The organism is Streptomyces sp. NPDC030995 (assembly GCF_055571215.1).
Genome location: NZ_JBVIFS010000005.1, coordinates 145424 through 257780, shown reverse-complemented (window position 1 = coordinate 257780; position 112357 = coordinate 145424). Strand labels below are relative to the sequence as shown.

The window sequence follows — 112357 nt, the reverse complement described above, 5'->3', positions numbered from 1 at the left end:
GTACGGGCCACCGGGACGCGGCCGTGGGCGCACGCGACCGGGGACCCGGCGCGGGCGGTCGCGGAGGCCGTGGAGCGGGAGCTGCCGGCCGAGGGGCGGCTCGCGGTGATCGCCCCGCGCGGGCTGCACGGGGCGCTGGCCGCCGTACTGCCGGGGGTACGGGAGGGCGCGGAGCCGGACCTGACCCGGGAGGTCGTCCTGCTGGATCCGCGCCAGGCCAAGGGGCTGGAGTTCGACACGGTGATCGTGGTGGAGCCGGCCGAACTCCAGCCCAGCGACCTGTACGTGGCGCTGACGCGGGCCACCCAGGCCCTCGGGGTGGTGCACACCCCCGGCCGGCTGCCGGAGGGGCTGGCGGCGGGGCTAGCGGCGGCTTCGGCGTCGGGCGGGTTGCTCAGGCGCTGACGACGAACGGGTCCCGCGGGTCGGTGCCCAGCGGGGCCGCGAGCCCGGCGAGGGCCCGCTCCAGGCCGTGCAGGTGGGCGAGCGCGGGCTCGGCGGCGGTGGTGGCCGCGGTGGCGTGCGCCGCCGTGTCGTCCGCGGTGGCGGGCTCGCCGCGGCGCCGTTCGTCCGCGGTCAGTGCCTCCACGGCCGCCTCGACGCGCCAGCAGGCCGCGGCGAGTCGGGCGTCGTGGCTCGCGTCGGGGTCGGCGGCGACGGCCACCAGCCCGCGCACCTCGCGGGCGCAGTCGTCCAGCAGCGCGATGACCTGGCCCGCGCGGGCCTTGCGGGCGCGGAACGGGCTGAGCGGGTGGACCAGCGGCGCGAGCGCCATCCGGACCCGGGCCAGCAGGGTCTCCAGCTCGGCCGCGTGGGGTGCGGGGTCCGCCGTCGGGGAGCCGGCCAGGCGGGCCGTGGCCTCGGCGGTGGCCGCGTGCACGCAGTGCAGGGCGCGCTGGATCCAGGCGTCGTTCGTGGCGTGGGTGGTGACCGGCAGCACGAGGACGACGGCCAGCGCGGCGCACACCGCGCCGACGGCCGTCTCCTCCAGGCGCAGCACGAGCAGGCTGGGATCCAGCACGCCCAGCAGTCCGTAGAGCAGTCCGGCCATCAGGGTGACGGCCAGGATCATCCAGCTGTAGGAGACCGCGGCCGTGTAGAAGATCACGAAGACGCATCCGGCGACCAGGACGGCGGTGGGCGCGGGCGCTCCGTCCAGCGGGATGGCGATCAGCACGCCCGCGGCCACGCCGACGACGGTGCCGAGCACGCGGCGAAAGCCGCGCACCAGGGTCTCGCCGCGCGAGGCGGTGTTGACGAAGATCCACCAGGCCGTGCCGACGGCCCAGTACCAGCGGTCCTCGGAGAGCACCTGGCCGATGGCGAGGGCGACGGCGCACGCGGCGGTGGCCTGGAAGGCCTGGCGCGTGGTGGGCCGGGCCAGGCCGCGCCCGGGCAGCGGCACCGGTGCGGCGGGCGGCGGGGTGCGCCGCTCGATGGGCCAGAGCAGGAACCGCACCGCGGCGCAGGCGCCGAGGGCCAGGCCCACGGCGGCGTACAGCTCGGGGAGCTGGGCGGGGACCGCGTGCAGGAACTGCGTGATGAAGAAGTTCATGAACGCGAAGATCCCGAGCGCGTGTCCGCGCGGGCCCCAGCGGCGGGCGTAGACCCCGCAGAAGACGACGAGGACGAAGGCCGCGTCCCGGGCGAGGGGCACCCCGTGCAGGGTGGTGGCGAGGGCCAGGACCGGGAATCCGGCGGCCGGCAGCAGGGCGGTGGTGACCGCCTGGCGGCGTACGGTCGCGTCGGTGACGGTGAAAAGGGCGAGCAGGGCCGCCAGTCCCCCGGTGATGGAGGCGGTCAGGGAGAGACCGCAGAGTTCGGCAAGGGCGACGGCGGCGGCGACGCCGATCACGGCGCGGGCCGAGTTCCTGAGTCTCATACGCCCCGGATCCGGAGCCACGAACATCCTCTTCACGGCGGTGTGCCGCCCCCCTCGAGTGGTGCGCGCCGGCCCGGCGCCGCCCGGGGGTGGTGGGCGGCGGACGGGCACGGCGAAGGCGCCGCGCTCCGGAACCGGCCTCGTTGCCGCCCGGCGCTGCGCGGCGCCGAAAGTACATGGATACGCCACAGATAAGCATCCGCGACGGCAATGGCTCAAGCGGGCCCCGGAGCACTGGACCATTGGCACAGTCGAGCCGCTGGATCTTCGGCCACGGGGATGCCAACGGACCGGGCCGGCAGGAAGGGGCCGGGTCAGTGCTCCGGGCCGCTCTCCGTCGGCACGCACAGGACGGGCACCGGGGAGAGGTGCAGGAGCTTGTGCGGGGTGCTGCCGAGGAGGGCGCCGCGGATCGGGCTGTCGCCCCAGCTGCCGACGATGATGACCCGGGCGTGGTGACGCTCGGCGGCGTCCAGCAGGGCCTGGGCCGGTTTCTCGTCGACCACCTCGACCGTCGACGGCACACCGGCCGCGTCGGCCGCTTCGACCGCGTGCGCGAGGGCGCTGCGGCCCGCCTGGCGGACGGCTTCCCGGTGGGCCCGGTACTCCTCGCCGGTGGCGCCGGGGGCGGCCGCGCCGTAGACGAGGACGAGGGGCTCGCCGAAGGCGGTGGCCACCTCCAGCGCCACGTTCAGGGCCCGTTCCGCGCCGGGCGACTCGTCGTATCCGAGGACGACGGACATCGGGGCTCCTCAGCGCTTCTTGCCGTGGACGAGTGCCGGGTCGGCGACGCCCCGCCGCTCCTGCCAGAACCGGCCGTCCCGCACCCGCCAGAAGCACATGACGAGCACGCCGACGACGGCGATCGCGATCCCGATGACCAGCGGCGGGCCGAGCCCGAACCAGGAGACGCCGCTGGCCGAGTTTTCGGGGTTGGACATGTCGTGGACCGACTCCACCAGCAGCCAGGCCAGCAGGCCGGCGCCGACCACCGGGCCGACTCCGATGAGCAGGAAGTTGTGCAGGTTCTCCAGCAGGTGGCGGCGGTAGTACAGGGCGCAGGCCAGGCCGGTGAGCGCGTAGTAGAAGGCGATGAGCAGGGAGAGCGCGGTGAGCGAGTCCAGGAGGGCGTTCTCGCTGATCTGGTTGACGGCGAGGTACCAGGCGATGGCGATGCCGGCCACCCACCAGGTGCTCACGTCCGGGGTCCGGAACCGCGGGTGGATGTGCGCGAGCGGCGGCGGCAGGGCGTGCCGGCGGGCCATGGACAGGGCGGTGCGGGAGGCGGGGATGATCGTGGTCTGGGTGGAGGCGAGCGCCGAGGTGCAGACGGCGAGGAGCACCACCCAGTCCCAGCCGCCCATGACCTCGTGGGCGAGGACGGCGAAGAGGGCCTCCTCCTCGCCCGCGTTCTCGGCGAGGAAGGCGGTGCCGGAGTAGCCGACGACCGCGAATCCCACGGACAGGTAGGTCACCAGGAGCACCACGGTCGACCAGATGCCGGCCTTGCCGGGGGCCGTCGCGGAGTTCTCGACCTCCTCGGTGAGGTTGACCGCGGACTCCCAGCCCCAGTAGATGAACACGCCGAGCAGCAGTCCGCCGGTGAGGGCGGCGCCACCGGCGCCGAAGGGGTTGAGCCAGCCGAAGGACGGTTCGAGCGAGTCGAGGGTGCTGGTGCCGGCGTAGATGCGGTAGATGGCCACGACGGCGAAGGCCAGCAGGCAGAACACCTGGGCGAGGATGAGGATGTCCTGGAGGTGGGCCGACAGTTCGGTGCCGATGACGCAGATGGCGGTCATCGCCAGGATCACTGCGACGGTGAGGCCCTGCCGGACGGCGTCGTTGGCGGCCCAGCTGTCGAGGCCGACGGCGAGCAGCCCGAAGTGGACGGCCACGTCGGCCAGCGAACCGATGACGAGCACTCCGGTCATCGCGATGGCCCAGCCGCCGAGCCAGCCCGCCCAGGGGCCCATGGCCCGGGTGACCCACGAGAAGGTCGTCCCGCAGTCCTGGTCGACCTTGTTGAGGTAGTAGAAGGCGGCGGCGATGAGCAGCATCGGCAGGAACGACGCCAGCATGATGCCCGGCGCGTAGATCCCGGCCAGGGCCACGATGGGGCCGATGACGGCGGCCAGCGAGTAGGCCGGCGAGGTCGAGTTCAGGCCGATGACGAGCGCGTCGAGGAAGCCGATCGCGTTGGCCTTGAGCCCCGCGTCCTGGATCCCCGCGTCCTGGATCCCCGTCCCGGGTTCCTCACCCGCACCGTCATGGACCATGTACGAAATGGTCACGCACCCGGCACCTGCGCGCGAGGCGGGCGGCCGCGGTCAGGGGCGGGTGTTCCAGCCCGCGATCACCGGGAGGCCGTGTTCCGTGGAGAGCACGCTGACGGTGCCGGTGCGCAGCAGGAACAGCCGGCCGGCGGCGGGTTCCAGGCCCAGGTAGCGGGCGGTGAGGACGCGCAGGAAGTGGCCGTGGGCGACGAGCACCACGTCGCCGCGGTCCGCGCGCAGGACGGGGGCGATCCGGGCCAGGGCGCGGTCCGCGCGGGCGCCCACCTGGGCGGCGCTCTCGCCGGGGTGCGCCGCGTCGCCGGGCGGAACGCCGTCGGTCCACAGGGACCAGTCGGGGGTGGTCCGCTGGATCTCGGCGGTGGTGATGCCCTCGTAGCCGCCGTAGTCCCACTCGTACAGGTCGGGGTCGGTGACTCCGCCCGCCAGGCCCGCGAGTTCGGCGGTGGCGACCGCCCGGCGCAGCGGGCTGGTGAGCACCAGGGCCGGATGCCGGTCCTTGAAGAAGGGGGCCAGGGAGATGGCCTCCTCGACCCCGCGTGCGGTCAGGGGCACGTCGGTGCGCCCGGTGTGCCGCCCATGGGCGCTCCAGGCCGTCTCGCCGTGCCTCACCAGCAAAAGATCACTCATCCTCGGGACCCTATGCCGTGCGGCATGTCGGCGCCGAAGGACCCCGGCGGGCGTGTCACTGTCGGGCCTCATGAAGGTGGGTGTGCACCGGGTGCGGCCGTCCCTGACGGGGCTGATGATCGTCCTGACCGTGGTCACCGGGCTGATCGAAGCGGTCAGCCTGCTCGCGCTCGGGCCGGTGTTCACCGCGATGCAGACCGGCAACGTGCTCTTCCTGGCGTTCGGGCTCGCGCGCCAGGGGAACCTGCCCGCGCTGTCGTCCGCGCTCTCGCTGGCGGCGTTCGCCGCCGGGGCCGTGTGCGGGGCGCGCCTGGAGTCGGCCACGGAGGCCCGCGGGCGGCGCTGGCTCGGGATCGGCCTGTACGCCGAGGCCGCGCTGCTCCTGACCGGCGCGGCCATCGGATGGAACGTGACGCCGCGGTACGGGGATCCGGCCGGCCCGCACCTGGCGGTGACGGGGCTGCTGGCGACGGCGATGGGCATCCGCACCGTGACGAGCATGCGGGTCAACCTGCCCGGCGTGCCGACGACCCTGATCACCCGGTCCATGACCGCACTGATCGGCAGCTCGGCCCTGGGGCGGGACAGCGCCTTCGGCTACGGAACGGGCGCCTGGGCCCGCCGTGCCTTGGCCGTACTGGCGATGTTCACGGGCGGGCTGGCCGGGGCGCTGCTGATCCGGGCGGGGTGGGCCGTGGGCGAGCTGCTCGTGCCCGCCGCCGCCGTGGTGCTGGCGGTGGCCGTCGCGCACCGCACCCTGCCCCGGCTGCACACCCACTGATTGCCGAGTGCACGTGCTGCGCTCTCGATTCGATGCACGAACGCTGCGAGTTTCCCCGAGGGCGGCGGGCGGACGAGGGTCGGTCCATGGACGGCACAGGGGTCGAACGGCCCGAGGGGTCCGCAGGGCCCGATGAGCGCGTCGTGGCCGGATTCGTGGCCGGGGACGACGCCTGCGTGGAGGCGGTCTACCGGCACTGGCGGCCGCTGGTCCACTCCCGCGCGCGGAGGGCACTGGGCGACGAGCGGGAGGCCGAAGACGTCACCCAGCAGGTGTTCCTCGCGGCCTGGCACGGGCGCTGCGGCTACCGGCCGGGGCCGGGCGGGCTGGGTGCCTGGCTCGGCGGGATCACCCGGCACAAAGTGGCCGACGCCCTGGAGGCGAGCGCACGCGGAGTACCGGGGGCGCGGCGGGGTGCGGCGCTCCCGGGTCGGGGCGGATCCGGTGCATGGCCGCGGAGACGTGCCAGGAGAGGAGGTGCTCCACCTCCACGTAACGCTCCCCCGCCGAGGCCCATGTGCGGCCCACGACGTGCAGGGTCGGGGCGATGATCTCCTCCCACGCGGTGACCAGGCCGTGTTCCGCGAGGGCGGTGTCCAGCAGTTCGGCCACGGACGGCGCGTCCAGTCGTACGGCGGCACGTGCGAGCCCCCGGCACTCCGGGCGGACCTCCCCGAGGGGAAGGGGACCGGGCCCGCCCGGCGCCGGTCCCGCCGCCCGGGATCCGGCGCGGGCGGCGGGTGCCGCGTCCCGCGCTGCCCGCGCCGCCGCGGCCGGGGGCACGCCCCGTGCGGTGAGCCGGCACATCAGCTCCAGCCGGGCGATGTCCTGCGGGGTCCAGCGGCGGTGGCGTCCGTCCTCGCGCCGGGCGGGACCGATGGCGTACCGGCGCTCCCAGGAGCGCAGCGTGGTCGGCGACACCCCGAGGTGCCGGGCGACGGCGCCGGTGCTGAGCGCGGCGGCGGGGAGGCCCGGCGGGGGTTCGGGCCGTGGCGGGGGCTGCGGCGGGGGCTGCACCCGCACACGGTACGACGGGCCGCGGGCGGCGGCGCTCACCCACGGCTCACCCGCTCCGCCGCCCGTGCCGGAAGCGGTCGAGCCCGTCGGCGAGCCCCACCACCGGATCGGGGTAGTCGTAACGGGCGCGCTCCGGGCCCGGCAGCCGCCACGGCTCGTGGACGAGCGGAGCGGCCAAGCCGGCGAGCTCGGGCACCCAGCGGTGCACGTACCGGCCCTGCGGGTCGTAACGCAGGCCCTGCCGGACCGGGTTGAGCACCCGGTTGGGGCGGGTGTCGGTGCCCGTGCCCGCGACCCACTGCCAGTTCAGCTGGTTGTTGGCGAGGTCCCCGTCGACCAGGAGGTCCAGGAAGTGGCGTGCTCCGGTCCGCCAGTCGATGTACAGGGTCTTGGTCAGGAAGCTCGCGGCGAGCAGCCGGCCGCGGCCCGGCATCCATCCTTCGTGGCGCAGCTGGCGCATGGCGGCGTCGACCACGGGGTATCCGGTGCGGCCGTCCTTCCAGGCCTCGGTCTCCTCCTCGGCGGCGGGGCCGGTGCGCCAGCGGTCCTGGCGGGCGCGGTAGTCCTCGGTGGCCGCCTCCGGGCGGGCGGCGAGCACCTGGTGGTGGAAGTCGCGCCAGCACAGCTGGCGGACGAAGGCCTCGGCGCCGGGGCCGCCGACGGAACGGGCCCGGTGGACGGCCTCGGTGGCCGAGAGGGTGCCGAAGTGCAGGTGCGGGGAGAGCCGGGAGGTGGCGTCCCCGGCGAGGTCGTCGTGGCTGTCCGCGTAGCGGGTGACTCCGGAGCGCAGCCAGCGCGCCATGAGCCGCCGGGCCTCGGTCTCGCCGCCCCGGGCGAGGCCCGGGGAGGTCCCGGTGAGGGAGCCGCGTGCCGGCAGTGGCTCCGAGCCGACGCCTTCGGGGAGCCGGATGGTGCGGGGTGCGGCGGCGAGGGAGCGCGGGGGCAGTTCGGCCCAGCGGCGGAAGTAGGGCGTGAAGACGGCGTAGTGATCGGAGCCGGCCGGGTGCACGGCCCCGGGCGCGACGGCGGTGATGACCGTCTCGTGCACGTAGAGCCGCCGGCCCTCGGCTTCGAGGGCGCCGCGCAGCCGTTCCTCGCGCGCCTGGGCGTACGCGCTGACCCCGGCGGCCATGTGGACCTCGTCGGCGTCGGTCTCCCGGACGAGGGCGCACACCTCGGCGACGGCGTCCCCGGAACGGATCACGAGGCGGGCGCCGCGTGCGCGCAGTCCCGCGTCGAGGTCGGCGAGGCAGTCGGCGAGGAAGGCCTGCCGGTTGGGCGGGGCGAAGCCGGCGGCCGCGACGGCGCGGTCGCGGACGAACAGCGGGACCACCCGGTCGCAGGAGGACATGGCCGCGCGCAGCGGCGGATGGTCGTGCAGGCGCAGGTCGGAGGTGTACAGGACCACCGCGACGTTCATGTTCTCGCTCCGCGTCAGGGTCGGTGAGGAAGGTTGTCGTGGGGTACTTCGCCGGCCGGGGTCGCCGTGGATGCGCTGTCGCCCTCGGCGGAGTGGCCCGCGGCGCTGTCCTGGCGTTCGGCGGCGCGGGCGATGTTGCGGGCCATCCCGCCGAAGACCACGGCGTGGAAGGGAGACACGCTCCACCAGTAGAGGTGGCCGAGGAGCCCGTGCGGGTGGAACAGCGCCCGTTGCCGGTAGCGGGCCCGGCCCGTCTCCGGGCAGGGGTCGGCGCGCATCTCCAGCCAGGCCAGGCCGGGCAGCCGCATCTCGGCGCGCAGCCGCAGCAGCCGGCCGGATTCGATTTCCTCCACCCGCCAGAAGTCGAGGGAGTCGCCCACGCGCAGGCGGGCGGCGTCGCGGCGGCCGCGGCGGATGCCGACTCCGCCGACGAGCCGGTCGAGCCAGCCCCGTACCGCCCAGGCCAGCGGGAAGGAGTACCAGCCGTTCTCCCCGCCGATGCCCTCCACGACCCGCCACAGCGCACCGGGTGAGGCCGTCACGGCCAGCTCCCGGCGGTCGGTGTAGAGGCTGCCGCCCGCCCAGTCGGGGTCGGTGGGCAACGGGTCGCTGGGCGCGCCCGGCACGGAGGCGGAGGACCAGCGGGTGGTCACGTCGGCCTCCCTGATCCGCTGGAGGGCGAGCGAGAGGGCCCGGTCGAAGCCGATCGGCGCTCCGGGCGGGTCGGGGACGTACCGGGCGATGTCGTGCTCCGCGCAGACCACCTCGTGGCGCAGGGACTCCGCGAGGGGCCGGGCCAGCGCCCGCGGCACGGGGGTGACGAGGCCGATCCAGTGGCTGGACAGCCGGGGGGTGAGCATCGGGACGCGCAGGATGAGCCGGTGGGGCAGCTCGGCCACCGCGGCGTAGCGGCGCATCATCTGCTCGTACGTCAGCACGTCCCGGCCGCCGATGTCGAAGGCCCGGTTCACCTCGGGCGGCATGGTGGCGCTGCCGACGAGGTAGCGCAGGACGTCGCGGACGGCGATGGGCTGGCAGCGGGTGCCGACCCAGCTGGGGGTCACCATGACGGGCAGCCGCTCGGTGAGGTAGCGCAGCATCTCGAAGGAGGCGGAGCCGGAGCCGATGATGACGGCGGCGCGCAGGACGGTGGCCGGTACGGCCCCGGCGAGGAGGATCTCGCCGACCTCGGCGCGGGAGCGCAGGTGCGGGGAGAGCCGGCGGACGGGGATTCCGGACGGGGTGAGTCCGCCGAGGTAGACGATGCGGCGGACGCCGGCGGCGTGGGCCTGTTCGGCGAAGATCCGGGCGGCGGCGCGGTCGCGTTCCTCGAAGCCGGAGCCCCCGCCGAGGGCGTGCACGAGGTAGTAGGCGACGTCGATGCCCTCCAGGGCGGCGGCCACGGACCGCGGGTCGGTGGCGTCACCGCGGACGATCTCGGTCCGCTCGGCCCAGGGGTGGTCGCGCAGCTTCTCCGGGGAGCGGGCCAGGCAGCGGACGCGGTGGCCCGCGTCGAGGAGTTCGGGCACCAGTCGCCCGCCGATGTAGCCGGTGGCTCCGGTGACCAGGCAGTTCAGACCCGTCATGGCTGTCTCCGCTCCTTGTGGACCGTCCGGGGAGGGGGTCCCGTACGGGATTCCGGCGGGGCGCTGCGATCGGATGCGCGCGAGCGGGCAGCGTCCGGCGGAACTGAGCCATTGGTACAGTCACGGCATGGCGGTGGACGAGCTCGACACCCGGATCCTGCGCCTGCTGATCGAGCAGCCGCGCACCAGCGTCCGCGAGTACGCCCGGATCCTCGGCGTCGCGCGGGGCACGCTTCAGGCCCGGCTGGACCGGCTGGAGCGCACCGGCGTGATCACCGGAACCGGGCCGGTGCTCTCCCCCGCGGCGCTGGGACACCCGGTGCTGGCCTTCGTGCACATCGAGGTCACCCAGGGACATCTGGACGACGTGGGTGAGGCGCTGGCCGCCGTACCGGAGATCATCGAGGCCTTTTCGATCACCGGCGGCGGAGACCTGCTGACCCGCGTGGCGGCCCGGGACAACGCGCACCTGGAGGACGTGATCCAGCGGCTGATCCGGCTTCCGGGCGTGGTCCGCACCCGCACGGAGGTCGCCCTGCGCGAACGGGTACCCCACCGGCTGCTGCCCCTGGTCGAGTCCGTGGGGAGGGCGGCCCGCAAAGCCTGACAGGATGGCTGGGACAGGACACAACCGGCAGGACGGGCACAACGGATGATTTCCGTCATATTCGATCTCGACGGCACCCTCGTGGACAGTGAGCCGAACTACTTCGAGTCCGGCCGCCGCACCCTGGAGCGGCACGGAGTTCCCGATTTCACCTGGGAGCAGCACGCCCGTTTCATCGGCATCGGCACGCTGGAGACGCTGGAGATCCTGAAGGACCGGTACGGGATCCCGGCGCCGGTCGAGCAGCTGCTCGCCGAGCAGAACTCCGCCTACCTGGAGCTGGCGCGCACCCGGACCGAGGTCTTCCCGCAGATGCGGAAGTTCGTCGAGCGGCTGCACGCCGAGGGCGTGCCGATGGCGGTGGCGTCCGGCTCCTCGCGCGAGGCGATCGACGCCGTACTGGCGGGCACCGGCCTGGACGAGCTGCTGACCACGGCGGTCTCCGCCGAGGAGGTGGCGCACGGCAAGCCCGCGCCGGACGTGTTCCTGGAAGCGGCCCGCCGGCTGGGCGCCGAGCCGGCCGACTGCGTGGTCTTCGAGGACGCGGCGCCGGGCGCGCGGGCCGCCCACGCGGCGGGCATGGACTGCGTGGCGATCCCGTACGTGACGGACACCGCGCACGACCCGGCCTTCGCGGCCGCCGGGCTGCTCTTCGCGGGCGGACAGCCGGAGTTCAGCGCGGACGCGGCGCACGACTGGCTGACGGCGCGCCGGACCGGCTGACGCGTCGCCGGACGCATCGCGCCCGCGTCGCCGATCGGATCGCCGGACGGTCCTCGGACCGCCCTCGGACGGATCGCCGGGCCGGTCGCCCGGCCACGGCGCACCCATGTGAAACGGCTCGGTCCGGCCTCTGGTGCCCTGCGGGGGCTGCTGTCACCATGCCTGCGTGACCGCGACCCTGCCCACGGGCGCCCGGAACGGCGGACCGCGCCGGTGGCCCCTGCTCGGGAACCTGCCCGCCTTCGCCCGCGATCCACTGGCCTTCTTCGAGTCCTTGCGCGACGACTACGGAGACTGGGTGCCCTGGTCGCTCGGCCCGCGGCGCAACATACTGGTCTCCCGGCCCGAGCACGCCGGTGAACTGCTGGGCGCCGTCGAGTCCACCTTCACGCCCATGGAACTGGGCTGGGCGTTCCACCAGTTGCTGGGCGACGGGGTGGTCGTCGCGACCGGCGACGACTGGCGGCGCAAACGGGCGCTGGTCCAGCCCGCCGTGCGGCCGCACCAGGTGGCCGCGTACGCAGCCACGATGGTGGAGTGCGCGGACGCGCTGGCCGGGAGCTGGCGCGAGGGCGCGCGGATCGACGTGCACAAGGAGATGGCCCGGCTCACCCAACGGATCGCGGTGCGCACGCTGTTCGGGAGTGACGTCGCCGGCCGGGAGGCGCCCATCAGCGCGGCCATGGCCACGGCGCAGCGGGAGCTGGGGGCGGAGTTCAGGGGGCTGACGCTGTTCCTGCCGCCGTGGGTGCGCACTCCGGGGCGGCGCCGGATGCGGGAGGCCGTGGCGGTCCTCGACCGGGAGATCAAGCACGTCATACGGGAGCACGAGGCGGCATCGGCCGCCGGCGCGCAGCGGGACGACCTGCTGAGCCGGCTGCTCGCGGCCCGCGACGAGCACGGCCGCCCACTGTCCCGCAAGGAGTTGCGGGACGAGTCGATCACCCTCTACATCGGCGGCCACGAGACCACCTCGACCACCCTGACCTGGGCCTGGCAGCTGCTGTCGGGGGCGCCCGAAGCGCGGGCCCGGCTGACGCAGGAGCTGGACCGGGTGCTCGGCGGACGGCTGCCGACGTACGACGACTACGCGCGGCTGCCCTGGACCCGGCAGGTGGTCAAGGAGGCGCTGCGGATCTATCCGCCGATCTGGCTGATCTCGGCGGTGGCCGCGGAGGGCGCGAGCATCGGCGGGCGGTGCCGGCGGGGACGGGGGTGTGGACCAGCCCCTGGTCGATGCACCGGGACGAGCGGTGGTTCCCGGACCCGGAGGCCTTCCGCCCCGAGCGGTGGGACGCGGACGCCCCGCATCCGGTGCCGGACCACGCCTGGTTCCCCTTCGGCGGCGGCCCGCGGGCGTGTCTGGGGGCGCGGTTCGCGCTGGTGGAGGCCGCGCTCGTACTGGCCGTGCTGGGACAGCGGTTCCACCTGGACAGCGGGACCGAGCGGGCGGGGGTCTTCCCCGGGCTCACCCTGCAGCCGAAGACCCGGGTGCCGGCGACTCTGGTGGCGCCCTGAGGTGTACGGGAAGATCCCGCACCCCTCGCGAGTTAGTAGAACCGTGAACGAAATCTCGCGGGACGTGGACGTGGTCGTCATCGGGGCCGGGCAGGCGGGCCTGTCCAGCGCCTACCACCTCGCCCGGACGGGGATCGAACACGTGGTCCTGGACCACGCGCCCCGCCCGGGCGGGGCGTGGCAGTTCCGCTGGCCCTCCCTCACCTACGCCAAGGTCCACGGGATGCACGCCCTGCCCGGCATGGAGCTGACGGGCGCGGACGCGCTGCGGCCGTCGTCCGAGGTGATCGGGGCGTACTTCGCCGCCTACGAGGACCGCTTCGACCTGCGCGTACGGCGTCCCGTGGACGTCTCTGCCGTACGGGAGGCAGACGCGGGGCGGCTGCGGGTGGAGTCCTCGGACGGCATCTGGTCGGCCCGGGCCCTGATCAACGCCACCGGGACCTGGGACCGGCCGTTCTGGCCGCGCTACCCCGGCCAGGAGGTCTTCCGCGGCCGCCAGCTGCACACCGCGAACTACCCGGGGCCGCAGGAGTTCACCGGGGCGCGGGTCATCGTCGTCGGCGGCGGCACCTCGGCGGTGCAGCACCTGCTGGAGATCGCCGAGGTGGCGGCGGAGACCACCTGGGTGACCCGGCGGCCCCCGGTCTTCCGCGACGGGAGCTTCGGCGAGGCCGAGGGCCGGGCCGCGGTGGCCCTGGTGGACGAGCGGGTGCGCCGGGGACTGCCGCCGCAGAGCGTGGTCAGCGTGACGGGACTCCCGCTGAACGAGGCCGTCCGGGCCGGGCTGGCCTCGGGGGTGCTGGAGCGGCGCCCCGTGTTCGAGCGCATCACCGCCACGGGCGCCGTCTGGGCGGACGGGAGCCGCATGGACGCGGACGTCATCCTGTGGGCCACCGGATTCCGCGCGGCCGTCGACCACCTGGCGCCGCTGCGCCTGCGCGAGCCGGGCGGCGGCATCCGGGTCGAGGGGACCCGGGCCGTGCGCGACGAGCGGATCCACCTGGTCGGCTACGGCCCGTCGGCCTCGACCATCGGCGCCAACCGGGCGGGCGGCGCCGCGGCCCGCGAGATCCGCCGGCTCCTGGCCCGCGAGCGGGTGGGCGCGCCGGCGCTCTGACAAGGCATCGGGCTTCAGGCCGTCCCGAGCAGCGCTATGGCGAACTCCCGGGCCGGGGCGCCCGCCTCGCGGGCGGCCTCGTCCGCGTACACGTAGCCCGTCCCGTTGCGCACCTCCACGACGGGCTCGGTCCAGGGCTCGGAGTCGTCCGGGACGAAGACGTGCGACCGGCGCAGCTCCGCGTCGTAGACCAGGAGCGAGACGATGTCGTACAGCCATTGGCCGATCTCGCTGTGCCCCTGGCGCGGGTGGTCGAAGGGGCCGCCGAGCCGGATGACGAAGTAGCGCCCGTCCTGCCAGTGGCCGCCGTGGTCCAGCCACTCGCCCTCCGCCACCGGGACGCCGTCCACCCACAGCCGTGCCTCGGCCGGACCGCCCCGCAGCAGGAGCGCCGCGCGGTGGCGGTCGTCGGGCGTGAACTCCACCCGGATCTCGTGCCGGCTCCAGAGGTCGAGGAAGGAGGTGCACGCGCCGGGCTCCCAGCCGCGGTGGCGCGGGGTTTCCCCGTCGGGAACCGGGAGCGGGTCCAGCGAGCAGACCTCGGGAGTGGCGCAGGCCCGGTCCACGCGGCGGTTGCAGCCGAGCCCGAGCGCCGCGATGTCGCGCGGCGAGGCCAGGGACAGCAGCTCGCCCAGGCGCTCCAGGTAGCGGTCCGCGCCGACCAGGTCGGTGAGGTCGGCCTCGTCGAACCACCACAGCAGCAGGTCGACCCCCGTCGGCGAACGGGCCAGCCAGTCCTGCCACGCGGGCCTGTCGCGGCCCCATCGCGCGGCCAGGCGGTCGCGCACGGCGCGCTCGGCGGCCGCGGCGGCCACGGCGGCCCCCTCCACCGGCGATGGCGCGTCCGATGTCTCACCGTCCGCTGGTTGCGCGTCCCGTGGTTGCACCTCCGGGGGTTGCGCTTCCGGTGCGCTGTTCTTCGCCCGTTTCGTCTTCCACGACCACTTCACGGCTCGGCCCCCTCGGTCCACGCACCGGCAGGCCGCCGACCGTAGAGCCGGATTCGGGTCGGCCGCCCGTCATTTCCCGGCGGCGGGGCCCGCGTTGGCGCGGATCCGGTTGAACTCCGCCACGTGCTTCTTGTGTTCCTCGTAGGTCGCCGAGAAGCGGGTGTCCCCCGGCTTGACGGTGACGAAGAACAGCCAGTCGCCGGGCGTCGGCGCGACCGCGGCGGCCATGGCCTGCAGCCCCGGGCTGTCGATCGGTGTGGGCGGCAGTCCCTGGCGTTCGTAGGTGTTGAAGGGGCTGTCGATCCGGGTATCGCTCAGCTTGGTGTCCACCGTGCTGCGGTTCAGCGCGTAGTTGATGGTGGAGTCCATCTGGAGCGGCATCGACTTCGCCAGCCGGTTGTGCACCACCCGTGCGACCTTGCCCATGTCGGTGCGGTTCTCGGCCTCCGCCTCGATGACGCTGGCGAGGGTGGCCGTCTGATACGGGGTCATCCCGTGGGCCTTGCCGCCGTCCGCGACGGCCCTGGTGGCGAGCTTCTGGTTCGCCGTCCGCACCATGTACGCGAGGAGCGTGGCCGGGGTGGACTTCGAGGTCACCGGGTACGTCGCCGGGAAGAGGTAGCCCTCCGGATTGCCCTTGGCCTCCGCGGGCAGCTCCAGCCCGGCGGTGGCCACCGCCGTCTTCGTGGAGCCCGGCGGGAGGTTCAGTTCGCGGTCGATCGCTGCGTACACCTGCGGGGCCCGCCAGCCCTCGGGGATCACCAACTGGCGTGGCTTCTCCGGCGCTTCCTCACCCCGCAGCATCGGGATCAGGGCTGCCGCACTGAGCGCGAGCAGCGTGCCGATGAGGAGCGCCAGCCGGCCCCGGCGGGTGAGCCGGGAACGGCGCTGTGGCGGCCGGTACTCATGACGCATATCGGAACATTAACCCGCGAAACGTCAGTTTTCCGATATTCCGCCCGTACGCCGGTCATACGGTCACACATTCACCGGAGCCAGCTGAACGCCCTCGGGAGGCTCCGGCGCCAGCGCGGCGTCCCGGTCCCTGCGCACCAGGGCCGCGTACCGGCCGTCGGCCTTGAGCAGTTCCTCGTGGGTGCCGCGCTCGGCTATGCGGCCCCCGTCCAGGACCACGATCTGGTCGGCATCGCGGACGGTGGAGAGGCGGTGCGCGATGGTGATGGTCGTCCGCCCCGCGGAGAGGTTGTCGATGGCCTGCTGGACGGCGTGTTCGGTGCGGGTGTCGAGGGCGCTGGTGGCCTCGTCGAGGATCAGCACCGGCGGGTCCCGGAGGATCGTGCGGGCGATGGCCAGGCGCTGCTTCTCGCCTCCGGAGAACCGGTAACCGCGCTCGCCGACCAGGGTGTCGTACCCGTCGGGCAGCGACGAGATGTGGTCGTGGATCTGGGCCGCGCGGGCCGCTTCGGCTATCTCCTCGTCGGTGGCGTCGGGCTTGGCGAAGCGCAGGTTGTCCGCGACCGAGGCGTGGAACAGGTAGGTCTCCTGGGAGACCACGCCGATGGAGCGGGCCAGCGAGTCGAAGTCGAGGTCGCGCACGTCGACCCCGTCGAGGGCGACCCGTCCGCCGGTCACGTCGTAGAGCCGGGGCACGAGGTAGCTGAGGGTGCTCTTGCCGGAGCCGGTCGGGCCGACCACGGCGAGGGAGCCGCCCGCCGGGACGGTGATGTCGATCCCCGTGAGGGTCGGACCGTTCTTGGCGTCGTACTCGAAGTGCACGTCCTCCAGCGTGATCTCACCCTTGGCCCGGTCCAGCCGGACCGGGTCCGCGCGCTCGGTGATGTCCACCGGCAGGTCGAGGTACTCGAAGATGCGGGCGAACAGCGCGAGCGAGGTCTGTATCTGCACGCCGGTCGACAGCAGGCTCACGGCGGGCCGGAAGAGGCCCTGCTGAAGGGTGACGAAGGCGACGAGGGTACCGACGGAGAGCGAGGGCGCACCCGTCTGGAGGGCCATGCCGGCGGCCCAGTAGATGAGCGCGGGCATCGCGGCCATGACGATGCCGATGGTGGACATCCGCCAGCGTCCGGCCATGCTGGAGCGCACCTCGAGGCCGACGAGCTTCTCGGACTCCTCGGAGAAGGCCGAGGTGAGGGAATCGGAGCGGCCCATGGTGCGGCCCAGCAGGATGCCGCTCACCGAGAGCGACTCGGTGACCGTCGCGGCCATGGCGGCCATCTGCTTCTGGCGCTTCATGGTGATCTTCTTGCGCTCGCGGCCGACCCGCCGGCTGATCCACACGAAGATGGGCAGCAGGGCCAGCGAGACGAGGGTGAGCCGCCAGTCGAGCGCGAGCATGGCGACCACGGAGGCCACGACGGCCGTCAGGTTCGAGACGAGCGAGGTGGCGGTGGAGGTGACGGTGGCCTGCATGCCGCCGATGTCATTGGCGATGCGGGACTGCACCTCGCCGGTGCGCGTCCGGGTGAAGAAGGCCAGCGGCATCCGCTGGAGCTGCGCGTAGACGGCGGTGCGCAGGTCGTGCATGACGCGCTGACCGACCGTGGTGGAGATCAGCGTCTGGAGCACGCCGAAGACGCTGGTGACCACGGCGGTGAGGATCATGCCGAGCGCGAGCAGGCTGAGCAGCCCGGTGCGGCCCTGCGGGATCGCGACGTCGAGGATCTCCTTGAGCAGGAACGGCGAGGCGACGCCGACCAGCGAGGAGGCGGCGACCAGCAGGCCGACGACGGCGAGCCGGCCACGGTAGGGCCGGAAGAGTCCCACGATGCGGCGCAGCTCGCGCGGCTGCTCGGCCGGGGCGGGGCGATCGGGGTCGAGGGGATCTTTCGATGGCGTCCACTTCGGTTCGTCGTGATGCATGGGCACCCTCTCGGGGTCGGGAGTCAAGACCATTGGAGCATAGGTCATTGTTACCTATGCTCACAATGAGCGGCATCCTGATATTGTTCCCGGCATGAGCTCCGCCTCCGACACCGATCGCCTCCTCGCCGAACAGCTGCTGCGCCTGACACGCAGGCTCCACCGAATCCAGAAGCGGCACATGGAGCCGCTCGGGATCACTCCCGCCCAGGGTCGGCTGTTGCGCCTCGTCTCGCACTACGAGGGCGACCAGGCACCCCGAATGGCGGATCTCGCCGCGCGCCTGGAGGTCGTCCCCCGCGCCGTGACCACCCTCGTGGACGGCCTGGAGGCCGCCGAGTGCGTGCGCCGCGCTCCCGACCCCGCCAACCGGCGCGTCATCAGGATCGAGCTCACCGACACCGGCCGCGCCACGCTGCGCCGGCTGCGCAGCGCGCGAACCGACGCGGCGGAGGAGATCCTGGCTCCGTTGACCGCCGACCAGCGCGAGGTGCTCGGCGGCCTGCTGAACGCCCTGTCGGACGCCCCGGCGGAGCGCACCTGCTGAGTAGGCCGGCCACACCTGCGCCGGCCGCGAGTGAGGCGAGGGGTCGCACATGCCGCTGCTGGAACCGAAGCCGGGGGCCCTGCGCCCGCACAGCGTCAGCGGCCCCTCCCCCGACCGGGTCCCCGGGCACCGGGCGGCCGGCACACCGGAGCCGTTGCGCACCGAGCTGGCCGAGCTGCTCGGCGCCGAGAAGGTGCTGTGGAAGGTCTCCGACCTGGTCCGCTACGCCTCCGATGCCTCGCCCTACCGCTTCGTGCCCCAGGTCGTGGTCATCGCCGAGGACATCGACGACGTCTCCGCGGTCCTCTCGTACGCCCACGGCCGACAGCGCGAGGTCGTCTTCCGCGCCGCCGGGACCTCGCTCAACGGCCAGGCCCAGGGCGAGGACATCCTGGTCGACGTACGCCGCCACTGGGCCGGGATCGAGGTGCTGGACGGGGGCCGGCGGGCCCGGATCCGCCCCGGCACCACCGTGCTGCGGGCCAATGCCGCCCTCGCCCGCCACGGCCGGATCCTGGGCCCCGACCCGGCCAGCGCCATCGCCTGCACCCTCGGCGGGGTCGTCGCGAACAACGCGTCCGGCATGACGGCGGGCACCACGAGGAACTCGTACCGCACGCTCTCCTCCCTCACCTTCGTCCTGCCCGGCGGCACCGTCGTGGACACGGCCGACCCGCTGGCCGACGAGGAGCTGGCGCGCGCCGAACCGGCCCTGTGCCACGGGCTGATGGAGATCAAGAAGGAGATCGAGGCCGACCCCGGGCTGGTCGCCCGGATCCGCGCCAAGTACGAGATCAAGAACACCACCGGCTACCGCCTCGACGCCTACCTGGACGGCAACACCCCCGTCGAGATCCTGCGGGGGCTCATGGTCGGCTCGGAGGGCACCCTCGGCTTCATCTCCGAGGTCGTCTTCGACACCCTCCCGCTGGAGCGGGAACTCTGCTCCGCCCTGCTGTTCTTCCCCTCGCTGCCCGCGGCCGCCGCGGCCGTGCCGCTCTTCAACGAGGCGGGCGCCCTCGCGGTCGAGCTGATGGACGGCAACACCCTGCGCGCCTCGGTCAGCGTCGCGGGTGTTCCCGCCGACTGGGCGGACCTGCCCCGGACGACGACCGCGCTGCTCGTGGAGTTCCGGGCGCCGGACGAGGCCGGCCGGGACGCCTGTGCGCGCCGGGCGACGGCGGCCCTCGCCGGGCTCGAACTGGTCGCGCCGGTGGCCTCCGTCACCAATGCCTTCACCAGCGACCCGCAGACCGTGGGCGGCTACTGGAGGGCCCGCAAGGCCTTCGTCACCGCCGTGGGCGGAGCCCGCGCCCCCGGCACCACCCTGATCACCGAGGACTTCGCGGTGCCGCCGTCCCGGCTGGCCGAGGCCTGCGAGGCGCTCCTCGAGCTCCAGGCCGAGCACGGCTTCGACGCGGCCGTCGCCGGTCACGCCGCCCACGGCAACCTGCACTTCCTGCTCGCCTTCGACGCCGCCGACCCCGCCGACGTCGAGCGGTACGGAGCCTTCATGGAGGCCTTCTGCCGGCTCACCGTGGAGCGGTTCGACGGCTCCCTGAAGGCCGAGCACTCCACCGGCCGCAACATGGCCCCCTTCCTGGAACTGGAATGGGGCGCCCGGGCCACCGAGCTGATGTGGCGCACCAAGCGGGTCGTCGACCCGGACGGGGTGCTCGCCCCGCGCATCCTCCTCGACCGCGACCCGCAGGCCCACCTGCGCGGCCTGAAGACGATCCCGCGGGTGGAGGCGGTGGCCGACCCGTGCATCGAGTGCGGCTTCTGCGAACCGACCTGCCCCAGCGAGGACCTGACGACCACTCCCCGCCAGCGGATCGTGCTGCGCCGCGAGATGATGCGCCAGCAACCGGGCTCCCCCGTCCTGGACGGGCTGCTCCGCTCCTACGGCTACGACGCGGTCGACACCTGTGCGGGCGATTCCACCTGCAAGCTCGCCTGCCCGGTCGGCATCGACACCGGCGCGCTGATGAAGGACTTCCGCCACCGCCGGCACAGTGCGCGCGAGGAGCGCGCCGCCGCACTGGCCGCGCGGCGGTTCAAGACCGTCGAGGCCGCCGCCCGGCTGGCCGTGGCCGCCGCCGACACGATCACCCGGCGGGTCGGGGACGGAGTCCTCACGGCGGTGACCGGGGCCGCGCGCAGGGCCGTACGCCCCGACCTGGTGCCGCGGTGGCTGCCGCAGATCCCCGGCGCCGCCGCCCGGAAGCTGCCGCCGACGCGGCGGGTGGGCGCGGCCGCCGTGTACTACCCGGCCTGCGTGAACCGGATCTTCGGCGGCCCGGAGGGCCGGCCCGGCCCCTCCCTGCCCGAGGCCGTGGTGGCCGTGTCGGAGCGGGCCGGGAAGCCGGTCTGGATCCCCCGGGACGTGATCGGTACCTGCTGCGCGACGATCTGGCACTCCAAGGGCTACGAGGCGGGGACCCTGGTGATGGCCAACCGGATCGTCGAGGCGGCCTGGGGCTGGACCGCCGGCGGGCGGCTGCCGCTGATCGTCGACGCCTCCTCCTGCACGCTGGGCATCGCGCACGAGGTGGTCCCGTACCTGACGCGGGACAACCGGGCGCTGCACGCGGAGTTGCGGATCGTCGACTCGGTCGTGTGGGCCGCGGAGGAGCTGCTGCCACACCTGGAGATCCGGCGGACGGCGGGTTCGGCCGTGCTCCATCGCACCTGCTCGATGCGGCACTTGGGCGACGAGGCGCAGCTGCGGGCGGTCGCCGAGGCGTGCGCGGACGAGGTGGTGGTCCCGGACGACGCGGGCTGCTGCGCCTTCGCGGGTGACCGGGGCATGCTGCATCCGGAGCTGACGGCCTCGGCGACGGCGCGCGAGGCGGCGGAGGTGACCGCGCGGGCCTTCGACGCGCACCTGTCTGCGAACCGGATGTGCGAGGTGGGCATGGACCGGGCGACGGGGCGCGCCTACTACTCGGCCCTGCTCGAACTGGAGCACGCCACCCGCCCTTGAGCGCCGGTGTGCGCGACCCGTCTGACCAGGCACTCGGTCACGGGCGAGATCCGCAAACCCCACTGCGGCGGGCCGTTGTCCAGGGAAAATCGATTGCCCGGGGCCGGTCCGGAAGGCGAACCTTGCACGGTTTGGACCACTCGACCAGTCATGGGGCGTCATGCAGATCAGCGATCTTCCGTATCCGGATCCAGGGGTACCCGACGCTCGCTCCGGCCCTCGTTTCCTCCTCTGGCTGGGCCGAGGCCAACTCGGCGGACAGTTCAAGAGCCTGTGCTGGGGGATGCTGCACTTCTCCGGCATCGCCGGGCTGCCGTACGCGGTGGGCCTGGGCGTCGACGCCGCCATCGACCGCGACTCCGACCGGCTGCTCCTCGTCGGCGCGCTGCTCGTCCTGATCGGCGTCGCCATCTCGGTGGGTGACGCCATGCTCCACCGCACGGCCGTCACCAACTGGATCACCGCCGCCGCACGGGTGCAGCAGCTCCTCGCGCGCAAGACCGCCGAACTCGGCTCCGCACTGACCCGGCGGGTCGCGGCCGGCGAGGTGGTCGCGGTCTCCACCGGTGACGTGGAGAAGATCGGCTGGTTCGTCGAGGCGGTCTCCCGCTTCCTCGCCGCCGTCTTCGCCATCGTGCTGGTCTGCGTCGGTCTGCTGTTCTACGCGCCCGAGCTCGGCGTGGTCGTCTCGGTCGGCGTGCCGCTGGTCGCCCTGGCCGCGCTGCCGTTGCTGCCGCGCGCCACCAAGCGCGCCGACATCCAGCGGGAGAAGGCGGGCAAGGCCACCGAGCTGGCCTCGGACACCGTGGCGGGCCTGCGGGTCCTGCGGGGCATCGGCGGTGAGGAGCTGTTCCTCGGGCGCTACCGCGAGGCTTCGCAGGAAGTCCGCAAGGCCGCCGTGCGCAGTGCCCGCATGTGGGCGCTGATCTCCGCGATCCAGGTGCTGCTGCCGGGGGCGCTGCTGATCACGGTGGTCTGGTACGGCGCCACGCTCGTGGTGGACGGCCGCATCGCGGTCGGCGAACTCGTCGCGGCGTTCAGCGCGGTGGCGACACTGCTCTACCCGCTGCGGCACTTCGAGGAGATCGCGATGGCCTACTCCTTCTCGCGTCCCTCCGCCAAGCGGGCCGCCCGCGTGCTGTCGCTGGCCCGGACGGACGCCGCCGAGCGGCCCGCGCACGCCGGGCCGCCGAAGCCGCCGGCCGCAGGCGGGGACCTGTACGACCCGCAGACCGGGCTGCTGGCCCCCGCGGGCCGGTTCACCGCCGTCGTGTGCGGGGACCCGGACCTGGCGGGCCGGCTCGCGGAACGCCTCGGCGGCCATCCCATGGACGACGACGCGGGGAACGACGGGCCGTCGGTGCTCCTCGGCGGGGTGGCGCTGGACGAGCTCGAACTGGACACCGCGCGCACGCTGGTCCTCGTACAGGACAAGGATCCGGTGCTGCTGTCGGGAACGCTGCGGGCCCTGTTCGACGTACCGGCCTCCGGAGCGGTCGAGCCCGCTGCGGCGCTGGGCGCGGCCCAGTGCGCGGACGTGCTGGACGCACTGCTGCAGTCGGCCCCGGACGGGGTCCTGGACCCGATGGACGCGCGGATCACCGAGCGCGGCCGGTCGCTGTCCGGCGGGCAGCGCCAGCGCCTCGCGCTGGCCCGGTCCCTGGTCACCGACCCGGAGGTGCTGGTGCTCGACGAGCCGACCTCGGCCGTCGACTCGCACACCGAGGCGCGGATCGCGGACGGCGTGGCGGCCCTGCGCGCCGGGCGCACCACGGTGGTGCTGGCGTCCTCGCCGCTGCTGCTGGACCGCGCCGACCGGGTCGTCCTCATCGACGAGGGCACGGTGGCGGCGATCGGTACGCACCGCGAGCTGCTGCACGGCGAACCGCGCTACCGGGCGGTCGTCACCCGCGAGACCGAGGAAGAACAGCGACTCGCACACGTGGAACTGACAGAGCTGGCAGAAACACTCACAGAGATCGAGGAATCCGCATGATCGGCGTGGCGCCACCGGAGTACGATCCGGCGGCCCCCGAGTCGGCCGCGACCCTGCCCGTGGGCACGTCGGAGACCGTACGGGGCTATGTGCGCGGCCTGTTCCGGCGCCACCGGCGGGCCTTCGGGGTACTGGTGGGCGTCAACGCGATCGCGGTGATCGCCTCCATGGCCGGCCCGTACCTGCTGGGCCGGGTCGTGGACCAGCTCGCGCAGGGGGCGCGCGAACTCCATCTGGAGCGCGTGGCGCTGCTGTTCGCGCTGGCGCTCGCCGTCCAGACGTTCTTCGTCCGGCAGGTCCGGCTGCGGGGGGCGATGCTCGGCGAGGAGATGCTGGCCGATCTGCGTGAGGACTTCCTGGTGCGGTCGGTGGGCCTGCCGCCGGGCGTACTGGAGCGGGCCGGTACGGGTGACCTGCTGTCGCGGATCACCACCGACATCGACCGGCTGGCCAACGCGATGCGCGAGGCCGTGCCGCAACTGGCCATCGGCGTGGTGTGGGTGTCGCTGCTCTTCGGGGCGCTCGCGGTGACCGCGCCGCCGCTGGCGCTGGCCGCGCTGGTGGCGCTGCCGGTGCTGGTGATCGGCTACGGCTGGTACTTCAAGCGGGCGCCGTCGGCGTACCGCTCGGAGGCGGCCGGGTACGCGGCGGTCGCGGCCGTGCTCACCGAGACGGTGGACGCGGGCCGCACGGTCGAGTCGCACCGCCTCGGACCGGACCGGATCACGCTGTCGGAGCGGCGGATCAAGGAGTGGACGGCCTGGGAGCGGTACACGCTGTTCCTGCGGACGGTCCTCTTCCCCGTCATCAACGTCACCTACGTGACGATCCTCGGCTCGGTGCTGATGATCGGCGGCTACTGCGTGCTGCGCGGCTGGATGTCGGTGGGGCAGCTGACCACGGGCGCGCTGCTGGCCCAGATGATGGTCGACCCGATCGGTCTCATCCTGCGCTGGTACGACGAGCTGCAGATCGCCCAGGTCTCGCTGGCCCGGCTGGTGGGCGTACGGGAGATCGCGCCGGACGCCGGGGACGCGAAGGTGGCGCCCGAGGGCCGCGACGTCCGCGCGGACGAGGTCCACTTCGGCTACCGGGAGGGCGTCGACGTCCTGCACCAGGTGTCGATGTCCGTGCCGCCGGGCACCCGGATGGCGCTCGTCGGCCCCTCGGGCGCGGGCAAGTCCACCCTGGGGCGGCTGCTCGCGGGCATCTACGCGCCCCGGAGCGGCGAGGTCACCCTGGGCGGGGCGCGGCTGTCGCGGATGCCGGCGGAGCGGGTGCGCGAGCACGTGGCGCTGGTCAACCAGGAGCACCACGTCTTCGTCGGCTCGCTGCGGGACAACCTCCGCCTCGCGCGGACGGGCGCCGGGGACGCCGAGCTGTGGGCGGCGCTGGGCGCGGTGGACGCCGACGGCTGGGCGCGGGCCATGGAGGCCGGTCTGGACACCGAGGTCGGTTCCGGTGCCACGGCGCTGACCCCGGCGCAGGCGCAGCAGATCGCGCTGGCCCGGCTGGTGCTGGCGGATCCGCACACGCTGGTGCTGGACGAGGCCACCTCGCTGCTGGACCCGCGTGCGGCGCGGCACTTGGAGCGTTCGCTGGCCCGGGTCCTGGACGGCCGCACCGTCATCGCGATCGCCCACCGGCTGCACACCGCGCACGACGCGGACGTGATCGCGGTGGTCGAAGGCGGCCGGATCAGCGAACTCGGCTCGCACGACGAGCTGGTCGCGGCCGACGGGGCGTACGCGGCCCTGTGGCGGTCCTGGCACGGGTGACGACGGCCGCCGACGGTGGTCCAGGTCCTGGCCGGGCGTTCTTCGCGGGCCGCGAAGAACGCCCGGCCAGCCCGTTGTGGCTTGCCGGCCACAGCACTAGCGACCGAGCAACCGCAGGGCGGGGAAGGTGTGCTCCTGCCAGATCAGGCGGGAGGCCTCCTCCGGGTAGGCAGCGAGGGCCGGCCGGGTGTCGAAGAGCCGCACGAGGCGCTGCCCCGTGTCGTACGCGGGCCAGCCGGGGTCGCCGTGGGTGGCGAACGCCGTCCACGCGGCCCGCATGCGGGCGGACAGCTCTTCCGCCTCCGGGAACGGGTGTTCGCCGATCAGCACGGCGGGCTGGCCGCGGTCCAGGTTGCCGAAGACCAGCGGCACGTCGAGGCCGTGGCAGGCACCGAGGGCGCCGCCCATGCCCGGGGCGGACCAGGTCAGCTCGTAGACGTGGGCACGGCCGCCGCCGGCCGTCTGGGCCCGGGCGAGGTGGAGGGACGGCATGCGGAACAGCCAGTCCGAGTTGACCAGCTCATACAGCTCGTCCGGGCCCGCGCCGGGAAAGGCGTCACGGTAGCGGCGTGCGGCGTCCTGGTCGGGGCCGAAGACCTGCAGGGCGTTCTCCGCCTGCTCCGGTGTGACCTGGCCGAGCAGTCCGTCGAGCGCGGCGAGCAGCCGCGTTTCGTCGCGGGTGTGACCGACGAGGAGTTCGATGTCCCGGCCGGCGCCGTCGGCCAGGGCCTGCCACGGCGTGACCGGCAGGGCGTCACCGTCGACGACCGGCGAGAACGGGATCGCCCGGTGCGCGACCGGACCCCAGCGATCCGCCCACTGGTCCATCTTGGCGCCGACGGCATCACCGGCGGCGGACAGCCGGACGGGGTCCACCCCGGACAGGTCGGCCACCGTGGGCCGCAGCCCCAGTTCGGCGGCGCAGGCAGCGGCGATGTCGGCGGCGAGCTCCGGTGAGAAGAACGTGCCCTGCACGCTCTGCGCCACGGCCCGGCCGAAGAGCCCGGCCGCACGCGGCATCGCCAGCAGCGCGGCGACCGATCCGGCGCCCGCCGACTGACCGAAGACCGTGACGCGGTCGGGGTCACCGCCGAAGGCCCGGATGTTGTCGCGCACCCACTCCAGGGCGGCGACCTGGTCCAGCAGGCCCCGGTTGGCGGGCGCCCCCTCGATGTACCCGAAACCCTCCAGGCCCACACGGTAGTTGAAGGTCACCACGACGACACCGCCGTCGCGCGCCAGGCGGCCGCCGTCGTATTCGGGAAGACCGGACATGCCGATCGAGTAGGCGCCGCCCTGGATCCACACCATCACCGGCAGCCCCGCGCCCGGGCTCGGCTGGGGCGACCAGACGTTGACCGTCAGCCAGTCGTCGCCCGCCGCGACCCGCGCCAGCGCGTCCATGCCGAAATGGCCGCCCTGAGGGGGCGGCGGGCCGTACGAGGCCGTCGGCCGCACCCCCTCCCACCCCCGTACCGGCCGCGGCGCGGCGAAACGCAGCGGCCCGACCGGCGGCTCGGCGAACGGGATGCCGCGGAAGACGGCAACACCCGCCTCGTGGCTGCCGCGCAGCGCCCCGCCGGCGGCGCGGACCTCGGGCTGGAATCCGGACGGCTCGGACGCGGAAACGGTCATCACAGCTCTTTCACTGGGCGGCCTGGACGTTCCGGGATCATCCCGCTGCCGCAATGACGCGCGCCAGTCATTTAGGGCGGGCCCGGCACGATCAGGCAGCGAAGCGAAGCGAACCCGGCGACCAAAGCCCTCGCGGGAAAGATCGCACGTATGTACCCTGAGTAAGCTTCAAACCTGATCACGTTCAAAAAAGAAAATGGGGGGGCCGGTGCGTAATCGCCGACTCATGCTTTCCACCGCCGCAATCATCGCGGCCGGTGTCGGTCTCGTCCCGGGCGTCGCCGACGCGGCGGGCCAGGACGGACCCAAGGGGACGAACGGTCCGGGGGTGTCCGTTCCCGACCTCGACCTGACCGAGGCCAAGGCCAAGGCGTACAAGGCCGAGACCTTCAGCAGCCCTGCCTCCAAGACGGTCCACCCGGCCGCCAAGGGCAGCAAGCAGACCGCTCCGCAGGCCGAGGGCGCCGCCTCCGCCGAGCCGACGGTCGATCTTCAGGCCGAGGCCACCAGCGCCCACGCGATCCAGCTGGCCATGACGTTCACCACCGGGCCGGACGAATCGATCAGCTCGGTCATCGAGTGGGGCGACGGCCAGACGTCGTCCACGCCGGCCTACCCGCCCGTCCAGACCCTGGACCACACGTACGCCAAGGCCGGCGTCTACACCATCAAGGTCAGCCTGCTCGAAGGCACGACCGTCCGTGGCACCAACGAGATCGTCGTCCGGACCGCGGGCAACGAGTTCACCCCGCACGCCCCGACCCGGCTGCTGGACACCCGCGAGGGCATCGGCGCGGGCAAGGCCAAGGTGCCCGCCTACGGGACCGCCCGCGTCAAGGTCTCCGGGGCCGCGCAGATCCCGGCCGGCGTGACCGCCGTGGCCCTGAACGTCACGGTCACCAACCCCGCCAAGGGCGGACACGTCCGCGTGTACGCCGACGGCGGCGAGCTGCCCACCACCTCGAACGTCAACTACGCCCCGGGGCAGACCGTCCCGAACATGGTGATCGCGTCGGTCGGCGGGAACGGCTACGTGAACATCTACAACCACGGCGACGGCGCGATCGACGTCATCGCCGACGTCACCGGCTACTTCTCCAAGACCGCTGCCAGCGGCTACAGCTCGGTCACCCCGAGCCGTATCGTCGACACCCGCGAGGGCCTCGGCGCGGGCAAGGGCCAGGTCCCGGGCTACGGCAACTTCAGCACCCAGGTCACCGGCCGCGCGGGCGTCCCGGCGAGCGCGAAGGCCGTCGCGCTCAACGTGACCGTCACCGAGCCCAAGGCGGACGGCCACCTGACCGTCTACCCCTCCGGCGGCTCGGCCCCGACCGCGTCGAACCTGAACTTCACCGCGGGCCAGACCGTCGCCAACTCCGTCATCGTCCCGATCGGCCCCGACGGCAAGATCAGTGTCCGCAACGGCGCCGGAGGCGGGGCTCACGTGGTCGCCGACGTCGTCGGCTACTACAGCCCCGAGAGCGAGAGCGCGCTGATCCGCACTGTCCCGCAGCGCTGGTTCGACACCCGCGAGTGGGACGGCCCGCTCGACGGCCGCTCCTACATCTACGGCCGGGTCGGCGGCGGCGACCCGAACGTCACCGCGCTCATCACCAACGCCACCGTCACCAACACCGCAGGCACCGGCTTCCTGACGGTCTCCCCGGACCCGAACTCGTGGAGCGCCTACGAGGGCGGCTGGGAGACCTGGCCGACCCCGCCCAACTCCTCCAACCTCAACTGGACCCCGGGCAAGACCGTACCGAACCTGGTCCAGGCGAGCTCCGGCGTGAACAACGTGATCGACTTCTGGAACATGAGCTACCAGCCCACGGACCTGCTCGTCGACACCTTCGGCTTCTACGCCAAGAACTGACGCCCGCACCCACCGGCAGGACCCGCAGGCACGGAGCCCCGGGAGCGGACCCCAGTGGTCCCGCTCCCGGGGCTCCGGCCGACAGGGCCTAGATGAATCCGAGGGCCGAAGCGCCGCCGAAGCCGCCCAGCAGGATGAACACCGGCATGAGGACCTTGAGCTCCACCCAGCTGCCGGCCCGGAAGCGCATCATCTTCGGCGGGCCGATCGGGTACCAGCGCTTGCCGGCGATCGGGAGGGGCCACAGGACCGGGCAGCCGGAGACGGTCAGCGCGTCGCCGATGTCGTGGACCAGCGCGCCGAGCACGATCGGCAGGCCGAGCCAGAGGTACTCCTGGCCCGGTCCGGTGAACAGCCAGTTCGCTCCGTTGCCGGGCTGGTCGAGCACCCCGGCCAGGATCCAGGCGCTGGTGGCGCCGAGCAGCCACACCAGGACGTCGCTGGACATCCGGGCGGCCCGCCACAGCAGGCCTTCGACGGCCAGCACCAGGTGCACGAAGAGCAGCGCGAGGACTCCCCAGCGGTCGGCGGTGACCGCGATCGCGGAGGCGCCGCCGCCGATCAGGACGGCCCAGAGCCAGGTGTGCGTCAGGGTGCGGTGGCCGCCGGTGCGGCGGGCGTCCTTCTTGGAGCGGGTGCTCTTGTAGACCGCGTAGGAGATCTTGTCGACCACCTCGCACAGGCCTCTGGAGAGCGGGCCGAAGGCGCGCGAGATCGTCGCCGACTTGTGGTCGAGGTCGGGGGCGAGGGCCGCCCCGGCGCAGATCAGCGCGCCGACGACGAGGACCGGCCACGGCATCGGGTGCCCGGCGGCCGCGGTCGCCGCGCCCACCCCCAGCCAGGCCGCAGCCCCGGACAGTGAGTGCGCCGGACCCATCATGGTCGTTCCCCGCCCCGGTTGGTCTGTGGTCGGGCCCGGTCGACGGTTTCGTTCGGGCCTCATCGACGGCACAGCGTACCGTCGATGATCTTCCTTCCGTCCGCCGGTTCCCTGATCCGGGGGGAAGCCAGGCAAGATGGGGGGTGTGACCCTCATTGATCAGCTCCCGCCGAACGCCGACCCCGACGCCCTCTTCGAGGCTTTCTCCTCGTGGGCGGAGGACCAGGGCATCACCCTGTACCCGGCTCAGGAGGAGGCGCTGATCGAGGTCGTCTCCGGGGCGAACGTGATCCTTTCCACCCCGACCGGTTCCGGCAAGAGCCTGGTCGCGGCCGGCGCGCACTTCACCGCCCTGGCCCAGGACAAGGTCACCTTCTACACCGCCCCCATCAAGGCGCTGGTGTCGGAGAAGTTCTTCGACCTGTGCAAGCTCTTCGGCACCGAGAACGTCGGGATGCTGACCGGCGACGCCTCCGTGAACGCGGACGCCCCGGTGATCTGCTGCACCGCCGAGGTACTGGCCTCCATCGCCCTGCGCGACGGCAAGCACGCCGACATCGGCCAGGTCGTGATGGACGAGTTCCACTTCTATGCCGAGCCGGACCGCGGCTGGGCCTGGCAGATCCCGCTGCTGGAGCTGCCGCAGGCGCAGTTCATCCTGATGTCCGCGACCCTCGGCGACATGAAGCGGTTCGAGGAGGACCTGACCCGGCGCACCGGCCGGCCCACCACGATGGTCCGCTCCGCGACCCGGCCCGTCCCGCTGTCGTACGAGTACGTCACCACGCCGATCACCGACACGATCACCGAGCTGCTGGAGACGCGGCAGGCGCCCGTCTACATCGTGCACTTCACCCAGGCCCAGGCGGTCGAGCGGGCGCAGTCGCTCATGAGCATCAACATGTGCACGCGCGAGGAGAAGGACAAGATCGCCGACCTCATCGGCAACTTCCGCTTCACCACCAAGTTCGGCCAGAACCTCTCCCGCTACGTCCGGCACGGCATCGGCGTGCACCACGCCGGCATGCTGCCCAAGTACCGGCGCCTGGTCGAGAAGCTCGCGCAGGCCGGTCTGCTCAAGGTGATCTGCGGTACCGACACGCTCGGGGTCGGTGTCAACGTCCCGATCCGCACGGTGCTGTTCACCGCTCTCACCAAGTACGACGGCAACCGGGTCCGCACGCTGCGCGCCCGCGAGTTCCACCAGATCGCCGGCCGCGCCGGCCGGGCCGGCTTCGACACGGCGGGCTATGTGGTCGCGCAGGCGCCCGAGCACGTCATCGAGAACGAGAAGGCTCTCGCGAAGGCGGGCGACGACCCGAAGAAGCGCCGCAAGGTGGTCCGCAAGAAGGCCCCCGAGGGCTTCGTCGCCTGGTCGGACACCACCTTCGAGAAGCTCATCGCCGCCGACCCGGAGGCCCTGACCTCGCGCTTCAAGGTCACCAACATCATGCTGCTGTCGGTCATCGCCCGGCCCGGCGATGCCTTCCAGGCGATGCGCCACCTCCTCGAGGACAACCACGAGCCCCGCAAGGCGCAGTTGCGGCACATCCGCCGGGCCATCGCGATCTACCGCTCGCTGCTGGACGGCGGTGTGGTCGAGAAGCTCGACACCCCGGACGCCGAGGGCCGCACCATCCGGCTCACCGTCGACCTCCAGCAGGACTTCGCGCTCAACCAGCCGCTGTCCACCTTCGCGCTGGCCTCCTTCGACCTGCTCGACCCGGAGTCCCCCTCCTACGCGCTGGACATGGTGTCCGTCGTGGAGTCCACGCTGGACGACCCGCGCCAGATCCTGGCCGCCCAGCAGAACAAGGAACGGGGCATCCAGGTCGGCCAGATGAAGGCCGACGGCATCGAGTACGAGGAGCGGATGGAGCGTCTCCAGGACGTCACCTATCCCAAGCCGCTGGAAGAGCTGCTCTTCCACGCCTACGACGTGTACGCCAAGAGCCACCCGTGGGTGCGTGACCACCCGGTCTCCCCGAAGTCGATCATCCGCGACATGTACGAACGCGCGATGACCTTCACGGAGTTCACCTCCTTCTACGAGCTGGCCCGCACCGAGGGCATCGTGCTGCGCTACCTGGCGAGTGCGTTCAAGGCGCTGGACCACACCATCCCCGACGACCTCAAGTCCGAGGACCTCCAGGACCTGATCGAATGGCTCGGCGAACTGGTCCGCCAGGTCGACTCCAGCCTGCTGGACGAGTGGGAGCAGCTGGCGAACCCGGAGGTGGAGACGGCGGAGCAGGCCCAGGAGAAGGCCGACCAGGTCAAGCCGGTCACCGCGAACTCCCGCGCCTTCCGCGTCCTGGTCCGCAACGCCATGTTCCGCCGGGTGGAGCTGGCCGCCCTCGACCACGTCAACGTGCTGGGCGAGCTGGACGCCGAGTCCGGCTGGGACGCCGACGCCTGGGGCGAGGCCATGGACGGGTACTGGGACGAGTACGACGACCTGGGCACCGGCCCCGACGCGCGCGGCCCGAAGCTGCTCCAGATCGAGGAGGACCCGGCGCACGGCCTGTGGCGCGTCCGCCAGACCTTCGCCGACCCCAACGGGGACCATGGCTGGGGCATCAGCGCCGAGGTCGACCTCGCGGCCTCCGACGAGGAGGGCCGGGCCGTCATCCGGGTCACCTCGGTCGGCGAGCTCGGCGCCCTCTGACCCGCTCCGGCATCCCGCCGGACCGCCCGGACCCGACAGTGGAGATCCTCTGATGACGAACCCCGCCGAGAGACTGGTCGATCTGCTCGATCTGGAGCAGATCGAGGTGAACATCTTCCGTGGCGCCAGCCCGCAGGAGTCCCTCCAGCGGGTCTTCGGCGGCCAGGTCGCCGGCCAGGCACTGGTGGCCGCGGGCCGCACCGTCGAGAGCGACCGCCCGGTCCACTCGCTGCACGCGTACTTCCTGCGCCCCGGCATCCCCGGGGTGCCGATCGTGTACCAGGTGGAGCGGGTGCGCGACGGGCGGTCCTTCACCACGCGCCGGGTCACCGCGGTCCAGCAGGGCAAGACGATCTTCAATCTCACCGCCTCCTTCCATCATCCGGAGGAGGGCAGCATCGAGCATCAGCTGCCTCCTCACCACGTCCCTCACCCGGACACGCTCCCCAAGGTCGCGGACGAGATCCGCGAGCACCTCGGGGCACTGCCGGAGGCGCTGGAGCGCATGGCTCGCCGCCAGGCCTTCGACATCCGGTACGTGAACCGGCTCCGCTGGACCCCCGAGGAGCTCAAGGGCGCCGATCCCCGCAGCGCGGTGTGGATGCGCGCGGTCGGGCCGCTGGGCGACGACCCGCTCGTGCACACCTGCGCCCTCACCTACGCCAGTGACATGACCCTCCTCGATGCCGTGCGCATCCCCGTCGAACCCCTGTGGGGCATGCGCGGTTTCGACATGGCCTCGCTGGACCACGCCATGTGGTTCCACCGCCCGTTCCGCGCCGACGAGTGGTTCCTGTACGACCAGGAGTCGCCCATCGCGCACGGCGGCCGGGGCCTGGCCCGAGGTCGCATCTACGACCTGGAGGGCAGGCTGCTGGTCTCCGTGGTCCAGGAGGGCCTCTTCCGTCCGTACGCCGCCAAGCCGCCGCGGTCGGCCCAACCGGCCGAGTAGGCCGGGCATCCGAGTCGTCCCAGCAGTCCGAGCCCGTCCCGAAGAACTGAGCACACCCATGGCCACCCCCGCCCTCCCCTGCCCCTGCGGGCTGCCCGCCGCCTACCCGGAGTGCTGCGGCCGCTTCCACTCCGGTGCCCAGCAGGCACCCACCGCCGAGCTGCTGATGCGCTCCCGCTTCAGCGCCTTCGCCGTCGGCGACACCGCCTACCTGATGCGCTCCTGGCACTCCTCAACCCGCCCGGCCCACCTCGACCTGGATCCGGGGCAGCGCTGGGAGCGGCTGGAGATCCTCGCCACCGAGCGCGGCGGGATGTTCGAGACGGAGGGCTCGGTGGAGTTCCGCGCCCACTACCGCGAGGGCCGGCACGCCGGCTCACTGCACGAGCACAGCAGCTTCTCCCGCGAGGCCGGGGCCTGGGTCTACGTCGGCCCCCTCTCCCCCGTCGACTTCGACTGACCGCGCGCCCCCGTCAGGGCGAAGTCCAGGCTGGTGCGGTACCAGTGGACCTCCTCCGGCGGACCGGCCTTCAGCAGCCGCAGCGCCACCGCCGCGGCCGCCGGGACCTGCGGATGCCCGTACGGCGGGGGCGGGGCCAGCGCGGCCAGGACGATCCGCTCCGCCGGATCGGGCACGGCCTCCCGCAGCTCGTCGTCCGGGAGTACGGAGGCCAGTACCGCCGCGCGCTCCCATGGGTCGGCGGTCCGTCTCAGCAGCAGCCCGATGTGCCGTCCCCGCCACTTCCGCGGGCGCAGATCCGCCTTGGCCGCCATCAGCTCACGGTCCGCCGGGGGCGCGATGCCGCGCAGCATCCCCGGCTCCCGCGCGGCGAATCCCCGTAGCTCCGCGGCCAGATAGAGCCACACCACGGCCCGGTAGCGGTTGATCCGGTAGCCGACCGGGGCGAGGTGCCCGCAGCGCGCGAGGCGGGTGAACCGGCTCGGGACGACGCCCAGAACCTCGGCCGCCGCCTCCGCTCCGGCCACTGTCTCGACCCTCTCGCGGAGCGCGTCGGGGCAGCCCGCGGCCGACCGGACCCGCTCCAGCTCGGCCCGCGTGTAGCGCGCGGCCCCGCCGGCCGTGGGCGGCCCGATCCGCACGATCCCCAGCTGGACGGCCCTGGCGAACCCGCTCCGGCTCAGTCCCAGTTCCCCGGCGGCCTGCACGCTGCCCACCAAGGCGTCCGCGTCCGCGTACCCGTCGACGTCCGCGCGCACGACCATGTCGTCCCGCAGCGCGGTCTCCATCTGCATCATTACGGTCTCCCCCACGAGCGATGATTACTCTGTGTGAAGACCGTAACTCGACGTGACGACAGCTCGCGAGGCCTGTGGACAACTTTGCGGACGCCCCCCGGCCCCCGCCCGACCCCTCGCCCCCGACCACCGCCGGCGGACTCAGCCGCCGGTGATGCGCCGCTCAGCGACCCCGAGATGCTCGCCCACCCGGTTGACCAGCAGCGTCATCTCGTACGCGACCTGGCCGATGTCGGCCTCGGAGGCGCTCAGCACGCACAGGCAACTGCCCGCGCCCGCCGCCATGACGAAGAGCACCCCCTCGTCGTACTCGACCATCGTCTGCCGGACCTCCCCGGCCCTGAAGTGCCGCCCCGACCCCTTCGCCAGGCTCTGCAGACCGGCCGCGACGGCCGCCAGGTGCTCCGCGTCCTCCCGCGCCAGACCCGCGCTCGCACCCGTCACCAGGCCGTCGTTGGACAGCACCACCGCGTGCCTGACCTGCTGGACTCTGCGCGTCAGGTCGTCCAGCAGCCAGTCCAGTTGCTTGTCCAGTGCCATTCCCAGCCCCTCCCCGTTGACGCCGCCTGCCTGGCCGCGCCCCACCCCGCGTACTCGTCCCGCAAGCCTTCCCCACCAGCGCCTTTCCGGCAAGGAGGATGTCCCCATGGCGGAGAAGATGACTCAAGAGGAATGGGGGGCATTCGTCCCGCACGCCACGCGCACCGGAAGGCGCGTGACGCACTGACCCACCCCCGCGGGCCCGGCCGGTTCACACGGAATCGGCCTGCGGCTCCACCGAGTCCAGCAGCCGGGCGGTGTGCACGCGCCCGGCGTACTCGACCAGCCTGATCAGCACTTCCTTCCCCGAGTCCTTGTCCCGCGCGTCGCACAGCACCACCGGCGTCCCCTGGTCCAGGTCCAGCGCCCGCGAGACGTCGTGCGCCCCGTACCGCCGCGCGTCCGTGAAACAGTTGACGGCCACCACGAACGGGATGCGCCGGTGCTCGAAGTAGTCCACCGCCGGAAAGCAGTCCTCCAGCCGCCGCGTGTCGGCGAGCACCACCGCGCCGAGCGCCCCCTGCGACAGCTCGTCCCACAGGAACCAGAACCGGTCCTGCCCCGGCGTGCCGAACAGGTACAGGGACAGCCCGGACCGGATGGTGATCCGCCCGAAGTCCATCGCCACGGTCGTGGTCGTCTTCTGGTCCACACCGCCCGTGTCGTCGACCAGTTCGCCCGCCTCGCTGAGCAGTTCCTCCGTCCGCAGCGGCCGGATCTCGCTCACCGCGCCCACCAGCGTGGTCTTGCCGACCCCGAAGCCGCCCGCCACGAGGATCTTCAGCGCGAGCGCGGCCAGTTCGGTGTCCTCCCCGGAACCGGGATCCACGTCCGGAGCCGACCCGTCGTCATGCAGTCCCATCACAACGCTCGCAATCCCTCGATGACTTCACGCAGAATCCGCTCGTCCGGCAGTTGTGCGGGCGGCACCGGACGGCTGACCTTGACGTGCCCGCCCTCCAACAGGTCCCCGAGGAGCACCCGCACCACCCCCACGGGCAGGTCGGCGTCGGCGGCGAGTTCCGCCACCGACTGGGTCTCGGACCGGCAGAGTCCGAGCAGCGCCCGGTGTTCGGGGCCGAGCAGCGACTCGGCAGCTTCGTCCGTGCCCTCCGGGTCCACCACGACCAGCGCGATCAGGTCGAAACGGACCCCGTGGGGTCCGGGCTTCGTACGCCCGCCCGTCATGGCGTACGGACGGACGAGCGGGCCCGCGTCGGCGTCGTACCACTGGCCGTTCATGTACCGGACCGCCGCCCTCAGCCGGCGGCCGGCGGCCGCGCCGCGAACCGGGGCGGGGTGTAGAGGTGCTCGCCGACCCGCTTCACCAGCCGGGCCATCTCATAGGCGATCAGCCCGATGTCGGCGCTGGCGGCGCTGAGCACGGCCAGACAGGAGCCGTCTCCGGCTGCCGCGACGAAGAGGAAGCCCTCGTCCATCTCGACCATCGTCTGGCGCACGCCCCCGGCGTGGAAGTGCCGGCCCGCGCCCTTGGCCAGGCTGTGGAAGCCCGATGCCACCGCCGCCAGATGCTCGGCGTCCTCCCGACTGAGCGCGCTGGAGGCGCCGACCGCCAGCCCGTCGTTGGAGAGGACCACCGCGTGCCGGACCTCGCGGACCCGGAGCACCAGGTCGTCCAGCAGCCAGTCCAGTTCGCCGGACCTGCGGACGCCGTCGAGGTCGACCCTCTGATGTTCGATCATCACACTTCTCCTTCGCTGCCTGCGTGAGGGGAGTTCTCCTGGGCGCCGCGGACCCAGCCGGCCCGGTAGGCCGCCATCCGGTCCCGGGCCTGCTCCGGGCTGCGGCCCGGCAGGTCCTCGGGGAGGCGGGCGCCGGCCGGGGCCTTCGGGGCGGGCGCCTCCCGGAGCTGCGGGACGAGGCTGGCCTGGCGCACCCGGCGCGGCAGTTCCGTCACCGAGGCGGCGGGGACCGCGGCCGCCTGGGTACGGGCCCCCGCGCCGCCGGGACCGGGAGCGCGCGACCGCAGCGAGGCCACCGGGGCCGGGCGCGGTTCCTCGGGTGCGGGGGTCCGGTCGGCGGCCGGGAGGCCGCGCGGGTCCTCTCGTACGGCCGAGGCGCGCGCGTCCTCCCGTACGACGGTCACGGCGGGCGGCTGCTCCGCCTTCGCGACCGGCTTCGAGACCGGGAAAGGGCCCTGCGAAGGGCTCGGGGAAGAGCCCGGGCCCGGGGCCGGGGCGGGGGGCTCCGGGACAGCGCCCGGTTCGGGCTCGGGGCGAGGGGTGCCTACCGTGATGGCGCCCTGGAGCATGGAGTTCGGCAGGAGCACCACCGCCGTGGTGCCGCCGTAGGGAGACGTGCGCAGGTGCACCTTCACTCCGTGGCGGGCCGAGAGGCGGCTGACCACGAAGAGCCCGAGCCGGTCGCTGTCGAAGAGGTCGAGCGCCTCGGACTGCTCGATGCGCCGGTTGGCGTCGCTCAGGGATTCGCGGCCCATCCCGAGACCGCGGTCCTCGACCTCCAGGACGTAGCCGGCTCCGACGGGTTCGCCGCTGACCCGGACCTTGGTGTGCGGCGGGGAGAACTGTGTGGCGTTCTCGATGAGTTCGGCGAGCAGGTGGGTGAGGTCGGCGACGGCGCCGCCGGTCACGGCCGCCTCGGCGAGCTGGCGCACCTCGACCCGCGGGTAGTCCTCGATCTCGGAGACGGCGGCCCGTACGACGTTCGTGAGGGGGACCGGCATCCGCCAGGCCCGGCCCGGGGCGGCGCCCGACAGGATGATCAGGCTTTCCGCGTGCCGGCGCATCCGGGTGGTCAGGTGGTCGAGGCGGAAGAGGTCCCCGAGCTCGTTCGGGTCGTCGGTACGCCGTTCCATCGAGTCGAGCAGGGTGAGCTGCTTGTGCACGAGGACCTGGCTGCGGCGGGCGAGGTTGACGAAGACGCCGGAGACCCCGCTGGCGAGTTCCGCCCGCTCGACCGCGGCGCTGAGCGCGGCCCGGTGGACGGTGCCGAGCGCCTCGCCGACCTGCGTGATCTCGTCGTCCGCGGGAGGCCCGGGCGGGGTCTCGGCGGTGACGTCGATGTCCTGGCCAGCGCGCAGGCGCTCCATGGCCTGCGGGAGTTTGCGGTGGGCGATCTCCAGGGCGGTGTTGCGCAGCGAGACGAGTTCCACGACCAGGGCGCGGCCGATCCGGACGGAGATGACGAGCGAGGCGGCGACGGCTGCCAGGCCCAGCACCACGGCGGCTCCGGCCGGGCTGAGCGCGCCCTCGGTGACCGGGTCGGCCCGGTCGGCGGCCGCGGCGTGCGCGGCCTGTTCGATCTCCCGCATGGAGGCGCCGATGCCGGTGTGGGCGGCTTCCCATCCGGCGGGCGCCCCGCGGCTCTCGCGGGCGGTACCGGCGGCCAGCGCCCGGTCCTCGGCGCCGGTGAGGTCGGCGTAGGCGGCGCTCTTGGCCACGGACTGCCAGGCGGCCTGCTGGGCGGCGGGGAGGTCGCGGGCCGCGCTGTCGGTGAGCGCGCGGCGGGTCTCGATGGCGCCGGTCAGCTGCCGAAGCGTTTCGGCGCTGCGCGGGCCCGGTACGGCGAGCAGCGCGTCCTCACGGGACAGCAGTTCCGCGGCGCGGGCGAATTCGAGCAGGACGCGGGCGTCGGGGCCGAGTTCGGCGTCCTCGCCGCCGGTCAGGGAGCCGCCCACGGCGAGGGCGGAGTCGACGACCCCGGTGTAGATCGCGTAGGCCGCCTCGGCGGTGGCGCGGCGGTCGGTGATGTCCTTGCGGGCCGGGCCCAGGGCTTCGGCGGCGGCGACGAACGCGCTCAGGCGGACCACGGTGTCGGGGCGGTAGTCGCCGGAGTCGGCGAGGGTGTGGCGGTCGCCGAGGCGCAGCCGCCGGACGGCGGTGTCGGTGCGGCGGGCCTGCTGGTCGAGGGCGCCCGGGTCGGCGGCGGGGTCGGCGAGGAGGCGGACGGCGGCGCGTCGTTCGGCCTGGAGCTCGGTGACGGCGGCGGCGACGGGGGTGCGTATCTCGGCGTCGACCTGGTGGGCGCGGCTGAGCCGGGCTATGTCCTGAGTGGTGCTGACGGTGGCGAAGGCCCAGAGGGCGAGGAGCGAGACGACCGGGACCATCAGCAGCGAGACGATCTTCGCGCGGACGGTGGCGGGGCGCAGCCGCAGCCGGGGGCCGCGGTCGCGCGAAGCGGCCAGGAGCGACGGGTGGGGCTGGTAGGGGTGGTGGGGCTGGTGCGCCGCCGGTTCCTCGGCCGGCGGTCCGGCGTGGGCCCGGCGTCCGCGTGCCGGGGGCGCGGGCAGCCGCGGCGCCGCTGCTTCCGGTTTCCTGCGGGGTGTTCGCATGGGCTCCTCGATCCGGGCTGGTACCTACAGGTGCGGCGGTGCGGTGCGCGGTCGTGCGGTGCGGTGCGGTGCTCGGTCGTGCGCGCGGATGGTGCGGTGCCGTGCGGCGCGCGGTGCTGCGGGTTCGGCCCGCTCAGTGGGCGACCACCGGGTGTTCCCCCAGGTGCTGGGCGGCGGAAGCGGAGGCGGCTCGCTCGTCCGCCGTCGGGGAGAGGGCGACGAAGGCGGCGGTGATGAACAGGTACGAGCCCAGTCCGACGGCGAGCGGGAAGATGAACTGCATGGCCGTGGCGCCGGGCAGGGGCGTGTCCGAGGGGCTCACGCCGACGGCGACGGCCATCATCCCGGTGTAGTGCATGCTGCTGACGGCGGCGCCCATGACGAGCGAGGCGACGGCGACGGCCACCGGTGACTTGATGTTGAGCGCGGCCCACAGGGCCGCGGTGGCCGCGACGACGGCGATGGCGACGGAGAGCCCGACGGTGAGGGGCTCGTAGGTGACGTCACCGTGCAGGCGCAGGGCCGCCATGCCCAGGTAGTGCATGCTGGCGACGCCGAGTCCGGTGGTGAGGCCGCCCAGTACGAGGGACCGGCCGCGGTCCTTGCCGTAGCCGACGGCGAAGACTCCGGCGCCGACGACGAGCATGGCGACGAGCAGGCTGAGGATGGTGAGCGGCACGTTGTAGTGGATCTCGGTGCCGGTGACCTCGAAGCCGAGCATCGCGACGAAGTGCATCGTCCAGATGCCGGTGCCGATGGCGGAGGCCGCGGTGAGGAGCCAGTTGCGGCGGGAGGTTCCGGTCGCGGCGAGCGCGCGGACGGTGCAGCGCAGCCCGAGGGCGGCGCCGATCGATGCCATCACGTATGACAGCACGGGTGTCAGCCACCCGTAGGCGGCGTGGTCCAGATGTCCCAGGTGTCCCATGGCCACCGGACGCTAGTCCGGGTGAGGGCGCGAACAGGGGGCGCATTTCGAAAGCCGCTGGAACTGCTGGAATATGACAGAGCTACGTTCATCTTCGATCACACCGCGTGCCACCTTGCGCACGGTCCGCAGACACCCCGGCGTGCGCCGGTGGGGGATCATGGGCGCATGAGCGAAGACCACACACACGTGCAGGAGTTCTTCGGGGCGCGCGCCGTCGGCTGGGACCGGAAGTTCCCCGAGGACGGGCCTGCCTTCGCCGCCGCCGTGGCCGAGTTCGGGCTGCGGCCCGGGGACCGCGTGCTCGACGCGGGCTGCGGCACCGGTCGCGCCCTGACCGCACTGCGGGCCGCCGTCGGCCCCGCGGGGCTCGTGCTCGGCGCGGACCTCACCCCGCAGATGCTCGCCGCCGCGCAGCAGGCCGGGCGGGGCGCCGACGGGGCCCTGCTGCTCGCCGACGTGGCCCGGCTGCCGCTGCGCGACGAGGTGCTGGACGCGGTGTTCGCGGCCGGGCTCATCGCCCACCTGCCCGACCCGGGGGCGAACCTGCGCGAACTGGCCCGGGTGGTCCGCCCCGGCGGCCGGCTCGCACTCTTTCACCCGATCGGGCGAGCGGCACTCGCCGCGCGCCACCGCCGCGAGCTGACCGCCGAGGACATGCGCGCCGAGCACAACCTCGGCCTGCTGCTGGCCGGTTCGGGCTGGGACATGACCTCGTACGCCGACGAGGACCACCGCTTCCTGGCGCTGGCCGTACGTCACCAGTGACACAACGCCGTACGTCGGCCCCGCGCCCGGGAGCCGCGCAGGCGCCCGGGATCAGGCCGGAGGCTGCGCCTCGGCTCCGGCGGGCCGGCGGGGATGCGGAACGGGGCAGCCGCTCGCGCCCGGCGCGGGGAACGTGCCGAGCTCGCCCACGTCGTAGCCACCGCGGTAGCCCTTGATCTCCGGGTTCTGGCGGGCGTAGTGCGGGGCCTTGCGCGGCGGCAGCAGACGCACCGCGCGCCCGCGCAGCCGCAGGGCGCCCTGGACCAGGCGCTGGACGCGGGGGCGCGGGGCCCCGTACCGGAAGGCGCCCAGCAGCGACTCGTCGAGGAGGGCGAGGCTCGCGCGGCGCACGGCGGGGGCGAGCGGGGCCGGGTACCAGGAGGCCATCAGGTCGAGGGTGGCGTCGGCGACGTTCCGGCCGCCCTCGTCCCAGCCGAAGTGGGCCTCCTCGTAGGCGTCGAGGGTGGCTTCGAACTCCTCGTAGGAGCCCGGGATGTCCGAGATGCCCATGTGGCGGCCGAGGGTGGCGTAGTAGTTCGCGCAGGCCCGGCGCTCGTGGTGGGTCAGCGGGCGCCAGCCGTAGGCGTCCAGCCAGCGCGCGGGAATCACCACGAAAGTGCACAGGACGTAGCGCATGTCATCGTTGGAGATGTCGTAGCTGCGGTGCATCTGGTTGACGCGGCGGATCGCCGTGCGGGCGGTGTCGCTCTCGAAGCCGTGCTCGACGACCGCGTCGAGGAGCAGCGCGGTGTCGTCGTAGCGCTTCTGGGACCGGTCGGTGAACTCGGCGGTCTCGGCCAGCAGGCCCCCGATGCTCGGGACGGCATAGGTCCGGAACAGGGCCAGCTCCAGGGCGCGGGTGAAGTCCCAGGGAAACTCGTAGGTGGCGGTGAGCCGGTAGATGGCGAGGAAGTCCTTGTCGGGGTCGAGACGGAGGATTTCCCTCAGCCGGTCGTAACGCTGCACCGGGTGCACCTTTCTGTGGCGGGGTCCCAACTCTACGTGCAGGTAGCGGGCTTGGAAATCGTCACCCGCAGGCTCTCGACGGGCGGGTTACCCGCTGGTTAAGGTGCGCCGACGAGAGAGCTACCAGGAGGCCAGGTGTCCGACGACGAGGGTGGCGGCTCGCTGTACGTGCTGACCGCCGTGCTGCTGACCCCCGCACAGTTCCCGAGCATCCTGGGCGACGACTTCCCCGAGGCCTGCTCCCTGCTGGGCGTGGCGCCGAACGGGGACGGGTACGGGCTGGTGCTCGGCCAGGACGAGGAGGGCGCGCGCTGGACGGTCGTCGTGGACGACGTCTCGCTCGTGGCCGCGGCCATCGCCTCCTGGGACTGCGGGATGGAATACGACCTGTCCCCCGACGAGCGGACGATCGTGGTCTCCCTGGCGGGCTGGCCACTGGAGTTGTCGGTGGCCGCGGCGGGGATCCCGCAGCCGCACGATCCCGAACAGGGGGCGGACGGCACGGGCCGGGTGCCGCTGGCGCCGCCCTCGGCGGACGCCTGGGGGCCGGTGCAGCGGCGGATGGGCGCGGACCAGATCGCGCGGGAGTGGGCCGACTGGCGCGAGCGGGTGGCCACGGACGGTGGCGCGGCGGCCGCCGCGCACCCCGGGCTCGCGCGGGCGCGGGAAGAGGCCCTGGGGTACACGCGCAACCCGCCGCCGCCCGGCCGGGTGCGGTCCTCCTTCGCCGGCGAGGGGAGCCGGACGCTGCGGGTGGACGGGCCGGGCTGGTCCCTGGTGGCCCGTACCGGAGAGGCGGCCTTCGTCCTGCTGGACGAGGAGCCGAGTGAGGTGCTGACGGTCCCCCACGACGGGGATCCGGATCTGCCGGAACTGCTGGCGGCGCTGGACCGCGTCGCGGTGCGACCGGCTTGAGGACGCACGGGGACGCGCTCGGCGACACCCGCCGGCGGGGACACGGGCGGCGACACGAAGGAGACATGATGGTGGAATCCGAACCGGTGGGCGTGGTGGTGGGCGGCCGCGCCGAAGTGGCCGACGACGACTGGGGCCGGGAGTCGGCGGTGATCCGCCTGGACGGCCGCAGGTTCGGCCCGGAGGCGCTGTACGGGCTGGAGGACTTCTCGCACGTCGAGGTGGTCTACCACTTCGACCGGGTACCGGTGGAGAAGATCGAGACGGGCGCGCGGCATCCCCGGGGCAACCCGGACTGGCCGCTGGTCGGCATCTTCGCCCAGCGCGGCAAGAACCGGCCGAACCGGCTGGGCGTCTCGCGGTGCCGGGTGGTGAAGGTGGACGGCCTGGACGTCCATGTGGAGGGTCTCGACGCGGTGGACGGCACGCCCGTCCTCGATCTGAAGCCGTACATGGTCGAGTTCGGGCCACGCGGCGAGCTGCGCCAGCCGGAGTGGGCGACGACCCTCATGCGCGACTATTACTGAGCGGTTCGGCGGGGCCCGATGTGCGGGTCTCGCCGATACCGAACCCCATGATCGAAGTGAATCGGCCATGGGGGCTCGAAATCGCTCTGGATCCCCTCCGTCCGGAATGATCGAATCGGCCAGTCACGCGGCTCAAAGGGTGCGCACCTCGCCCCCTTCGGCCCAGTACCACGACGGAGGCCATTCTTGAATTCCATGTCCTACCTGGACCTGCACCGGGAAGTCTCACGGGACATCGACGCGGAGATCGAAACCGCCCTGGAGCGACTCGGCCCGCTGGCAGACACCACCAGGAACTCAGTGGCCAAGCTCTTGGAGCACCGCAAACTGAGACATCCCCTCTCGGTGTTGCCGCTGCTCACGCACGCCATCGAGACGGGAAATCCAGGGCCTGCCATCCCGCTGTCCGCCGTACACCTGCTGTGGTGGACCTCGGCCTGCTACCTCGACGACCTGGCCGACGCCAACGGCGCGTCCATCTCCGGCGAGCTCAGCGAGAACGAGGCATTACTCGCCTCCGTCATCACCGGAAACGCCCTCCCCATTCAGATCATTCTGTCGCAGAAACTCCCGGAGTCGGCGCGCAGCGCCCTGGTATCCGAGATCCTGAACGGCTGGATCATCGGCGTGGACGGCCAGATAGACGACATGCGCGGGGACATAGGCAGCGCCTCGCGGAAATCGGTGGTCGAGACGTATCGCGGCAAATCCGGTGCCCCGTTCGGAATGATCACAGCAATGGCAGCGATCTTCTCTGGCACCACGGCCGAAAAGGTGGAGCTGTGGCGTGAATTCGGCTACATATTCGGCATCCTTTGGCAGATTTTCAACGACCAGGAGGACATTCTTTCCGGTCGCGACGAGGACCTGCTCAACGGCACGGTGACGTATCTCCTCGCCTCCGTCATCGAGGACGCCTCTCCCGACTTCAGGGACCACATGCTGCGCCTGTGTGCCACCGCCGGCCGCTCGCGTCGGGCCAGAGCGGAACTCGCGAGCCTCCTGCGGACACCCGCCGCCCTCGACCGGTACCGCGCGGAGATCGACGGCTTCCGCGCCGAGGCCCACCGCATCCTGGGCCAACTGGGCGGCGACGAGTCCTATGTGCGGGTGCTCCGACAGCTCGTGGACCACGCGTCCCAGATGCTGCTCGAATCCCATCTCGCCCCGGCCGCCGCGGTCGACGCCGCCTGACCCTGCCGGGCTCCGTGTCGCAACCGGAGCCCGGCCACCCCGCCGGGTGGCCACGCTCCGGCCGCCGTCAGCGGCCGATCTGCTTCCTGGACATACCCCGCAGGCGACGTCGCTGGGAGGAGTCCAGCAGGAGGTAGGCGACGGCCGGCACACCGATCAGGACCAGCAGCCCCGCCCAGAACCCCACCGTCGCGAACAACACGATGGCTGCCACGACTCCGGCAACCGCGACCTTTCCGCTCGTGGACATCTGCGGACACCTCCTCTTGTTGTCGACCACTACCCCCTTCAACGTGCCGCCGCGACCGTGCGTTCCCCGACGTCGGAAGGGTTCGGTGGGGTACTCTCGGCGGCCCCGTACCCCCGGTAGTCGAGTTGAGGAACGCGTGCCCTCCGAGATCTCCGGCCTCATCCACTGCTCCGCCGTCTTCCTGCCCGCAGCGGCCGGATCGGCCTCTGACAAGCCGACGGCGAGGCACCCTCCCTCGGATCCGGTACCGGCAGGCTCGAGGAATTCGCCGTGATCACCCCCGACCTGCGGCGCGCCACGGCGCGCGCGGGCAGCTCTGGAGGAGGACTGGACGCCGGACCGGACGACGCTGGCCCGCGCGGGGGCGGCACTGGCCGCGGCCTGGGCTGACGAGGAGGCTCCGGTGCTCCGCCGGGTTCGCGCCCGGTGGACGGAGGCGGGCACCGGCCGCCAGTTCCGGCTGGGCCGGGAGGGGCGCTGGTGGCCGTACCACCGCGAGGCGGGCCGGTGGATCCCGGCGGGCCCGTCGGGACCGGACCCGGCCTCGGGCCTGGCGGCACTGGACGAGCCCGCGGAGCAGGCCCCGGAACAGGCCGAACCCGCTCCACCCAGCAGGCCGGCACCGGCCCCCGTCGCCGTGTTTCGGCGCGGATGGCCGACGTACCGCTTGCCGGGGCACCGTACCGGGACGACGATGGGGCGCTCCGGGTACCGCGGGACCACGGGAGGGTGACATGGGCGATCCGTCGGTGGCGCTGCCGGGCGGGTCCGATCCCGCCGAGCGCACGCGCGAACTGCGGCGGGCCCATGCCGTGTTCACGCGGGACGGGCGGGTCGAGGCCCCGGTCCGGGCGGTCATCGCCAGGTCCTGGCGGCGGTGCGCGCGGGCCCGGCTCAGCCCGGAGTGCGCGCCCCGGGTGGAGCTCGCGGAGGCGGAGCTGCGGTCGTACCGCGATCAGCATCCGCTGGCCCGGGTGTTGCCGCTGTTCCAGGACCTCGTCGGCACGTTCGCCGCGCACGGGGCGCATCTGCTGGCGGTGTGCGACGTGCGTGGCAGCCTCCTGTGGGTGGAGGGCGAACCGGGCACCCTGCGGCGGGCGGAGCGGCTCGGCTTCGTCCCGGGCGCGCGCTGGGCGGAGACGGCGATGGGGACCAACGCTCCCGGTACGGCGGTGGCGTTGGGCGAGCCCGTGCAGGTCTTCGGGGCCGAGCACTTCAGCCGGCGGGCACACCCCTGGACCTGCGCGGCGGCCCCGGTGCGCGATCCGCGGACGGGCCGGCTGCTGGGCGCGGTGGACATCACCGGGGGCGACGGCCTCGCCCACCCGCACTCCCTGGCCTTCGTACAGGCGGTGGCCCGGGCGGCGGAGGCCCAGTTGAGCCTGCTGGACGCCGGCCCGGCGGCTGCCGGCGATGCCCTGACCGCACTCGGCCAGGACGAGGCGCTGCTGGTCACAGGGGGACGGCGGGTGCGGCTGGGGCGCCGGCACAGCGAGATCATGGCTCTGCTGGCGCACCACCCCGAGGGGTTGTCGGGCGAGGAGCTGGCGATCGCCCTGTACGAGGACGAGTCGGTGTCGCCGGTCACGTTGCGCGCCGAGATCTCCCGGCTGCGCGCCCTGCTGGGGCCCGCGGCGCCGCTGTCGCGCCCCTACCGCACGGCCCGTCCGCTGGACGCGGACTTCACCGCCCTGACCCGGCACTTGGCCGCGGGCGCCGTCTCCGCGGCCCTCCACCACTACCCGGGCCCTCTCCTGCCCGCCTCCACCGCCCCCGGCATCGTCCGGCTGCGCCGCAGGATCGAGGACCAGGCGCGGGCGGCCGTGATCGCCCGGGCGGACGCGGGGCTGCTGACCGACTGGGTGTGCAGTGCGTGGGGCGCGGACGACCGGGAGGCGTGGTGTGCGCTGGCGGCGGCGCTGCCGCCGGAGGGCCGGCCGGCCGCACTGGCTCGCGTACAGGCCCTGGACCGTGAACTCGGCGCGCACGTGGACCACGGACACGCGCACCACGCGCTCCGGCACGGACGGCGTGCAACGTATCCGCAACCTGCCCGCTCCTAGCCTCCGTCCGAGCGCTGTCCGACGGTGGCCGGCGCCCGGCAAGGGGAGGAAAGCCATGGCCCGTTACGCTGCGCCCGGTACCGAGGGGGCGCTCATGTCGTACGCGTCCCGCTACGACCACTTCATCGGCGGCGAGTACGTCGAGCCCGTCGGCGGCCGGTACTTCGACAACCCCTCCCCCGTGACCGGCCAGACCTTCACGGAGGTGGCGCGCGGCAGCGCCGAGGACGTGGAGCGGGCACTGGACGCGGCGCACGCGGCCGCGCCCGCCTGGGGGCGGACCTCCGTCGCCGAACGCTCGACCGTCCTGCTGCGGATCGCGGACCGGATGGAGCAGAACCTGGAGGCCCTCGCGGTCGCGGAGACCTGGGAGAACGGCAAGCCGATCCGCGAGACCCTGGCCGCCGATCTGCCCCTGGCCATCGACCAGTTCCGCTACTTCGCGGGAGCCCTGCGCGCGCAGGAAGGGGCGCTCAGCCAGCTCGACGACGACACCGTGGCCTACCACTTCCACGAGCCGCTGGGCGTGGTCGGCCAGATCATCCCGTGGAACTTCCCGATCCTGATGGCGGTGTGGAAGCTGGCTCCGGCGCTGGCGGCCGGCAACACGGTGGTGCTGAAGCCGGCCGAGCAGACCCCTGCGTCCGTTCACTACTGGCTGAGCCTGGTGGCGGACCTGCTGCCGCCGGGCGTGGTGAACATCGTCAACGGTTTCGGTGAGGAAGCGGGCAAGCCGCTCGCGTCCAGCCCCCGCGTGGCGAAGATCGCCTTCACCGGGGAAACCGCCACCGGCCGGCTGATCATGCAGTACGCGGCCGAGCACCTGAAGCCGGTCACGCTCGAGCTCGGCGGCAAGAGCCCGAACTTGTTCTTCGACGACATCTGGTCGACGGACGACGACCTGCGCGACAAGGCCCTGGAGGGCTTCACCATGTTCGCCCTCAACCAGGGCGAGGTGTGCACGAGCCCGTCGCGCGCCCTGATCGAGCGGGGCCGGTACGGGGACTTCCTCGACGCGGCCGTGGCGCGCACCGAACTGATCGTGCCGGGGCACCCGTTGGACACGGACACGATGATCGGCGCGCAGGCCTCGGAGGAGCAGCTGAAGAAGGTCCTGTCGTACGTGGAGATCGGCCAGCAGGAGGGCGCGAAGATCCTCACGGGCGGCGGGCGCATCGACCACGGGGGCGACCTGGCGGGCGGCTTCTACGTCCAGCCGACCATCTTCGAGGGCGACAACCGCATGCGGATCTTCCAGGAGGAGATCTTCGGACCGGTGGTGTCCGTGACCTCCTTCCAGGACTTCGACGACGCGGTACGGATCGCCAACGACACGTCGTACGGCCTGGGCGCGGGCGTCTGGACCCGCGACATCAACACTGCGTACCGTGCGGGCCGCGCGATCCAGGCGGGCCGCGTCTGGACGAACTGCTACCACGCCTACCCGGCCCACGCGGCCTTCGGCGGCTACAAGCAGTCCGGCATCGGCCGCGAAACCCACAAGATGATGCTGGAGCACTACCAATCGACCAAGAACCTGCTGGTCAGCTACTCGCCGAAGAGGCTCGGGTTCTTCTGAGCGTCTTCGGAAGCCACCTCGGCTTCCTCTCCCCTCCGCTCCGAGCCGTGCTCCGTGGGGTTTGATGTACTTCAGTCGATCAGCGGTCTCGGTAGCGTGACCATCTACTGCATGGAGTGACCATGCGCCCGGCTGGTCTGTACGAGGGATTCCGGCGGAGAGTAATGAGGCTGCGATGAGTGAACTGACGAAGCCCGAGATCGAACTTCCGGGGGGTGATGCTCCCCAGGAGCTGACGATCCGGGACCTCGTCGTCGGGGACGGGCCTGAGGCGAAGCCGGGCAGGGTTGTCCGGGTTCACTACGTCGGGGTCACCTTCGAGTCCGGAATGGAGTTCGACGCCTCCTGGGACCGGGGTCAGCCGTTCAAGTTCGCCGTGGGTGGTGGCAGGGTCATCAAGGGCTGGGACCGGGGACTCAGGGGGATGAAGGTCGGCGGTCGGCGCGAGATCATCGTTCCCCCGCGCCTCGGCTACGGCAACCAGTCCCCCTCGCCGTTGATCCCGGCGGGTTCCACGCTCGTCTTCGTGGTGGACCTGCTCTCCGTAGTCTGAGCAAGGCCTGCTTCTCCCCGGCCTCTGGCGGAACGAAGGCCGGGCAGCCCTTGCCCGGCTGACCGCGACACCCCACCCGTGTCGGTGCTCCATGATCCGCTCCAGGGTCGCCTCGGAGAGGGCCGCAGCCCGGTGCGTACGACGTCGCTTTCCTCGACCTTGACGGCGTTGTCTACGTAGAGCCTCGCGCCGTGGAACACGCCGTGGACTCGCTGTCCCGCGCCGCCGCGTCCGGGATGCGGTTGGCCTACATCACCAACAATGCCTTCGGCACGCCCCGCTCCGTGGCCGAACATCTAAGCGCACTCGGAGCACCGGCCACTGAGGACGACGTGGTGACGTCCGCGCAGGCAGCCGCACGTCTCGCCGCCGAGCGTTGCGGCGCAGGCGCTCGCGTACTCGTCATCGGCGGCGAAGGACTGGTGGCCGCGATACGTGCACGGGGCCTGGAACCGGTGAGGTCCGCCGACGACCGGCCCTCCTGCGTCGGGCAGGGATTCGCCCCGACGGTCAGTTGGCGTGATCTGGCGGAAGCCGGCTACGCCGTCGGTCGCGGGGCGCCCTGGATCGCCACCAACACCGACCGGACCGCGCCCACGCCGCGGGGCATCGCTCCCGGGAAGTCGCCCGGGCTCTCGGGGCCTTGGAACGGCGTGCTGCCAGGTAACGCGTCGGCGAGCCGCTCTCCCTCAAAGGGCAGGGGCCCGGATGAGGCGAGCCGCTTCGCGGATGGTGTAGCCGCGCTCGAAGTGCCGGGGTTCGGCCAGCATCACCGACACCAGCCGGTGGAGAACAGAGGCGTACTCCTGAGGTGTTCCCTCCCAGGCCGTCGCGTCCAGCATCCACGGCTCGGTCTCCGCAGAGAGCTCGGCTGTGCCCTCCCGCAACAGCGACTTGGACAGTTTCGCGCCGGAGGCGGACAGAACGACGGGAGTGAAGACACGTGGCGGCGGAAGAGTGCCAGAGTGGCACAGGAATGCCTCGTCCAGCAGTCGGCAGCCGCTCGCCCAGTCCGCGCCCTTGACGATGACGGGAAGCGCATCGCCCCGTGCGGCTGCCTGTTCCTTCAGCAGGTTGCGGTGCAAGGTCGTCAGCCCGATGTACGCCTCACTGTCCGGCCGGATGTCGACCTCGTACCTTCCGTGATCGAGGCAGACCGCAGCGAATCGGGCCCCCGTCGCATCCGCTGTGAGCCACTCGGTGTGCTCCCCGTACTTTTGCAGCCATCCGCACTTCGGGCAGGGAAAACTGATGGGCACCTGCCCGGTGGAGGGCGCCAGGACCCAGCGCAACTGCTCCCAGCGTACGAGTGACCGCAGGAACTCCTCACGAAAGGTTCGGCCTTGCTGCTGGTGGGTGTAGGTCTCGGTCTCGTAGGGCACGCCGGTCCTTGCGGACAGCGTGTCGAAGAGGTCACCGTAGAAACGTCTGGTCAGTTCCCCGACCCGGTCCGCGCCCAGTGCGTGGTGGTAGGAACGCTCGTAGCGCGTGCCGGTGCGATGGCACTCGCGGGTTTCGTACGCGGTGTTGTCCAGCGCTCCGAACCGGAGGACCGGCTGGACACCGAGACGTTCTCTCGCGGCCTGGGCGAGCAGGAAGGCCGCGGTCTGCATGACGTTGGTGCCCAGGTGCGGTGCTCCGTTGATCTGCACTCCCGCGTACAGGGCGATCCGAGCCGCACCGCTGCTGCGCAACTGCGGGCGTACGAAGTCAATGCTGTGCTCCACCGCGCCCACGGTGACGCTGACGGGCGAGACGGGCGGTATTTGGACGGAACCGGACACAGCGCAGGCCTCTCTTGCGGGCAGACGGGGCGATCACCAGTGGTGGCGCACGGAGGCGGGCGGCAGATCCAGCACCCGGACCGGCCACGCGGTGGCCGACGCGCCGGCGCCGTCCAGGGCCTCCAACCGCGTGGTGCGCGAGCGTGCTGCCCGGCGCAGCAGCTTCATCAGCTCGTCCCCGGCACCCGGATCCGTGGTGCGGGTAGGCGCGGCCCGGCGGCAGGCCAGTCCGACGACGAAATACGCCGGGGTGTCGGGCCCGGCGCGCCACAGCACTGCCTCGTCCTGCTGCTCCAGTGCGTACACCCGCTGCGGGTGGCGCAGGGTGAAGTCTCCCAGCGGCAGCGGGCACAGCGTCACCGCCGCGATGCGGTATCCCGCTTCCTCCAGCATCCGCACCGCGCGCCGAGGACTGGAATAACTGCCGAACGTCAGACCCAGGTCACTGCCCAGTGTCTGGCCGTGTCTGATGATCGCCCCGGCCCATTTCAGGCCGTCACTTCCTCCGCTGATCGACGGGCGCAGGAGGTCGACGTCCGGGGTGAGGGGTACGTACGGCGGGTTGCTGGTGACGATCAGGGGGCGGGCGAGCGGGCCTCCAGCGGTGGCGACCAGCTCGTCGGTGGAGAGCAGCGCGAAGTCTGCCAGGGCGAAGGTGACGCGGTGGTCCCCGTCGCGGGAGGCATGGTGCCGGCGCGCCCATTCCAGGGTCTCCTTCCCGGAGTCGACGCCGTGGACGCGTGCCGCTCCGGCGCGGGCCATGGCGGCAGCCGCGGCGCCGCTTCCCGAACCGAGGTCGAGTACCGTGCCGCCGCGTGAGGGCAGGAGGTCCTGGACCACCCACACGCCGATCTCGGTGTCGGCCGGTTCGAAGAAGACCTCGGGGACGCCGGGAGGCACCAGGTCGTCCGCCATGAGGTGGGTGTACGCGGTGACGTGGGAGATATCCGGCATGACGGTCTCATTCCTGGTCGAGGCGGTGCGCGGCATGCCGGTGGCCTCGCCCGACCTCGGCCCTGGTCCCGGGGCGGGGGGCCGGGGATGAGCCGGGGGCACGGCTGACCGTGTTCTCCAGGACGGCCATCGCGCTGGGCAGTTTCATCGCGGCTTGTATCCAGGCCAGCGAGCCGGGCTCGTCGAGTAGAGAACGGCAGGAGGCCCCGACGTCGTTGATCCAGGGCAGGTAGCCTCCCGCCGGAATGGTCACGGCGCCCTCGGCATGCTTCCGCAGCACCTGGCTGACGATCTCGCATGGGTCCGCCTCGGCTGCGCACTCCAGCACCGCCTGTCGGTCGAGGAGGAGCAGATCCTCGCTCATACGCCGTCCTCCTTGTCGTCGTCGCCCCGTCGGGGTGCGTCCGTAGCTTCCGGTAGAAGCCCCGCGGCGTGGAAGGCATCCCGCCCTCCGGCCACCTGCAGCACCCCGGCCTCCTCGAACAGGCGCACCGAGTGCCGGGCCGCTGTTCTGATATCTGATTGCACCTGCGCACGCGGGTAGGACTCGCGGACGATCTCCTGGGCCGTGCGCTCCGGCAGCCCGGCCGCGACGAGGGAAGCCCTGACCGGTCGCAGGTCGGGCAGCAGACTGCACCGGATCAGCTCGGGCAGACAGCCGGCGACACGCGTCCGCAGCGAGGAAGGCAGCTGGATCCACAGATCGCGGAAGAAACGCGAAAAGAACACGTGGTGCCAGCCCTCGTCGCGGGCATGGTCGCGCACGACGTCCCGCACGACCGTCAGCACCCGCCGGTCCTTGGGCACGTCATTGAGGATCGCGGTGACGAGGGTCTCGAAGACGACGACCTGCAGGAGCTGGGCCAGAGCGGGTTCCCCCGGAAGCGCCCGGTCGCCGACGGCATCCAGCCTGTCGCGGAAGGACGTGAAGTCGTAGGGGACCGGCGTGACACCGGAGGCGTCCGATATCTGCTGGATGACGTCGAAGCTGTAGAGCGCGTGGTAGCCCTCGTCACAGTAGATGCGATAGGCGTCGAGCCGCCTCTCCGTGCCGGCTTCGACACCGCTGCGGCCTGTGGCGATGCACTCGGTCGCCCGGTTCACCACCTGCGTCTCGAACTGCGCGGTGAAGTTGAGGTATTGGAAGAGGTGACGGGCGAAGAGCGCCGCGCGGGCATCCTCCGGCAAGCCGCGCACCACGGGATGGGACGCATAGGGCATGAGCGCAGGCGGAAAATACAGCTGTCCGCTCTCCACTTCGTCGCGAAGACGGCGCCGCGGGTCGTGGCGTACGCCCGCTCTTGCGTACCAGTCACGTTCGCCGCCCTGCGCGGTCACGGCCGCACCTCCCCCGCAATCGTGTCGGCAACTACGGAGCCCAACTGGTGTGCGGCTGTGCCGATCACGTCGACACCGCGGCCGATCTCGATGTCTGCCAGGGCCTGATCGCGGCGCCAAGCGGGCGAGTACACGGTCTCCGTGTACCGGTCGGCGCCGTCCGCACAGAGGCAGACCGCGCTGGTGCGTCCCCTCTCCGCGCGAAAGAGGTGAAGCGCAACGGCGACGAGGGCGCCGGAGATCGATCCGATGCCGAGTCCGGTTCTCCTGCGCAGCCACAGGCAGGCGCTGACGGCCTCTTCCGGGGTGATGTGCACCATTGGCCGGTGTCCGTGCGGCAGGAACGCGGAGGGGCGGCTCGCGCCGATGCCGGAAAGAACCCGTTGACCCGGCGGACCTCCGCGCCGTCCAGCTGGCATGGGCGGCGGGATTGGCCTGGTTCGTGTACTGGTTCGACCAGACCAGCCCGGGCTCGCGACGTAATCGCTCCTTGATGTACCGCAGCCGATTGAGCAGATAGCCCCCTGCTGACCTACAGGCTCCTTCGATGAACCGGCAGGGCCATTGGAAACCCGCACAAAACTCCTCCCCGGTTCGCATGCCTGCTGTTGCCGATGCCGTCAGTGGTCAGGGGGCGACGGGGTCGTGTTCACATGGTCGGCGATCTGCGCATGCGTCGCATACCAGACGTCCTGGTGCCCGGCGATGTGGTCCAGCAACTCCTCCAGGACGACCATGCGCGACCGGTGGCCGATCACATGCGGATGCAGGGTCAGCTCGAACAGGCCCCCCTCTGCGTACGCCGCGTCGAACTCGTCCTGCCACAGCCGCAAAACCTGGCGCGGCACCGTGTACGGGCGCACTGCGGAGTACCGGTCCATATTGAAATAGACCGCGTCGTCGCGGATCCACTCCGGGGGAATCTCCACCAGCCCCGTCGGCTCTCCGTAGGAGAGGATCTCGTACGGATCGTCATCGGCCATCAGGGACGAGTCGTAACGCAGGCCGAGTTCCACGCTGATGTCCAGGGTGTGTTCACTGAAGTCCCACGAGGGGGTACGGATACCGACCGGCCGCTGACCGGTGAGCCGCTCCAGTGCGTCGGCGGACCGGAAGGCGAGATCTCGCTCGTTCTTGTACTCAAGCTCCGTATTGCGTTCATGGATCCATCCGTGGAGGGCGACTTCGTGTCCTCGTTCGACATATCCCCGGGCCTCCTCGGGGCGCAGCATCGCGCACACGGCCGGCATGAAGAACGTGGCCGGGACGGAACGCCGCTCCAGCACCGCCAGGATGCGGGGAACGCCCACCCGGGCGCCGTATTCGCCCTGCGACAGCTTGCCCGGCAGGACGTGCCCGTCTCGCAGCGGAATCGTCTCGTGGTCGGGGTCGAAGGACAGGGCCACGGCGGCCCTGGCGCTCTGCGGCCACCAGGTCGGCTTGAGGCTGCGCCCCGCGCGGACGCGCTCGATGTGCCGGCGCCATTCGGCCTCCTCCCACTCCCAGGGCTGCCGTGCCGTGCTCCCGGCCTGTGCATCGGACGTGGCCATGGTCGGACCTCACTCCTGCCTCGGCTTCGTGGATACGGCAGGACGAGGATGGCAGCTCGTCAGGAGGCGGTCACGAGCGCGAACGCGCCATGCTGAGACCGCCAGGGTGAGTGACCGAAAACCATGTCGTCACGCTCCTGCGGTCTGTCGTACCCGGCCACTGCTTCCCTAACGTGAATCTCCACTGTTACCCGGTCATGCGTCGACGACCGCGCCGCGCCGGAGGAAGGAATGCCACTCCGTGACGACCTTCGGCCCTACCGGCGCGGACGCCACACCCACCGCATCACTCACACCGACGTCGTCCCCGGCCCCGGCAAGCCAGCTCTTCCCGGGAGCCTGGGAGGCGCTGAGCGGCGACGGGATCTTCGAAGAAGCCCGCCGACTGGCGTCCGATGCCGTGGACCTGCGTCGGCTGCTGCACCGCCGGCCTGAGATCGGCCTTCAGTTGCCGCAGACGCAGCGGCATGTCCTGCAAGCCCTGGACGGTCTCGGCCTGGACGTCTCCACCGGGCAGCGGCTGTCTTCGGTGACCGCGACCCTCGAGGGCCTCGACGACGGGCCCACCATCCTGCTGCGCGCGGACATGGACGCCTTGCCCCTGCGGGAGACGACCGGCTTGGCGTTCGCCTCTCAGATTCCCGACGCGATGCACGCCTGCGGACACGACGCCCACACCGCCATGCTGGTGGGTGCCGCAAGGCTGCTCGCCCGCCACCGGGACAAGGTGGCCGGGCGGGTGGTGTTCATGTTCCAGCCCGGCGAAGAAGGCTGTCACGGTGCCCGTCACATGATCGACGAGGGAGTGCTCGGCGCCGGCGGCCGAAGGGTGGACGCCGCGTTCGCACTGCATGTAACGCCGAACCTGCCCACCGGCACGCTCCATCTGCGTCCCGGCCCGCAGATGGCAGCCTCCGACAAGGTGCGCATCGTGGTGCACGGCCGGGGCGGCCACGCGTCCACTCCCGACACTGCTTGTGATCCCGTTCCGGTGGCCTGCGAAATCGTCCTCGCCCTGCAGACGGCCGTGACAAGGAGGATCCCTGCCGCCGATCCGGCGGTTCTCACGATCAGCAGTCTGTCCGCCGGCTCGCTCCCCGGCATCATCCCGGACGCGGTCGAACTCGCCGGAACCATGCGCACCCTGACGGCAGCAATCCGCGAGCGCCTGATCGGCGCGGTCGTTCAGGTCTCTGAGGGAGTGGCGGCGGCGCATGGCGCGACCGTGGAGGTATCGATCGAACCGGTATACCCGACCACCGTCAACGACTCGACGTTCACCCACTTCGTCCTGGACACCGCGGCGGAAGTCCTGGGTCCGGGCCGCGTGGAGGTGCTGCCGGCTCCCCAGATGACCGCGGAGGACTTCTCCTACGTGCTGGCCGCCGTCCCTGGCGCCATCGCCTTCCTCGGTGCATGTCCGCCCGGCCTGACACCTGATGCGGCCCCCGCACTGCACTCCAACCGGGCCGACATCGACGAGGACGCCCTCGCCTCCGGCATCGCCTGCCACGCCGCCGTGGCCCTGCGCTACCTGTCCGCGTCTCGCCGGGACGCCGCCTCATGAACGGCCTGGACATCCGGCCCGCCCACCCTGACGAGCTGAGCTCGGTGGTAGGGCTCTGGCTGGAAGCAAGCCGCTGGCTGGCCTCCCGGGGTCTCGATCAGTGGCAGTACCCGCCTCGGCGAAATCACATGATCGAGGCCATCAAGGCGCGCGACTGTCACCTCGCCCACCTGCACGGCCGACTGGTGGGCACCGTCACCGTCCAGGAGAAGGGCGACCCCGAATGGTGGGCGAACGACGACCCGGACCGTGCTCTCTACGTCCACGATCTGGCCGTGAGCCGATCCGCGGCAGGGCAAGCGGTCGGCGCGGCCCTGCTGGACTGGGCGGGCGAGCTGGCTGCGAAGGGGGGAAGGACCCTGCTCAGGCTGGAAGCCTGGAAGACCAACCACCTGCTGCACGGGTACTACCTGGCACAGGGATTCACCTTGCTGCGCATCGTGGACCTGCCGCACCGCAATTCCGGAGCACTCTTCCAACGGCCCGTCCGGTTCCCGACGGCATCGGCGCCGGCCGACGACGACATGACGAGGTGACACGATGACCGCCGTACACCCCGCGGAGGCAGGAGACCTGTATCCGACCCGCACCGTGCGCGAATCGATTCCCTTCGACCGACGGCACCCCGTGGTCTGGGACAAGGACGCCGCCGGTCCGCTGGGCCCAGGGGAGCTGACCTCCTACGAGCGTGACGGATACCTGCCCTTGGCCGCTCTGCTCACCGAAGCAGAGGTGACGGAGTGCCTCAAGGAAGTCCAGCGCCTGATACGCGACCGGTCCCTGCGCGATTCCGGCCGACTGGTTCCGGAGCCGGACTCCGACAACATCCGCTCCGTGTTCGAGGTCCATGTCCTCAGTGATGCCTTCGCCCGGATCGTACGCTCGAACGCACTGGCCGGCATCGCCCGCCAACTCCTGGGCTCCGAGGTGTACATCCACCAGACCAGGGTCAACCTGAAGGCGGCATTCGACGGCTCGAAGTTCGGATGGCACTCGGACTTCGAGACCTGGCACTCCGAGGACGGCATGCCCGCACCCCGCGCCGTGAGCCTGTCCGTCGGGCTCACCGCCAACACGCCCTCGAACGGGCCGCTCATGATCATCCCAGGGTCTCACCGCACTTTCGTTCCCTCCGTCGGTGAGACACCGCCCGACTACCACAAGTCGTCGCTGCTCGGAAAGAATCTCCCGGCGGGCCCGGCGGATCGCTCCGCGGTGACGGCCCTGGCTTACAAGCACGGGATCCACCAGTGCACCGGAGCCGCAGGATCAGCGGTGGCGTTCGACTGCAACGCCTTGCACGCCTCGGCAGGCAATGTCTCCCCGTTCCCGCGCACCAACCTCTTCGCTGTCTACAACAGTGTCGAGAACCGGGTCGGCACTCCTTACGCCGCTCCCACACCACGTCCTGCCCACCTGGCCAGCCGGGACTTCACGCCCGTGTCGCCGCTGCGGTGAGGGAGCCGCTGCGAGGCAGGTCGCCCGCTGAACTCCTGGCCGAGGGCACACCGATCCCGCTGAACGTGGACGTGGCGGGTGCGAAGCAGGTGCGAGCCCAACCCGACCCCGCGGCCTGGGCCTGTGCCGGCTCAGCCCCAGACCACGTCGTACAGCGGCGGCACCTCCACTTCGACGGGGGGCTGATCCATGCACAGCCCCCCGTCAGCCGGCGGCCCGGCGCCTGCCCCGTCGGCGGCGCGCGTACGGCAAGAGCCGCGGCGAGCGTTTGGCGGCCACGTCCTCGACCCAGCCGAAGGTCAGCACCAGCAGGCCGAGCAGCGGGATCGCCACCAGCAGCGTGAACCATTGGCTGGCCAGCAGCCACTGGAAGTTCGCGTAGACGAAGGGGACGCTCCAGAGCGGGTCGATCAGCGGGACGGCGGCCACCAGCGCGATCTGGTGCCAGAGGTAGACGCTGACAGCGCGTGCGTTGAGCAGGCTGACCAGGCCGTTCCAGCGTTCCAGCGGTCTGGGCCACTGCTCCCAGGACGGACTGACGTGGAGCAGGATGGCAACGAAGCCGAGGGACCACAGGGCCTGCGCGATCGGCCAGGACTCGATGTCGGTCGGTTCGGTCGGATCGACCGGCCGGGTCTGCAGGTACCAGAGGCCGGCCACCATGATCAGCGGCGCGATGGACGGCAGTACGTACTGCGGGATCTTCTTGAGCAGCCCCTCTTGGTGGGCCATGCCGAGGATCCAGCAGGAGCCGAACATGGTGAAGTCGTTGGCGGTCTCCCAGACCCGGCTGTAGATGAACTCCTGGTCGGCGAAGAACGTGTTCATGACGATCAACAGCGCCAGGGGCGTGAACAGCGTCACCACCGGAAATCGTCGCAGTGCCCGGAGCATCAGCGGTGAGAGCAGGACGTACCACAGGTAGGCCCGGAGGTACCAGAGCGGGACGATGATCTGCTCGGCCCAGGTGTGTTCCACGAGATGGTGGAAACCGGGCAGGTCGTCCGCGTAAGGCGGAGTGCTCAGCGGCAGGATCCAGAACGCCAGCTTGGCCCACCACCAGGTGGGGTGGCCGTCGGAGCGGGGGCCCCAGCCGTCGAGGATCTGGAGGGCGATCAGGGCGGCGCCGAACAGCCACATCGGCGGCAGCAGCCGGCGCAGTCGGCCGCGGATCACTCCGAGAGCGGGACGGCTGAGCGAGCGGGCCATCAGCGAGCCGGCCAGCGCGAACATCACGCCCATCGACGGGAAGACGAGGGGCAGCCAGAACCAGCCGAAGTTGTGGTAAAGCACCACGCGAACCAGCGCCAGCGCGCGCAGCAGGTCGAGATAGCGGTCCCGGCCGCCCTTGCGCTGGGACGGTGCCTCCGGAGCCGGATCCGGCTCCGGCTCCGGCTTCTGTCGCAGAGCGGCGGGGACTCTCAACTGGACGGTGTCCTGAGTGCGCCCGCGGTCGATGGATGCAGTCACGGTCATGCCTCCACCGGTGCAGCGACCTCGCCGGTGCGCCGGAGCTTCTGCCAGCGCAGTCGGCCACCGGTCATCGCCGTGATCGCGGACTGCAACAGGACGATGTACATCAGCTGCCGGTAGACCAGTTGCTGGATCGGCAGGCTGATCAGATGCCAGGGCTTCTCGCGGTCGAGCCGGAAGGCGTACCAGGACAGTGCGGCCTGGAGCAGAATGAAGCCGCCCCAGCTGGTGAGGGTGATCGGGGCGTCCCCGAACAGCACGCCGTACAGCAGGAACAAGTCGACCAGCGGCGCCAGCAGCGGGGCGATCACGCCGAACAGCACGACGAGCGGCAGCCCCAGTCGGCCGAAGCGCCCGGCCGGACCGCGGGAGGTCACCGCGCCGCGGTGCTTCCACATCGCCTGCATGCTGCCGTAGCTCCAGCGGTACCGCTGGGACCAGAGCTGCTGGAGGCTGGCGGGAGCCTCGGTCCAGGCGCGGGCGTGCTCGGCGTAGACGATCCGCCAGCCGTCGCAGAGCACCGCGATGGTGATGTCGGTGTCCTCGGCGAGGGTGTCGTCGCTCATCCCGCCGACCCGCTGCAGGGCCTCCTTGCGGAAGGCGCCGACCGCGCCGGGGATGGTCTGGATGACGCCCAGCATGTCGTACATCCGGCGGTCCAGGTTGTGGCCGAGGACGTACTCGATGTGCTGCCAGGCTCCGATCAGGCTGTCGCGGTTGCCGACCTTGGCGTTGCCCGCGACCGCGCCGATCGCCGGGTCGCCGAAGGGCTGGACCAGCTCGCGCACGGTGGACGGCTCGAAGACGGTGTCGCCGTCCATCATCACGATGATGTCGTGCGAGGAGGCCGCGATACCGGTGTTGAGCGCGCTGGACTTGCCGCCGTTGACCTTGCGGATCAACCGGACGAACGGCAGGTCCATCTCCTCGACGATGTCCGCGGTGCCGTCCGTGGAGCCGTCGTCGATGACTATCACCTCGATCGGATAGTCGCTGACGGCCAGGGAGTTGAGGGTGTTGGCTATGCACTCGCGCTCGTTGTAGGCCGGGACCAGTACGGTGACCGGCTCGGTGACGGGCGGTCCCCAGGCGTCCCGCCGCTTGGAGCGGCGGGCGTGGACCGGTGCGAGAACGAGCATCAGCGCGAACCGGCCGAAGTTGAGGAAACCGACGAGGGCCAGCAGCCCGACCAGCACCGGCAGGGTGTACACGGCGACCTGCGTGGCCCAGATGTATCCCTTGCCCGCCCACAGCTGGAATCCGTGCACCGGCACGGTGGCGCTGGAGGCGCCGAGTGCGTCGGAGATGGTGGTGAAGCGGTAGCCCTGGGCCTGCAGCTTGTCGATGATCTGCTCGAGCGCGGCGATGGTCTGGGTGCGGTCGCCACCCGCGTCGTGCAGCAGGATCAGCTCGCCCGCACCGGGCTTGGACGGCATCGCCGCCTTGACGATCTCCTCGACTCCGGGACGCTTCCAGTCGTCGGTGTCGCGGTCGATGAACGCGGTGAGGTAGCCGCGCGCGCCCACGTACTTGATCACCGGGTAGTTCCAGTCGTCCATCGCCGAGGCGTCGGAGGAGTACGGCGGGCGGAACAGCGCACTGTGGACGCCCGCGACGCCGGCCAGCGCCAGCTGCGTCTGCGCCAGCTCCCAGCTGATCCGGGCGTGGGACTGGTACACCAGATCGGGGTGGGTGAAGGTGTGCACGCCGATTTCGTGGCCGCCCGCGACGATCTGCCGGATCAGCTCCGGGTTGCGCGTGGTCATGGCGCCGGTCACGAAGAAGTCCGCACGGACGTTGCGGGCCGCGAGCACCTCCAGGATCTTCGGAGTCCACTCCGGCGAGGGACCGTCGTCGAAGCTCAGAACCACGGTGTGGTCGGGGATGTGATAGCTCACGGGCTGCGCGTTCTTGGTGCCACGCGCGTCGATGATCGGACCGCCCTTGAGCAGGTTGGCCGGCACGGTCGTCTTGTCGACCGAGATCGCGATCCGGGAGTCGTGGAACGCCTCGTTGGTGGCGAGGCCGCGCAGGACGAGGAGCGCGAGCAGGCACGCCAGCAGGGACAGCGGCATGAAGAAGCGCAGTGGCGGCGCGGCCAGTCGGCGCGGCCTCAGCAGGGACTGCCGGCGGCGCTGGTGGCGGGACAATGACGCTCCTGGAGATGGGTGGTGCGGGCGATCAGGGGTGCTTGGCCGGTTGGCCCGAAGGCCTTGCCCCGTGCGACGCGGTGGTCGTCGGCTTCGACGTGGTGCCCGTGGGTTTCGATGTGGTGGCCGAGGTCTTCGTCCGGGGTGTAGCCGACCGACTGGCCGTCCGAGGTGAGGGCGACGAGGACGACGCGGACAACGGGGCGGGCGACAGCGACGGCACGGGTGAGGGCGACGGGGCGGGCGACCGCGAGGGCTGCACGGGTATGCGCATCGCCGGGGCGTCCGCCTGCACACCGATCAGGCTGCTGCCCATGGCGACCGCCAGGATCGCGCCGACCACGGAGACCGGCCAGCCGAAGCCCCGCAACAGACGGCCGCGCAGACCCGACTGGTCGACGAACACCGGTGCGGGAGCGGGCTCCTCAAAGCTCGACTCGGACATGTCAGGCTGTGCCTGGTGCGCCGATCCGCGTTCGATGGACGTGATGACTGAGCGCACCTTGCGAGGCCTTTCATTGCAGGGTACGTAGACCGCGGGATCGCAGGGCGAACGCTAGTGCACCGGCCCGAGTCGACTTGGGCTCGATGTGGCTATTTGGCACGATCCGTTCAGGTGCCGTAATCGGATCGGAATGGAATCAGCGATACCGGTTCTCGACGGTCACGCAGAACCTTAGGATGACCCCCTCGTGTGATCAGCCATTGATCCTCATGCAAAGGGCGCGTCCAGGTACCGCCTCTACGCCCCAAGGAGCCCGTGTGAGCCAGCCCCGCCGCACCTCTCGTCGCCGCGCGTGGACCGCGCTCACGCTGCCCGCCCTCCTGTGCGTACTCGCCGCGTGTTCCGGCGGCCCCGGTGACGATGCCGCCGCGCCCGCCCCCAGCGCGTCGCCGACCCCGTCCGGACCGCCGGGAACCCTGTTCGACGACTTCCACTACAGCGGCCCCGAGGACCCCTCGCTCACCGCCCACGGCTGGGAGGTGCGTACCGGTGGGGGTGGCCCGGGGATCAAGGACACCTGGTCCACCGCTGGTGCCGGCTTCCTCTCCGACACGACCGCCCAGGGGGGCAGGGTCCTGCAGCTGCGGGCCTCCACCGACGGCACCAAGCAAGGCACCAAGCAGGTCGAGGTGCAGACCACCGGCAAGAACCTCTTCACGGGGACCTACGCCGCCCGGGTCTACTTCAGCGACAAGCCCACCAGCGGCCGCAACGGCGACCACGTCGTCCAGACCTTCTTCCCGATTTCCCCCTCGGACTCCTCGGCCAACTACAGCGAACTCGACTTCGAGTACCTGCCGAACGGCGGCTGGGGTTCGGTGGGTCCGCGACTCGACAACGTCACCTGGCACAAGGCCGATCCGCCGGACCGGGTCAACCAGACGGTCAAGCAGCGCCTTGAGGGCTGGCACCTCCTGATGATCACCGCCATGGACGGAAAGGTCACCTACTCCCTGGACGGCAAGGACCTGTTCACCAGCTCCGGCAAGTACGTCCCGCGCGAGAAGATGGACATCCACTTCAGCAACTGGCTCATCGACCTTCCCTTCGCCGGCGGTCGGCGCACATGGGACATGAAGGTCAACTGGGTCTACTACAAGGCGGACGAGGCCGTTTCCCAGGCGGACGTCCAGAAGACGGTGGACGGCTTCTACAGCGCCGGCACCGACTACATCAACACCGTGCCGAAGTCCTGACCCCGGTCCGGGTCCCGAGTTCGAAGGTCTGTTGCCGTCCAGGCGCGAGTTCGGCCTCAGTCGAAGCGCAGGTCGGCGACCTGCCGTTCGAGGGAGGTGACGTCGTCCTCGGGCTCGGTCCGGGTCGGGCGGGCGGCCATGAGTGCGGCCAGCTCGCCCCCCGCGCGCCCGATGCGCGCGGGCAGGCCATCGGTGTACTCGTCTCCTCCTGATCCCCAGTCCTCGGACGCCGCGTACACCGCGGTGGGAACGACGGCGGCGCGCAGGTAGGCGAAGAGCGGGCGCATGGCGTGCTCCAGGACCAGGGAGTGGCGAGCGGTACCGCCCGTCGCCGCGATCAGGACCGGCTTCCCGGTGAGGGCGTCCGGGGCGATCACGTCGAAGAAGGACTTGAACAGCCCGCTGTAGGAAGCCGTGAACACAGGCGTCACGGCGATCAGTCCGTCGGCTCCCGTCACCGCCTCGATCGCGGCGGCCAGCCGCGGTGGTGGAAAGCCGGTCACGAGATGGTTGGCGATGTCGCCGGCCAGTTCGCGCAGCTCTATGACCTCGGTCGACACGGCGTGGCCCTGGCCGGCGAGTTCGCCGTGGACCGACTCGGCCAGCCGGTCCGCGAGCAGGCGTGTGGAGGAGGGGGTGCTCAGCCCCGCGGAAACGGCGATCAGCTTCATGCGGTGGTCACTCCTTGCGGGGTCGCGGCGGCGGAGACCCGCGCGGCGTGCGTCGGCGCGTTCGGCACGTCGGCCGGGCGTCCGTATCCGAACTCCTTGCGCAGCACGGGCACGACCTCTTCGCCGAGGATGTCGAGCTGTTCCAGGACGGTCTTCAGGGGAAGCCCCGCGTGATCCATCAGGAAGAGCTGGCGCTGGTAGTCGCCGACGGTCTCCCGGAAGGACAGGGTCCGCTCGATGACCTGCTGGGGAGAGCCCACCGTCAGCGGGGTCTGCTCGGTGAAGTCCTCCAGCGACGGGCCGTGGCCGTACACGGGCGCGTTGTCGAAGTAGGGGCGGAACTCCCGTACGGCGTCCTGGGAGTTCTTCCGCATGAAGACCTGTCCGCCGAGACCCACGATGGCGTCCTCCGGACGGCCGTGACCGTGGTGGGCGTACCGGCGCCGGTAGAGCTGGACCATGCGCCTGGTGTGGTCGGCCGGCCAGAAGATGTTGTTGTGGAAGAAGCCGTCGCCGTAGAACGCGGCCTGTTCCGCGATCTCCGGGGACCTGATGGATCCGTGCCAGACGAACGGCGGGACGCCGTCCAGCGGCCGGGGTGTCGAGGTGAAGGCCTGCAGGGGCGTACGGAACGTGCCCTCCCAGTCCACGACGTCCTCGCGCCACAGCCGGCGCAGCAGCGCGTAGTTCTCCTGGGCGAGTTGGAGGCCCTGGCGGATGTCCTGCCCGAACCACGGGTACACCGGGCCGGTGTTGCCACGCCCCAACATGAGGTCCACCCGGCCGTCGGCCAGGTGCTGGAGCATCGCGTAGTCCTCCGCGATCTTCACCGGGTCGTTGGTGGTGATCAGCGTCGTGGCGGTGGACAGGATGATCTTCTCGGTGCGGGCGGCGATGTAGCCGAGCATGGTGGTCGGGGACGACGGGACGAACGGCGGGTTGTGGTGCTCGCCGGTCGCGAAGACGTCCAGGCCGACCTCCTCGGCCTTGAGCGCGATGGCGATCATCGCCTTGATGCGCTCGTGCTCCGACGGTGTGCGGCCGTTGGTGGGGTCGGGGGTCACGTCCCCGACGGTGAATATGCCGAACTGCATGAGGTCTCTGTTCTCCTGGTCCTGTCTGGATCCTGCGGCGGCTGCCGTGGAAGGCGGGGTGATGGCGGGGTTTCGGCATCACCCACCGCGGCAGCCGGGCCGGTTCCCCCGGCTGCCGCGCGGCGATGCGTTCACCCCGTGTGAACCGGCGGGTGGGGCGTCACTTCGCCAGGAAGGCGAGGAGGGCGGTGTTGACCTCCTCCGCGTGGGTCCACAGCAGGCCGTGCGGGGCGCCCTCGATCTCGACGTAGTCGGCGGAGGGGAGCGCCTTGTGGAAGGGGCGCGCGGTGCCTTCGGCGGGCAGGATGCGGTCTGCCGTGCCGTGCAGTATCAGGGCGGGCACGTCGATGGCCGGGATGTCGGCGCGGAAGTCGGTGTACCAGGTCGACGGGGCGGCGGAAGCGGCGAAGGAGCCGCCGCCGGACGCGGTGTTCCAGCTGTTGCGGACCGCTTCCTCGCTGATCCGCGTGCCCAGGTTCTCGTCGAGGTTGTAGAAGTCGTTGAAGAAGGCGGTGTAGTAGGCGTAGCGGTCGGCCTTGACCGCGGCGACGACTCCGTCGAAGAACTCCTTCGGGGCCACGCCGTCCGGGTTGTCGTCGGTCTTGAGCAGGCAGGGCTCCAGCGAGGCCAGGAAGGCGACCTTGGCGACGCGGGCGGAGCCGTACGTGGACACGTAGCGGGCGACCTCGCCGGTGCCCATGGAGAAGCCGACGAGGACGGCGTCGTTCAGGTCGAGGGTCTCCATCACGGTGTTCAGGTCGGCCGCGAAGGTGTCGTAGTCGTAGCCGGTCGTCGGCTGGGAGGACTGCCCGAATCCGCGGCGGTCGTACGTGATCACGCGGTAGCCGGCGTCGAGCAGCGCGGCGCTCTGCCGCTCCCAGGAGTGGCCGTCGAGCGGGAAGCCGTGGATGAGGACGACCGGCTGCGCCGTGCCGTGGTCCTCGTAGTAGAGGTCGACGGCGGTGGTGTTCTCCTGGCCCACGGTGATGTACGGCACGGGTTGTCTCCTCGATGCGAAGTGGCTGGTCCGCGCCTCTGTGCGGGGCGGAACGCCGCCACGCTACGGTCGGGCAAGCCCCGCCTGTTGTCCCACCACGCACTGCGTCTTGCCCCTGAGCGCAGGGTTCTGCCCGGTACCCCGGACGTGCCCGTCGGCTCCCGCGATTCCTGCCTGTGGTTCTGCCTGGAGACGGAAACGGCCCGCTGCTTGGCTGTTCGGTGCGGGCAGGAACCCGGGCCTCGCCGAAGTGGTCCGGTTGCGCTCCGGCGAGGTCGCTGCCCGCATGACGAGCCGTCCGGCCCTGCCGGGCGCCGGCCGTCGCCTTGCGGGGAGGTGGAGCTTCTGTTCCCGCCCGTCGCAGCCCCGGAGTCACTTCCCCTGAGCGGAGAGCAATTTGAGCTTGGTGTTGACGACCGCCTCCGTGCCGGACCGGGACAAGGTCGCGTACTGGAACGATGCGGTGAGCAGGACGCTGGTGCCGATGACGGTCGCCCCTCGGGGCGACGGGCCGTTCGACGGCCGGATCGCCACCGACCGCCTCGGATACCTCCAGGTCTCCACCATGGAGGCCGACGCGGAGCGGGTCAGCCGCACGCCGGCGCTGATCGCCAGGTCGTCCGAGGCGCTGGTGGCGGTCGGTGTCCAGGTATCCGGCACGGCCACCTTCGTCCAGGACGGCCGGCGGGCCGAGGTGGGTGAGGGCGACCTGGTGGTGTACGACACGACCCGGCCGTACTCCTTCGACTATCCGCAGCGGTTCGCCACGCACGTCTTCCAACTTCCGCGCCGCACACTGGGCGTGTCGGACAGCGACATCCGGCAGGTCACGGGCCACGCCATCGGCACCGGGGACGGCTTCGGCGCGATGCTGCTCCCGTTCCTGGCCACCCTGGCCTCCTCCCCGGCCGACGGCTACCCGCCGGCCGTCGCGGACCGGTTGGCCGGCAATGTCGTCGACCTGTTCGCCACCCTGATCGCAGAGCGGTCCCACCCGGGCGGCACGGACGCGGACGCACGGGGGCATCTGATGCTGCGCATCCGCGACCACATCAACCGGAACCTGGGCGACCCGGACCTGTCACCGGAGCTCATCGCCCGGACGCACCGGATCTCCGTACGGTACCTGCACCGGCTGTTCGAAGGCGAGGGGACCACCGTCGGCCGGCTCATCCGGCAACGGCGCCTGGAGGAGTGCGGCCGCGAGCTGGCCCGCCGCGGCAGGACAGCCCCCACCGTGTCCGCCGTGGCCCAGAGGTGGGGCTTCGTCAACGCCGCCCACTTCAGCCGGGCCTTCCGCGCCGCCTACGGCGTCTCCCCCCGTGAATGGCGCAACCTGCGCACCGCCCAGGACGACCTCCCGCCGTCCAGCGGGTAAGGTCCCCGCTCGGAGCGGCGCCGGCCGCCCCGTGCCTGCGGCGGCAGTGCCCGGCCCGACAGCCGCCGCACCCGCGTTCGGCCGCTCGGCCGAGGACCCGGTGCACCGAACCACCCTTTCGCTTCAGGCCCTCTCGGCAGGAGACCGTGTGTGACCGACTTCGTCCCTTCGTCCGCTCGGCACCCGGTCCTGGACCACCCGACCGCGGCATTCGTGGCCCGGCACACCTGCCCGCCGTCGGCGCACGACCCGGACCTGGAACAGGCCCGTCTGGACCTTGCGCGTCTCCAGGGGCAGGACGCCCCCGACCCTCTCGACGAGGAAGCCACCTCCACGGAGTGGTTCGCACTGCCGGGCGGGCCGACCGGTCACGTACGGGTGCAGGTGGTCAGGCCCGCCGACAGCGTCGGCGAGATCCCCGTCGTGCTGTTCCTGCACGGGCTGGGCTGGGCCCTGGGCGACGCCGACACCCATGAACGTGTGGTGCGCGCGTTCGCCCTCGGCACGGACGCGGCCGTGGTCTTCGTCGAGTACGAGCGCGCCCCCGAGGCGCAGTATCCGGTCGCCGTCGAGCAGTGCTACGCGGTCGCGCAGTGGATCTGCGAGCGAGGCGGCGAAATCGGCCTGGACGGAAGCCGGATGGCCGCCGTGGGCGACTCGGCGGGCGGCAACCTGGTGGCGGCACTGACCCTGCTCGCCAAGGAGCGCGGAGGGGTGCGGCTGCTGCTGCAGGTGCTGCTCTGCCCGGTCACCGACGCCGGCTTCGACACCCCCTCGTACCAGGAGTTCGCCAACGGTTACTTCCTCGGCCGCGACACCATGCGCTGGTTCTGGGACCAGTACCTGCCCGACGTACGGCAGCGGAGCCAGGCCACCGCGTCACCGCTGCGGGCCTCCCTGGAACAGCTCACCGGACTCCCCCCGGCACTGGTGGTCACCAGCGAGGCCGACGTGGTGCGCGACGAGGGTGAGGCGTACGCGACGAAGCTCCGGGCGGCCGGCGTACCGGTGGTCTCCATGCGCTACCACGGGACGATCCACGGCTTCATGGTGCTCGATCCGCTACGCGACACCGACGCCGCCCGCGCCGCCCTCGTCCAGGCCCTCGACACCGTGCACGTCGCCCTGCACCGGCACCGCGGCTGAGCCCTCCGCGTTGTTCACTCGGCGGGGAGCGAGTCCAGGAGCTTTTGTGCGGTCTTCAGCTCTTTGCCGTCGACCGCGTCGCCGAGGGCGAGAGCCTGCCGGAGGCAGGAGCGGGCTTCCTCGGTTTCTCCCAGTGCGATCAGGGCCTCTCCCAGATACAGGAGCGTCTCACCCTCGCTGCGGGGAATGCCGATGCGGTGAAACTGGTCCCGGGCACTGCGATAGTGGTCGGCGGCCTCGCGCCACCGCCCCAAGGCGGCGTAGTCGTCGCCGAGAGCACCGCTCACAAGGGCGCGGTAGGTATCGGCTGCGTGCCCGCTCACCGGGCAGTTGGGCGCATCGAGGAAGGCGATGATGCGTTTGTGCTGGGTCAGGGCTTCCTCGGCACGGCCGAGTTCGCGCAGAGTGGCACCGTGTGGGCCCATGGCTTCGATCCAGCCCTCGTACTCGCCGGCGGCTTCGAACAGGTCGGCGGCGGCGCGCGCCTTTTCGAAGCCCTTCTGGACCTCGCCGAGCCGCCGGTGGGGAAGTACCGCGTTGACCAGTGCCCAGGCCTGCTGAGAGGTGTCCTGTGCACGGCGGGCGTGTTCCAGCGCCTCGTCCGCCCGTTCGATGCTTTCGCGGTACCTGTGCTCGCAGGGGCCCAGGACAACGGCGTAGTGGTTGAGGTGGACAGCCTGCAGGTAAGGGTCGTCGAGGGCGGCAGCGGCTTCGCTGGACAGGCGGAAGACCTCGGGCCAGTGCCCCCAGAAGAGCGAGAGGGCGCAGTACCAATCCAGGGCATCGGCGGTCTCGACGACCCTGGTGTGCTCACCCCGACGGGCCGCGCCGCGCAGCGCGGCGAGCCAGGCAAGGGCCTCGCTGTCCAGCCAGGCCCGGGCCTGTTCGGCGCTCTCCAGCGGGACCAAGCCCTGCCAGGAGGACGGCGGTGCCCCGTACGCGGGCTTGTACCAGCGACCCGCGACCACAGCCGTCTCCAGCAGCCAGGTGCACAGCCGGTCGTCGGCTGCTTCCCGCTCGCCGGGTTCCTCCTCGAGGGACAGCCGGGCACGGGCGAAGAGCCGCAGCAGGTCGTGCAGTTGGTAGCGGCCGGTGAAGGTGGCCTGGAGCAGCCCGGCCTCGACCAGCTCCTCCATCACGTCCTCGGCCTCGAAGACGCCGGTCGCGGTCAGAGCGGCGCCGTAGGCGGCGGTCATGTCCGGCCCCGGGACCAGGCTCAGCAGCCGCAGCAGCCGCGCGGCCTGGCCGGTCAGTTGCCGGTAGGACAGCTCGAACGCGGCCTCCACCCGCACATCGCCCGCGGCCAGGGCGCCCAGGCGGCGTTCTTCGTCGGCCAGGCGGCGGACCAGGTGGGCCACGCTCCACCCCGAACGGATCGTCAGCCAGTTTCCCGCCACCCGCAAGGCCAACGGCAGATGCCCGCACAGCTCCGCCACCTGCGCCACGGCCTCGGCTTCCGCGTCGGCCCGCTCGGCACCCAGGATCCGGCGCAGCAGATCGACCGCCTCGTCCTGCGCCATCTCCGACAGCGCCAGGCGGTCGACATCCTCAAGGCCGGTCAAGGACCGCCGACTGGTGACCAGCACCAGGCTTCGCCCGCCCGCAGGCAGCAGCGGCCGGACCTGCCCCTCGTCACGGGCGTTGTCCAGGACCACCAGGCACCGACGCTCGCGCAGCAGTGCCCGCAGCAGCCCCGCGTGGCCCTGCGGATCCTCCTTCGCCAGCCGGCGGTCCGACACGCCAAGGGCCTTGAGCAGCTTCAACAGCGCTTCGCCCGTGTCCACGGGGCCTTCCACCCCGTGCAGGTCCACCACGAAACACCCGTCGGGGAACTCCTCCGCCAGATCCGCTGCCGCCTTCAGCGCCAGCGTCGTCTTCCCGCACCCCGGAGGACCCGAGACGACCCACACCGACACCTCTCCGCCGGCACGGGCCCGTTCCGCCGCCTCCCGCAGGAGCGCCAGCTCCGGTTCGCGCCCCGTGAAGTCCCCCACCGATCGCGGCGGCACAACCGTCCCCGCCACCGCGACGGCGCGTATCGGACGCGCCGCCCGCGCCGCGGCCAGCAGCGCCTCCCGCTCCGCGTCCGCGAGCCCCAGCCCCTCCGCCAGCGCCACCACCGTGCGCCGCTGCGGAACCCGACTGCGCCCCCGCTCCATATCGCCGATGGCCCGGACACTCACACCCGACGCCTCGGCCAACTCCTCTATCGTCAAACGGCCTTGCTGTCGCAGACCACGCAGAACAACACCGAAGGACTTCTCTCCGGACACAACCCCTCATTCCTCCCCCCGAGGGAAGAATACGGCGTGCTTGTCCGGGCGAAGCCGCAGGGTGGCGGTACCAACCGCCGTGCCGAGCCCACCCCGGAGGGTGGACTCGGCACGGCCCCCAAGCCGGGCTGTAGGTCAGTTTGCGGTGGCCCGGACCGCGTCCTGGATCAGCTCCGCCACGGCCTTGGGCTGGGCGAGCATGACCAGGTGCGAGGAGTCGACCTCGACGGTGGTCATGCCGGCGCGCTCGTAGCCGTAGCGCTCGACATCGGGGTTGATGGTCCGGTCGGAGGAGGCGACCAGGCCCCATGACGGCTTGCTCTTCCACGCCGCGGCCGGCGCCGCCTCGCTGAAGGCCCGCGCGGCCAGGGGCCGCTGGGAGACGGCGAGCACCGCGGCGAGCTCGGGGTCGACGTCCGCGGCGAACAGGGCGGGGAACCTCTCGGCCTCCACCGAGACGTCGGTGCCGGTCTCGTCGGACCCCGCCACGGGGAACGGCGTGTAGACGAGCGCGTCGGCGAGGCCGGAGTCGGGGAAGCGCCCTTGCAGCTCGCCCAGGCTCTCGCCCTCCTCCAACGCGTATCCCGCCAGGTAGACGAGCGCACGGACGTTGTCCTCCGTGCCGGCGAGGGTGATGACGGCGCCGCCGTAGGAGTGCCCCACGAGGATCACGGGGCCGTCGATGCCACGTATCACCGAGGCGATGTACGCGGCGTCGTCGACGAGGCTGCGGTTGGGCACCGCCGGAGCCACCACCTCCAGGCCTGCGGCGGTCAGTTCGGGGATGACGCGGGCGTAGCTGGAGGCATCGGCGAAGGCGCCGTGGACCAGTACGACGGTGGGGCGGGCGGATCGGGACATGCGAGAACTCCTCGGTGCGTGGGTGGCGGTGTGGAAGGCGGAATCGTCGTGCTCAGAGGCCGAACCGTGCGCGGCGCGCCTCGGGCACCAGGTCGGCGTAGTCGGGGTGCTTGCCGATCCACCCCCGGATGAAGGGGCAGTACGGCAGGACGTCCAGCCCGCGGGCGCGGGCGTCGTCGAGGGCTCCCCGGGCGAGCAGCCCGCCCAGGCCCCGGCCGGCGAACCGGGGATCGGTCTCGGTGTGGATGAAGGCGAGCTCGCCCTCCGAGAGGAAGTACTCGGCGAAGCCCGCGGTCTCGGTGCCGTCGTCGCCGGCGAGGATCTCGTACCGGGACCTCTCGGGCCGGTCCATCACGTGCGGTTCCATGGGCGCTCCTGTGCGCTGGCGGTGTTCGTGGGTCGGTGGGTGGGTTCAGAGCGTGCGGCGCACGCCCGCCTGGCGTTCCAGGTTGCGGAGCTGGACCGCGAGGTCGCCCTCGACGGCGGCGTGGGCGGGGCCGCTGCGGCCGATGGGCAGGACCTCCTCGCTGCGCATGTCCTCCAACATCAGGGCGAACGCGGCGTACATCGCGACGAGCGCCACCAGGAGGCCGAGGACCCCGGAGGTGCGCGTGAGCCATTCGGCGCCGGTGAGACCCGACAGACCGGTGGCGGCCCAGCGGGGCAGGGAGACCGCCAGGACGAGCCACAGCGCGCGCTTGGGCCGGGTGACGGCGGTCATCAGTGCCCCGAAGCAGAGGAGCGCCAGATTGAAGACGCCCAGCACGCGCAGGCCGTCGGCCGCGCCGCTGAACATGACGAGTGCGTAGGCCAGCCAGCTGCCGGCGAAGACGGCCATGAGCGTCGCCGCGATCACGTCACGGGCACCGAAGGCCAGGACGCTCACGAGGAATTGCAGGGCGAAGGCGGGCAGTACGCACAGGGCGACGGCGCCGCGGGCCGCGTCCTCGAAGAGCCCGAGCTGCATGCATCCCGTCATCACGGAGGCGATCGCCACGGTGAAGAAGCCCAGCGGCATCGGTGAGGCGATGGGGCGCAGGTTGATCCGGGTCATCGACCGGAGGTCCGGTTCGAAGCGGCGTCCCGGTGGGGCGTCCGGCCGGCCGTCCGGCGCTTCGTCGGCGCCGCCGGCGGCGGAGGGCGAGGCTGTACTCATCGTGTGGGTCTCTCGTTCAGTGCGCGAAGCAGGGGTCGAAGAACGGCGGAGGCGTTCGGGGATCGGCGCCCCGGTCGACGCGCCACCGGCGGTGCTGCTCGGACTCGGCGACGGCCTCGGCCACGAGCGACGCCTGGCGGGCTCCGCCCTGGTAGCCGCCGAAGTGGGCCACCGGGCTCCACTGCGGACTGACCGGCGGAACGGGCTCGTCGAGGCCCTCGTACTCCGCGCTCGCGTAGACGATGCGGCCGCCGACGACGGTGAGTACGGATTCGATGTCGGGGATGACGGCCTCGGGCACGGTGAGGTAGTCGTCGGACAGGATCGCGAGGTCGCCGTAACAGCCCTCCCGCAGGATTCCCTTGACGTCCTGCTCGCCGGTGAGCCGCGCGCCGCCGCGGGTGTAGAGGCCGAGGGCGGTCTCCCTGCTGATCAGGTTCCCGGCCGGGTAGAGCGCGGTGCCGCCGACGGTGCGTCCGGTCACCAGCCAGTGGAGCGCGACCCACGGGTTGTACGAGGAGACGCGGGTGGCGTCGGTTCCCGCGGCGACGGTCAGGCCGCGGTCGAGCATGGCCCGCACCGGCGGGGTGTGGGCGGCGGCCTCGGCACCGTAGCGGTCGCGGAAGGCGGTGCCCTGGAAGGACATGCGGTTCTGGACGGACAGGGCGCCGCCGAGGGCCGCGATCCGGTCCAGGCTGTCGGCCGAGACGGTCTCGGCGTGGTCGAAGAGCCAGCGGTTGCCGCCGGGGAAGAGTCCTTCCGCCGCGAGCTTCTCGAAGACGGCCAGGTCGCGGCGGATCGTCTCGTCGTAGGTCGCGTGGAGCCTGAAGCCCCAGCCGTTCTCCACCAGGAGCCGGACGGCCTGCTCGAACTCGGCCTCGTACCCCTCGGCGAGCTCGGGACGGGGTTCGGAGAAGTTCTCGAAGTCGGCGGCGGCCCAGGTCAGGTTCTCGCCCGCGCCGTTCAGCCGGAGCCACTCGTCCCCGTCCTCGGGCTTGACCATCCCGGTCCAGCGCTTCAGGTCGGCGAGCTCCTGCCCGGCCGTCTGCGGGAACAGGTGGTAGGCGATCCGCAGGGACAGCTCCCCCGACCTGGCGAGGTCGACGACCGTGGCGTAGTTGTCGGGGAAGTTCTGGAAGCCGCCGGCGGCGTCGACCGCGGAGGTCAGCCCGAAGCGGTTCAGCTCGCGCAGGAAGTGTCGCGTCGACGTCCTCTTGTCGGCTTCGTCCAGGGCCGGCGCCTTGGCCAGCGTCGAGTACAGGACGAGCGCGCTCGGCGCCGCCAGGAGGATCCCGTTGGGTTCGCCGTCCCGGCCCCGGACGATCTGGCCGCCGCGCGGATCGGGGGTGTCGCGGGTGAATCCGGCAGCCCGTACCGCGGCCCGGTTCATCAGTGCGGACTGGTAGAGGTGCAGGACGAACACCGGGGTGTCGGGGGCCGCGGCGTTCAGCTCGGCGACGGTCGGCATCCTGCGCTCGGCGAACTGTTCGGCGGTCCAGCCGCCGACGACCCGGATCCACTGCCCCTTGGGGGTCCGGCCGGCCTGCTCGCGCAGCATGGCCAGCGCGTGGCGGAGGCTGCGCACCCCGTCCCAGCGCAGCTCCAGGACGTAGTTCAGGCCGCCCCTGATGACGTGCAGGTGCGAGTCGTTGAGGCCGGGGATCACCCTGCGGCCGAGGGCGTCGACGACCCTGGTGCCCGGCCCGACGAGGTGGGCGAGCTCGTGGTCGTCGCCGAGGGCCGCGACCCGGCCGTCGCGGATCGCGACGGCGCGGGCTTCGGGGCGGCCGGGGTCGCCGGTGAACACCTTCGCGTTGCGGACGAGGAGGTCGGCCTGCGAGGGTTCCTGCCGCGTGGCGGGAACCAGGCCCGCCACGGGCATGCTCGTCGACGGCCCGATCACGCCAGGGCCTTGCGCAGGGTGCTGGTGGCGACACCGATGGCGAGTTCCGCGGCCTGCGTCTCGCGCAGTGCGTTCAGCATGACGAAGTCGTGGATGGCCCCCTGTACGCGAAGGGCGGTGACGGGGACCCCGGCGGCGCGGAGCTTCGCCGCGTACGCCTCGCCCTCGTCGCGCAGGACGTCGGCCTCGGCGGTGATGACCAGGGCGGGCGGCAGGCCGGTCAGCTGCTCGGTGGTGGCGCGCAGCGGCGAGGCGGTGATCTGCGCGCGCTCGGCCTCTTCGGTCGTGTACTGGTCCCAGAACCACTTCATGGCGTCGCGGCGCAGGAAGTAGCCCTCGGCGAAGGCGTGGTACGAGTCGGTGTCGAAGCTCGCGTCGGTGACCGGGTAGAAGAGGACCTGGTGGGTGAGGCGGACGTCGCCGCGCTGCTTGGCCATGAGGGTGAGGGCGGCGGTCATGTTGCCGCCGACCGAGTCGCCCGCGACGGCGGTCCGGGTGCCGTCGAGCCCCTTGTGGTGTCCCTCGCGGGCGATCCACTGGGCGACGCTGTAGTTCTGCTCGATGGCGACGGGGTAGCGGGCCTCGGGCGAGAGGTCGTACTCGGGGAAGACGACGGCCGCTCCGGCGCCGACGGCGAGTTCGCGGACGAGCCGGTCGTGGGTGTGCGCGTTGCCGAAGACCCAGCCCGCGCCGTGGATGTAGAGGATGACGGGGAGGGGGCCGGTGGCGCCGCGCGGGCGGATGATCCGGGCGCGGACGTCGCCGGTCGGGCCGCCGTGGACGGTGACCCGTTCCTCGTCGACGGCGGGCAGGGGGACACCCGCACCGTTCTGGACGTCGTCCACGGCCTTGCGGCCGTCCGCCACGGGTATCTGGTAGAGGAACGGCGGCTGGGCGGTGGCGTCGGCGAAGGCCTGGGCGGCGGGTTCGAGGGTCGGGGTGTTCGGCATGAGGTTCTCCTTCGTAGGACGTGCGTACGGGCGGGTGCTCAGCGGGTGCCGCACGCGGCGTCGAGGATCACGTCGGTGACCACGGCCGGGCGGGAGACGGCCACGGCGTGCGACGCGTCCACCTCGGTGGTGTGCGAGCCGGCGCGCCGGGCCATCCACCGCTCGGCCGCCGGCGGGATGTTCTTGTCGGCGGTGGCGATCAGCGCCCACGACGGGATCGTCTTCCACGCCACGTCCTGAGCCTTCTCCTCCAGCGCGGCGGTGGCGACCGGGCGCTGGGTCGCGGCCATGACCGCCGCGTCGGCGGCGGGCACATCGGCGGCGAACTGGCGGTGGTACTTGGCCTGGTCGATGACGAGTTCGGTGCCGGTGCCGCCGCCGGGCAGCGGGTACGGCTGCGGGTTCACCGTCTCGCCGAGGGTGGAGCCGGGGAACTTGGCGGCCAGCTGGGCCGCGCTCTCGCCCTTGTCCGGCGTGAAGGCGGCGATGTAGACGAGGGCCTTCACGCGGCTGTCGCCCGCGGCGGCGCCGCTGATGACGGCGCCCCCGTACGAGTGCCCGACCAGGACGACGGGGCCGTCGACGCCGGCAAGCACGCCGCGGAGGTAGGCGGTGTCGTCGGAGAGGCCGCGCAGCGGGTTGGCGGTGGCGACGACGGGGTAGCCCGCGCGGCGCAGTCGCTTGATCGTGCCGCTCCAGCTGGAGGCGTCGGCGAACGCCCCGTGGACCAGGACGATGGTGGGCTTGGGCTCGTGCCGGTCGGTGCCGGCGGCGGGCGAGCTGCTCGCGGGTGCGGCGGCGATCAGGGAGGCAAGCGTCGCGGGCAGGGCGAGAGCGAGGGCGAGGGGGCGCTTCGTGGGAAGCATGTGCGGTTCCTTGTCGGGTGGGTGCTTGTGTCGGTGCAACGGATGGACGGGTGAAGCGCGCCTCAGAGGCCGTACGCCTCCAGCAGCCGCAGCCAGACTTCGCTGACCGTCGGGAAGGCGGGGACGGCGTGCCGCAGACGCCGGAGCGGGACTTCTCCCACGATGGCGACGGTGGCCGTGTGGATGAGTTCGGTCGCCATCGGGCCGGTGAGTGTGCAGCCGACGACGACGCCACGGGTCTCGTCGACGACGAGCTTGGCGTGCCCGCGGTAGTCGTCCGCGTAGAGCGCGGCTCCGGTGACGTCGTCGATGCGGTACTCCACCGCGCGTATCGCGAGGCCCGCTTCGCGTGCCGCACGTTCGGTCAGCCCGACGCTCGCGACCTCGGGGTGGGTGAAGACGGCCTGCGGGACGGCGACGTGGTCGGCCTCCGCGCTCCAGGCCTGCCCGCCGCCGGTGTCGGCGGGGCGGCCCACGGCTCGCTCGGCGATCGCCGCGGCGCAGGCGCGGGCCTGGTACTTGGCCATGTGCGTCAGCGGTGCACGGTGGTTCACGTCGCCGACGGCGTAGAGCCAGTCGCCGTCCAGGGCGGTGACGCGGCAGGTGTCGTCGACCGGGATCCAGTCGCCGGCCGGCAGTCCGACGCTCTCCAGGCCGAGGTCCGTGGTGCGCGGGCGGCGGCCGACGGCGGCCAGCACCTCGTCGCAGACGAGGGTGGCGCCGTCGTCGGTGTCCACGGTCACGGCACGTGTGGTCTCGTCACGGGCAACCCGGGTGGCGGAGACCCCGAAGCGGATCGTGACGCCCAGACCGGTCAGACCCCGGGTGACCTCTTCGCCGGCACACGGCTCCCAGCCGGTCAGCAGGGCCTGGTCGCGGACGAGCAGGGTGACGCAGGCGCCGAGTGAGCGCCAGGCGGTGGCCATCTCGCAGGCCACCACTCCCCCGCCGATGACGACGAGCCGCCCGGGCACCGCATCGGCCGTGGTGGCCTGCCGGTTGGTCCACACCCCGATCCGGTCGAGCCCTTCGACCGGCGGCAGCGCGGGTTCCGTGCCGGGGCTGAGGACGACCGCGAGCCGGGCCCGCAGGGTGCGGACCGTGCCGTCGGCCCCGGTCACCTCCACCCGGCGCTCTCCGGCGAGCCGTCCGTGCCCCCGTACGAGGGGTATGCCGGCGCCGTGCAGCCAGTCGGCCTGGCCGGTGTCGTCACCGCGGCCGGTGAAACGGTCCCGGCGGGCCAGGACATGCGCCGAGTCGAGTGCCGCCGTCACCGCCTGCCGTGCCCCGTCGACCGACCGCGCGGCCTCTCGGGCCGCGCCGGGACGCAGCAGCGCCTTGCTCGGCACGCACGCACGGTAGGAACACTCGCCGCCGACCGCCTCGGCCTCGACGACGACGGCGGTCAGTCCGGACCGGACGATCCGGTCGGCGGCGACCTCGCCGCCCGGCCCGCCACCGACCACGACGACGTCGTACGTGTCCTCCATCAGCCGCGCACCAGGGGGGTGTCCACGAGGTGCCCGGCCAGAAACCACACCTGCGTCTCGCCGGTGCGGACGACTTCGGAGACGAGCAGGTCGGTGCTGCCCTCGTCGCCCTCGGCCGAGATCCGGGCGGCAGCGTCCCGCGCGTCGATCAGGATCCGCTCGTGCGCGTCGAGGAGCCGCGACAGCATGACGGGGACCTTCTCCACGCCGTCCGGCGGCCGGGGAACGGACGTCAGCTCCGCGACGTGGCGCGGGTCTGCGACCGCGACGCCGCCCAGGCTCTGGATCCGCTCGGCCAGCGCGTCCACGATGGCCAGTTGGGCCTCCGCGTGCTTGTCCAGCATGAGGTGGAGCGAGTAGAAGGTCGCCCCGCGCATGAGCCAGTGGTGCTTCTTGTAGAGGGAGTACAGGATCTGCGTATCGGCGAGTACGCGGTTCAGCCGCTGGCAGGCGTACATGCGGGTGTCGTGGCCGAGGCCGATCGGCAGTTGCTTGAGCGTGCCGAACGCCTGGGTCTCGGCGCCCTTCTGGTGCAGCAGCGGCTGGCCGCCGCCGGGCGGGGGTGCGGGGGTGGGTGCGGGGGCTGCGGTGGGTGCGGTGGATGCGGTGGGTGCGGTGGATGCGGTTTCCATCAGGTACTCCTGGTAGGAGAAGTGGGAGGGCCCGGCCGTCCGGTCGGGGGGCGCGGAGCGGCCGGACCCGGTCTTTGAGGCTCGCGCTCAGCGCCCGCCGTCGGCGGCGGTCCGCGGCGCCGAGGGGGCTGCCCGGTGCAGTACGAGCCGGGTGAGCAGCCCGCTGCCGAGACCGGCCACGAGCGCGAGGGCTGCCCACCACAGCGGGTACGGCGTGAGGCCGAGGGCCTCGTCGGCTGACCAGGCGCCGGGGCCGGTGGCAGCGAGAGCGGCAGCGGTGCCGATGAGGACGAGCGGGTACTCGTACCCGTCGTTCTGCACCCAGAGGCCGTTGTGCCATTTCACGGTGAGAGCGACCGTCATGACCCCGATGGCCCCGGTCGCGGCGAGCGGTGTCAGGAAGCCGGTGACGAGCAGCAGACCCGATCCGATCTGGCCGCCGCCCGCCGCGAGAGCGGTGAGGACTCCGCCGCGGAATCCGTCGGCACGGAACTCCGCCGTGCCGCCTTCGAGTCCCCTGCCGCCGAGATGCGAGCTGATCTTCTGCACCCCGTGGCCGGCGACGAGCAAACCCACCAGCAGACGCAGGATCAGAATGCCGGTGTCCAAGGAAGTCAGCCCGCCGCGTGCGCGCCGATGACGCTCTGCGCGTACACGACACCCAGACCGTATGCGCCCGCGTGGGCCTTGACGATCTCCATGACGGCGCCGTACGTCTCCTGACGCGCCCAGTCGCGCTGCAGCTCCAGAAGCACCTGCACCCAGGTCACCGGCACCGCGCCGGCGGCCAGCATCCGCTGCAGCGCGTGCTCGTGGGCGGCCGGGCTGACGCCGCCGGAGGCGTCGGAGACGACGTACACCTCGTATCCCTGCTCCAGCGCGGAGAGCGCGGGCAGCACCAGACAGACCTCGGTCCACAGGCCCGACAGGATGATCTTCTTGCGTCCGGTCGCCTTGACGGCCGCCACGAGCGCCTCGTCCTCCCAGGCGTTCATGGTCGTGCGGTCGATGGCCTCCTGCTTGGGAAACACCTCGGCGAGCTGAGGCAGCAGGGGCCCGGAGAACGACTCGGCGGCGACCGTGGTCAGGACGGCCGGCACGTCGAACGCCTGAGCCGCCTTGGCGAGACCCACGGTGCTGTTGATGATGGCGGCGCGATCGCCGCTCCCGGTGCCGAAGAACATCTGCGGCTGGTGGTCCACGAAGAGCATGACCGCGTTGTCGGGCGTGAGCAGGTCCGCGCTCGGGGCAGCCTGGACCTTGGTGATGTCGAACATGAGGGGTGTCCTTTCGGAGCGATCGGTAGCGCGCCCGCCGCGTTCGCGGCTGGGCACACCCCGAAAGTACGACCGGCACGACCGACCGACTTTGCTCCTTGTGCCCAGGAGTTGGCACGACAGCGCACTACCGCCACGGACCCGGCCCGCGGCCCTACTCCTTGCCGGACCGAGCACCGCGAACGCGGTCACGAAGGGGACGCGGTCCGCAAGGCCCGGTGCCGAGGCCGCCCGGACTGCGCCAGCCGCGGCGCGGGCCTACGCTGATCAGGTGACCGGCTGCGCCGGAGGCCACGGCGGTACCCGATGCCATCCGGCGGCGGCCAGAGGGAGGTGATGCCCGATGTCCGCACCCCGGGCAGCCGCGGCTCGCTGCGCGGCCGCCGGAACTGCCTGCTTGTTGATCTTCGCGGGCGCGGGAGCCGCCGGGGCCGATGACAACGGCATCGCCGACAAGAGCGCCCAGGCCATCGCGGACGCCGCCCGCGAGGCCATGTCCGGGGTCACGTCCATGCGCATGGTGGCCAAGGCGACGGAGGAGTCGGGCACCACCGCTCTGGATCTCCGGTTCGACGAGCAGGGCAACTGCGTCGGCACCGTCACGCCTCCCGGCACATCGGGCCGGGCCGACATCATCAAACGCGGCAACGACGTGTGGATGAAGCTCGACGACGACCTTCTGCGAGCCCAAGTACCGGGCGCCGCAGCCGAGGACGCGATCGCGCTCATCAACGGCCGCTATGTGCACGGCACTACGGGCAGCCTCCTGTTGCGCGACTTCGCCGAATTCTGCGACCTCGACTTCTTCAAGAAGGAGTTCTCTTCGAAACCGGTGAACGAACAGCTGACCAAGGGATCGCGGACCACCGTCGACGACCGTCCGGCCATCACGGTCACCAGCCGGCGCGACGGCGAGTCGGGCACCTACCAGGTCTCCACCGAAGACAAGCCGTACCTCCTGCGCATTCAGGGCACCGAGGCCTCCGGCGAGCGGCTGGAAGCCTCCTTCTCCGCCTTCGACGAGCCCGTCCAGGCCAAGCCCCCGTCGCCCGCCGACTCGGTCGACCTGTCCCAGCTCCAGTAGCCCGGACACCGTGCACCTCCGACGCCCGTCGGCCAACGGCGCTTTCCGGCCCTTCCCCCGGTGCGAGGACGCCCGTTGTTTGCCTGTTGTTCGGGCGGGGGTAGCTGTCGGGGCATGCGTGATTTAGTGCGGGAGCAGTACTACCGGCATCGTGCCCCGGTCTACGACGAGACCAGCTACCGCGGCGACCCCGTGGTGAACGCCGGCCTGGACCGGGAGACAGCCGAGATCGGGAAACTGCTCACCGCGCTGCCCGAAGGGCGGACGCTCGACGTGGGGTGCGGGACCGGCGTGTGGACCCAGTTCCTCCGCGGTTCGGTCGTCGCCCTGGACCAGAGCGCGGAGATGCTGGAGCTGACCCGCGCCCGGGCGCCCCGGGCGGAGCGTGTGCGGGCGCTGTTCCCACCGCTGCCGTTCACCACCGGAGCCTTCGACCGCCTGGTCACCGCGAACTTCTACGGGCTGCTCCGGCCCTCGGAGCGGGCCGTGTTCCTCGCCGAGGCACGTCGTACGGCGCGCGAGCTGATCGTGATCGACCTGCGCAGTGACGGCGACCTGCACGAGGAGCAGATAGAGCTGCGCTCCGTCGCCGACACCACGTACCCCATCTACCGGCGCCGGTTCACCCCGCGGAGCCTGTGCTCGGAGCTGAACGGCGAACCGATGTACGAGGGGCTCTACTTCCTTGCCGTCCGGGTCACGGGGCCAGCGGTGTCTCCAGGGTGATCAGCTGCGACTCGCCCGCCGTTCCCCCGTCGTCGGGGACGGCGAACATCCGAAGGACGCGCCCGTCCGTCTCCAGGTGCACCGCGTTGTACGTGACCACTCGGCCGGCCGGCGACAGCACGGTCACCGGCGCTTCGTGCTCGATGCGGCCGGACTCGATGTCGACGACGGCGATCCCGCCGAGGCTGAACACGCCCGCACCGGCCAGGGGGTACTCCGCGATGCCCGTGCACACCATGTGGCCGCCGCCCGCGGTCACACAGGTCTGGTAGTCGACGAAGTGGCTCTTGTTGTCGACCCGGCGGGTGAGCTTCCCGTCGACCGTGAAGGTGAGCAGCCGCCGGGAACCCCAGGTGACGGCGTGCAGCAGACCACTGTGGCGGTCGCGCACGATCCCGCCGATGTGGTCGTCGAAGCGGAAGGCTTCCCGCACTTCCAGGGTGTCGGGGTCCACCCGGTAGACGATGGAATGGGAGTCGGGCCGGTACTCCGCCGTCGGCACCCACAGCGATTCGCCGTCGAAGTCGATACCACCCGGGTGGTAGATCGTCCCCTCGCCCACGCTCACCCGGCCCAGCGCCGCGCCCTCGGTGTCCGTGACGAACACATGGCCCTGACCCCGGCCGGGAGTCCGGTCGTAGCCGTCCACCGGACTGTCATGGAAGCGGGTCGCCTCGGTGATCTCCGCCGTCGACACGTACAGGCGTTGGTCGCGGCCGCGCGTGACGCCTTGAGGATGGTGAGCGGGGAAGTCCAGCGGCGCCCGCCCGACCACCGTCCAGGGCGTGCTCCGGGTCAGCTGCCGCACCGCCACGACGACGGCTTCGCTCGAGTCGTCACACGCTTCTGTGGACACCGCGGAATCAGAAAGGGTCATAACCCGGTGAACGAGATCCCTCCTGACCCGTAACGGGAGCGGCGCAGGCCCCGCTGCCGGTGTCCCATTTTGGAGGAGACACCAGCAGCGGGGCCTGCGGTCTGACGCGGGCGCGGGAGGCGGCTACTTCACCGAGCCCGCCATCACGCCCTGGACGAAGTGCCGCTGGAAGGCGAAGAAGACGACCATCGGGACCACCAGGGACAGGAACGCCCCCGGCGCGAGGACGCCGATGTTGCTTCCGAACTGCCGCATCTGGGACTGCAGCGCGACCGTGAGCGGCTGGGACTCGCTGTCCGCGAAGAGCAGCGCCACGAGCATGTCGTTCCAGACCCAGAGGAACTGGAAGATGGCCAGGCTCGCGATGGCCGGACGGCCGAGCGGCAGCACGAGCCGGGAGAAGATCCGCCACTCGCTGCCGCCGTCCATCCGGGCGGCTTCCAGCATTTCGCGCGGTATCTCGGCGAAGTAGTTGCGCAGCAGGAAGATCGCGAACGGCAGGCCGTAAGCGACGTGGAAGAGGACGACGCCCGCGATCGTGCCGAACAGTCCCACCGCGCCGAAGAGTTTGGCCACGGGCAGCAGACCGATCTGCACGGGTACGACCAGCAGTCCGACGACCACCAGGAAGATGCCGTCCCGGCCGGGGAAATCCAGCCACGCGAAGGCGTATCCCGCGAGTGCCGCGATGGCGACCACCAGGGCGGTGGTGGGCACGGAAATCAGGACGGTGTTCCCGAAGGCCTCCGCGATGCCGGAGTCCTTCAGCAGGGCGCCGTAGTTGTCCAGGGACAGCTGGGACGGTTCGGCGAGCGCGGTCCACCAGCCGTCGGAGGCGTTGTCCCGCTCGGAGCGCATCGAGGACAGGAACAGGCCCGCCAGTGGGGTGATCCAGATGAGGGCGACCAGGATCAGCACGCCTTGGACGGCGGAGTTGCCCAGCAGACGCGACAGCCGGCTCCTGCGGCGCGGCCCGGCCGCGGACGGGGCGGGGACGGACCGGACGGCTGCCGCCCGCCGGGACGGTGGGCGCTCGATGGTGCTGTGGCCGCTCATGCTCCGCTCCTTCGGAAACGCCGGATGTTGAAGAGCATCGCCGGGACGACGAGCAGGAGGAGCACCACGCTGAGCGCGCTGCCGAGCCCCTGGTCGTTGCCGCCGCCGAAGGAGACCAGCCACATCCGGGTGGCCAGCACGTTCGCCTCCTCCTGGACCGGTCCGGGCGCGATGATGTAGACGAGGTCGAAGACCTTCATCACGTTGATCACCAGGGTCACGAAGACGACGGTGAGTACCGGTGCGAGCAGCGGCACGGTGATCTTGCGGAAGATCTGGCCCTCGCTGGCACCGTCCATCCGCGCGGCCTCCAGCGCGTCGCGCGGGATGGCCGCGAGGCCGGCGCCGATGAGGACCATCGCGAAGCCGGTCCACACCCACAGGTAGGCGGCGATGATGGCCGGCGTCACCAGTGCCGGGCTGAGCCAGTTCACGCCCTGGTAGGGGGCCGCGAAGTTGGCTGCGGGCAGCCTGACGGTGTACTCGCCGTCGGCCAGCCCGGTGAGGCGGAACGACCCGTCGTCGGCCGTGGTGGCGGTCACGGCCACCCGGCCGTCCCGTACGGCCTCGACCTTCATGCCGGGCAGCCCCTTCTCGCCCGGGTCGACCCTGCCCGGGGTGCCCGCGCCGCCGGGGGCGAAGTCGAGGTAGACGACGCCCGCGATCGCGTCCGCGCCGGGCGCCGCGTCGGCGGCGGCCTTCGCTCCGGCCGGCATCGCGTCGGGCGCCACCCCGACGAAGCCGAGGCTGACCGAGCGGCCGGGACGTACGGTCTCCTCGGTGCTGTACGGGCCCCCCGCCCCGCCGGTCAGACCGTGGTCCTCCCGGGCACGGGCCGTCGGATAGGCGGCGCTGTCGGCGAAGGTGTCGTGGACGCCGACGACGGCGGCGTTGAGCACGCCCCGGCCCGGGTCCTGCTCGTAGGCGAGCCGGAAGATGATGCCCGCGGCGAGGAACGACACGGCCATCGGCAGGAAGAGCACCAGCTTGAACGCGGTGGCCCAGCGCACCTTCTCGGTGAGCACGGCGAGCATCAGCCCGAGTCCGGTCAGCAGGAGGGGGGCGACCACGACCCAGATGGTGCTGTTGCGGATGGCCTTGAGGGTGGCCGGGTCGTGGATGATCGCCGCGTAGTTCCCGGCCCCGACGAAGCGCTCGCCGCCGGCGTCGAACAGACTGCGGCCGACGGAGAAGACGACCGGGTAGACGACCAGTGCTCCGAGCAGGAGCAGGGCCGGCAGGACGAAGACGACCGCGAGGCGGCGTTTCCTTCTCTGGGCCCGGCGCCGCGGGTTCGCCGCGGCGCGGGCGGTCAGGGTCTCAGCCATGGCGGGCCGCCTCAGTTCCCGTAGGCCTTGGCGGCTTCGGCCTCGAGCTTCGCGGCCGTGCCCTGCGGGTCCGACGGGTCGCGCAGGAAGTCCTGGAGGAGCTTCCATTCGCCCGCGCCCTTGGTGCCGCCGAACGCGGCCGGGGCCTGGTCCGACATGTCGAAGCGGATCGAGTTGCCCGCCGCGATGAGCGAGTTGGCGGTGCTGCGCGTGGTGTCGTCGCCGTACGAGGCGAAGTCGACCTCGTTGTTCGGGGACAGGAAGCCGCCCGCGCCGGCCCAGACCTCGGCGGCCTCGGCGCCGGCCAGGAACTCGAGCAGCTTCATGCCCGCCTTGCCGTTCTTCGCGTCCTTCAGGACGACGGCCGCGTCGCCGCCGCTGACGACCGGCATCTTGCCGCCGTCGACCGAGGGGAACGGGAAGAACTTGGCGTCCTGCCCGAGCTTCTTGCCGAACTGGCCCTTGGCGACGCCGCCGACGAAGTCGCCCTCGTAGACCATGCCCGCCTTGGGCTCGGGGCCGAAGACCTGCGCGACCGACGAGGGGAAGTCGGTACCCAGCGCCGCCTGGGCGCCGCCGGCGACGAGCTGCTTGTCCTTGAACAGTTCCCCGAGGGTGGTCAGCGCCCTGACGACGCTGTCGTCGGTCCACTTGATCTTGTGCTGGGCGAGCTGGTCGTACTTCTCCGGCCCGGCCTGGGAGAGGTAGATGTTCTCGAACCAGTCGGTGAGGGTCCAGCCGTCCTCGCCGGCTATGGCGAAGGCCGGGCGGCCGGAGTCGGCGAGGGTGCGGCCGGCCTTCAGCATGTCGGAGTAGCTCTTGGGCTCGCTGACGCCTGCCTGGGTGAAGGCCTCGGGGGCGTACCAGACGGTGGACTTGTGGGCGGCCTTGAAGTAGAGGCCGTAGTACGTGCCGTCGACGGTGCCGTAGTTCTTCCACACCGGGGCGAGGGTGGAGTCGGCCGTCTTGGCGGCCTGGTCGGACAGGGGCTGGAGCCAGCCCTCCTTCGCGAACTGCTGGAGCACACCCACCTGGGGGACCATCACCACGTCGGGCGCGTTGCCGCCCTCGATCTTGCTTCCCACGAAGGTGGAGACGTTGTCGCCGGAGGGGACGAAGACCGTCTTGGCACCGGTCTTCTCGGTGAATGCGTCCAGGACCTTCTTGAAGTTCTCCTGCTCGCTGCCGGTCCAGACGCCCGCCACGGTCACGGTCTGGCCGCTGAGTTCGCCGCCGCTCGCGGGTCCGGTGGTGCCGCCGCAGGCGGTGGCACCGAGGGCGAGAGCGAGGGCCGCCGTTGCGGTGGCCGTGGTCCGTCGGGTCGTCTTGCTGGGTCGTCGCATGATGAGGTCCTTTCGAGGAATCCGGGGCTACGGGGTGGGGCCCGGCTTCACTTGGAGGGGGATTCGCGCGGGGTTGAGGAGGTCAGGGGCCAGGGAGCCGCGGGGGGCGTCGGGTTCCCCGGGGCTCACGAGGCCGGGCACTCCCCCGTCCACCAGGCGGCGGTTGCCGCGGGGAGCACGCCGTCGGGACAGGGTCCGCTGGCGAGCAGCGGCGCCCCGGGGACCGGAGCGGGCACCGGCTCCGTGCCGAAGTTCACCGCGCAGACCAGGCCGTCGCCGCGGGCGATCGCCAGCACGTGCGCCGGCGCGTCCAGCCAGCGCAAGGTGCCGTCGCCGAGCTGCGGAAGGGTGCGCCGCAGCTGGAGGCCGTCGCGGTAGAGGTGCCAGAAGGAACGGGTGTCGGCCAGAGCCCGGTCGGTGGCGTGCGCGGCGAACCATTCGGGCTGCGGCAGCCACGGCTTGACGCCGGCCGCTTCCCGGCTGAAGCCGAACGGGGAGGCGTGCCCGGACCAGGGCAGTGGCACGCGGCAGCCGTCCCGCACGTGCTTGCGGCTGCCGGTGCGGCGGAAGATCGGGTCGGTGAGGACCTCGTCGGGCAGGTCGAGGACCTCCGGCAGGCCGAGCTCCTCGCCCTGGTAGACGTAGGCGGCGCCGGGCAGGGCGAGCATCAGGAGGGCCGCGGCGCGGGCGCGGGCGGCTCCCAGTCCGCTGCCTTCCACCCCGGGCTCGCCCGCGTAACGGGTGACCGTGCGGACCTGGTCGTGGTTGTTGAGGACCCAGGTGACGGTGGAGCCGGTGCCGGCGATGTCGCGTATCGCCTCGGTGATCGTCGCGCGGAATGCGTCGGCGTCCCAGGGCGCGCTGAGCAGGTCGAAGAAGAAGGCCTGGTGCAGTTCGTCGGGGCGGACGTACTCGGCGTGCTCGCGTGCGGTCGGCACGGACACCTCGCCGACCAGCAGCCGCTCGTGGCCGTCCCGGGCGGTGTACTCCTCGCAGACGGAGCGCCAGCGCCGCCATACGTCGTGGACCTCGGGCTGGTTCCAGGCCAGCTGGTTGACGGCGTCGCGGGCCCGCTCGTCGGCTCCGGGGTCGTCCGAGTCGGGCAGCTCGGGGTGCTTGAACAGTCCGGCGGCGACGTCGATGCGAAAGCCGTCGACACCGCGGTCCAGCCAGAAGCGCAGCACCTGCTCGAAGTCGTCGCCCACGGCAGGGTTGCGCCAGTTCAGGTCGGGCTGCTCGGGCGTGAAGAGGTGCAGGTACCACTCTCCGGGGGCGCCGCCGGGCTCGGTGATCCGGCTCCAGGCGGGACCGCCGAACATGGCGCGCCAGTTGTTGGGCGGCTGCGCCCCGTCCGGGCCGCGGCCGGGCGCGAAGTGGAAACGGGAGCGCGGCGCGGTGCCCGGGCTCGCGGCGAGCGCCTCGCGGAACCACGGGTGCTCGCTGGAGCAGTGGTTGGGGACGATGTCGAGCAGCAGCTTGAGCCCGAGCCGGCGGGCGTCGGACACCAGCCGGTCGAACTCGGCGAGGTCGCCGTAGACGGGGTCGACGCCGCAGTAGTCGGCGACGTCGTAGCCGTGGTCGTGCTGGGGCGACGGGTAGAACGGGCTGAGCCAGATGCCGTCGACACCGAGCTTCCTGAGGTAGGGAAGCCCGGCCCGTACGCCGGCCAGGTCGCCGACGCCGTCCCCCGTGCTGTCGAGGAAGCTGCGGACGTAGACCTGGTAGATCACCGCGTCGCGCCACCAGGGGTCAGAGGGGGTGGCGCTGCGGGAGGGGTGGCCGGTGTCGGCCGGAAGGGTGCTGAGCATCTCGCGTCGACCTGTTTCTACTGAATGCGAGAGCGCCCCAGATCGGCGCGCTGTTATGCATGCATGTTAAGTAGCAGCGACTGGAAGATGTCAACGATGTGTCCAGAAACAGCAGAAAGCTGGGGTGGTTTGTACCTGAATGCCCAGATGCACGACGAAGGGTCTCTACTTAACATGTAAGTAGAGACCCTTGGGGTGGAGAGAGGAGCGGAGGAGGAGCGGAGGAGGAGTGCGATCAACCCTTGCGGGAGATGGTCCCGAGCTCGCGTGCGAGCCGCGCCGCCGCCTGTTCGGGCGTCTGGCGCAGCGCCATCACGTCCTGGGCCACGGCCTGCACGGCAAGGCTCACCTGGTCGTAGCGCGGACTCTTGGGCCGCGGCACCGCCGACAGCACGCTCTGGCGAAGCGTGGGCAGGTACGGATACGCGCGGATCAGCTCGGGGTCCTCGTACAGCGCGGCGCGCACCGGCGGCAGCGAGCCCTCGGTGAGCACCCGCCGCTGGACCCGTTCACTGGTGAGGTAGGAGATCAGATCGGCCGCCGACGCCGGATGCCGCGCATGACTGCTGACGGCGAGGTTGGAGCCGCCCAGCACGCTGGTGCCCGGCCCGTCGGGTCCGGGCAGCGGCACCGCGCCGAACCTGCCCGCGACCTTCGACCCTTCCGCGCTCGCGTCGGCGTACACATACGGCCAGTTCCGCAGGAAGAGCAGCCGGCCGTCCTGGAACGCCTGCCGCGACTCCTCCTCCTTGTAGCCGAGCGCCTCGCGGGGAATCCAGCCGTCCCGGACACCGTCCGCGAGGAAGCGCAGTCCGGCGCGCGCCGCGTCGGAGTCCACGGTCACCCGGGCGCCGTCGCCCTGCAGGATCGAACCGCCCGCCGAGTGCACGGCCTCGGTGACGTTGACGGTGAGCCCTTCGTACGGCAGGAACTGGCCGGCATAGCCGTCCAGTCCGTACTTCGGGGCGATCGTGCGTGCTTGGCGGACCAGCTCGGCCCAGGTGCGCGGTGGTTTCTCGCCTTCCCGGTCCAGGATGTCCTTGCGGTAGTAGAGCAGTCCCGCGTTCGTGACGTACGGGACCGCGTACAGCCGGCCGTCGAACGTCGCGGTGTCGACGACCGGCCGCAGGAAGGTGTCCAGGGGGAAGCGGTCACGCTCGAGCGGGGAGATCCATCCGGCCGCCGCGAACTCGGACGTCCAGGCGACGTCGATGTTCAGTACGTCGAACCGGTCGCGGCCCGATCGCAGCTCGCTGATCATCTGGGCCCGGGTCTCGTCGGCCGAGTCGGGCAGTTCGACGAGCGTGACGCGCTCGCCGGGGTGGTCGTGGTTCCAGTCGTCGAGCAGGGGGGAGAGGTAGTCGGTCAGGTCGCCCGCCGTCACGAGCGTCAGGGGGCCGCGGCCCTCGGAGGCCACGCCCGCGTCGTCGCGGACGCCGAAACCGGCGTATCCCGCCAGCACCACCGCCGCGACCAGGAGAGCTCTACCCGCGGCACGCATCCACCGCATAGATTCCTCCCAGTGCACGATCCGGCTGCGCCGCCGGGCATCGTGGCCCATATATACCCGTTAGGCATGGGCGATACTAGACGTCCAGGCAGACAAGACGGACGCCGGCGCCATTCGGCCCGGCGTCGGGTGAACAGTTGACTACGGAGCGGGAAGGAGGGGGAGCGAGTGCGGCTGCCGCTCCTTGCACTCCTCACCCGTAGCCCTGCGCACGGTTACGAGCTGAAGCAGGACCTTGAGAAGCTCTTGGGCGCCGCGTACCCTCAGCCCAACGTCGGCCAGATCTACGTCACCCTCGGCCGACTGGAGAAGAGCGGTCTGATCGAAGGCGAGGACGTCGAGCAGTCGGGCCGGCCCAACAAGCGCACGTACAGGCTGACGGACGCGGGGCGCGAGGCCGTGCTGGCCTGGTTCGAGGACACCGCGGAGGAGCCCCGCGTACGGGACGAGTTCTTCATGAAGCTCGCGCTCGCACCGCGGTCGGGTCTGGCCGACCCTGTCGCACTGATCAACAAGCAGCGGCGCCAGTACCTCAACACCATGCGCGACCTGTCGAAGCTGGCCACAGCCGAGGACCGCGACAACAAGATCTCCCAACTGCTGATCGAGGGCGCCATGCTGCATCTGCAGGCCGACCTCGACTGGCTGGAACGCTGTCAGGAGGAGCTGGAATGAGCGACGACGCCACCGCTCCTGCCGTGCCCATCGTGCGCGCCGAGGGCCTGACCAAGACGCACCACGGCGAGGGCGCGCCGGTGCCCGCAGTACGCGGGGTGGACCTGTCGGTCCAGCCGGGCGAGTTCGTCGCGGTCACCGGGCCGTCGGGAGCGGGCAAGTCCACGCTGCTGCATCTGATCGGCGGCCTCCAGCGGCCCGACAGCGGGAAGCTGTGGCTCGGTGGGGAGCGCGTCGACGAATACCGCGAGGCCCGCTGGGCAGTCCTCAGGCGCCGCAGCATCGGCGTCGTCTTCCAGTTCTTCAACCTGGTCTCCAACCTCACCGTCGCGGACAACGTCGAACTGCCCGCCCTGCTCGCCGGCGCCTCCCCGAAGGCGGCCCGCGACTCGCGCGCCGAACTGCTCGCCGAACTCGGCCTGGAAGGCCGCGAGCGGTCGATGCCCGGCGAGCTGTCGGGCGGCGAACAGCAGCGGGTCGCGCTCGCCCGCGCGCTGGTCAACCACCCCACGCTGCTGCTCGCCGACGAGCCGGCCGGCAGCCTCGACAGCAAGGGCACCCGCGAGGTGCTGCGGCTGCTCTCCCGGTTCCACCAGCGCGGTCAGACGATCATGATGGTCACCCATGACGCCCGGATGGCCAGTGCCGCCGACCGCGTCATCAGCTTCTTCGACGGGCGCATAGCCGACGACGCACAGCTCGGCGGCGGGCACCGCGGGCCGGCCGGCGGCGTCTCCGGCGTACTCGAACTGAAGGAGTGACCGTGCGGGCCACTCTGCGCTGGGCGCAGGCCGACTTCCGCGCACACCGGGGCGAAGCCCTCTTCGTCGTGCTGGCCAGCGCCGGGGTCATCGCCTCGCTCCTGCTGGCCGGCGCGCTGTTCAGCTACGCCGCGAACCCCTGGCAGCGGGTCTTCAACCAGTCCCACGGCGCGCACATCTGGCTGCACACCCGCGCCGGGGCGACCCCGTTCACACCAGACGTGGACGCCCTGTCCGGCGTGGACGGGGTCGCAGCCCTCTCCGGGCCCTACCGCACGGCGGCGACGACGGTCGAGTCGCGTGGCGCGCGGGCCGGGGTGACGCTGCGCGCTGCCGAGGCGGCGCCCCCGGAGACGGGGCGACCCCTGGTCACCGCGGGCGACTGGCTCGCCCGGCCGGACGAGGGCGCCCGGGACGGCACCGTCGTACTGGAAGGTTCGGTCGCGCGGGCGCTGTGGGCCGAGCCGGGCGACGCGGTGCGGGTCACCGGACCGGACGGCGCCTCGCACACCTTGCACGTGAGCGGGATCGCCGAGGTGGCCGAGCCGGGCTACCGGCCGGGCGGCGGGCCCGGCATCGGCTGGGTGCTCCCCGGCACGTTCGACGGGATCGCCCACGGAGACACCGGGCAGAGCGTGGGACTGCGCCTGGAGGATCCGGACGACACCGACTTCATCGTCCAGCGCGCGGTGACCGTACTCGGCGCGGACCGGGTCGCACAGGTCACCAAGTGGCAGCAGGCACGGGCCGAGGCGGGCGGCGACGACCGGCTCCTGGGAAAGATGTTCGCCGTCTTCGGGCTCGGTGCGCTGCTCGCGGCGGCGCTGGCCGCATCGGGAGCGATCGGCGCCCGGGTCCGCGGCCAGCTGCGGGACATCGCCATCCTCAAGGCCGTCGGCTTCACCCCCGGCCAGGTGACCCGCGGCTTCCTCGTACAGCACCTGGCCTTCGCGCTCCTCGGCGTGGCTCTCGGCACGGCGGCGATCGCGACTCTGGGCGCCCGGATACCGGGGCGGATCGGCGAGGCGGCGGCGGTGTGGCAGGACCTGCCCGGCCACACCGCGCTGATGATCGGCATCCCCTGCGGCGCGGTGCTGCTGATCGCCGCTGCCACCGGTCTCTCGGCCTGGCGGGCCGGACGGGTGCCGCCGGTGCCGGTGGCCCGGGCCGCGCTGCCCTCCGCCGCGCCGATGACCGCACTCGGCAGGCGGGCTCTCGGGATGCGGGTTCCGCCGGCGCTGGTCCTGGGGTGGCGTGCGGCGTTCGCGCGACGCGGCCGGACGCTCGTACCGGTGGCCCGGCTCGCCCTGCCGCTGATGCTCATCACGGTCGCTCTGGTCGCCTGGTCGACGCTGGACCAGTTCCGCAGCCGGCCCGCGCAGATGGGACTGCCCGCGGCACTGACCGTACGGGCCGGACAGCCCGCCGGACCGTCGGACTCGGAGCTGGAGAAGACCCTCGCGACGATCCCGGACATCGCCGCGGTCCATCCGGGTGCGGAGATGGCGGCGCTCGTACCGGGGCAGACCGGCACCATCACGCTCCGCGGGCTCGGCACGGCTTCCCGCCCGTATCCCTCCGCGGTGGTGGAAGGGCGCGCGGTCGGCGGGCCGGACGAGGCAGTGGCCGGGCAGGGGCTGCTGGATCTCCTCGGGGTACGGGTCGGCGACTGGGTGCGGATGACCGTCGAGGGACGGCCGCAGGTCCTGCACCTCGTCGGCCGCACCATCGAACCCGAATCCGGCGGCCGGGTGATCACCACGACCATCGATGCGCTGCGGGAGCGCGATCCGGGGCTGCGGCCCGCCTTCCACGCCCTGGTGCTGCGCGAGGGGGCGGACCCCCGGGCGGTGAGCGGCACGCTCGCCGTGGCGGCGGGCGGAACGCTGGAGATCCGGGAGACGCCCAATCCGGCCGACCGGCTGGAACCGGCACGCGGGGTGATCGCCGCCCTGATCGCGGTTCTGGCATTGATCGGGCTGACCGAACTGCTGACGATGATCAGCACGGGCGTACGGGACCGGGGCCGGGACCTGCTCGCGCTGAAGGCGATCGGGCTGACGCCCCGGCAGATCGGGGCGATGATCGTGACGGCCGCCGGTCTGACCGCGCTCGTCTCCGCAGTGGTGGGGACGACGGTGGGTGCGCTGGCCGGCAGCCGGCTGGTGGACACTCAGGGCGCGTCGAGCGGGATCGGCGCGGGGATCGCCCAACTGCCTCCGCTGCCGGTGCTGTTGATAGTGGTCGTCGGGGCGGTGCTGGGTGCGGTGGCAGCGGCGACCGTGCCGGCGGCACGGGCGGCACGGCGGCGCCTGGCGGACTCGCTGAGCGAGACGCTCTGACCCGCTCCGGTTGACCTCCACCACCAGCGGTCTTCGCCCGTCTGCCTCGCTCCGCACGACACCGTCTCAGAGGTAGGGCAGCCTCGTACGGAGTGCACGGAAACCCCCCTTCGCGAAGAGGCTCGCATGGACGAGGTCGAGCGGTACGAGCGCTACGTCGGCGGCAGCCCGGAGGCTGAACGGCTGCTCTTCGAGCGACTCGCAGGTGATCTCCTGCGGGTGCAGCTCAAGGTGAAGAGACGCAGCGGCTCCCCCTCCCTGGAACGGACCTTCCACGCCAAGGCGGTCCTCGGCGTGGAGAACGCCCGTCTGAGGTTCCACGACGACCTCCCCGAGGCCCTGCGGTCGGGTTTCGCCAGGCCCGGAGCCGAGTACCCGGTCACGGTCCGGCTGTCCAACGCGAGCGGTGTCCGTCAGCCCGACTCCGCGCCCGATCTGCGCGGGGCGGCGCTGCGGGTCGAGGTGGGTCCCGACGAGGCCCACGATCTGCTGATGACGAGCTTCCCGGTCTCCCACGCCCGCAACGCGTACGAGTTCGTGGCCTTCGCGAAGGCCATGGCGGGCGCCGGCTCGCGGCTCGGCAAGGGGTACGCCCTCTTCGTCAAGCTGCCCCTGGCGGTCGGCTGGTCCACCGCCGCCCGCATGCGGCGCAACGTCGTCGCGGGAACCAAGCGCACGGTGGCCAGCCTGGCGCTGGAGACGTACTGGAGCCGCGGCGCGATCCTGTGGGGCGACTCCGGACCGGTGCGCTATCAGCTGCGGCCCGCCGCGGACGCGTCACCGGCCACGGCAACGCCGCGCACCGATCCCGATCACCTGCGGCGTGATCTTTCGCAGCGGCTGCGCCGGGCGGATGTCGTCTTCGAGCTCTGCGTGCAGCGCTACGTCGACGCCCGGCGCACCTCCGTCGAGGACGGCGCGGCCGAGTGGAGGGAGGAGGATGCGCCCGTCCTGCCGGTGGCCACGCTGACCATCCCGCGTCAGGACATCCACACCGCCGAAGCGCGCGCCTCCGCGTCGCGGGTCGACCTGCTGGCGTTCAATCCGTGGCACACCACGGAGAGCTTCCGCCCCCTGGGCAACCTCAACCGTGCCCGCAAGCTCGCTTACGAGGCGAGCAGTGCTCACCGCCTGGGGCACCGCTTCCTGACCGTCGAGCCACGGCGCAACACTCTGCTCGGGGCGCCGCTTCGGGCCGGCTTCCGCACCGTGAACCGCTTCGTCCCGTGGCACCGGCTGCCGACCCCCCTCGGCCTGCTCAACCTCATGGCCTTCCGGCAGACATTGCGGCGGCACAACCTCATCGACACCGAAGTCCACGAGGCTCCGCCCGAGGCCGGGCCGGTGGAGGCCCCGCTCGACGAGGAGCTGCTGGTCAGGCGCAGTTACGACGGCACCTACAACGATCTGTCGGCGCCGCGGATGGGCGCTGTCGGCGCGACATTCGGCCGCACCATGGCCCCCGTCTACCGCCCGGACCAGTTCGACACGCCCAATCCGGTGACCGTCAGCAGGGAACTGCTCCAGCGTGACGCGTTCATCCCCGCGACGTCGCTGAACATCATCGCGGCCGCATGGATCCAGTTCCAGGTGCACGACTGGGTCAAGCACAAGAGGCTTCCGGTCGGTACCAAGAGCGTCGAGGTGCCCCTGCCGCCCGGCCAGACCTGGCAGAACACCCCGGGCGGACCGCGGGAGAAGGTGATGCGCTTCGGCGAGGACGAGGCGGTGCGTCCGCCCGGCGGCGAGGGGTCGCCGATCCTGTTCGCCAGCGGCGTCTCGCACTGGTGGGACGGTTCGGAGGTCTACGGCGGTGACCAGTCCGCCGCGAAGTCGCTTCGCGAGGCCGGTGGCGGCGCCGGGCTCCGGCTGGAGGAGGGGCACCTGCCGAACGGCCCGACCGGCCTCCCGCTCACCGGATTCACCGACAGCTGGTGGTTCGGCCTCAGCGCCATGCACACGCTGTTCGCCCGTGAGCACAACGCCGTGTGCGAAGCCCTGCGGCGCGAGTACCCGCGCATGGACGAGGACCGGGTCTACCACACGGCGCGGCTGATCGTCTCGGCCCTGATCGCGAAGATCCACACCGTCGAGTGGACTCCCGCGATCCTCGCCACCAACACGCTCGACGTCGGCATGAAGACCAACTGGCAGGGACCGCCGAAGAACTGGCTCGACCAGTTGGGCGTCTGGCTGCTGGAGGCGAACGGGCGCCAGGGCATCCCCAAGACCCTGCCCGACCACCACGGTGCCCCGTACTCCCTCACGGAGGAGTTCGTCACCGTCTACCGGATGCACCCCCTGATCCCCGACGACTACGAGCTCGTGGACCACCGGTTCGGCCGCCGGCTCGACACCCTGGGCTTCAAGGACGTCCAGGGCGCCGCGGCGGAGCCGCTCATCCGCAAGACCGGTCTGGTGAACACCCTGTACTCGCTGGGCATCGCCCACCCGGGGGCGATCACCCTGCACAACTTCCCGCGCGCCCTCCAGGCGTTCGAGCGGGACGGGGAGCTGATCGATCTCTCCGTGGTCGACCTGGTGCGCACCCGGCGCCGCGGCGTCCCGCGCTACAACGACTTCCGTGCCGGCCTGCACAAGCCGCGGATCCGGCGGTTCGAGGACCTCTCCTCCGATCCGGAGACGGTCGCGCGGCTTCGGGACGTGTACCGCTCGGTGGACGACATCGACACCGTGGTGGGGCTGTTCGCCGAGAATCCGCCCACGGGCTTCGGCTTCAGCGACACCGCCTTCCGCGTCTTCATCCTGATGGCGAGCAGGCGGTTGCAGAGCGACCGTTTCCTGACGGTCGACTTCCGGCCGGAGGTCTACACGCCCCTCGGCATGGACTGGATCGAGCGGGGCGGCATGACGAGCGTCATCCTGCGGCACTGCCCCGAGCTTGCGGGCATCCTGCCGCGTGGGGCCAGCGCGTTCGCGCCCTGGCGCCCGGTCCAGCCCGTCCGGAACAACAGCGGCCCCGGCCGCGGCTGAGCGGGAGAAGGCCATGTCCGCACCCGACCAAGCAGGCGCAGGCCACCCCGGCCTGGAAGACCTTCTTTCCCGTCCGCTGTGGGAGACGGTCTTCAAGCGGCGCACCCACCGCGTCAGCAAGGGCGCTTCCGTGCCGGCCGGGTCGATGAGCCATCGATCCGCGCACCGGCCGGAGCCGCTGGGCGAGCTCGAGGAGGCGGTGCTCATCGCGCTGACCGGCGCCTCGGGACTCACCATGCCCGACCGGCCCTTCGAGGACCCGCGCGATCACCAACCCATCATGGCCAAGCCGAACCTGAACATGACGGGGCGGACCGCGGGCAGCCCCGACAATGCGCAGGCCACCCACTTCTTCATGATCAACGACAGTGGCACGTACTACCTGCGGAAGCTGCCGCCTTCCCCGGACCACGCCTTCGATCCCGACACCCTGATCGAGCGTGCACGCCAGTCGAAGGTGCGGGTACTGGACCGCCGCCTGGACGTCGCCGAGGGGATGCGCGACTTCCCCGCGTACCTCGACTCCAACCGGTTCCTGTCCAATCTCCCGGGCACCACGCTCTTCCTGCCGGTGGTCGACCTCTCCCATCAGTACATCAACGCGCTGATGTACCTGCTCACCCAGCCCGAGGGAGCCCGGCCCACGGTCGTCGACGACCGCAACTTCTACCGCCCGGCCGGGGTGCGGAAGTGGGTGAAGAGCGGCTTCCTCAACCCCGCCATCAAGCTGCCGCTCGGTTCGCTGGGGCCGATGCGCACCCAGGTCGAAGCCGACCTGCTGCTGCAGAACATGATGCTGGTCGCGGACGCCATGGGACTCGGTGCCTGGATCCACGCGACGATCAGCCCCCAGATCATGCTGGGCGACCCGAAGTTCTCGCGCACCTACGGCCGCATGCTGGGCTTCGACTTCGTCACCCCGAAGTTCCGCCCTGCCGACATCCTGCGCTGGCAGGTGCCGTTGCCGAAGTACGCCCAGCTGCGCTCCCACCCGGTGGGGCTGCGGGCCGGCGGTGAACACCTCATCAAGGGCGCCTGCCCGCCCAACTACCCGTCGATGGGCGACGCCGTCGACTCCGTCATCCGCTCGAAGTTCGGGGAGAACGGCATCTACGCGGACAAGGATCTGTTCACCCGCATCTACAAGGACGACTACGCGCAGCGGTACCTCGCCGAGGCCAGTGAGTACGACCGGCAAGTGATCGAATGCGCGCGGGACATCTGCGTGTACATCCACGAGACCCACGGGCGGTTTCCGGCACACACCGACGCCATCCACGTGCCGGGCATCTGGCTGCAGGCGCACCACGTCGAAGCCGAGTACTACGACCGGTTCTTCCAGGGCGGCCTGACCGAAACCCACCGTCGGCACGCCTCGCGCTGGGACGGATGAGGGAGACCCGATGAGAGTCTACGAGGCCATCGTCAAGGGGCTGGAAGGCATCGGGGTACGAGCGGCCTTCGGCGGGGCCGGGGAGAACGCGGCGGGCCTGATGTTGGCGCTGAAGCATTCGCGACAGATCAGGCCGATCATCACGCGACACGAGCAGGCCGCGTCCTTCATGGCCTGCGGGTACGCCATGTACACCAACCGGCTGGGCTTCTGCTTCGCGACGGCCGGACCGGGCGCGTTCAATCTGTTCTCGGGGCTGGCCGTGGCCATGTCCGACTCCTATCCGGTCCTGGCCGTATCGGGGTACGCGAGCAGGGAATGGCGCGGATGGGGCTCGCTCAACGAGACCTCGGGGTTGAACCGGACGCCCGACTCCCAGGCCATGTTCGCGGCCACGACCAAGAAGTCCTTCCTGCTCACCGACGTCGCCGACACGTGCGACGTCCTCGAGGAAGCGGTCAACCTCGCGTTCGAGGGAAGGCCCGGGCCCGTGCACATCCACGTGCCCGAGGACCTGACCCACCGCGGCGTCGAGGTCACGAACTTCCGGCCGCTGAAGCTCGACGTGAAGCCGGTCCTGCCGGACCCGGCACGGGTGGCGGAGATCGCGGCCGTCCTGGCGGACGCCCTGGCACGGGGGAAGCGGATCGTGGCGCTCGTCGGTTTCGGCGCGGTGCGGAGCGGGGCGGGACCGGAGATCGAGCGGCTGATCGAGCGGTTCCAGATCCCACTGCTCACCACCCTGGACGGCAAGGGCATCGTGTCCGAGGGACACCCGCTCGCGGTCGGGGTCTTCGCCGACAGCGGCCACTCCAGTGCGTGGAAGGCCTTCCGCCAGGCCGATGTCGTGCTGTGCATCGGCAATTCCCTCAATCAGCACGCCACCTTCAACTACCGCGAGGACCTGTTCGAGAACAAGCTGCTGATCCATGTGAACATCTCCGAGGGCGAGTTCGGCAAGGCGTACCGGCCCGACCACGCCCTCTTGTCCGACGCGCGTCCGGCGGTGGCTGCCCTGGCCGACGCGCTGGAGCGGATGGTCGGCGACGTACCGGCGGTCGAGGTGGACGGCCGGGACTACGAGGCCCGGAAGATCATCCACCTGACGGGAAAGATCCACCCCGGAGAACTCGCGCAGTCGATCGGGCGCATGCTGCCGCCCCGGGGTGTCCTGCTCGCGGACGCGGGCGCCCACCTGGCGTGGCTCGGGTACTACGTGGAGCTCGAAGAGGGGCAGAACTTCCGCAAGGCCGGCTCCTTCGGGCCGATGGCCGGACACGTCAACGGAGCCATCGGTCTGAAGGTCGCCCACCCGGACCGGACCGTTGTCGTCGGCTGCGGCGACGGGTGCTACTCGCTGTCCGGTTTCGAGCTGATGACCGCCGTCGAGCACGAGATCCCCGTCATCTGGGTCATCTTCAACGACGGGGAATTCAAGCTGATCAAACTCTTCCAGATCGTCACGTACGCCGAGTCCGCCCTGGTCGAGTTCCAGAACCCGGACTTCGCTTCGTACGCCCGTGCATGCGGTGCGGACGGCTACCGGGTGGAGACGATCGAGGAATTCGAGGATGCGTTCCGCGCGGCTCTGGCCTCCGGCCGGCCCACCCTCATCGACGCCAAGATCACGCGATGGGCCGTGCCGCACTACAGCCCGTCGCCCGACGGCGTGATCGACGGTCTCGTGGAGACCATCGAGGCACGCTTCCGGGACTGACGGCAGATCAAGCACCGGGGCCGCGAAGCCGGTCCTGGTCGAGTTCGGTGTCGAGCGCGAGGGCGGCGGTGATGAGGGCGAGGTGGGTGAAGGCCTGGGGGAAGTTGCCGAGTTGTTCGCCCGTGGGGCCGATCTCCTCGGCGAACAGCCCGACGTGGTTGGCGTACGTCAGCATCTTGTCGAAGGCGTAGCGGGCCTGTTCGAGCCGTCCCGCCCTCGCGAGCGCGTACACGTAGAGGAAGCTGCACAAGGAGAACGTGCCTTCGGTGCCCTGAAGGCCGTCGGGTGAAGCCTCGGGGTCGTAGCGGTAGACGAGGCTGTCGGAGACGAGTTCGGCGTCCATGGCGTCGAGGGTGGAGAGCCAGCGCGGATCCTTGGGGGCGATGAAGCCGACGAGCGGCATCATCAGCAGGGAGGCGTCCAGGACGGTGCTGCCGTACTGCTGGACGAACGCCTGCCGTTCCGGGCTCCACCCGCGGGTCATGATCTGTTCGATGATGGCGTCGCGTGTGGCGGTCCAGCGGTTCAGGTCCGCCGGGCGGGCGTTGGCCACGGCTTGGCGGATGCCGCGGTCGAAGGCGACCCAGCACATGAGGCGGCTGAACGTGAAGTCCTTCTGGCCGCCGCGAGTCTCCCAGATGCCTTCGTCGGGGCGGTCCCAGTTGTCGGACAGCCAGTCGAGCACGCCCGCGGAGCGTTTCCAGGCGTCGTAGCCGACGACGTCGTTGGTCTGGCCGGCCTGGGCGAGGGCGTAGACGGCTTCCCCGTAGATGTCCAGTTGCAGTTGGCCGGCGGCGCCGTTGCCCGCGCGCACGGGGGATGAGCCACGCCACCCCTCCAGGTGGTCGAGGACCTCTTCGGTCAGGTACGGGTCGCCGTCGACGCGGTACATGATCTGCAGGGGTTCGCCGTTGGGGGCGCCGCCGGCCTGCAGCCGCTGCTGCAACCAGCGGCGGAAGCCGTCGGCCTCGTCGGTGAAACCGAGGTCGCGCATGGCGCGTACCGAGAGGGAGGCGTCGCGGACCCAGGTGTAGCGGTAGTCCCAGTTGCGTTCACCGCCCTCCTGCTCGGGCAGCCCCATGGTGGCCGCGGCGACGGGCCCGCCGGTGGGCGCGTAGGTGAGGAGCTTGAGGGTGATGGCCGAGCGGTTGACCATCTGCTGCCAGCGGCCGCGGTAACTACAGCGGCCGATCCAGTTGTGCCAGAAACGGCGCACGTCCATGAACTGCCGTACCGGGTCAGCCGTGTTGAGGGGCGGCGGAGTCTGGCTGCCCGCATCGCAGACCGTCAGCAGGACGGCCGCGCTCTCGCCCGCGTCCAGGGTGATCGTCGCGCGCACGTCCTGGCCGTCGGCCTCCAGGTGAACGGTGTCGACGGCCTGCAGATGCGCGCTCATCCCCGGCCCGTCGAACCGCGCGGTGGAACCGTCCAGGACCAGCTCGTGCGGCGCCCGGCCGTAGTCGAAGCGGGGACGGCACTCCACAGTGAAGCGCACGGTCCCCCGTACCACGCGTATGTACCGCACCACTTGGTGCCGGTCGGTGGCCGTCTGCTGCTCGGGGACGGGCATGAAGTCGACGACCTCACCGACGCCCTCGGGGGTCAGGAAGCGGGTGATGAGAATGGCGGTGTCGGCCAGGTAGAGCTGGCGGGTGACCACGTCGGCCTCGCGCGCCGGTCCCTCCCCGTCGAGGACGGCGGGTGCGTCCGCGCAGATGCCGAAGTATCCACCACGGACGTGGTCGAGCAGGCCCGCGAAGATACTGGGCGAGTCGAAGCGCGGCGAGCAGAACCAGTTGAGCACCCCCTCGGAAGAGACGAGCGCACAGGTCTGCAGATCGCCGATCAGTCCGTGCTCGGCGATGGGCGGGTAAGGACGCATCAACCCTCCACGGCTCCGCCGGGCCTCAGGACGTCAGGACGTCAGAACCTTGGCCTTGGCCTGCTCGTACTCGGCTGCCGTGATGTCGCCGCGGTTCTTGAGCTCGGCGAGCCGGGACAGCTCCTCGGCGGCGCTCGTGGGTCCGGCACTCTCGCGTACGTAGGAGCGGAACGCCTGCTCCTGTTGCCGAGCCCTCTTCAGCTCGCGTTCGCCCATCCCGCGCCCGCGGGCGATCAGGTAGACGAGTACGCCCAGGTAGGGCAGCACGATGACGAAGACGGTCCATCCTGCCTTTCCCCAGCCGTTCATGTCGTCGTCTCGGAAGATGTCGCCGATGACGCGGAAGAGCAGCATGAACCACAGCACCCAGAAGAAGCAGAGCATCATGGTCCAGAACATGTTCAGCAGCGGGTAGTCCACTGCCAGATCGAGCGTCGCGCCGTTCATGGCCGGTCTCCTGCCTGTTGGGACGGGGCTTGGCTACCTCGGTCACCGCGTCATGCCGGTTCCGGCGTGAAGGGGTAGAGCTCGTCCGCCCCGGGCTGTACGACTCCGTAGCTGCCTTCCGGTACCTCGTTCCACGCACCGGGCAGGTCGCCGAGGGGTTCGGACACGATGAGGCGGGTCTCCTCGGAGATGTCCTGGAGGAACGCGACGTCGGGGTGGAGTCTGCGCAGCGCGTCCACCCGGCTGCTGTAGAACAGCGACCGGGAAGCGTGCCGGCTGGAGTACCGGAAGGCCCATACGCGCTGGCCGTCGGTGATGGCGAGCGTCATCTGGAGGGGGAATTCCACGCCGTGGTCGCGGCCGGCGCGCTCCACCACTCCCGCCATCCTGGCGACGGCGGTCGGCGGGTCCTGGTCCAGGCCGAAGGTGAGGGCCAGGTAGAACATCACCTCGGAGTCCGTGGTCCCCTCGATGTCGGCGTACAGAGCTGGATCGACGAGCAGGGTGAGGTCGCGGCGCATGAGGTGGAAACCGGCGATGGCTCCGTTGTGCATGAACATCCAACGGCCGTGACGGAACGGGTGACAGTTCGACTGCTGCACCGCCGTCCCGGTCGACGCCCGGATGTGGGCGAAGAACAACGAGGAGCGGACATGATCCGCCATCTCCCGCAGGTTGCGGTTGTTCCAGGCGGGACCGACGTCCCTGAGGAGCGCAGGAGAGTCATTGTCCTCCGTGTACCAGCCGACGCCGAAACCGTCGCCGTTCGTCGTCTCGACACCCAGCTTGGAATGCAGGCTCTGGTCGATCAGCGAATGGGCGGGTTTGTACAGGATGGTGTCGAGCAACATGGGTGTCCCCGAGTAGGCGAGCCATCGACACATGTGCGATCACCTGTGTTCCCAACTGCTACCTGGTTCAACGACCCCTTCATTCTCGCGGCCCTCCCGGATGATCGCCACGCAGGCGGCGGTCCGTCCCCGCACCTGCCCGGCCGCCGGCAGCCAGCAGCGCCAGTACGGCGAGCACGGCGAGCAGGATGAGGGCCAGGAGCAGCACCGTGAGCACCGTGGGGTGGTTCCACAGGGCGAACACGAGGGCGAGGACGAGCAGCACGCCGGTGGTGACCCAGCGTCGGCGGGCCTGCACCCACGTACCGACCCGACCGGTGTGCACTCCGCGGGCGGCGCCCCAGCCCGCTGCGGAGTCGGCCGCACGCTCCGCCGTACCGCGCACACCGCGGGGCAGTCGGCCGGAACCGGAGAGGTAGGCGCCGAGGGCCACCACGACCCCGAGGACGATCGCGGTGCGGATGCTGACCCTCAGGAACCGCACGAGCGTGTCGAAGATCGCCGCTGCGGCCGCGGGCGACTGGACCTGCTCCGGAAGGTGGTCGAGGTAGTAGCGGCGGGCGACGGCCAGGCCGATGGCGAGGATCAGGCAAGCGGCGGCCGCGCACAGCATGGTGGTCACCAGCGCCCGGCGTCGACGCCGTGCGAGCAGCACCCCGATGGCGCCGAGGACCACCGTGAGCACGGGAAGCCAGTTGCCCAGGACGTCGAGGAAGTGGACCGCGCCTCTGATCTTCGCAAGCTTGTCGGACTGGAAGAGCACCATCTGCTTGTCGACCTCGGGGATCTTCTCGGCAGGAGCGAGCCCCGCCTTCACGAGGTCCTGCTTGACGCTCTCCACGGCATCCCCGATGTCAAGCGTGACGGTGCCGCCCTCCACCTCCACCGCGCCACGGCCCTCACCGGTCAGCGCCCGCACCACGGCGGAGTGCGCAGCGCGGTTGGCCGTGGTCCAGACCTTCTCGAAGCGGTCGCTCTCCACGAGGCGGGTCGCCACCTTGGAGACAGCCGCGTCAGCGGCCGAGTCCAGCTGCGGGCCCAGCGCCTTGACCGCCGTGCCGACGCGGGCCGGCAGTCCCCGGGCTTGGAGCCAGGCCGCCAGGTCGGACGTGACCTGGGCGCCGTCGACCCGGACGTCGGCGGCCTCGGTGATGCGGCGCACGGCGGCCGCTTCGATCGCCGGGTCGGAGGCGAGCGGGGTGACCATGGACACGTACCGGTCGGTGTCCAGCACGATGTCGTGCACCCAGACCGTGAGGAGCGAGACCGGTACGAGGATGCACGTCAGTGTGATCATCACGGCCGAAACGGCACTCGTCACGATCCCCCGGGCACGACGTCCACCCGTCCGAGCCGGTGCGGGCGACACGTCCGGCGGCGGCTCGGGCGGCACACTCATAGCGCTCCCTGGGGGGACAACTGAGGCGAAAGACCGGTTCCCGGCCATTGGACACGCCGCACCGCGGGTCCGCGCGTTCGGTTGCTCCCACCGTGGGAGGCGCCAAGCCTCGGCCTAGCAGTGGTTGCGGCCCTGATCACCGCAGGAGCCGCCCTCCGTCACCGTGCCGGGGAGCTGGCGGGTGTACGGAGCCAGCGCGTCGGCAGCGGCTCGCGGGCCACCACGTATCCGATGGCGATGGCGGTCGTAGCGACGATGAAGTAGACGATCAGCCAGGACAGCAGGACGAAGACCGAGCCGAGACTGCCGAACTGCCGCAGGCTGCGCTCCACGGCATGGGGCATGTAGATCCTCGACGCCCAGGAAAGCATCTGCACCCCGGCCGCGACGAACAGCGCACCGGGCAGGAGCGGCAACCATGGAATCCGGGCACCGAGCAGCAGGTGCTGGGTCCACCACCACAGCATCGTGTTGCCGGCCAGCGCGAGGAAGAGGCCCCCGGCCCGGCCGGCACCGAAGGCGTCCTGCAACGACCCCTGGAACAGCACCACACCCAGGCAGACCGTGAGCCAGGCCAGCCACCGCCAGGCGGCGAGCCGGGCCTTGGCCTTGGGCAGGTGCCAGGACCGCTCACACGTCACCTGCATGGCCCGGCTCCACGCTGTCGCCGACAGCAGCGTCACCGCGATTCCCACCCCGCTCACCGAGACGGTGCCGCCGGTGGCGGAGTACACCGACCGCACCTGGTCCAGCGCGGCGCCCTGGAGCCCCAGTGTCGTACGGAGGGACGAGACCACCTGCTCCCGAAGCCCGTCGGGGGCGAGGGAGCCGATGACGAAGAGGGCGGGCACCGCACCGAGAAATGCCTGGGCGGCCAGCCTGGTCGCACAGTCCAGGACGTTGACGGTGGCGAGCTGCTCGAGGATCCGGCCCAGGAACGGCGTGTGCCTGTGCATCCAGCCGGGCACGGCGAGCCGGCGCGGCCTGGCCTCTGGTTCAGGCACGGTGGACTCCTCACGAGGGACGGTTCGCGACGGCTGCGACCACCCTTCCACGAGAAATGACAGAATGGATCATATCCGGCATTTCGGCGCCTGGTCTCGTGGCATCGGGGGCTGTTCACCGGGACCGTGGAGGAGGCTGGATGTCCGGCTCGGCTGACGACCCCGCGCACCGCCGGGCCCGGGAACGGCGTGAGCGGGGCGCACTGCTCCACCGTCCCACGCGCGCGATGCGCAGGGACCTGTCCCAACTCGTCTGTGCGGTCGTCGGGCTGGCGCTGGGACTGCTGATCCCCATGCTCTCGCTGGGCCCTCAGGTGGACGCGGGACGTGTGGTGACCCTCCTGTTCACCCTCGGGTTCGGCGTCATCAGCCTGGTGAGCATCATCTATTCGATGCTGTTCCTGGTCGTCCAGTTCTCCGCCAGCACCTTCACGCCGCGCCTCGGCCTCTTCCGGGACGAGCCGATCGTGTGGCGTGCGTTCGCCTTCACCGTCGGTGTGTTCGTCTTCAGCATCACCGCGGGGCTGTCCATCGGCGCCGGCACGACGACCGTCTCGGCACTCGTTCCCTGTGCTGCCATGGTGCTCTCGCTGGTCGCGCTCGGTCTCATGCGGACGCTGCAGATGCGGGCGTTCGACTCGATCCAGCTCGCTCACTCGCTGACCGCGATCGCCACGCGCGCGCACCGTCTGTTCGACGCCTTGTACGTGCGGCCGTACGACCCGGACGAGGCCACCGCCCCGCCGCATCCGGCGGCCGGCGCCACCGCCGTCCCCTGGTCCGGGCCGGCGGTCGTGGTCCAGCAGATCGACGTGCCCGCACTGATGGGCGTGGCGAAGGAGCACGACTGCTCGATCGCCTTCCTCGTCGCCCCGGGAACAACCGTGTCACGGGGCATGGCACTTGCCGAGGTGACGGGCGGCGAACTGTCCGAGGCGGCTCTGCGCGGCACTCTGGTGACCGGAGTCGAGCGCACCTTCGACCAGGACCCCGACCTGCCGTTCAGGCTCCTCGCCGACATCGCGCTGCGGGCCGTCTCCCCGGCCGTCAACGACCCGGCCACGGCGGTGGAGAGCCTGGACCGCCTCGAAGACCTGCTGACCCGCCTCGCCGGCCTCGAGCTGAGCATCGGCCGCTTCGCCGACGAGGGTGGCCGGTTGCGGGTGACCATCCCGGTGCCGGACTGGGAGCAGTACGTGCGAACGGCTCTCGACGACCTCCTCTTCGCCGCCGGCTCCCCGATGGTGCTCCGCAGAACGCGCGACCTGCTGTACCGGCTGGTGGAACGAATCCCCGAAAGCCGGCGCGGAGTCGTACGGGACCGGCTCCAGTGGGTCGAACGGGCGGGGAGCGAAAGGTATCCGCTCATCTGGACCACTGCTGAAGGCGGTTGAGCAGCCGGATCACCACGGGCCCCGCCCGGGAGGGACGGGGCCCGTCGAGTCGATGCGGCGATCGATTCAGACCAGGAGTTTGGCTTTGGCGCGGTCGAATTCCTCCTGGGTGATGTCACCTTTGTCCTTCAGCACGGAGAGCTTGCTCAGCTCGTCCGCCGAACCCGCCCCGGTCCCGGCCGCCTTCTGGACGTACGCACGGAAGGCCTCCTCATGCTCCTTGACCTGCTTCGCATCCCGTTGACCCATGCTGTCGCCGCGGGCGATGAGATAGACCAGAACGCCGATGTAGGGCAGCACGATCACGAATACGAGCCATCCCGCCTTTCCCCAACCACCAAGGCCGTGGTCACGGAAGATATCCGTGACGACCTTGAAGAGGAGGAAGAACCACATGACCCACAGGAACAACCACAGCATCGTCCAGAAGAGGTTGAGAAGCGGATAGTCGTCCATGCTCAGCTCCGATCATGCATGCGGTACTTCATTCATACAGCCGGTACAGACGGTGCGCATGCGGAGCTGATCTCACATCTTTTGCATCCGACCGCGGACCGGGCGACGGTGAACGCATGAGCCTGGCCTCCCTGGCACGTGACGAACGATCAATCCGGCACGGAGTGCGCGGCCATGCTGCTTGACCTGTTCGTCATCGGCCTGGTCATCACGCTCTACCCGTTGCCGATCATGGCCTTCGTGCTGGTGCTGTCGGCGCCCAGGGGCGTGTGGAAGGGGCTCGCGTTCATCCTCGCGTGGCTCGCCTGCCTCGTCGCCGTGATCGCCGTCGTCCTCCTCCTCACCGGTGGCGAACCGCCCCCGCCCCGGTCGCCGCCGTCCAACGCCGCCCTGGCGGCAAAGCTGGCCATCGGCATCGGGCTGGTCGTTTACAGCGAGCATCGGCGCCGCAGGCGCCGCAATGCCCCCGCTTCCCCGGTGCCTTCTCGGTCCGAATCCCCCGGTGGCGGCTCGCTCACGTCCCGGATGGACCAGGCCACCGCATGGTCGGCGGCCGGGCTCGCCCTGCTCCTGCAGCCCTGGGGCATGGTCGGCGCCGGAGCGGCCACCGTCGTCGAGGCGGACCTCTCCCACAGCGGGTCGTATCTGGCTCTGCTGGCCTTCTGCGTACTCGCCACCTCCAGCCTCCTGGGCATGGAGCTGTACATGGTGTTCGCGCCCGACAGGGCCGCGCTCGCGCTGACGAACCTGCGCGCGTGGCTGTCGGGGCACAAGGACCAGGCCATCATCGTCACCTGCCTGGTCCTCGGGCTGTGGCTGGTGGGCCGGAGTCTTTACGAGCTCACGCGCTGAACCCGGAGATCGCGGGAGACGCAGGAGATGCAGGCCGCTGCGACGGATGCTGCAATGGCTGCAGAGCTCTGCCCGCCAGGGGATGCGCAGGAAGATCCCGGTCCGCTGCGAGGAGTGGTCATGAGCGACGACGAAGTGACGGGGCGGAGGCTCTGATGGCTTCCCTCGACTCCGCGGAGGCCGACGAGAGTGGCCGGTGAGAGTGGCGGGCTGCGACCTCAACGGCGCCGCCGTGTGCTGGTGGGTCACCTGCTCCGCTCGACCGCCTCGGTCATCCTGCTCACCGCCCTGTTCTATCTGGCCCCCCTGGAGCGCGGGTTCGACGTCTTCACCGTCGTGCTGCTGACCCTCGGCCTCGCGCTCTTCGGCGGTCTGGTCGCCTGGCAGATCGCCGCCATCACCCGTGCGCAGTACCCGCGGTTGCGCGCCATCGAGGCACTGGCCACCGCCGTGCCACTGTTCCTGGTGCTCTTCGCCGTGTCGTACTTCCTGCTCGCCAAGGAGGTGCCGCAGTCGTTCTCGGAGCCCCTGAGCCGGACCGACGCGCTGTACTTCACGGTGACGGTGTTCGCGACCGTGGGCTTCGGGGACATCTCCCCCGCCACCGAGGCCTGCCGCGTGCTGACCACCGTGCAGATGATCGCCGACCTGATCGTGGTGGGAGTGATCGCCAAAGTCCTCTTCGGCGCGGTCAGGATCGGGGTGCGGAGGCGAGGGGAAGCCGCCCCGCCCCCGGAGGACGAGTCATGACCGACTGGAGTCAACGGACCGTCACGAGCCGAGGATTCTGCTCTTCTGCGCCGCGAACTCCGCCTCGGTCAGTATTCCCTGGTCCCTGAGTTCGCCGAGTTGCCTGAGCTGATCGATCCTGCTGCTCATGTCCTCGACCGGCGCGACAGGGGCGGGGGGAGGAGCCGGGGCCGACGCCGCCGCGTACTGCTGTTCCGGCGCGTACGCATCCTGCTCGGCCCATCGGCCCGCCTGGCGCCGCGAGACCCGGTTCGAGACCGCCGTCGCCGTACCGGACACGACCGCGGTGCGCACTATTCCTCGAAGAAGACCGGACATGTCGCTTCTCCTCACTCAGCCCGAAGCCCCCTTCCAGCATGGCACCGCAGGGTGGGGCACGCCGCCCTGCGGGCACCGCACTCCCCCGGCGGCGCAGACCGCCGCTCAGGTGGACCATCGAGGGGAAAGGAAGTGAGCCATGACGGAGCCGCGCCCTCGATCCGACCCGTCCGTCACCGGGACGCAGCCGCAGGAGGCGGACGTCCTACGGGACATACTCCGCAGCCCCGGCTATCTCAAGGCGCTCGCCTTCTGCGCCCTCATCGGCATCCCGGTGTCCCTCGCCGCCTTCTGGTTCCTCGTCATGCTGCACGAACTGGAGCACGCGCTGTGGGCGGACCTCCCCCGGGCCATGGGCTGGGACACCCCGCCCTGGTGGTGGCCGCTTCCCCTGCTGCTCGTCGCCGGAACCGTGGTCGGCCTCGTCGTCACGCACCTGCCCGGGGCCGGCGGCCACGTGCCCGCGTCCGGACTGCACACGGGAGGCGCCTCGGCGGCCGCCGTGCCCGGAGTCCTGCTCGCCGCGGTGGCGAGCCTGCCGTTCGGCGCGGTTCTGGGACCGGAGGCCCCGCTGATCGCCCTCGGCGGCGGCCTGGCCCTGATGTTCCGCGACCTCACGCAGGCACCGGCGACCCCGCAGAGCACCGTGCTCCTGGGCGCGGCCGGAGCCGCGGCGGCCATCTCCGCGATCTTCGGCAACCCGTTGATCGCCGCGGTGCTGCTGATCGAGGTGGCGGGCGTGGGCGGGCCGCAGCTCTTCGCGGTCATGCTGCCGGCTCTGCTGTCCAGCGGGGTCGGGGCCCTGGTCTTCACCGGCCTCGGACGCTGGACAGGGCTGGCGACCGGGGACCTCTCCCTGGACCTTTCGGTGCCGGTTCCCCGCCTCGACGTGGCGGACGTGCTCTGGGCGGTGGTCATCGCCGTGGCTCTCGCCGCCGTACTGCACCCCGTCCTGGCCGGCGCCCGGGCGATCGCCGCGTACGTCACGGCGCGGCCCCTCGTACGGACCGTCCTGTGCGCCCTGGGCGCAGCCGCCTGCGCCGCCCTCTACGCACTGATCACCGGCCGCTCGCCCGGCGAGGTCGTCTCGTCCGGTCAGGCAGGCCTCGCCGGACTGGCCGCCGGCCCGCACGCCTGGGGCGTCGGCGCACTGCTCGCCGTCCTGCTGTTCAAGGGCGCCGCCTACGCGCTCTGCCTCGGCAGCCTGCGGGGCGGCCCCCTGTTCCCCGCGCTCTTCCTCGGAGCCGCGGCGGGTGTCCTCCTCGCGCCCCTGCCGGGCCTGGGAGTGGTACCCGGGATGGCGGCGGGCATGGCGGCGGCCTCGGCCACCGCACTGCGGCTGCCGGTGAGCAGCGTGGTGCTCGTGATCCTGCTGCTCGGCAGCTCCGCCATGATGCCCGTCGTGATCCTGGCGGCCGTGGTCGCCTTCATCGTCGCCGAGCTGCTGCCTCCCGGGACCGCCACGGCGTAGCGAACGCCGACGAGGACCCTCCGTCCGGCAGACGGTACGGGTCCTCGTAGTTCCGTTCGAGCGGAGGCGATCACCCCGTGGTGGCCGCCGGGGGAAGCGCCGTCAGCACTGGAGACCGGCCGAGGCGGCCGTCGAGGTCTCGTCCAGCTTCTGGATCTGCGGCTGCAGCTTGGTGAGCGTGTCCTGGCCGGTCGTGTCGCCCGGGAGGTCGTCGTAGGCCTTCTTGAGGTCGTCCGCGGCTCCCTGAACCGCGGACCGCTCGGCGTCCTTCAGCTTGTCCAGGTTCTCCTTGACGCCGTCCCAGTCCTTGCGGACCGCGTCGTACGCGTCCTTGACCTGGTCCTTGGTCGCGGAGGAGGGATTCAAGGCCTTCAGCTTGGCGTTGTCGGCCTTGAGTGCCGACAGGTCGGTGCAGAGGTCGGCTGCGGCCTTGGTGGCCTCTTCAGACGGCGAACTGTCGTCGGAGCACGCGGCGAGACCGAATGCCGCGCTGACGCAGAGCACGCCGATCACCGGGAAACGCTTCATGGGGACCTTCCTCAACGAGACGAGCGGACATGCGGAACCTTTCGGCACACATGACAAAATATGCACATCTGAGTACGTCCTGCATCCGCGCGGTCACCGTTCGGATCCACTACCGGCGGTGGCGTGGGGTACGGATGCGGCCTGCCGTACGGGCGGCTGGGCGGGCTGATCATTCGAAGGCGGACAGGACGCCGGCGACGGCGAAGCCCAGGACGGTCAGCAGGCCGGTCGGTTTGCCACCGCGCTTGTACGCCTCGGGAATCATCGAGGTGGCGAGCATGGCCAGTACCGATCCGGCAGCGAACCCCTTCGCGTAGCGCCCGTCGGCCTCCGGCAGCAGCTGCAGAATCCCGTATCCGACCACGGCGCTTGCTGCGGCCACTGCGACCAGGGACCACCACGTCCGGTAGGCCTGGCGGGGTGTTCGTCCGGAGGCGATCATGCCTGAGGTCGCACCGAGGCTCTCAGGCATGTTGGAGATGAAGACGGCGGCCAGGAAAGCGACGCTGACGTGCCCGCCCGTCGCAACTCCCATGCCCAGGACGATCGATTCCGGAATTCCGTCGAGCAGTGCCCCGATGACGATCGACCGGTCGGCCGACCCCTTGGAAGAGGCCGACGCAGCCCGGTCGACGAAGAAGAAGAGCAGAGCTCCCCCGGCCAGCGCGATGAAGATCCACAGGCTGGGATCGTTGCCGGGGGGGACCAGTTCGTAGGCCACCGCGGCGATCAGCGCACCCGATCCGAAGCCCATCACCAGGCCGACCTGACGCTCGGGCGGCCTGCGATGGACTGCCACCCAGGCTCCGATGACCAGAGAGACGGCGCCCGCCGCTCCCCACAGCGCTGCGACCAGTACGTCCATGACCACCTTCGACCATTCGTACGGCGAGGCCGTCGTCAGGGTGCCCCGGCCGCTCTGACGGCGTGATGGGGCCGCGGGGCCGACTCACTGCGGCGGCTGACCGCCGGCTGCGGCTTCCTCCGCGTCGAGGGAGGCCAGGATGGCCTGCACGGGGATCCGGCCGCTTGCCACCATCTGCGCACCACTGCGGCGCAGGGCTCGGGCGAAGGGGGCGGCCCACCGGTTCTCGTACACCAGGATCGCGGCTGCGTTGCCGGGCTGGAGGGCGTTGCCGGCTTCGTCGAGGTCGTCCTGGTCGAGCAGTTCGGAGGAGACACCTTCGAAGACGGACAATCCCATCGAGTCTGCGTCGTCGAGTCCCGTGAGCTCCAGGGCGGTGACGCTACCGTTGACGTCCTTCCGTACGAAGCGAAGGTCGAGGATGCGGATGAGGCCTTTGTCCACCAGGTCGATCAGCAGGGGGAATGCCTCGCCCGTCATCCGGTTTCCGGGGAACTCGACGACCAGGTAGTCGACGGGGCCCATGTCTTCGAGGTCGTCGCTCATGAGCACTCCTTGCGTGGGCGCGGCGGACCGCAATCGTCTGCGGCAATTGACTTCCGCAGACGGCGAATCCACCAGCGGCCGGACACCGCTCTCATTGCAGCATCCGCCGTGCGGCCCCGCACCTTCGCACGAGGCGCGCGCCGAATCAGCCGGTGAGTTGCGTGTCCGTAGCACGCAGGTCGGGGGTCCGGCACGTCACACTGTGCGACGAACCGCATGACCGCCCGGTACACCGCGACTGCGGCAGCCGAGCCGAGCAGCGGCACCGAACGGGTCCGGTGGGCCGCCCCTTGGCAGTGGCCGCACCGGCGGCGACCCACCTACCTCGCCAGGAGCCGACGACGCCCGCGAATCGCGCTGGGCGGCCTACCTTCACGTCGGCGCCTGATCCCAGCAGACGGCCACGCCCGGCTCTCCGAAACACCTGCCGACCGTCGGCGCGTCCGGTCGGGGCCGCTCCGACGAGGCGGCCCCGCTTCCCTGTTGGAGGGGTCTGTTTCAGCGGCGGCGTGCGCAGGTCCAGGCTCCCATGCCCTGGATCTTGGCGAGTCTCCTCGCCGTCGCGATCTGCTCCGCCTTCGTGGCGAGGTCGGCGCGCGGTGCGTACTTGCGGCCTCCTGCGGCGTTCCAGCTCGACCTGGTGAACTGAAGCCCGCCGTAATGACCGTTGCCGGTGTTCGCCCGCCAGTTCCCGCCGGATTCACAGCGGGCGATGGCGTCCCAGTCGGGGTGGGGTTTGGAGTGGACCGCAGCGGCGTGGGCACCGGAGACGTCCAAC

98 protein-coding genes and 4 pseudogenes (2 of these 102 cut by a window edge) are annotated in these 112357 nt (G+C 71.5%); 42 read left to right on the top strand and 60 right to left on the bottom strand.

Annotation, left to right across the window (positions count from 1 at the left end):
• A protein-coding gene (locus ACZ45T_RS11345; RefSeq protein WP_468439816.1) for a HelD family protein crosses the window boundary here: on the top strand, positions 1–405 show its 3' end. It extends 1962 nt beyond the left edge of the window; only the last 405 of its 2367 coding nucleotides appear in the window; the start codon falls outside the window, past its left edge; the stop codon is at positions 403–405.
• Here ACZ45T_RS11345 and ACZ45T_RS11340 read toward each other — a convergent pair.
• The 4 genes from ACZ45T_RS11340 to ACZ45T_RS11325 all read right to left on the bottom strand — a co-directional run bounded on the left by ACZ45T_RS11340 (position 395) and on the right by ACZ45T_RS11325 (position 4803).
• A complete protein-coding gene (locus ACZ45T_RS11340; RefSeq protein WP_468440050.1) occupies positions 395–1909 on the bottom strand; it encodes an FUSC family protein in 1515 nt (504 codons plus the stop codon). The two genes, ACZ45T_RS11345 and ACZ45T_RS11340, sit on opposite strands and share 11 nt — an antisense overlap.
• A 287-nt stretch (positions 1910–2196) precedes the next feature.
• Positions 2197–2625 carry a universal stress protein gene (locus ACZ45T_RS11335; protein WP_468439814.1) on the bottom strand — a complete coding sequence of 143 codons (429 nt, stop codon included), beginning with the start codon at positions 2623–2625 and terminating at the stop codon, positions 2197–2199.
• Positions 2626–2634: 9 nt separating this feature from the next.
• Positions 2635–4158 carry an APC family permease gene (locus ACZ45T_RS11330; protein ID WP_468440048.1) on the bottom strand — a complete coding sequence of 508 codons (1524 nt, stop codon included), beginning with the start codon at positions 4156–4158 and terminating at the stop codon, positions 2635–2637.
• Positions 4159–4209: 51 nt separating this feature from the next.
• The gene (locus tag ACZ45T_RS11325) at positions 4210–4803 is read right to left on the bottom strand and encodes a histidine phosphatase family protein (protein ID WP_468439812.1); all 594 of its coding nucleotides are present in this window, start codon (positions 4801–4803) and stop codon (positions 4210–4212) included.
• Positions 4804–4855: 52 nt separating this feature from the next.
• On the opposite strand from ACZ45T_RS11325, the gene ACZ45T_RS11320 reads away from it, so the two are divergent.
• Positions 4856–5584: a YoaK family protein gene (locus tag ACZ45T_RS11320; RefSeq protein ID WP_468439810.1), complete on the top strand. Its 729-nt coding sequence runs from the start codon at positions 4856–4858 to the stop codon at positions 5582–5584.
• A gap of 32 nt (positions 5585–5616) precedes the next feature.
• A pseudogene (locus ACZ45T_RS11315) lies at positions 5617–5913 on the top strand (RNA polymerase sigma factor); the annotation flags it as partial.
• 64 nt (positions 5914–5977) lie between these two features.
• Here the strand turns inward: ACZ45T_RS11315 and ACZ45T_RS11310 are convergent.
• The 3 genes and pseudogenes from ACZ45T_RS11310 to ACZ45T_RS11300 all read right to left on the bottom strand — a co-directional run.
• Positions 5978–6601, bottom strand: a pseudogene (locus ACZ45T_RS11310) (MerR family transcriptional regulator); the annotation flags it as partial.
• A 46-nt stretch (positions 6602–6647) separates the two neighbouring features.
• Complete coding sequence (locus ACZ45T_RS11305) at positions 6648–8021, bottom strand: cryptochrome/photolyase family protein (protein WP_468439808.1); 1374 nt, start codon at positions 8019–8021, stop codon at positions 6648–6650.
• Positions 8022–8035: 14 nt separating this feature from the next.
• The gene (locus tag ACZ45T_RS11300) at positions 8036–9607 is read right to left on the bottom strand and encodes an SDR family oxidoreductase (RefSeq protein WP_468439806.1); all 1572 of its coding nucleotides are present in this window, start codon (positions 9605–9607) and stop codon (positions 8036–8038) included.
• A 127-nt stretch (positions 9608–9734) separates the two neighbouring features.
• Here ACZ45T_RS11300 and ACZ45T_RS11295 point away from each other — a divergent pair, with 127 nt between their 5' ends.
• From ACZ45T_RS11295 to ACZ45T_RS11280, 4 genes and pseudogenes are all read left to right on the top strand, one after another.
• A complete protein-coding gene (locus ACZ45T_RS11295) occupies positions 9735–10214 on the top strand; it encodes an Lrp/AsnC family transcriptional regulator (protein ID WP_361943264.1) in 480 nt (159 codons plus the stop codon).
• A 45-nt stretch (positions 10215–10259) separates the two neighbouring features.
• A complete protein-coding gene (locus ACZ45T_RS11290) occupies positions 10260–10937 on the top strand; it encodes an HAD family hydrolase (protein WP_468439803.1) in 678 nt (225 codons plus the stop codon).
• Positions 10938–11103: 166 nt separating this feature from the next.
• Positions 11104–12455, top strand: a pseudogene (locus tag ACZ45T_RS11285) (cytochrome P450).
• Between the two features lie 64 nt (positions 12456–12519).
• On the top strand, positions 12520–13575 hold the full coding sequence (locus ACZ45T_RS11280) for an FAD-dependent oxidoreductase (RefSeq protein WP_468440046.1): 1056 nt from the start codon (positions 12520–12522) through the stop codon (positions 13573–13575).
• A 14-nt stretch (positions 13576–13589) separates the two neighbouring features.
• Here the strand turns inward: ACZ45T_RS11280 and ACZ45T_RS11275 are convergent, their stop codons facing one another.
• From ACZ45T_RS11275 to ACZ45T_RS11265, 3 genes are all read right to left on the bottom strand, one after another.
• Positions 13590–14390, bottom strand: coding sequence for a hypothetical protein (locus ACZ45T_RS11275; RefSeq protein ID WP_468439801.1), 801 nt, complete (start codon positions 14388–14390; stop codon positions 13590–13592).
• A gap of 204 nt (positions 14391–14594) precedes the next feature.
• Positions 14595–15440 carry an endolytic transglycosylase MltG gene (gene mltG, locus ACZ45T_RS11270; protein ID WP_468439799.1) on the bottom strand — a complete coding sequence of 282 codons (846 nt, stop codon included), beginning with the start codon at positions 15438–15440 and terminating at the stop codon, positions 14595–14597.
• A 63-nt stretch (positions 15441–15503) separates the two neighbouring features.
• Positions 15504–17366, bottom strand: coding sequence for an ABC transporter ATP-binding protein (locus ACZ45T_RS11265; protein WP_468439797.1), 1863 nt, complete (start codon positions 17364–17366; stop codon positions 15504–15506).
• A gap of 94 nt (positions 17367–17460) precedes the next feature.
• Here ACZ45T_RS11265 and ACZ45T_RS11260 point away from each other — a divergent pair, with 94 nt between their 5' ends.
• The 4 genes from ACZ45T_RS11260 (at position 17461) to ACZ45T_RS11245 (ending at position 24673) form a co-directional block, all read left to right on the top strand.
• Complete coding sequence (locus ACZ45T_RS11260; RefSeq protein ID WP_468439795.1) at positions 17461–17913, top strand: MarR family winged helix-turn-helix transcriptional regulator; 453 nt, start codon at positions 17461–17463, stop codon at positions 17911–17913.
• Positions 17914–17962: 49 nt separating this feature from the next.
• Positions 17963–20899: an FAD-binding and (Fe-S)-binding domain-containing protein gene (locus ACZ45T_RS11255; protein WP_468439793.1), complete on the top strand. Its 2937-nt coding sequence runs from the start codon at positions 17963–17965 to the stop codon at positions 20897–20899.
• Between the two features lie 160 nt (positions 20900–21059).
• Positions 21060–22895, top strand: coding sequence for an ABC transporter transmembrane domain-containing protein (locus ACZ45T_RS11250; RefSeq protein WP_468439791.1), 1836 nt, complete (start codon positions 21060–21062; stop codon positions 22893–22895).
• On the top strand, positions 22892–24673 hold the full coding sequence (locus tag ACZ45T_RS11245; protein WP_468439789.1) for an ABC transporter ATP-binding protein: 1782 nt from the start codon (positions 22892–22894) through the stop codon (positions 24671–24673). Before ACZ45T_RS11250 ends, ACZ45T_RS11245 begins: the two co-directional genes overlap by 4 nt.
• Positions 24674–24769: 96 nt before the next feature.
• Here the strand turns inward: ACZ45T_RS11245 and ACZ45T_RS11240 are convergent, their stop codons facing one another.
• Positions 24770–26308 (bottom strand): carboxylesterase/lipase family protein, encoded by a 1539-nt coding sequence (locus ACZ45T_RS11240; protein ID WP_468439787.1) that lies wholly within the window; start codon positions 26306–26308, stop codon positions 24770–24772.
• A 226-nt stretch (positions 26309–26534) separates the two neighbouring features.
• On the opposite strand from ACZ45T_RS11240, the gene ACZ45T_RS11235 reads away from it, so the two are divergent.
• Positions 26535–28184 (top strand): hypothetical protein, encoded by a 1650-nt coding sequence (locus tag ACZ45T_RS11235; RefSeq protein ID WP_468439785.1) that lies wholly within the window; start codon positions 26535–26537, stop codon positions 28182–28184.
• Positions 28185–28272: 88 nt separating this feature from the next.
• Here ACZ45T_RS11235 and ACZ45T_RS11230 read toward each other — a convergent pair whose 3' ends face one another.
• The gene (locus tag ACZ45T_RS11230) at positions 28273–29064 is read right to left on the bottom strand and encodes a metal-dependent hydrolase (protein WP_468439783.1); all 792 of its coding nucleotides are present in this window, start codon (positions 29062–29064) and stop codon (positions 28273–28275) included.
• A 145-nt stretch (positions 29065–29209) separates the two neighbouring features.
• Between ACZ45T_RS11230 and ACZ45T_RS11225 the strand changes: the two genes are divergently transcribed.
• From ACZ45T_RS11225 to ACZ45T_RS11215, 3 genes are read left to right on the top strand one after another with little or no spacing between them, the layout of a single operon-like run.
• The gene (locus ACZ45T_RS11225; RefSeq protein WP_468439781.1) at positions 29210–31732 is read left to right on the top strand and encodes a DEAD/DEAH box helicase; all 2523 of its coding nucleotides are present in this window, start codon (positions 29210–29212) and stop codon (positions 31730–31732) included.
• A 52-nt stretch (positions 31733–31784) separates the two neighbouring features.
• Positions 31785–32684: an acyl-CoA thioesterase gene (locus tag ACZ45T_RS11220; protein ID WP_468439779.1), complete on the top strand. Its 900-nt coding sequence runs from the start codon at positions 31785–31787 to the stop codon at positions 32682–32684.
• Positions 32685–32742: 58 nt separating this feature from the next.
• Complete coding sequence (locus ACZ45T_RS11215; RefSeq protein ID WP_468439777.1) at positions 32743–33144, top strand: YchJ family protein; 402 nt, start codon at positions 32743–32745, stop codon at positions 33142–33144.
• On the opposite strand, the gene ACZ45T_RS11210 is transcribed toward ACZ45T_RS11215, so the two are convergent.
• The 7 genes from ACZ45T_RS11210 to ACZ45T_RS11180 all read right to left on the bottom strand — a co-directional run bounded on the left by ACZ45T_RS11210 (position 33108) and on the right by ACZ45T_RS11180 (position 39709).
• Positions 33108–33941, bottom strand: coding sequence for a DUF6397 family protein (locus ACZ45T_RS11210; protein WP_468439775.1), 834 nt, complete (start codon positions 33939–33941; stop codon positions 33108–33110). The genes ACZ45T_RS11215 and ACZ45T_RS11210 overlap by 37 nt on opposite strands.
• 141 nt (positions 33942–34082) lie before the next feature.
• Positions 34083–34481, bottom strand: a complete 399-nt coding sequence (locus ACZ45T_RS11205; protein ID WP_328924404.1) for a roadblock/LC7 domain-containing protein — start codon at positions 34479–34481, stop codon at positions 34083–34085.
• A 211-nt stretch (positions 34482–34692) separates the two neighbouring features.
• Positions 34693–35343: a GTP-binding protein gene (locus ACZ45T_RS11200; protein WP_468439773.1), complete on the bottom strand. Its 651-nt coding sequence runs from the start codon at positions 35341–35343 to the stop codon at positions 34693–34695.
• Positions 35343–35723 (bottom strand): DUF742 domain-containing protein, encoded by a 381-nt coding sequence (locus ACZ45T_RS11195; RefSeq protein WP_030709100.1) that lies wholly within the window; start codon positions 35721–35723, stop codon positions 35343–35345. The genes ACZ45T_RS11200 and ACZ45T_RS11195 overlap by 1 nt, the downstream gene beginning before the upstream one ends.
• Before the next feature lie 17 nt (positions 35724–35740).
• Positions 35741–36184, bottom strand: a complete 444-nt coding sequence (locus ACZ45T_RS11190; RefSeq protein WP_468439770.1) for a roadblock/LC7 domain-containing protein — start codon at positions 36182–36184, stop codon at positions 35741–35743.
• A complete protein-coding gene (locus ACZ45T_RS11185) occupies positions 36184–38793 on the bottom strand; it encodes a sensor histidine kinase (RefSeq protein ID WP_468439768.1) in 2610 nt (869 codons plus the stop codon). The genes ACZ45T_RS11190 and ACZ45T_RS11185 overlap by 1 nt, the downstream gene beginning before the upstream one ends.
• A gap of 133 nt (positions 38794–38926) precedes the next feature.
• On the bottom strand, positions 38927–39709 hold the full coding sequence (locus ACZ45T_RS11180) for an MHYT domain-containing protein (RefSeq protein ID WP_468440044.1): 783 nt from the start codon (positions 39707–39709) through the stop codon (positions 38927–38929).
• A gap of 177 nt (positions 39710–39886) precedes the next feature.
• Here ACZ45T_RS11180 and ACZ45T_RS11175 point away from each other — a divergent pair, with 177 nt between their 5' ends.
• Entirely contained in the window at positions 39887–40486 is a 600-nt protein-coding gene (locus ACZ45T_RS11175) for a class I SAM-dependent methyltransferase (RefSeq protein WP_468439766.1), read from the top strand.
• Between the two features lie 51 nt (positions 40487–40537).
• Here ACZ45T_RS11175 and ACZ45T_RS11170 read toward each other — a convergent pair whose 3' ends face one another.
• The gene (locus ACZ45T_RS11170) at positions 40538–41452 is read right to left on the bottom strand and encodes an oxygenase MpaB family protein (RefSeq protein ID WP_468439764.1); all 915 of its coding nucleotides are present in this window, start codon (positions 41450–41452) and stop codon (positions 40538–40540) included.
• A 135-nt stretch (positions 41453–41587) separates the two neighbouring features.
• Here ACZ45T_RS11170 and ACZ45T_RS11165 point away from each other — a divergent pair, with 135 nt between their 5' ends.
• The 3 genes from ACZ45T_RS11165 (at position 41588) to ACZ45T_RS11155 (ending at position 44088) form a co-directional block, all read left to right on the top strand.
• Complete coding sequence (locus ACZ45T_RS11165) at positions 41588–42367, top strand: hypothetical protein (protein ID WP_468439762.1); 780 nt, start codon at positions 41588–41590, stop codon at positions 42365–42367.
• 68 nt (positions 42368–42435) lie between these two features.
• Positions 42436–42894, top strand: a complete 459-nt coding sequence (locus ACZ45T_RS11160; protein WP_468440042.1) for an SAM-dependent methyltransferase — start codon at positions 42436–42438, stop codon at positions 42892–42894.
• 195 nt (positions 42895–43089) lie between these two features.
• Positions 43090–44088, top strand: coding sequence for a polyprenyl synthetase family protein (locus tag ACZ45T_RS11155; protein ID WP_468440040.1), 999 nt, complete (start codon positions 43090–43092; stop codon positions 44086–44088).
• 67 nt (positions 44089–44155) lie between these two features.
• On the opposite strand, the gene ACZ45T_RS11150 is transcribed toward ACZ45T_RS11155, so the two are convergent.
• A complete protein-coding gene (locus ACZ45T_RS11150; protein WP_468439760.1) occupies positions 44156–44338 on the bottom strand; it encodes a hypothetical protein in 183 nt (60 codons plus the stop codon).
• A gap of 734 nt (positions 44339–45072) precedes the next feature.
• On the opposite strand from ACZ45T_RS11150, the gene ACZ45T_RS11145 reads away from it, so the two are divergent.
• The 4 genes and pseudogenes from ACZ45T_RS11145 to ACZ45T_RS11130 all read left to right on the top strand — a co-directional run.
• Positions 45073–46401 carry a helix-turn-helix domain-containing protein gene (locus tag ACZ45T_RS11145; protein ID WP_468439746.1) on the top strand — a complete coding sequence of 443 codons (1329 nt, stop codon included), beginning with the start codon at positions 45073–45075 and terminating at the stop codon, positions 46399–46401.
• 55 nt (positions 46402–46456) lie between these two features.
• Positions 46457–47980 carry an acetaldehyde dehydrogenase ExaC gene (exaC, locus tag ACZ45T_RS11140; RefSeq protein ID WP_468439743.1) on the top strand — a complete coding sequence of 508 codons (1524 nt, stop codon included), beginning with the start codon at positions 46457–46459 and terminating at the stop codon, positions 47978–47980.
• Positions 47981–48155: 175 nt separating this feature from the next.
• Entirely contained in the window at positions 48156–48533 is a 378-nt protein-coding gene (locus tag ACZ45T_RS11135) for an FKBP-type peptidyl-prolyl cis-trans isomerase (RefSeq protein WP_285440506.1), read from the top strand.
• Positions 48534–48667: 134 nt separating this feature from the next.
• Positions 48668–49153, top strand: a pseudogene (locus ACZ45T_RS11130) (HAD-IIA family hydrolase); the annotation flags it as partial.
• Positions 49154–49222: 69 nt separating this feature from the next.
• Here ACZ45T_RS11130 and ACZ45T_RS11125 read toward each other — a convergent pair.
• From ACZ45T_RS11125 to ACZ45T_RS11100, 6 genes are all read right to left on the bottom strand, one after another.
• A complete protein-coding gene (locus ACZ45T_RS11125; RefSeq protein WP_468439741.1) occupies positions 49223–50260 on the bottom strand; it encodes a hypothetical protein in 1038 nt (345 codons plus the stop codon).
• A 90-nt stretch (positions 50261–50350) separates the two neighbouring features.
• Entirely contained in the window at positions 50351–51271 is a 921-nt protein-coding gene (locus ACZ45T_RS11120) for a methyltransferase domain-containing protein (protein WP_468439739.1), read from the bottom strand.
• A gap of 7 nt (positions 51272–51278) precedes the next feature.
• The gene (locus ACZ45T_RS11115) at positions 51279–51635 is read right to left on the bottom strand and encodes a hypothetical protein (RefSeq protein ID WP_468439737.1); all 357 of its coding nucleotides are present in this window, start codon (positions 51633–51635) and stop codon (positions 51279–51281) included.
• Complete coding sequence (locus tag ACZ45T_RS11110; RefSeq protein WP_468439735.1) at positions 51632–52609, bottom strand: diiron oxygenase; 978 nt, start codon at positions 52607–52609, stop codon at positions 51632–51634. Before ACZ45T_RS11110 ends, ACZ45T_RS11115 begins: the two co-directional genes overlap by 4 nt.
• Entirely contained in the window at positions 52606–52929 is a 324-nt protein-coding gene (locus tag ACZ45T_RS11105; protein ID WP_468439733.1) for a hypothetical protein, read from the bottom strand. Before ACZ45T_RS11105 ends, ACZ45T_RS11110 begins: the two co-directional genes overlap by 4 nt.
• A 300-nt stretch (positions 52930–53229) precedes the next feature.
• A complete protein-coding gene (locus ACZ45T_RS11100) occupies positions 53230–54159 on the bottom strand; it encodes a polysaccharide deacetylase family protein (RefSeq protein ID WP_468439731.1) in 930 nt (309 codons plus the stop codon).
• A 241-nt stretch (positions 54160–54400) separates the two neighbouring features.
• Between ACZ45T_RS11100 and ACZ45T_RS11095 the strand changes: the two genes are divergently transcribed.
• Genes ACZ45T_RS11095 through thpD form a run of 3 tightly spaced genes read left to right on the top strand, consistent with a single transcriptional unit; the run spans position 54401 to position 57184 of the window.
• Complete coding sequence (locus tag ACZ45T_RS11095; protein WP_468439729.1) at positions 54401–55726, top strand: M20 metallopeptidase family protein; 1326 nt, start codon at positions 54401–54403, stop codon at positions 55724–55726.
• Complete coding sequence (locus ACZ45T_RS11090; protein ID WP_468439727.1) at positions 55723–56262, top strand: GNAT family N-acetyltransferase; 540 nt, start codon at positions 55723–55725, stop codon at positions 56260–56262. The genes ACZ45T_RS11095 and ACZ45T_RS11090 overlap by 4 nt, the downstream gene beginning before the upstream one ends.
• A 4-nt stretch (positions 56263–56266) precedes the next feature.
• Positions 56267–57184 carry an ectoine hydroxylase gene (gene thpD, locus ACZ45T_RS11085; protein ID WP_468439725.1) on the top strand — a complete coding sequence of 306 codons (918 nt, stop codon included), beginning with the start codon at positions 56267–56269 and terminating at the stop codon, positions 57182–57184.
• A 204-nt stretch (positions 57185–57388) separates the two neighbouring features.
• Here thpD and ACZ45T_RS11080 read toward each other — a convergent pair whose 3' ends face one another.
• Positions 57389–58660, bottom strand: coding sequence for an acyltransferase family protein (locus ACZ45T_RS11080; RefSeq protein ID WP_468439723.1), 1272 nt, complete (start codon positions 58658–58660; stop codon positions 57389–57391).
• Positions 58657–60744: a bifunctional polysaccharide deacetylase/glycosyltransferase family 2 protein gene (locus ACZ45T_RS11075; RefSeq protein WP_468440038.1), complete on the bottom strand. Its 2088-nt coding sequence runs from the start codon at positions 60742–60744 to the stop codon at positions 58657–58659. Before ACZ45T_RS11075 ends, ACZ45T_RS11080 begins: the two co-directional genes overlap by 4 nt.
• Before the next feature lie 62 nt (positions 60745–60806).
• Here ACZ45T_RS11075 and ACZ45T_RS11070 point away from each other — a divergent pair, with 62 nt between their 5' ends.
• Together ACZ45T_RS11070 and ACZ45T_RS11065 are read left to right on the top strand one after the other, a co-directional pair.
• Positions 60807–61340 carry a hypothetical protein gene (locus ACZ45T_RS11070; RefSeq protein WP_468439721.1) on the top strand — a complete coding sequence of 178 codons (534 nt, stop codon included), beginning with the start codon at positions 60807–60809 and terminating at the stop codon, positions 61338–61340.
• Positions 61341–61569: 229 nt separating this feature from the next.
• Entirely contained in the window at positions 61570–62508 is a 939-nt protein-coding gene (locus ACZ45T_RS11065; protein WP_468439719.1) for a glycoside hydrolase family 16 protein, read from the top strand.
• A 56-nt stretch (positions 62509–62564) separates the two neighbouring features.
• On the opposite strand, the gene ACZ45T_RS11060 is transcribed toward ACZ45T_RS11065, so the two are convergent.
• The 3 genes from ACZ45T_RS11060 to ACZ45T_RS11050 all read right to left on the bottom strand — a co-directional run bounded on the left by ACZ45T_RS11060 (position 62565) and on the right by ACZ45T_RS11050 (position 65270).
• Positions 62565–63179, bottom strand: a complete 615-nt coding sequence (locus ACZ45T_RS11060) for an FMN reductase (protein WP_468439717.1) — start codon at positions 63177–63179, stop codon at positions 62565–62567.
• A complete protein-coding gene (locus ACZ45T_RS11055; RefSeq protein WP_468439715.1) occupies positions 63176–64273 on the bottom strand; it encodes an LLM class flavin-dependent oxidoreductase in 1098 nt (365 codons plus the stop codon). Before ACZ45T_RS11055 ends, ACZ45T_RS11060 begins: the two co-directional genes overlap by 4 nt.
• A gap of 160 nt (positions 64274–64433) precedes the next feature.
• Entirely contained in the window at positions 64434–65270 is an 837-nt protein-coding gene (locus tag ACZ45T_RS11050) for an alpha/beta fold hydrolase (RefSeq protein WP_468439713.1), read from the bottom strand.
• 397 nt (positions 65271–65667) lie between these two features.
• Here ACZ45T_RS11050 and ACZ45T_RS11045 point away from each other — a divergent pair, with 397 nt between their 5' ends.
• Together ACZ45T_RS11045 and ACZ45T_RS11040 are read left to right on the top strand one after the other, a co-directional pair.
• The gene (locus tag ACZ45T_RS11045) at positions 65668–66648 is read left to right on the top strand and encodes an AraC-like ligand-binding domain-containing protein (RefSeq protein ID WP_468439711.1); all 981 of its coding nucleotides are present in this window, start codon (positions 65668–65670) and stop codon (positions 66646–66648) included.
• Between the two features lie 150 nt (positions 66649–66798).
• A complete protein-coding gene (locus ACZ45T_RS11040; protein ID WP_468439709.1) occupies positions 66799–67794 on the top strand; it encodes an alpha/beta hydrolase in 996 nt (331 codons plus the stop codon).
• A gap of 14 nt (positions 67795–67808) precedes the next feature.
• Here the strand turns inward: ACZ45T_RS11040 and ACZ45T_RS11035 are convergent, their stop codons facing one another.
• From ACZ45T_RS11035 to ACZ45T_RS10985, 11 genes are all read right to left on the bottom strand, one after another.
• Positions 67809–70067: a helix-turn-helix domain-containing protein gene (locus ACZ45T_RS11035; protein WP_468439707.1), complete on the bottom strand. Its 2259-nt coding sequence runs from the start codon at positions 70065–70067 to the stop codon at positions 67809–67811.
• A 135-nt stretch (positions 70068–70202) separates the two neighbouring features.
• Positions 70203–70928 (bottom strand): alpha/beta fold hydrolase, encoded by a 726-nt coding sequence (locus ACZ45T_RS11030; protein ID WP_468439705.1) that lies wholly within the window; start codon positions 70926–70928, stop codon positions 70203–70205.
• 52 nt (positions 70929–70980) lie between these two features.
• Positions 70981–71295 (bottom strand): GNAT family N-acetyltransferase, encoded by a 315-nt coding sequence (locus tag ACZ45T_RS11025; protein WP_468439703.1) that lies wholly within the window; start codon positions 71293–71295, stop codon positions 70981–70983.
• Between the two features lie 45 nt (positions 71296–71340).
• Positions 71341–72084, bottom strand: a complete 744-nt coding sequence (locus ACZ45T_RS11020) for a GPR1/FUN34/YaaH family transporter (protein WP_468439701.1) — start codon at positions 72082–72084, stop codon at positions 71341–71343.
• Between the two features lie 16 nt (positions 72085–72100).
• The gene (locus ACZ45T_RS11015; RefSeq protein WP_468440036.1) at positions 72101–73966 is read right to left on the bottom strand and encodes an amidohydrolase; all 1866 of its coding nucleotides are present in this window, start codon (positions 73964–73966) and stop codon (positions 72101–72103) included.
• Between the two features lie 17 nt (positions 73967–73983).
• Complete coding sequence (locus ACZ45T_RS11010) at positions 73984–74937, bottom strand: alpha/beta hydrolase (protein ID WP_468439699.1); 954 nt, start codon at positions 74935–74937, stop codon at positions 73984–73986.
• 38 nt (positions 74938–74975) lie between these two features.
• Positions 74976–75803 (bottom strand): alpha/beta fold hydrolase, encoded by an 828-nt coding sequence (locus ACZ45T_RS11005; RefSeq protein WP_468439697.1) that lies wholly within the window; start codon positions 75801–75803, stop codon positions 74976–74978.
• Between the two features lie 62 nt (positions 75804–75865).
• Complete coding sequence (locus ACZ45T_RS11000; protein ID WP_468439695.1) at positions 75866–77293, bottom strand: dihydrolipoyl dehydrogenase family protein; 1428 nt, start codon at positions 77291–77293, stop codon at positions 75866–75868.
• Entirely contained in the window at positions 77293–77925 is a 633-nt protein-coding gene (locus tag ACZ45T_RS10995; RefSeq protein ID WP_468439693.1) for a Dps family protein, read from the bottom strand. The genes ACZ45T_RS11000 and ACZ45T_RS10995 overlap by 1 nt, the downstream gene beginning before the upstream one ends.
• A gap of 87 nt (positions 77926–78012) precedes the next feature.
• Positions 78013–78534, bottom strand: coding sequence for a DoxX family protein (locus ACZ45T_RS10990; protein WP_468439691.1), 522 nt, complete (start codon positions 78532–78534; stop codon positions 78013–78015).
• A 5-nt stretch (positions 78535–78539) separates the two neighbouring features.
• Positions 78540–79202: a hydrolase gene (locus ACZ45T_RS10985; RefSeq protein WP_468439689.1), complete on the bottom strand. Its 663-nt coding sequence runs from the start codon at positions 79200–79202 to the stop codon at positions 78540–78542.
• 343 nt (positions 79203–79545) lie between these two features.
• Here ACZ45T_RS10985 and ACZ45T_RS10980 point away from each other — a divergent pair, with 343 nt between their 5' ends.
• Together ACZ45T_RS10980 and ACZ45T_RS10975 are read left to right on the top strand one after the other, a co-directional pair.
• The gene (locus ACZ45T_RS10980) at positions 79546–80286 is read left to right on the top strand and encodes a hypothetical protein (protein WP_468439687.1); all 741 of its coding nucleotides are present in this window, start codon (positions 79546–79548) and stop codon (positions 80284–80286) included.
• 114 nt (positions 80287–80400) lie between these two features.
• Positions 80401–81012 carry a class I SAM-dependent methyltransferase gene (locus ACZ45T_RS10975; protein ID WP_468439685.1) on the top strand — a complete coding sequence of 204 codons (612 nt, stop codon included), beginning with the start codon at positions 80401–80403 and terminating at the stop codon, positions 81010–81012.
• Here ACZ45T_RS10975 and ACZ45T_RS10970 read toward each other — a convergent pair.
• The 6 genes from ACZ45T_RS10970 to ACZ45T_RS10945 all read right to left on the bottom strand — a co-directional run bounded on the left by ACZ45T_RS10970 (position 80984) and on the right by ACZ45T_RS10945 (position 88934).
• Positions 80984–81868 carry a DUF6454 family protein gene (locus ACZ45T_RS10970; protein ID WP_468439683.1) on the bottom strand — a complete coding sequence of 295 codons (885 nt, stop codon included), beginning with the start codon at positions 81866–81868 and terminating at the stop codon, positions 80984–80986. The two genes, ACZ45T_RS10975 and ACZ45T_RS10970, sit on opposite strands and share 29 nt — an antisense overlap.
• A gap of 144 nt (positions 81869–82012) precedes the next feature.
• Positions 82013–82945 (bottom strand): carbohydrate ABC transporter permease, encoded by a 933-nt coding sequence (locus ACZ45T_RS10965; protein WP_468439681.1) that lies wholly within the window; start codon positions 82943–82945, stop codon positions 82013–82015.
• Positions 82942–84273 (bottom strand): ABC transporter permease, encoded by a 1332-nt coding sequence (locus ACZ45T_RS10960; RefSeq protein ID WP_468439679.1) that lies wholly within the window; start codon positions 84271–84273, stop codon positions 82942–82944. Before ACZ45T_RS10960 ends, ACZ45T_RS10965 begins: the two co-directional genes overlap by 4 nt.
• An 11-nt stretch (positions 84274–84284) precedes the next feature.
• Positions 84285–85616, bottom strand: coding sequence for an ABC transporter substrate-binding protein (locus tag ACZ45T_RS10955; RefSeq protein WP_468439677.1), 1332 nt, complete (start codon positions 85614–85616; stop codon positions 84285–84287).
• A gap of 125 nt (positions 85617–85741) precedes the next feature.
• Entirely contained in the window at positions 85742–87424 is a 1683-nt protein-coding gene (locus tag ACZ45T_RS10950) for a glycoside hydrolase family 13 protein (protein ID WP_468439675.1), read from the bottom strand.
• A gap of 235 nt (positions 87425–87659) precedes the next feature.
• Positions 87660–88934 (bottom strand): ABC transporter substrate-binding protein, encoded by a 1275-nt coding sequence (locus ACZ45T_RS10945; RefSeq protein WP_468439673.1) that lies wholly within the window; start codon positions 88932–88934, stop codon positions 87660–87662.
• A 168-nt stretch (positions 88935–89102) separates the two neighbouring features.
• On the opposite strand from ACZ45T_RS10945, the gene ACZ45T_RS10940 reads away from it, so the two are divergent.
• The 6 genes from ACZ45T_RS10940 to ACZ45T_RS10915 all read left to right on the top strand — a co-directional run bounded on the left by ACZ45T_RS10940 (position 89103) and on the right by ACZ45T_RS10915 (position 98816).
• Entirely contained in the window at positions 89103–89609 is a 507-nt protein-coding gene (locus ACZ45T_RS10940) for a PadR family transcriptional regulator (protein ID WP_468439671.1), read from the top strand.
• Positions 89606–90370, top strand: a complete 765-nt coding sequence (locus ACZ45T_RS10935; protein ID WP_468439669.1) for an ABC transporter ATP-binding protein — start codon at positions 89606–89608, stop codon at positions 90368–90370. Before ACZ45T_RS10940 ends, ACZ45T_RS10935 begins: the two co-directional genes overlap by 4 nt.
• Positions 90371–90372: 2 nt before the next feature.
• Complete coding sequence (locus ACZ45T_RS10930; RefSeq protein ID WP_468439667.1) at positions 90373–92712, top strand: ABC transporter permease; 2340 nt, start codon at positions 90373–90375, stop codon at positions 92710–92712.
• A 126-nt stretch (positions 92713–92838) separates the two neighbouring features.
• Entirely contained in the window at positions 92839–95706 is a 2868-nt protein-coding gene (locus tag ACZ45T_RS10925) for a peroxidase family protein (RefSeq protein WP_468439665.1), read from the top strand.
• Between the two features lie 13 nt (positions 95707–95719).
• Positions 95720–97099, top strand: a complete 1380-nt coding sequence (locus ACZ45T_RS10920; RefSeq protein WP_468439663.1) for a hypothetical protein — start codon at positions 95720–95722, stop codon at positions 97097–97099.
• 10 nt (positions 97100–97109) lie between these two features.
• Positions 97110–98816, top strand: coding sequence for a thiamine pyrophosphate-binding protein (locus ACZ45T_RS10915; RefSeq protein ID WP_468439661.1), 1707 nt, complete (start codon positions 97110–97112; stop codon positions 98814–98816).
• Positions 98817–98823: 7 nt separating this feature from the next.
• Here the strand turns inward: ACZ45T_RS10915 and ACZ45T_RS10910 are convergent, their stop codons facing one another.
• From ACZ45T_RS10910 to ACZ45T_RS10890, 5 genes are all read right to left on the bottom strand, one after another.
• Entirely contained in the window at positions 98824–100698 is a 1875-nt protein-coding gene (locus tag ACZ45T_RS10910) for a glycoside hydrolase family 15 protein (RefSeq protein ID WP_468439659.1), read from the bottom strand.
• A gap of 33 nt (positions 100699–100731) precedes the next feature.
• A complete protein-coding gene (locus ACZ45T_RS10905; RefSeq protein ID WP_468439657.1) occupies positions 100732–101145 on the bottom strand; it encodes an SHOCT domain-containing protein in 414 nt (137 codons plus the stop codon).
• A gap of 50 nt (positions 101146–101195) precedes the next feature.
• Positions 101196–102029 (bottom strand): class II glutamine amidotransferase, encoded by an 834-nt coding sequence (locus ACZ45T_RS10900; protein WP_468439655.1) that lies wholly within the window; start codon positions 102027–102029, stop codon positions 101196–101198.
• Positions 102030–102075: 46 nt separating this feature from the next.
• Positions 102076–103293 carry a hypothetical protein gene (locus ACZ45T_RS10895; RefSeq protein ID WP_468440034.1) on the bottom strand — a complete coding sequence of 406 codons (1218 nt, stop codon included), beginning with the start codon at positions 103291–103293 and terminating at the stop codon, positions 102076–102078.
• 260 nt (positions 103294–103553) lie between these two features.
• Positions 103554–104399: a YhjD/YihY/BrkB family envelope integrity protein gene (locus tag ACZ45T_RS10890; RefSeq protein WP_468439653.1), complete on the bottom strand. Its 846-nt coding sequence runs from the start codon at positions 104397–104399 to the stop codon at positions 103554–103556.
• A 140-nt stretch (positions 104400–104539) separates the two neighbouring features.
• On the opposite strand from ACZ45T_RS10890, the gene ACZ45T_RS10885 reads away from it, so the two are divergent.
• Positions 104540–105793 carry a DUF2254 family protein gene (locus tag ACZ45T_RS10885; RefSeq protein ID WP_468439651.1) on the top strand — a complete coding sequence of 418 codons (1254 nt, stop codon included), beginning with the start codon at positions 104540–104542 and terminating at the stop codon, positions 105791–105793.
• Between the two features lie 66 nt (positions 105794–105859).
• Here ACZ45T_RS10885 and ACZ45T_RS10880 read toward each other — a convergent pair whose 3' ends face one another.
• A complete protein-coding gene (locus ACZ45T_RS10880; protein WP_468439649.1) occupies positions 105860–106249 on the bottom strand; it encodes an SHOCT domain-containing protein in 390 nt (129 codons plus the stop codon).
• Between the two features lie 174 nt (positions 106250–106423).
• On the opposite strand from ACZ45T_RS10880, the gene ACZ45T_RS10875 reads away from it, so the two are divergent.
• Together ACZ45T_RS10875 and ACZ45T_RS10870 are read left to right on the top strand one after the other, a co-directional pair.
• On the top strand, positions 106424–107101 hold the full coding sequence (locus tag ACZ45T_RS10875; RefSeq protein WP_468439647.1) for a GAP family protein: 678 nt from the start codon (positions 106424–106426) through the stop codon (positions 107099–107101).
• A 240-nt stretch (positions 107102–107341) separates the two neighbouring features.
• Positions 107342–107851: a potassium channel family protein gene (locus ACZ45T_RS10870; protein WP_468439645.1), complete on the top strand. Its 510-nt coding sequence runs from the start codon at positions 107342–107344 to the stop codon at positions 107849–107851.
• A 21-nt stretch (positions 107852–107872) separates the two neighbouring features.
• Here the strand turns inward: ACZ45T_RS10870 and ACZ45T_RS10865 are convergent, their stop codons facing one another.
• A complete protein-coding gene (locus ACZ45T_RS10865) occupies positions 107873–108169 on the bottom strand; it encodes an SHOCT domain-containing protein (protein ID WP_468439643.1) in 297 nt (98 codons plus the stop codon).
• 139 nt (positions 108170–108308) lie between these two features.
• Between ACZ45T_RS10865 and ACZ45T_RS10860 the strand changes: the two genes are divergently transcribed.
• Positions 108309–109640, top strand: a complete 1332-nt coding sequence (locus ACZ45T_RS10860) for a chloride channel protein (protein WP_468439641.1) — start codon at positions 108309–108311, stop codon at positions 109638–109640.
• Positions 109641–109742: 102 nt separating this feature from the next.
• On the opposite strand, the gene ACZ45T_RS10855 is transcribed toward ACZ45T_RS10860, so the two are convergent.
• From ACZ45T_RS10855 to ACZ45T_RS10840, 4 genes are all read right to left on the bottom strand, one after another.
• Positions 109743–110168 (bottom strand): hypothetical protein, encoded by a 426-nt coding sequence (locus ACZ45T_RS10855; RefSeq protein ID WP_468439639.1) that lies wholly within the window; start codon positions 110166–110168, stop codon positions 109743–109745.
• A gap of 169 nt (positions 110169–110337) precedes the next feature.
• Entirely contained in the window at positions 110338–111033 is a 696-nt protein-coding gene (locus ACZ45T_RS10850; RefSeq protein ID WP_468439637.1) for a ZIP family metal transporter, read from the bottom strand.
• An 84-nt stretch (positions 111034–111117) separates the two neighbouring features.
• Positions 111118–111579, bottom strand: a complete 462-nt coding sequence (locus ACZ45T_RS10845) for a DUF6325 family protein (RefSeq protein ID WP_468439636.1) — start codon at positions 111577–111579, stop codon at positions 111118–111120.
• 498 nt (positions 111580–112077) lie between these two features.
• Positions 112078–112357, bottom strand: partial view of a transglycosylase family protein gene (locus tag ACZ45T_RS10840; RefSeq protein ID WP_468439634.1) — the 3' portion only. Its footprint extends 83 nt past the window's final position; 280 of the gene's 363 nt are visible here — the last part of the coding sequence; its start codon lies off the right edge, out of view; its stop codon occupies positions 112078–112080.

What these genes read in the sequence shown, in the direction of transcription:
- ACZ45T_RS11340 (WP_468440050.1), bottom strand. Translation starts at nt 1,909, where the DNA reads ATGTTCGTGGCTCCGGATCCGGGGCGTATGAGACTCAGGAACTCGGCC.
- ACZ45T_RS11335 (WP_468439814.1), bottom strand. Translation starts at nt 2,625, where the DNA reads ATGTCCGTCGTCCTCGGATACGACGAGTCGCCCGGCGCGGAACGGGCC.
- ACZ45T_RS11330 (WP_468440048.1), bottom strand. Translation starts at nt 4,158, where the DNA reads ATGGTCCATGACGGTGCGGGTGAGGAACCCGGGACGGGGATCCAGGAC.
- ACZ45T_RS11325 (WP_468439812.1), bottom strand. Translation starts at nt 4,803, where the DNA reads ATGAGTGATCTTTTGCTGGTGAGGCACGGCGAGACGGCCTGGAGCGCC.
- ACZ45T_RS11305 (WP_468439808.1), bottom strand. Translation starts at nt 8,021, where the DNA reads ATGAACGTCGCGGTGGTCCTGTACACCTCCGACCTGCGCCTGCACGAC.
- ACZ45T_RS11300 (WP_468439806.1), bottom strand. Translation starts at nt 9,607, where the DNA reads ATGACGGGTCTGAACTGCCTGGTCACCGGAGCCACCGGCTACATCGGC.
- ACZ45T_RS11295 (WP_361943264.1), top strand. Translation starts at nt 9,735, where the DNA reads ATGGCGGTGGACGAGCTCGACACCCGGATCCTGCGCCTGCTGATCGAG.
- ACZ45T_RS11290 (WP_468439803.1), top strand. Translation starts at nt 10,260, where the DNA reads ATGATTTCCGTCATATTCGATCTCGACGGCACCCTCGTGGACAGTGAG.
- mltG (WP_468439799.1), bottom strand. Translation starts at nt 15,440, where the DNA reads ATGCGTCATGAGTACCGGCCGCCACAGCGCCGTTCCCGGCTCACCCGC.
- ACZ45T_RS11265 (WP_468439797.1), bottom strand. Translation starts at nt 17,366, where the DNA reads ATGCATCACGACGAACCGAAGTGGACGCCATCGAAAGATCCCCTCGAC.
- ACZ45T_RS11260 (WP_468439795.1), top strand. Translation starts at nt 17,461, where the DNA reads ATGAGCTCCGCCTCCGACACCGATCGCCTCCTCGCCGAACAGCTGCTG.
- ACZ45T_RS11255 (WP_468439793.1), top strand. Translation starts at nt 17,963, where the DNA reads ATGCCGCTGCTGGAACCGAAGCCGGGGGCCCTGCGCCCGCACAGCGTC.
- ACZ45T_RS11250 (WP_468439791.1), top strand. Translation starts at nt 21,060, where the DNA reads ATGCAGATCAGCGATCTTCCGTATCCGGATCCAGGGGTACCCGACGCT.
- ACZ45T_RS11245 (WP_468439789.1), top strand. Translation starts at nt 22,892, where the DNA reads ATGATCGGCGTGGCGCCACCGGAGTACGATCCGGCGGCCCCCGAGTCG.
- ACZ45T_RS11240 (WP_468439787.1), bottom strand. Translation starts at nt 26,308, where the DNA reads ATGACCGTTTCCGCGTCCGAGCCGTCCGGATTCCAGCCCGAGGTCCGC.
- ACZ45T_RS11235 (WP_468439785.1), top strand. Translation starts at nt 26,535, where the DNA reads ATGCTTTCCACCGCCGCAATCATCGCGGCCGGTGTCGGTCTCGTCCCG.
- ACZ45T_RS11230 (WP_468439783.1), bottom strand. Translation starts at nt 29,064, where the DNA reads ATGATGGGTCCGGCGCACTCACTGTCCGGGGCTGCGGCCTGGCTGGGG.
- ACZ45T_RS11220 (WP_468439779.1), top strand. Translation starts at nt 31,785, where the DNA reads ATGACGAACCCCGCCGAGAGACTGGTCGATCTGCTCGATCTGGAGCAG.
- ACZ45T_RS11215 (WP_468439777.1), top strand. Translation starts at nt 32,743, where the DNA reads ATGGCCACCCCCGCCCTCCCCTGCCCCTGCGGGCTGCCCGCCGCCTAC.
- ACZ45T_RS11210 (WP_468439775.1), bottom strand. Translation starts at nt 33,941, where the DNA reads ATGATGCAGATGGAGACCGCGCTGCGGGACGACATGGTCGTGCGCGCG.
- ACZ45T_RS11205 (WP_328924404.1), bottom strand. Translation starts at nt 34,481, where the DNA reads ATGGCACTGGACAAGCAACTGGACTGGCTGCTGGACGACCTGACGCGC.
- ACZ45T_RS11200 (WP_468439773.1), bottom strand. Translation starts at nt 35,343, where the DNA reads ATGGGACTGCATGACGACGGGTCGGCTCCGGACGTGGATCCCGGTTCC.
- ACZ45T_RS11195 (WP_030709100.1), bottom strand. Translation starts at nt 35,723, where the DNA reads ATGAACGGCCAGTGGTACGACGCCGACGCGGGCCCGCTCGTCCGTCCG.
- ACZ45T_RS11190 (WP_468439770.1), bottom strand. Translation starts at nt 36,184, where the DNA reads ATGATCGAACATCAGAGGGTCGACCTCGACGGCGTCCGCAGGTCCGGC.
- ACZ45T_RS11185 (WP_468439768.1), bottom strand. Translation starts at nt 38,793, where the DNA reads ATGCGAACACCCCGCAGGAAACCGGAAGCAGCGGCGCCGCGGCTGCCC.
- ACZ45T_RS11175 (WP_468439766.1), top strand. Translation starts at nt 39,887, where the DNA reads ATGAGCGAAGACCACACACACGTGCAGGAGTTCTTCGGGGCGCGCGCC.
- ACZ45T_RS11160 (WP_468440042.1), top strand. Translation starts at nt 42,436, where the DNA reads ATGGTGGAATCCGAACCGGTGGGCGTGGTGGTGGGCGGCCGCGCCGAA.
- ACZ45T_RS11155 (WP_468440040.1), top strand. Translation starts at nt 43,090, where the DNA reads ATGTCCTACCTGGACCTGCACCGGGAAGTCTCACGGGACATCGACGCG.
- ACZ45T_RS11150 (WP_468439760.1), bottom strand. Translation starts at nt 44,338, where the DNA reads ATGTCCACGAGCGGAAAGGTCGCGGTTGCCGGAGTCGTGGCAGCCATC.
- ACZ45T_RS11145 (WP_468439746.1), top strand. Translation starts at nt 45,073, where the DNA reads ATGGGCGATCCGTCGGTGGCGCTGCCGGGCGGGTCCGATCCCGCCGAG.
- exaC (WP_468439743.1), top strand. Translation starts at nt 46,457, where the DNA reads ATGGCCCGTTACGCTGCGCCCGGTACCGAGGGGGCGCTCATGTCGTAC.
- ACZ45T_RS11135 (WP_285440506.1), top strand. Translation starts at nt 48,156, where the DNA reads ATGAGTGAACTGACGAAGCCCGAGATCGAACTTCCGGGGGGTGATGCT.
- ACZ45T_RS11120 (WP_468439739.1), bottom strand. Translation starts at nt 51,271, where the DNA reads ATGCCGGATATCTCCCACGTCACCGCGTACACCCACCTCATGGCGGAC.
- ACZ45T_RS11115 (WP_468439737.1), bottom strand. Translation starts at nt 51,635, where the DNA reads ATGAGCGAGGATCTGCTCCTCCTCGACCGACAGGCGGTGCTGGAGTGC.
- ACZ45T_RS11105 (WP_468439733.1), bottom strand. Translation starts at nt 52,929, where the DNA reads ATGGTGCACATCACCCCGGAAGAGGCCGTCAGCGCCTGCCTGTGGCTG.
- ACZ45T_RS11100 (WP_468439731.1), bottom strand. Translation starts at nt 54,159, where the DNA reads ATGGCCACGTCCGATGCACAGGCCGGGAGCACGGCACGGCAGCCCTGG.
- ACZ45T_RS11090 (WP_468439727.1), top strand. Translation starts at nt 55,723, where the DNA reads ATGAACGGCCTGGACATCCGGCCCGCCCACCCTGACGAGCTGAGCTCG.
- thpD (WP_468439725.1), top strand. Translation starts at nt 56,267, where the DNA reads ATGACCGCCGTACACCCCGCGGAGGCAGGAGACCTGTATCCGACCCGC.
- ACZ45T_RS11080 (WP_468439723.1), bottom strand. Translation starts at nt 58,660, where the DNA reads ATGACCGTGACTGCATCCATCGACCGCGGGCGCACTCAGGACACCGTC.
- ACZ45T_RS11070 (WP_468439721.1), top strand. Translation starts at nt 60,807, where the DNA reads ATGACGCTCCTGGAGATGGGTGGTGCGGGCGATCAGGGGTGCTTGGCC.
- ACZ45T_RS11060 (WP_468439717.1), bottom strand. Translation starts at nt 63,179, where the DNA reads ATGAAGCTGATCGCCGTTTCCGCGGGGCTGAGCACCCCCTCCTCCACA.
- ACZ45T_RS11055 (WP_468439715.1), bottom strand. Translation starts at nt 64,273, where the DNA reads ATGCAGTTCGGCATATTCACCGTCGGGGACGTGACCCCCGACCCCACC.
- ACZ45T_RS11030 (WP_468439705.1), bottom strand. Translation starts at nt 70,928, where the DNA reads ATGTCCCGATCCGCCCGCCCCACCGTCGTACTGGTCCACGGCGCCTTC.
- ACZ45T_RS11025 (WP_468439703.1), bottom strand. Translation starts at nt 71,295, where the DNA reads ATGGAACCGCACGTGATGGACCGGCCCGAGAGGTCCCGGTACGAGATC.
- ACZ45T_RS11020 (WP_468439701.1), bottom strand. Translation starts at nt 72,084, where the DNA reads ATGAGTACAGCCTCGCCCTCCGCCGCCGGCGGCGCCGACGAAGCGCCG.
- ACZ45T_RS11015 (WP_468440036.1), bottom strand. Translation starts at nt 73,966, where the DNA reads ATGCCCGTGGCGGGCCTGGTTCCCGCCACGCGGCAGGAACCCTCGCAG.
- ACZ45T_RS11010 (WP_468439699.1), bottom strand. Translation starts at nt 74,937, where the DNA reads ATGCCGAACACCCCGACCCTCGAACCCGCCGCCCAGGCCTTCGCCGAC.
- ACZ45T_RS11005 (WP_468439697.1), bottom strand. Translation starts at nt 75,803, where the DNA reads ATGCTTCCCACGAAGCGCCCCCTCGCCCTCGCTCTCGCCCTGCCCGCG.
- ACZ45T_RS11000 (WP_468439695.1), bottom strand. Translation starts at nt 77,293, where the DNA reads ATGGAGGACACGTACGACGTCGTCGTGGTCGGTGGCGGGCCGGGCGGC.
- ACZ45T_RS10995 (WP_468439693.1), bottom strand. Translation starts at nt 77,925, where the DNA reads ATGGAAACCGCATCCACCGCACCCACCGCATCCACCGCACCCACCGCA.
- ACZ45T_RS10985 (WP_468439689.1), bottom strand. Translation starts at nt 79,202, where the DNA reads ATGTTCGACATCACCAAGGTCCAGGCTGCCCCGAGCGCGGACCTGCTC.
- ACZ45T_RS10980 (WP_468439687.1), top strand. Translation starts at nt 79,546, where the DNA reads ATGTCCGCACCCCGGGCAGCCGCGGCTCGCTGCGCGGCCGCCGGAACT.
- ACZ45T_RS10975 (WP_468439685.1), top strand. Translation starts at nt 80,401, where the DNA reads ATGCGTGATTTAGTGCGGGAGCAGTACTACCGGCATCGTGCCCCGGTC.
- ACZ45T_RS10965 (WP_468439681.1), bottom strand. Translation starts at nt 82,945, where the DNA reads ATGAGCGGCCACAGCACCATCGAGCGCCCACCGTCCCGGCGGGCGGCA.
- ACZ45T_RS10960 (WP_468439679.1), bottom strand. Translation starts at nt 84,273, where the DNA reads ATGGCTGAGACCCTGACCGCCCGCGCCGCGGCGAACCCGCGGCGCCGG.
- ACZ45T_RS10955 (WP_468439677.1), bottom strand. Translation starts at nt 85,616, where the DNA reads ATGCGACGACCCAGCAAGACGACCCGACGGACCACGGCCACCGCAACG.
- ACZ45T_RS10950 (WP_468439675.1), bottom strand. Translation starts at nt 87,424, where the DNA reads ATGCTCAGCACCCTTCCGGCCGACACCGGCCACCCCTCCCGCAGCGCC.
- ACZ45T_RS10945 (WP_468439673.1), bottom strand. Translation starts at nt 88,934, where the DNA reads ATGCGGTGGATGCGTGCCGCGGGTAGAGCTCTCCTGGTCGCGGCGGTG.
- ACZ45T_RS10935 (WP_468439669.1), top strand. Translation starts at nt 89,606, where the DNA reads ATGAGCGACGACGCCACCGCTCCTGCCGTGCCCATCGTGCGCGCCGAG.
- ACZ45T_RS10925 (WP_468439665.1), top strand. Translation starts at nt 92,839, where the DNA reads ATGGACGAGGTCGAGCGGTACGAGCGCTACGTCGGCGGCAGCCCGGAG.
- ACZ45T_RS10920 (WP_468439663.1), top strand. Translation starts at nt 95,720, where the DNA reads ATGTCCGCACCCGACCAAGCAGGCGCAGGCCACCCCGGCCTGGAAGAC.
- ACZ45T_RS10915 (WP_468439661.1), top strand. Translation starts at nt 97,110, where the DNA reads ATGAGAGTCTACGAGGCCATCGTCAAGGGGCTGGAAGGCATCGGGGTA.
- ACZ45T_RS10910 (WP_468439659.1), bottom strand. Translation starts at nt 100,698, where the DNA reads ATGCGTCCTTACCCGCCCATCGCCGAGCACGGACTGATCGGCGATCTG.
- ACZ45T_RS10905 (WP_468439657.1), bottom strand. Translation starts at nt 101,145, where the DNA reads ATGAACGGCGCGACGCTCGATCTGGCAGTGGACTACCCGCTGCTGAAC.
- ACZ45T_RS10900 (WP_468439655.1), bottom strand. Translation starts at nt 102,029, where the DNA reads ATGTGTCGATGGCTCGCCTACTCGGGGACACCCATGTTGCTCGACACC.
- ACZ45T_RS10895 (WP_468440034.1), bottom strand. Translation starts at nt 103,293, where the DNA reads ATGATCACACTGACGTGCATCCTCGTACCGGTCTCGCTCCTCACGGTC.
- ACZ45T_RS10885 (WP_468439651.1), top strand. Translation starts at nt 104,540, where the DNA reads ATGTCCGGCTCGGCTGACGACCCCGCGCACCGCCGGGCCCGGGAACGG.
- ACZ45T_RS10880 (WP_468439649.1), bottom strand. Translation starts at nt 106,249, where the DNA reads ATGGACGACTATCCGCTTCTCAACCTCTTCTGGACGATGCTGTGGTTG.
- ACZ45T_RS10875 (WP_468439647.1), top strand. Translation starts at nt 106,424, where the DNA reads ATGCTGCTTGACCTGTTCGTCATCGGCCTGGTCATCACGCTCTACCCG.
- ACZ45T_RS10865 (WP_468439643.1), bottom strand. Translation starts at nt 108,169, where the DNA reads ATGTCCGGTCTTCTTCGAGGAATAGTGCGCACCGCGGTCGTGTCCGGT.
- ACZ45T_RS10860 (WP_468439641.1), top strand. Translation starts at nt 108,309, where the DNA reads ATGACGGAGCCGCGCCCTCGATCCGACCCGTCCGTCACCGGGACGCAG.
- ACZ45T_RS10855 (WP_468439639.1), bottom strand. Translation starts at nt 110,168, where the DNA reads ATGAAGCGTTTCCCGGTGATCGGCGTGCTCTGCGTCAGCGCGGCATTC.
- ACZ45T_RS10850 (WP_468439637.1), bottom strand. Translation starts at nt 111,033, where the DNA reads ATGGACGTACTGGTCGCAGCGCTGTGGGGAGCGGCGGGCGCCGTCTCT.
- ACZ45T_RS10845 (WP_468439636.1), bottom strand. Translation starts at nt 111,579, where the DNA reads ATGAGCGACGACCTCGAAGACATGGGCCCCGTCGACTACCTGGTCGTC.